Annotated in this window: 124 protein-coding genes (2 of these 124 cut by a window edge); 78 read left to right on the forward strand and 46 right to left on the reverse strand. The window is 63.1% G+C overall.

Annotated features, from left to right (window positions below):
- The 6 genes in view from SPBM01_RS00875 to rplS are tightly spaced (at most 38 nt apart) and all read left to right on the forward strand, a layout consistent with a single transcriptional unit that may run on beyond the window.
- Nucleotides 1-82 carry the end of an antitoxin gene (locus SPBM01_RS00875; protein WP_188063581.1) on the forward strand. Its footprint begins 185 nt before the window's first position, so only the last 82 of its 267 coding nucleotides appear in the window; the start codon falls outside the window, past its left edge; the stop codon is at nt 80-82.
- Complete coding sequence (locus SPBM01_RS00880; RefSeq protein ID WP_188063582.1) at nt 79-474, forward strand: type II toxin-antitoxin system VapC family toxin; 396 nt, start codon at nt 79-81, stop codon at nt 472-474. Before SPBM01_RS00875 ends, SPBM01_RS00880 begins: the two co-directional genes overlap by 4 nt.
- Nucleotides 471-1,967, forward strand: coding sequence for a serine hydrolase domain-containing protein (locus SPBM01_RS00885; protein WP_188063583.1), 1,497 nt, complete (start codon nt 471-473; stop codon nt 1,965-1,967). The genes SPBM01_RS00880 and SPBM01_RS00885 overlap by 4 nt, the downstream gene beginning before the upstream one ends.
- A 38-nt stretch (nt 1,968-2,005) precedes the next feature.
- A complete protein-coding gene (locus SPBM01_RS00890; protein ID WP_188063584.1) occupies nt 2,006-2,278 on the forward strand; it encodes a hypothetical protein in 273 nt (90 codons plus the stop codon).
- Nucleotides 2,275-3,012, forward strand: a complete 738-nt coding sequence (gene trmD, locus SPBM01_RS00895) for a tRNA (guanosine(37)-N1)-methyltransferase TrmD (protein ID WP_188063585.1) — start codon at nt 2,275-2,277, stop codon at nt 3,010-3,012. The genes SPBM01_RS00890 and trmD overlap by 4 nt, the downstream gene beginning before the upstream one ends.
- A 2-nt stretch (nt 3,013-3,014) precedes the next feature.
- A complete protein-coding gene (gene rplS / locus SPBM01_RS00900) occupies nt 3,015-3,383 on the forward strand; it encodes a 50S ribosomal protein L19 (protein WP_188063586.1) in 369 nt (122 codons plus the stop codon).
- A gap of 86 nt (nt 3,384-3,469) precedes the next feature.
- Here the strand turns inward: rplS and SPBM01_RS00905 are convergent, their stop codons facing one another.
- Nucleotides 3,470-4,741, reverse strand: a complete 1,272-nt coding sequence (locus tag SPBM01_RS00905; RefSeq protein WP_188063587.1) for an MFS transporter — start codon at nt 4,739-4,741, stop codon at nt 3,470-3,472.
- Between the two features lie 107 nt (nt 4,742-4,848).
- Nucleotides 4,849-5,661, reverse strand: a complete 813-nt coding sequence (locus SPBM01_RS00910; protein WP_188063588.1) for a TrmH family RNA methyltransferase — start codon at nt 5,659-5,661, stop codon at nt 4,849-4,851.
- A 131-nt stretch (nt 5,662-5,792) separates the two neighbouring features.
- Between SPBM01_RS00910 and SPBM01_RS00915 the strand changes: the two genes are divergently transcribed.
- From SPBM01_RS00915 to SPBM01_RS00935, 5 genes are all read left to right on the forward strand, one after another.
- Nucleotides 5,793-6,869, forward strand: a complete 1,077-nt coding sequence (locus SPBM01_RS00915; RefSeq protein ID WP_188063589.1) for an AI-2E family transporter — start codon at nt 5,793-5,795, stop codon at nt 6,867-6,869.
- Nucleotides 6,870-6,970: 101 nt separating this feature from the next.
- The gene (locus tag SPBM01_RS00920) at nt 6,971-7,711 is read left to right on the forward strand and encodes a response regulator transcription factor (RefSeq protein WP_188065495.1); all 741 of its coding nucleotides are present in this window, start codon (nt 6,971-6,973) and stop codon (nt 7,709-7,711) included.
- Complete coding sequence (locus SPBM01_RS00925) at nt 7,704-9,074, forward strand: sensor histidine kinase (RefSeq protein WP_188063590.1); 1,371 nt, start codon at nt 7,704-7,706, stop codon at nt 9,072-9,074. The genes SPBM01_RS00920 and SPBM01_RS00925 overlap by 8 nt, the downstream gene beginning before the upstream one ends.
- Nucleotides 9,067-9,639 (forward strand): hypothetical protein, encoded by a 573-nt coding sequence (locus SPBM01_RS00930; RefSeq protein WP_188063591.1) that lies wholly within the window; start codon nt 9,067-9,069, stop codon nt 9,637-9,639. Before SPBM01_RS00925 ends, SPBM01_RS00930 begins: the two co-directional genes overlap by 8 nt.
- Before the next feature lie 113 nt (nt 9,640-9,752).
- Nucleotides 9,753-10,118, forward strand: coding sequence for a hypothetical protein (locus SPBM01_RS00935; protein ID WP_188063592.1), 366 nt, complete (start codon nt 9,753-9,755; stop codon nt 10,116-10,118).
- A 178-nt stretch (nt 10,119-10,296) separates the two neighbouring features.
- Here SPBM01_RS00935 and SPBM01_RS00940 read toward each other — a convergent pair whose 3' ends face one another.
- A complete protein-coding gene (locus SPBM01_RS00940) occupies nt 10,297-10,581 on the reverse strand; it encodes a hypothetical protein (protein ID WP_188062313.1) in 285 nt (94 codons plus the stop codon).
- 105 nt (nt 10,582-10,686) lie between these two features.
- On the opposite strand from SPBM01_RS00940, the gene SPBM01_RS00945 reads away from it, so the two are divergent.
- On the forward strand, nt 10,687-12,063 hold the full coding sequence (locus SPBM01_RS00945; protein ID WP_188062259.1) for a transposase: 1,377 nt from the start codon (nt 10,687-10,689) through the stop codon (nt 12,061-12,063).
- 53 nt (nt 12,064-12,116) lie between these two features.
- Here the strand turns inward: SPBM01_RS00945 and SPBM01_RS00950 are convergent, their stop codons facing one another.
- Nucleotides 12,117-13,355, reverse strand: a complete 1,239-nt coding sequence (locus SPBM01_RS00950; protein ID WP_188063593.1) for a phospholipase D-like domain-containing protein — start codon at nt 13,353-13,355, stop codon at nt 12,117-12,119.
- Between the two features lie 87 nt (nt 13,356-13,442).
- Between SPBM01_RS00950 and rpoZ the strand changes: the two genes are divergently transcribed.
- A complete protein-coding gene (rpoZ, locus tag SPBM01_RS00955) occupies nt 13,443-13,787 on the forward strand; it encodes a DNA-directed RNA polymerase subunit omega (RefSeq protein ID WP_188063594.1) in 345 nt (114 codons plus the stop codon).
- Nucleotides 13,788-13,890: 103 nt separating this feature from the next.
- Here rpoZ and SPBM01_RS00960 read toward each other — a convergent pair whose 3' ends face one another.
- The 7 genes from SPBM01_RS00960 to SPBM01_RS00990 form a co-directional block, all read right to left on the reverse strand.
- Nucleotides 13,891-14,163 carry an HPr family phosphocarrier protein gene (locus SPBM01_RS00960; protein ID WP_188063595.1) on the reverse strand — a complete coding sequence of 91 codons (273 nt, stop codon included), beginning with the start codon at nt 14,161-14,163 and terminating at the stop codon, nt 13,891-13,893.
- Entirely contained in the window at nt 14,160-14,564 is a 405-nt protein-coding gene (locus SPBM01_RS00965; RefSeq protein ID WP_188063596.1) for a PTS sugar transporter subunit IIA, read from the reverse strand. Before SPBM01_RS00965 ends, SPBM01_RS00960 begins: the two co-directional genes overlap by 4 nt.
- Nucleotides 14,561-15,526 carry an RNase adapter RapZ gene (gene rapZ / locus SPBM01_RS00970; RefSeq protein WP_188063597.1) on the reverse strand — a complete coding sequence of 322 codons (966 nt, stop codon included), beginning with the start codon at nt 15,524-15,526 and terminating at the stop codon, nt 14,561-14,563. The genes SPBM01_RS00965 and rapZ overlap by 4 nt, the downstream gene beginning before the upstream one ends.
- Nucleotides 15,523-15,960 carry an HPr kinase/phosphorylase gene (locus SPBM01_RS00975; protein ID WP_188063598.1) on the reverse strand — a complete coding sequence of 146 codons (438 nt, stop codon included), beginning with the start codon at nt 15,958-15,960 and terminating at the stop codon, nt 15,523-15,525. Before SPBM01_RS00975 ends, rapZ begins: the two co-directional genes overlap by 4 nt.
- Before the next feature lie 239 nt (nt 15,961-16,199).
- Entirely contained in the window at nt 16,200-16,571 is a 372-nt protein-coding gene (rplL, locus tag SPBM01_RS00980; protein WP_188063599.1) for a 50S ribosomal protein L7/L12, read from the reverse strand.
- Between the two features lie 72 nt (nt 16,572-16,643).
- Nucleotides 16,644-17,159 (reverse strand): 50S ribosomal protein L10, encoded by a 516-nt coding sequence (gene rplJ, locus SPBM01_RS00985; RefSeq protein ID WP_188063600.1) that lies wholly within the window; start codon nt 17,157-17,159, stop codon nt 16,644-16,646.
- Between the two features lie 560 nt (nt 17,160-17,719).
- Nucleotides 17,720-19,828 (reverse strand): RelA/SpoT family protein, encoded by a 2,109-nt coding sequence (locus tag SPBM01_RS00990; RefSeq protein ID WP_188063601.1) that lies wholly within the window; start codon nt 19,826-19,828, stop codon nt 17,720-17,722.
- A gap of 113 nt (nt 19,829-19,941) precedes the next feature.
- On the opposite strand from SPBM01_RS00990, the gene SPBM01_RS00995 reads away from it, so the two are divergent.
- The 4 genes from SPBM01_RS00995 to SPBM01_RS01010 are packed head-to-tail and all read left to right on the forward strand — an operon-like array spanning nt 19,942 to nt 23,082.
- Nucleotides 19,942-20,424 carry a winged helix-turn-helix transcriptional regulator gene (locus tag SPBM01_RS00995; protein WP_188065496.1) on the forward strand — a complete coding sequence of 161 codons (483 nt, stop codon included), beginning with the start codon at nt 19,942-19,944 and terminating at the stop codon, nt 20,422-20,424.
- Nucleotides 20,425-20,478: 54 nt separating this feature from the next.
- Nucleotides 20,479-21,585 carry a sensor histidine kinase gene (locus SPBM01_RS01000; RefSeq protein ID WP_188063602.1) on the forward strand — a complete coding sequence of 369 codons (1,107 nt, stop codon included), beginning with the start codon at nt 20,479-20,481 and terminating at the stop codon, nt 21,583-21,585.
- Nucleotides 21,582-22,385, forward strand: a complete 804-nt coding sequence (locus tag SPBM01_RS01005; protein ID WP_188063603.1) for a LytR/AlgR family response regulator transcription factor — start codon at nt 21,582-21,584, stop codon at nt 22,383-22,385. The genes SPBM01_RS01000 and SPBM01_RS01005 overlap by 4 nt, the downstream gene beginning before the upstream one ends.
- A 37-nt stretch (nt 22,386-22,422) precedes the next feature.
- Nucleotides 22,423-23,082, forward strand: a complete 660-nt coding sequence (locus tag SPBM01_RS01010) for a glutathione S-transferase family protein (protein ID WP_188063604.1) — start codon at nt 22,423-22,425, stop codon at nt 23,080-23,082.
- A gap of 37 nt (nt 23,083-23,119) precedes the next feature.
- Here the strand turns inward: SPBM01_RS01010 and SPBM01_RS01015 are convergent, their stop codons facing one another.
- Nucleotides 23,120-23,536 carry a GtrA family protein gene (locus SPBM01_RS01015; protein WP_188063605.1) on the reverse strand — a complete coding sequence of 139 codons (417 nt, stop codon included), beginning with the start codon at nt 23,534-23,536 and terminating at the stop codon, nt 23,120-23,122.
- Nucleotides 23,537-23,578: 42 nt separating this feature from the next.
- On the opposite strand from SPBM01_RS01015, the gene SPBM01_RS01020 reads away from it, so the two are divergent.
- Complete coding sequence (locus SPBM01_RS01020) at nt 23,579-25,477, forward strand: hypothetical protein (protein ID WP_188063606.1); 1,899 nt, start codon at nt 23,579-23,581, stop codon at nt 25,475-25,477.
- Here SPBM01_RS01020 and SPBM01_RS01025 read toward each other — a convergent pair.
- Both SPBM01_RS01025 and SPBM01_RS01030 read right to left on the reverse strand, forming a co-directional pair.
- On the reverse strand, nt 25,439-25,897 hold the full coding sequence (locus SPBM01_RS01025) for a nucleoside deaminase (RefSeq protein ID WP_188063607.1): 459 nt from the start codon (nt 25,895-25,897) through the stop codon (nt 25,439-25,441). The two genes, SPBM01_RS01020 and SPBM01_RS01025, sit on opposite strands and share 39 nt — an antisense overlap.
- Before the next feature lie 169 nt (nt 25,898-26,066).
- On the reverse strand, nt 26,067-26,288 hold the full coding sequence (locus SPBM01_RS01030) for a hypothetical protein (RefSeq protein ID WP_188063608.1): 222 nt from the start codon (nt 26,286-26,288) through the stop codon (nt 26,067-26,069).
- 156 nt (nt 26,289-26,444) lie between these two features.
- Between SPBM01_RS01030 and rpmB the strand changes: the two genes are divergently transcribed.
- The gene (gene rpmB / locus SPBM01_RS01035) at nt 26,445-26,738 is read left to right on the forward strand and encodes a 50S ribosomal protein L28 (protein ID WP_169571525.1); all 294 of its coding nucleotides are present in this window, start codon (nt 26,445-26,447) and stop codon (nt 26,736-26,738) included.
- 145 nt (nt 26,739-26,883) lie between these two features.
- On the opposite strand, the gene SPBM01_RS01040 is transcribed toward rpmB, so the two are convergent.
- Nucleotides 26,884-27,864, reverse strand: coding sequence for an esterase-like activity of phytase family protein (locus tag SPBM01_RS01040; protein WP_188063609.1), 981 nt, complete (start codon nt 27,862-27,864; stop codon nt 26,884-26,886).
- A gap of 181 nt (nt 27,865-28,045) precedes the next feature.
- Between SPBM01_RS01040 and SPBM01_RS01045 the strand changes: the two genes are divergently transcribed.
- Entirely contained in the window at nt 28,046-28,471 is a 426-nt protein-coding gene (locus SPBM01_RS01045) for a glycine zipper 2TM domain-containing protein (protein ID WP_188063610.1), read from the forward strand.
- A gap of 57 nt (nt 28,472-28,528) precedes the next feature.
- Here the strand turns inward: SPBM01_RS01045 and SPBM01_RS01050 are convergent, their stop codons facing one another.
- Nucleotides 28,529-28,771, reverse strand: coding sequence for a hypothetical protein (locus SPBM01_RS01050; RefSeq protein WP_188063611.1), 243 nt, complete (start codon nt 28,769-28,771; stop codon nt 28,529-28,531).
- A gap of 254 nt (nt 28,772-29,025) precedes the next feature.
- Nucleotides 29,026-29,241, reverse strand: a complete 216-nt coding sequence (locus tag SPBM01_RS01055) for a circumsporozoite protein (protein WP_119747887.1) — start codon at nt 29,239-29,241, stop codon at nt 29,026-29,028.
- 214 nt (nt 29,242-29,455) lie between these two features.
- On the opposite strand from SPBM01_RS01055, the gene SPBM01_RS01060 reads away from it, so the two are divergent.
- From SPBM01_RS01060 to SPBM01_RS01085, 6 genes are all read left to right on the forward strand, one after another.
- A complete protein-coding gene (locus tag SPBM01_RS01060) occupies nt 29,456-30,427 on the forward strand; it encodes an ArsR/SmtB family transcription factor (RefSeq protein WP_188063612.1) in 972 nt (323 codons plus the stop codon).
- Nucleotides 30,424-31,332 (forward strand): methylenetetrahydrofolate reductase, encoded by a 909-nt coding sequence (gene metF, locus SPBM01_RS01065; RefSeq protein WP_188063613.1) that lies wholly within the window; start codon nt 30,424-30,426, stop codon nt 31,330-31,332. Before SPBM01_RS01060 ends, metF begins: the two co-directional genes overlap by 4 nt.
- Entirely contained in the window at nt 31,329-32,375 is a 1,047-nt protein-coding gene (locus SPBM01_RS01070) for a homocysteine S-methyltransferase family protein (protein ID WP_188063614.1), read from the forward strand. Before metF ends, SPBM01_RS01070 begins: the two co-directional genes overlap by 4 nt.
- Nucleotides 32,376-32,513: 138 nt before the next feature.
- Nucleotides 32,514-35,114, forward strand: coding sequence for a methionine synthase (metH, locus tag SPBM01_RS01075; RefSeq protein WP_188063615.1), 2,601 nt, complete (start codon nt 32,514-32,516; stop codon nt 35,112-35,114).
- A 117-nt stretch (nt 35,115-35,231) separates the two neighbouring features.
- Nucleotides 35,232-36,362 (forward strand): hypothetical protein, encoded by a 1,131-nt coding sequence (locus tag SPBM01_RS21815; RefSeq protein ID WP_262504297.1) that lies wholly within the window; start codon nt 35,232-35,234, stop codon nt 36,360-36,362.
- Nucleotides 36,362-36,763, forward strand: coding sequence for a hypothetical protein (locus SPBM01_RS01085; RefSeq protein ID WP_188063616.1), 402 nt, complete (start codon nt 36,362-36,364; stop codon nt 36,761-36,763). Before SPBM01_RS21815 ends, SPBM01_RS01085 begins: the two co-directional genes overlap by 1 nt.
- A gap of 65 nt (nt 36,764-36,828) precedes the next feature.
- Here the strand turns inward: SPBM01_RS01085 and SPBM01_RS01090 are convergent, their stop codons facing one another.
- The gene (locus tag SPBM01_RS01090) at nt 36,829-37,665 is read right to left on the reverse strand and encodes a TIGR00266 family protein (RefSeq protein WP_188063617.1); all 837 of its coding nucleotides are present in this window, start codon (nt 37,663-37,665) and stop codon (nt 36,829-36,831) included.
- Nucleotides 37,666-37,848: 183 nt separating this feature from the next.
- On the opposite strand from SPBM01_RS01090, the gene SPBM01_RS01095 reads away from it, so the two are divergent.
- Nucleotides 37,849-38,778 (forward strand): right-handed parallel beta-helix repeat-containing protein, encoded by a 930-nt coding sequence (locus tag SPBM01_RS01095; RefSeq protein ID WP_188063618.1) that lies wholly within the window; start codon nt 37,849-37,851, stop codon nt 38,776-38,778.
- A 37-nt stretch (nt 38,779-38,815) separates the two neighbouring features.
- Nucleotides 38,816-39,010: a hypothetical protein gene (locus SPBM01_RS01100; protein WP_188063619.1), complete on the forward strand. Its 195-nt coding sequence runs from the start codon at nt 38,816-38,818 to the stop codon at nt 39,008-39,010.
- Here SPBM01_RS01100 and SPBM01_RS01105 read toward each other — a convergent pair.
- Entirely contained in the window at nt 38,986-40,266 is a 1,281-nt protein-coding gene (locus SPBM01_RS01105; protein ID WP_410483039.1) for an MFS transporter, read from the reverse strand. The genes SPBM01_RS01100 and SPBM01_RS01105 overlap by 25 nt on opposite strands.
- Before the next feature lie 34 nt (nt 40,267-40,300).
- Nucleotides 40,301-41,698 carry a short-chain fatty acyl-CoA regulator family protein gene (locus SPBM01_RS01110; protein WP_188063621.1) on the reverse strand — a complete coding sequence of 466 codons (1,398 nt, stop codon included), beginning with the start codon at nt 41,696-41,698 and terminating at the stop codon, nt 40,301-40,303.
- Between the two features lie 143 nt (nt 41,699-41,841).
- Between SPBM01_RS01110 and SPBM01_RS01115 the strand changes: the two genes are divergently transcribed.
- Nucleotides 41,842-43,437 carry an isocitrate lyase gene (locus SPBM01_RS01115; protein WP_188063622.1) on the forward strand — a complete coding sequence of 532 codons (1,596 nt, stop codon included), beginning with the start codon at nt 41,842-41,844 and terminating at the stop codon, nt 43,435-43,437.
- Between the two features lie 268 nt (nt 43,438-43,705).
- On the opposite strand, the gene SPBM01_RS01120 is transcribed toward SPBM01_RS01115, so the two are convergent.
- Nucleotides 43,706-45,517 (reverse strand): DUF885 domain-containing protein, encoded by a 1,812-nt coding sequence (locus tag SPBM01_RS01120; RefSeq protein WP_188063623.1) that lies wholly within the window; start codon nt 45,515-45,517, stop codon nt 43,706-43,708.
- A gap of 167 nt (nt 45,518-45,684) precedes the next feature.
- Between SPBM01_RS01120 and SPBM01_RS01125 the strand changes: the two genes are divergently transcribed.
- The 8 genes from SPBM01_RS01125 to SPBM01_RS01160 all read left to right on the forward strand — a co-directional run bounded on the left by SPBM01_RS01125 (nt 45,685) and on the right by SPBM01_RS01160 (nt 51,968).
- The gene (locus SPBM01_RS01125) at nt 45,685-46,371 is read left to right on the forward strand and encodes a glutathione S-transferase family protein (RefSeq protein WP_188063624.1); all 687 of its coding nucleotides are present in this window, start codon (nt 45,685-45,687) and stop codon (nt 46,369-46,371) included.
- Nucleotides 46,372-46,473: 102 nt separating this feature from the next.
- Nucleotides 46,474-47,922, forward strand: coding sequence for a 3-isopropylmalate dehydratase large subunit (leuC, locus tag SPBM01_RS01130; protein WP_188063625.1), 1,449 nt, complete (start codon nt 46,474-46,476; stop codon nt 47,920-47,922).
- 112 nt (nt 47,923-48,034) lie between these two features.
- A complete protein-coding gene (gene leuD / locus SPBM01_RS01135) occupies nt 48,035-48,628 on the forward strand; it encodes a 3-isopropylmalate dehydratase small subunit (protein ID WP_188063626.1) in 594 nt (197 codons plus the stop codon).
- A gap of 57 nt (nt 48,629-48,685) precedes the next feature.
- Nucleotides 48,686-49,009 carry a DUF1476 domain-containing protein gene (locus SPBM01_RS01140; RefSeq protein WP_188063627.1) on the forward strand — a complete coding sequence of 108 codons (324 nt, stop codon included), beginning with the start codon at nt 48,686-48,688 and terminating at the stop codon, nt 49,007-49,009.
- A gap of 11 nt (nt 49,010-49,020) precedes the next feature.
- A complete protein-coding gene (locus tag SPBM01_RS01145; RefSeq protein ID WP_188063628.1) occupies nt 49,021-49,254 on the forward strand; it encodes a BolA/IbaG family iron-sulfur metabolism protein in 234 nt (77 codons plus the stop codon).
- A gap of 56 nt (nt 49,255-49,310) precedes the next feature.
- A complete protein-coding gene (gene grxD / locus SPBM01_RS01150) occupies nt 49,311-49,643 on the forward strand; it encodes a Grx4 family monothiol glutaredoxin (RefSeq protein ID WP_188063629.1) in 333 nt (110 codons plus the stop codon).
- 385 nt (nt 49,644-50,028) lie between these two features.
- A complete protein-coding gene (locus tag SPBM01_RS01155; protein ID WP_262504402.1) occupies nt 50,029-50,361 on the forward strand; it encodes a BlaI/MecI/CopY family transcriptional regulator in 333 nt (110 codons plus the stop codon).
- Entirely contained in the window at nt 50,358-51,968 is a 1,611-nt protein-coding gene (locus SPBM01_RS01160; protein ID WP_188063631.1) for a M56 family metallopeptidase, read from the forward strand. The genes SPBM01_RS01155 and SPBM01_RS01160 overlap by 4 nt, the downstream gene beginning before the upstream one ends.
- Before the next feature lie 2 nt (nt 51,969-51,970).
- On the opposite strand, the gene hemW is transcribed toward SPBM01_RS01160, so the two are convergent.
- On the reverse strand, nt 51,971-53,146 hold the full coding sequence (gene hemW, locus SPBM01_RS01165) for a radical SAM family heme chaperone HemW (RefSeq protein WP_188063632.1): 1,176 nt from the start codon (nt 53,144-53,146) through the stop codon (nt 51,971-51,973).
- On the opposite strand from hemW, the gene SPBM01_RS01170 reads away from it, so the two are divergent.
- On the forward strand, nt 53,145-53,810 hold the full coding sequence (locus SPBM01_RS01170; RefSeq protein WP_188063633.1) for a CAP domain-containing protein: 666 nt from the start codon (nt 53,145-53,147) through the stop codon (nt 53,808-53,810). The two genes, hemW and SPBM01_RS01170, sit on opposite strands and share 2 nt — an antisense overlap.
- A gap of 3 nt (nt 53,811-53,813) precedes the next feature.
- Here SPBM01_RS01170 and rdgB read toward each other — a convergent pair whose 3' ends face one another.
- Complete coding sequence (gene rdgB / locus SPBM01_RS01175) at nt 53,814-54,443, reverse strand: RdgB/HAM1 family non-canonical purine NTP pyrophosphatase (RefSeq protein ID WP_188063634.1); 630 nt, start codon at nt 54,441-54,443, stop codon at nt 53,814-53,816.
- A 146-nt stretch (nt 54,444-54,589) separates the two neighbouring features.
- Nucleotides 54,590-55,306, reverse strand: a complete 717-nt coding sequence (gene rph, locus SPBM01_RS01180; RefSeq protein ID WP_188063635.1) for a ribonuclease PH — start codon at nt 55,304-55,306, stop codon at nt 54,590-54,592.
- Between the two features lie 123 nt (nt 55,307-55,429).
- Between rph and SPBM01_RS01185 the strand changes: the two genes are divergently transcribed.
- From SPBM01_RS01185 to SPBM01_RS01210, 6 genes are all read left to right on the forward strand, one after another.
- Entirely contained in the window at nt 55,430-55,939 is a 510-nt protein-coding gene (locus SPBM01_RS01185; protein ID WP_316725050.1) for a DUF6438 domain-containing protein, read from the forward strand.
- Between the two features lie 38 nt (nt 55,940-55,977).
- A complete protein-coding gene (gene hrcA, locus SPBM01_RS01190; protein ID WP_188063636.1) occupies nt 55,978-57,021 on the forward strand; it encodes a heat-inducible transcriptional repressor HrcA in 1,044 nt (347 codons plus the stop codon).
- On the forward strand, nt 57,018-57,572 hold the full coding sequence (grpE, locus tag SPBM01_RS01195) for a nucleotide exchange factor GrpE (protein ID WP_188063637.1): 555 nt from the start codon (nt 57,018-57,020) through the stop codon (nt 57,570-57,572). Before hrcA ends, grpE begins: the two co-directional genes overlap by 4 nt.
- A 127-nt stretch (nt 57,573-57,699) precedes the next feature.
- The gene (locus tag SPBM01_RS01200; RefSeq protein ID WP_188063638.1) at nt 57,700-58,941 is read left to right on the forward strand and encodes a threonine synthase; all 1,242 of its coding nucleotides are present in this window, start codon (nt 57,700-57,702) and stop codon (nt 58,939-58,941) included.
- Between the two features lie 93 nt (nt 58,942-59,034).
- The gene (locus tag SPBM01_RS01205; protein WP_188063639.1) at nt 59,035-59,700 is read left to right on the forward strand and encodes a PadR family transcriptional regulator; all 666 of its coding nucleotides are present in this window, start codon (nt 59,035-59,037) and stop codon (nt 59,698-59,700) included.
- 1 nt (nt 59,701) lies between these two features.
- Nucleotides 59,702-59,980, forward strand: a complete 279-nt coding sequence (locus SPBM01_RS01210) for a DUF2218 domain-containing protein (protein ID WP_188063640.1) — start codon at nt 59,702-59,704, stop codon at nt 59,978-59,980.
- A 35-nt stretch (nt 59,981-60,015) separates the two neighbouring features.
- On the opposite strand, the gene SPBM01_RS01215 is transcribed toward SPBM01_RS01210, so the two are convergent.
- The gene (locus SPBM01_RS01215) at nt 60,016-61,146 is read right to left on the reverse strand and encodes a carboxypeptidase family protein (protein WP_188063641.1); all 1,131 of its coding nucleotides are present in this window, start codon (nt 61,144-61,146) and stop codon (nt 60,016-60,018) included.
- On the reverse strand, nt 61,143-61,739 hold the full coding sequence (locus tag SPBM01_RS01220; protein ID WP_188063642.1) for a hypothetical protein: 597 nt from the start codon (nt 61,737-61,739) through the stop codon (nt 61,143-61,145). Before SPBM01_RS01220 ends, SPBM01_RS01215 begins: the two co-directional genes overlap by 4 nt.
- Nucleotides 61,740-61,949: 210 nt before the next feature.
- On the opposite strand from SPBM01_RS01220, the gene ykgO reads away from it, so the two are divergent.
- Nucleotides 61,950-62,075, forward strand: a complete 126-nt coding sequence (gene ykgO, locus SPBM01_RS01225; RefSeq protein WP_004210176.1) for a type B 50S ribosomal protein L36 — start codon at nt 61,950-61,952, stop codon at nt 62,073-62,075.
- Nucleotides 62,076-62,380: 305 nt separating this feature from the next.
- On the opposite strand, the gene pyk is transcribed toward ykgO, so the two are convergent.
- On the reverse strand, nt 62,381-63,832 hold the full coding sequence (pyk, locus tag SPBM01_RS01230) for a pyruvate kinase (protein WP_188063643.1): 1,452 nt from the start codon (nt 63,830-63,832) through the stop codon (nt 62,381-62,383).
- Nucleotides 63,833-63,946: 114 nt separating this feature from the next.
- On the opposite strand from pyk, the gene SPBM01_RS01235 reads away from it, so the two are divergent.
- The 4 genes from SPBM01_RS01235 (at nt 63,947) to ruvC (ending at nt 65,919) form a co-directional block, all read left to right on the forward strand.
- Nucleotides 63,947-64,246, forward strand: a complete 300-nt coding sequence (locus SPBM01_RS01235; RefSeq protein ID WP_188063644.1) for a DUF1244 domain-containing protein — start codon at nt 63,947-63,949, stop codon at nt 64,244-64,246.
- 39 nt (nt 64,247-64,285) lie between these two features.
- Nucleotides 64,286-64,528 (forward strand): DUF2312 domain-containing protein, encoded by a 243-nt coding sequence (locus SPBM01_RS01240; protein ID WP_188063645.1) that lies wholly within the window; start codon nt 64,286-64,288, stop codon nt 64,526-64,528.
- Nucleotides 64,529-64,652: 124 nt separating this feature from the next.
- Nucleotides 64,653-65,396: a YebC/PmpR family DNA-binding transcriptional regulator gene (locus SPBM01_RS01245; protein WP_188063646.1), complete on the forward strand. Its 744-nt coding sequence runs from the start codon at nt 64,653-64,655 to the stop codon at nt 65,394-65,396.
- Between the two features lie 31 nt (nt 65,397-65,427).
- Nucleotides 65,428-65,919: a crossover junction endodeoxyribonuclease RuvC gene (gene ruvC / locus SPBM01_RS01250; RefSeq protein WP_188063647.1), complete on the forward strand. Its 492-nt coding sequence runs from the start codon at nt 65,428-65,430 to the stop codon at nt 65,917-65,919.
- 4 nt (nt 65,920-65,923) lie between these two features.
- On the opposite strand, the gene SPBM01_RS01255 is transcribed toward ruvC, so the two are convergent.
- From SPBM01_RS01255 to SPBM01_RS01265, 3 genes are read right to left on the reverse strand one after another with little or no spacing between them, the layout of a single operon-like run.
- A complete protein-coding gene (locus SPBM01_RS01255; RefSeq protein WP_188063648.1) occupies nt 65,924-66,643 on the reverse strand; it encodes a dienelactone hydrolase family protein in 720 nt (239 codons plus the stop codon).
- A gap of 11 nt (nt 66,644-66,654) precedes the next feature.
- Nucleotides 66,655-67,653 carry a 50S ribosomal protein L11 methyltransferase gene (locus SPBM01_RS01260; RefSeq protein WP_188063649.1) on the reverse strand — a complete coding sequence of 333 codons (999 nt, stop codon included), beginning with the start codon at nt 67,651-67,653 and terminating at the stop codon, nt 66,655-66,657.
- 57 nt (nt 67,654-67,710) lie between these two features.
- Nucleotides 67,711-69,045 carry a methyl-accepting chemotaxis protein gene (locus tag SPBM01_RS01265; RefSeq protein ID WP_188063650.1) on the reverse strand — a complete coding sequence of 445 codons (1,335 nt, stop codon included), beginning with the start codon at nt 69,043-69,045 and terminating at the stop codon, nt 67,711-67,713.
- A gap of 198 nt (nt 69,046-69,243) precedes the next feature.
- Here SPBM01_RS01265 and sdhC point away from each other — a divergent pair, with 198 nt between their 5' ends.
- The 3 genes from sdhC to sdhA are packed head-to-tail and all read left to right on the forward strand — an operon-like array spanning nt 69,244 to nt 71,830.
- Nucleotides 69,244-69,639: a succinate dehydrogenase, cytochrome b556 subunit gene (gene sdhC, locus SPBM01_RS01270; RefSeq protein ID WP_188063651.1), complete on the forward strand. Its 396-nt coding sequence runs from the start codon at nt 69,244-69,246 to the stop codon at nt 69,637-69,639.
- Nucleotides 69,639-70,028 (forward strand): succinate dehydrogenase, hydrophobic membrane anchor protein, encoded by a 390-nt coding sequence (gene sdhD / locus SPBM01_RS01275; RefSeq protein WP_188063652.1) that lies wholly within the window; start codon nt 69,639-69,641, stop codon nt 70,026-70,028. The genes sdhC and sdhD overlap by 1 nt, the downstream gene beginning before the upstream one ends.
- On the forward strand, nt 70,028-71,830 hold the full coding sequence (sdhA, locus tag SPBM01_RS01280; RefSeq protein ID WP_188063653.1) for a succinate dehydrogenase flavoprotein subunit: 1,803 nt from the start codon (nt 70,028-70,030) through the stop codon (nt 71,828-71,830). The genes sdhD and sdhA overlap by 1 nt, the downstream gene beginning before the upstream one ends.
- A 54-nt stretch (nt 71,831-71,884) precedes the next feature.
- On the opposite strand, the gene SPBM01_RS01285 is transcribed toward sdhA, so the two are convergent.
- The 4 genes from SPBM01_RS01285 to SPBM01_RS01300 are packed head-to-tail and all read right to left on the reverse strand — an operon-like array spanning nt 71,885 to nt 73,407.
- Nucleotides 71,885-72,181 (reverse strand): type II toxin-antitoxin system RelE/ParE family toxin, encoded by a 297-nt coding sequence (locus tag SPBM01_RS01285; RefSeq protein ID WP_188063654.1) that lies wholly within the window; start codon nt 72,179-72,181, stop codon nt 71,885-71,887.
- Nucleotides 72,178-72,417: a type II toxin-antitoxin system ParD family antitoxin gene (locus tag SPBM01_RS01290; protein ID WP_188063655.1), complete on the reverse strand. Its 240-nt coding sequence runs from the start codon at nt 72,415-72,417 to the stop codon at nt 72,178-72,180. The genes SPBM01_RS01285 and SPBM01_RS01290 overlap by 4 nt, the downstream gene beginning before the upstream one ends.
- A 31-nt stretch (nt 72,418-72,448) precedes the next feature.
- Complete coding sequence (locus SPBM01_RS01295; RefSeq protein WP_188063656.1) at nt 72,449-72,907, reverse strand: vgr related protein; 459 nt, start codon at nt 72,905-72,907, stop codon at nt 72,449-72,451.
- Nucleotides 72,904-73,407, reverse strand: coding sequence for a copper chaperone PCu(A)C (locus SPBM01_RS01300; RefSeq protein WP_188063657.1), 504 nt, complete (start codon nt 73,405-73,407; stop codon nt 72,904-72,906). Before SPBM01_RS01300 ends, SPBM01_RS01295 begins: the two co-directional genes overlap by 4 nt.
- A 174-nt stretch (nt 73,408-73,581) precedes the next feature.
- On the opposite strand from SPBM01_RS01300, the gene dnaK reads away from it, so the two are divergent.
- On the forward strand, nt 73,582-75,480 hold the full coding sequence (dnaK, locus tag SPBM01_RS01305; protein ID WP_188063658.1) for a molecular chaperone DnaK: 1,899 nt from the start codon (nt 73,582-73,584) through the stop codon (nt 75,478-75,480).
- Nucleotides 75,481-75,606: 126 nt separating this feature from the next.
- Entirely contained in the window at nt 75,607-76,740 is a 1,134-nt protein-coding gene (gene dnaJ / locus SPBM01_RS01310) for a molecular chaperone DnaJ (RefSeq protein WP_188063659.1), read from the forward strand.
- 60 nt (nt 76,741-76,800) lie between these two features.
- On the opposite strand, the gene SPBM01_RS01315 is transcribed toward dnaJ, so the two are convergent.
- Nucleotides 76,801-78,012, reverse strand: coding sequence for an amino acid permease (locus SPBM01_RS01315; RefSeq protein ID WP_188065499.1), 1,212 nt, complete (start codon nt 78,010-78,012; stop codon nt 76,801-76,803).
- 280 nt (nt 78,013-78,292) lie between these two features.
- Here SPBM01_RS01315 and SPBM01_RS01320 point away from each other — a divergent pair, with 280 nt between their 5' ends.
- From SPBM01_RS01320 to SPBM01_RS01330, 3 genes are all read left to right on the forward strand, one after another.
- Nucleotides 78,293-79,072, forward strand: a complete 780-nt coding sequence (locus SPBM01_RS01320; RefSeq protein WP_188065500.1) for a metallophosphoesterase — start codon at nt 78,293-78,295, stop codon at nt 79,070-79,072.
- Between the two features lie 110 nt (nt 79,073-79,182).
- Nucleotides 79,183-81,006 carry a glutamine--fructose-6-phosphate transaminase (isomerizing) gene (glmS, locus tag SPBM01_RS01325; protein WP_188063660.1) on the forward strand — a complete coding sequence of 608 codons (1,824 nt, stop codon included), beginning with the start codon at nt 79,183-79,185 and terminating at the stop codon, nt 81,004-81,006.
- Nucleotides 81,003-81,164, forward strand: a complete 162-nt coding sequence (locus SPBM01_RS01330) for a hypothetical protein (RefSeq protein WP_188063661.1) — start codon at nt 81,003-81,005, stop codon at nt 81,162-81,164. The genes glmS and SPBM01_RS01330 overlap by 4 nt, the downstream gene beginning before the upstream one ends.
- Before the next feature lie 23 nt (nt 81,165-81,187).
- On the opposite strand, the gene SPBM01_RS01335 is transcribed toward SPBM01_RS01330, so the two are convergent.
- Nucleotides 81,188-82,801, reverse strand: coding sequence for a bifunctional GNAT family N-acetyltransferase/carbon-nitrogen hydrolase family protein (locus SPBM01_RS01335; protein ID WP_188063662.1), 1,614 nt, complete (start codon nt 82,799-82,801; stop codon nt 81,188-81,190).
- Nucleotides 82,802-82,897: 96 nt separating this feature from the next.
- Nucleotides 82,898-84,118 (reverse strand): NADP-dependent isocitrate dehydrogenase, encoded by a 1,221-nt coding sequence (locus SPBM01_RS01340; protein ID WP_188063663.1) that lies wholly within the window; start codon nt 84,116-84,118, stop codon nt 82,898-82,900.
- Nucleotides 84,119-84,277: 159 nt separating this feature from the next.
- Between SPBM01_RS01340 and SPBM01_RS01345 the strand changes: the two genes are divergently transcribed.
- Together SPBM01_RS01345 and SPBM01_RS01350 are read left to right on the forward strand one after the other, a co-directional pair.
- The gene (locus tag SPBM01_RS01345; protein WP_188063664.1) at nt 84,278-85,012 is read left to right on the forward strand and encodes a phosphatidylserine decarboxylase; all 735 of its coding nucleotides are present in this window, start codon (nt 84,278-84,280) and stop codon (nt 85,010-85,012) included.
- A gap of 91 nt (nt 85,013-85,103) precedes the next feature.
- On the forward strand, nt 85,104-85,835 hold the full coding sequence (locus SPBM01_RS01350; RefSeq protein ID WP_188065501.1) for a CDP-alcohol phosphatidyltransferase family protein: 732 nt from the start codon (nt 85,104-85,106) through the stop codon (nt 85,833-85,835).
- On the opposite strand, the gene SPBM01_RS01355 is transcribed toward SPBM01_RS01350, so the two are convergent.
- Entirely contained in the window at nt 85,836-86,063 is a 228-nt protein-coding gene (locus SPBM01_RS01355) for a hypothetical protein (RefSeq protein WP_188063665.1), read from the reverse strand.
- Between the two features lie 257 nt (nt 86,064-86,320).
- Here SPBM01_RS01355 and rpsB point away from each other — a divergent pair, with 257 nt between their 5' ends.
- The 12 genes from rpsB (at nt 86,321) to rpmE (ending at nt 97,586) form a co-directional block, all read left to right on the forward strand.
- Nucleotides 86,321-87,079: a 30S ribosomal protein S2 gene (rpsB, locus tag SPBM01_RS01360; RefSeq protein WP_188063666.1), complete on the forward strand. Its 759-nt coding sequence runs from the start codon at nt 86,321-86,323 to the stop codon at nt 87,077-87,079.
- A 98-nt stretch (nt 87,080-87,177) separates the two neighbouring features.
- Nucleotides 87,178-88,104 (forward strand): translation elongation factor Ts, encoded by a 927-nt coding sequence (gene tsf, locus SPBM01_RS01365; protein WP_188063667.1) that lies wholly within the window; start codon nt 87,178-87,180, stop codon nt 88,102-88,104.
- 109 nt (nt 88,105-88,213) lie between these two features.
- Nucleotides 88,214-88,939, forward strand: coding sequence for a UMP kinase (gene pyrH / locus SPBM01_RS01370; protein WP_188063668.1), 726 nt, complete (start codon nt 88,214-88,216; stop codon nt 88,937-88,939).
- A 5-nt stretch (nt 88,940-88,944) separates the two neighbouring features.
- Nucleotides 88,945-89,502 carry a ribosome recycling factor gene (gene frr / locus SPBM01_RS01375; RefSeq protein WP_188063669.1) on the forward strand — a complete coding sequence of 186 codons (558 nt, stop codon included), beginning with the start codon at nt 88,945-88,947 and terminating at the stop codon, nt 89,500-89,502.
- Nucleotides 89,503-89,544: 42 nt separating this feature from the next.
- Nucleotides 89,545-90,285, forward strand: coding sequence for an isoprenyl transferase (locus SPBM01_RS01380; RefSeq protein ID WP_188063670.1), 741 nt, complete (start codon nt 89,545-89,547; stop codon nt 90,283-90,285).
- A gap of 5 nt (nt 90,286-90,290) precedes the next feature.
- Nucleotides 90,291-91,067: a phosphatidate cytidylyltransferase gene (locus tag SPBM01_RS01385; RefSeq protein WP_188063671.1), complete on the forward strand. Its 777-nt coding sequence runs from the start codon at nt 90,291-90,293 to the stop codon at nt 91,065-91,067.
- Nucleotides 91,067-92,224: a 1-deoxy-D-xylulose-5-phosphate reductoisomerase gene (locus tag SPBM01_RS01390; RefSeq protein ID WP_188063672.1), complete on the forward strand. Its 1,158-nt coding sequence runs from the start codon at nt 91,067-91,069 to the stop codon at nt 92,222-92,224. Before SPBM01_RS01385 ends, SPBM01_RS01390 begins: the two co-directional genes overlap by 1 nt.
- Nucleotides 92,221-93,354, forward strand: coding sequence for an RIP metalloprotease RseP (rseP, locus tag SPBM01_RS01395; protein ID WP_188063673.1), 1,134 nt, complete (start codon nt 92,221-92,223; stop codon nt 93,352-93,354). The genes SPBM01_RS01390 and rseP overlap by 4 nt, the downstream gene beginning before the upstream one ends.
- A gap of 94 nt (nt 93,355-93,448) precedes the next feature.
- Complete coding sequence (gene bamA, locus SPBM01_RS01400; protein ID WP_188063674.1) at nt 93,449-96,088, forward strand: outer membrane protein assembly factor BamA; 2,640 nt, start codon at nt 93,449-93,451, stop codon at nt 96,086-96,088.
- A complete protein-coding gene (locus SPBM01_RS01405) occupies nt 96,088-96,729 on the forward strand; it encodes an OmpH family outer membrane protein (protein ID WP_188063675.1) in 642 nt (213 codons plus the stop codon). The genes bamA and SPBM01_RS01405 overlap by 1 nt, the downstream gene beginning before the upstream one ends.
- A gap of 6 nt (nt 96,730-96,735) precedes the next feature.
- Nucleotides 96,736-97,215, forward strand: coding sequence for a 3-hydroxyacyl-ACP dehydratase FabZ (gene fabZ, locus SPBM01_RS01410; RefSeq protein WP_188063676.1), 480 nt, complete (start codon nt 96,736-96,738; stop codon nt 97,213-97,215).
- A gap of 146 nt (nt 97,216-97,361) precedes the next feature.
- Nucleotides 97,362-97,586 carry a 50S ribosomal protein L31 gene (gene rpmE / locus SPBM01_RS01415; protein ID WP_188063677.1) on the forward strand — a complete coding sequence of 75 codons (225 nt, stop codon included), beginning with the start codon at nt 97,362-97,364 and terminating at the stop codon, nt 97,584-97,586.
- A gap of 536 nt (nt 97,587-98,122) precedes the next feature.
- On the opposite strand, the gene aroB is transcribed toward rpmE, so the two are convergent.
- Nucleotides 98,123-99,229 (reverse strand): 3-dehydroquinate synthase, encoded by a 1,107-nt coding sequence (gene aroB / locus SPBM01_RS01420; RefSeq protein ID WP_188063678.1) that lies wholly within the window; start codon nt 99,227-99,229, stop codon nt 98,123-98,125.
- The gene (locus SPBM01_RS01425; RefSeq protein WP_188063679.1) at nt 99,220-99,768 is read right to left on the reverse strand and encodes a shikimate kinase; all 549 of its coding nucleotides are present in this window, start codon (nt 99,766-99,768) and stop codon (nt 99,220-99,222) included. Before SPBM01_RS01425 ends, aroB begins: the two co-directional genes overlap by 10 nt.
- An 80-nt stretch (nt 99,769-99,848) precedes the next feature.
- Here SPBM01_RS01425 and SPBM01_RS01430 point away from each other — a divergent pair, with 80 nt between their 5' ends.
- From SPBM01_RS01430 to SPBM01_RS01450, 5 genes are all read left to right on the forward strand, one after another.
- Nucleotides 99,849-100,037, forward strand: coding sequence for a hypothetical protein (locus SPBM01_RS01430; RefSeq protein ID WP_188063680.1), 189 nt, complete (start codon nt 99,849-99,851; stop codon nt 100,035-100,037).
- A 6-nt stretch (nt 100,038-100,043) separates the two neighbouring features.
- The gene (locus SPBM01_RS01435) at nt 100,044-101,849 is read left to right on the forward strand and encodes a hypothetical protein (protein ID WP_188063681.1); all 1,806 of its coding nucleotides are present in this window, start codon (nt 100,044-100,046) and stop codon (nt 101,847-101,849) included.
- Between the two features lie 2 nt (nt 101,850-101,851).
- A complete protein-coding gene (locus SPBM01_RS01440; protein ID WP_188065502.1) occupies nt 101,852-102,781 on the forward strand; it encodes a tyrosine recombinase in 930 nt (309 codons plus the stop codon).
- Nucleotides 102,782-102,792: 11 nt separating this feature from the next.
- Nucleotides 102,793-103,737 carry an acetyl-CoA carboxylase carboxyltransferase subunit alpha gene (locus SPBM01_RS01445; RefSeq protein WP_188063682.1) on the forward strand — a complete coding sequence of 315 codons (945 nt, stop codon included), beginning with the start codon at nt 102,793-102,795 and terminating at the stop codon, nt 103,735-103,737.
- A gap of 70 nt (nt 103,738-103,807) precedes the next feature.
- The gene (locus SPBM01_RS01450) at nt 103,808-105,286 is read left to right on the forward strand and encodes a M48 family metalloprotease (protein ID WP_188063683.1); all 1,479 of its coding nucleotides are present in this window, start codon (nt 103,808-103,810) and stop codon (nt 105,284-105,286) included.
- A gap of 69 nt (nt 105,287-105,355) precedes the next feature.
- On the opposite strand, the gene SPBM01_RS01455 is transcribed toward SPBM01_RS01450, so the two are convergent.
- Together SPBM01_RS01455 and SPBM01_RS01460 are read right to left on the reverse strand one after the other, a co-directional pair.
- Nucleotides 105,356-105,517 (reverse strand): Flp family type IVb pilin, encoded by a 162-nt coding sequence (locus SPBM01_RS01455; protein WP_056687935.1) that lies wholly within the window; start codon nt 105,515-105,517, stop codon nt 105,356-105,358.
- Nucleotides 105,518-105,656: 139 nt separating this feature from the next.
- Nucleotides 105,657-105,842 (reverse strand): Flp family type IVb pilin, encoded by a 186-nt coding sequence (locus tag SPBM01_RS01460; protein ID WP_188063684.1) that lies wholly within the window; start codon nt 105,840-105,842, stop codon nt 105,657-105,659.
- An 81-nt stretch (nt 105,843-105,923) separates the two neighbouring features.
- Between SPBM01_RS01460 and SPBM01_RS01465 the strand changes: the two genes are divergently transcribed.
- On the forward strand, nt 105,924-106,331 hold the full coding sequence (locus SPBM01_RS01465) for a (deoxy)nucleoside triphosphate pyrophosphohydrolase (RefSeq protein ID WP_188063685.1): 408 nt from the start codon (nt 105,924-105,926) through the stop codon (nt 106,329-106,331).
- Between the two features lie 40 nt (nt 106,332-106,371).
- Here the strand turns inward: SPBM01_RS01465 and bfr are convergent, their stop codons facing one another.
- The 3 genes from bfr to SPBM01_RS01480 all read right to left on the reverse strand — a co-directional run bounded on the left by bfr (nt 106,372) and on the right by SPBM01_RS01480 (nt 108,469).
- The gene (bfr, locus tag SPBM01_RS01470; RefSeq protein ID WP_188063686.1) at nt 106,372-106,851 is read right to left on the reverse strand and encodes a bacterioferritin; all 480 of its coding nucleotides are present in this window, start codon (nt 106,849-106,851) and stop codon (nt 106,372-106,374) included.
- A gap of 149 nt (nt 106,852-107,000) precedes the next feature.
- Nucleotides 107,001-107,171, reverse strand: a complete 171-nt coding sequence (locus SPBM01_RS01475; protein ID WP_017182815.1) for a bacterioferritin-associated ferredoxin — start codon at nt 107,169-107,171, stop codon at nt 107,001-107,003.
- A gap of 59 nt (nt 107,172-107,230) precedes the next feature.
- Entirely contained in the window at nt 107,231-108,469 is a 1,239-nt protein-coding gene (locus tag SPBM01_RS01480; protein ID WP_188063687.1) for a DUF418 domain-containing protein, read from the reverse strand.
- A gap of 65 nt (nt 108,470-108,534) precedes the next feature.
- Here SPBM01_RS01480 and SPBM01_RS01485 point away from each other — a divergent pair, with 65 nt between their 5' ends.
- Complete coding sequence (locus tag SPBM01_RS01485; protein ID WP_188063688.1) at nt 108,535-109,308, forward strand: methyltransferase domain-containing protein; 774 nt, start codon at nt 108,535-108,537, stop codon at nt 109,306-109,308.
- A 125-nt stretch (nt 109,309-109,433) separates the two neighbouring features.
- On the opposite strand, the gene purL is transcribed toward SPBM01_RS01485, so the two are convergent.
- On the reverse strand, nt 109,434-109,666 hold the end of the coding sequence (purL, locus tag SPBM01_RS01490) for a phosphoribosylformylglycinamidine synthase subunit PurL (protein WP_188063689.1). It continues 1,945 nt past the right edge of the window; only the last 233 of its 2,178 coding nucleotides appear in the window; the start codon falls outside the window, past its right edge; its stop codon occupies nt 109,434-109,436.

Below are 109,666 nucleotides of genomic sequence, written 5' to 3' on the forward strand. Positions count from 1 at the left end.
GACTGACTTCATGCAGGATGGACGCGGCGATACCGAACAGGCAGACCGCGACTGGACGTCCGGTGCGCCGCAAGCCGCATGACCAGCGGCTATCTGCTCGACACGAATGTCTGCATCGACTTTCTGCTGGGACGCAGCGCCGCACTGGTGGAACGGGTGGGCAACAGCTTTGGCGCGCTGGCGGTATCGGCAATCACGGCGGCGGAATTGCGCGTGGGCAGTCGCACGTCCAGCGATCCAAAGGGCGATATGCGCCGGGTCGATACGTTTCTTTCGATGCTCGACATTGCGCCGTTCGATGCGCGCGCAGCCGCAAGCTATGCTGATGTCGTGCGTCATGTCGGCGTGCGGCGCAAAAGTTTCGATCGGCTGATCGGGGCGCAGGCGCTGCTGCTCGGCCTGACGCTGGTGACCTGCAACGAACGCGATTTTGCCGACATTTCCGGGCTTAGGCTGGAGAACTGGACATTATGATCCGCGCGATTCTCCTCCTGCTCCTCGCGATCATCCCCGCCACGGCCCACGCGGCCGACCCCGCCAAAATCGCCGCTGTCATCCCCGACATCGACCGCATCTTCGCCGAGTTTCAGGTGGACAGCCATGCCCCCGGCCTTGTCTACGGCATCGTTGCGGACGGGCGGATGGTCCATGTAAAGGGGCTGGGCGTGCAGGATCTGGTCGACAAACGCCCGGTCACGCCCGACAGCCTGTTCCGCATCGCGTCGATGACCAAGGCGTTTACGGCACTTGCCATCCTGAAACTGCGCGACGACGGGAAACTGGGGCTGGACGATCTGGCCGAAACCCATGTGCCGGAACTGCGCAACTGGACCTATCCGACCAGGGACAGCCCGCGCATCCGCATCCGCGACCTGCTGACCCACAGCGCGGGCTTTGTGGACGACAACCCGTGGGGCGACCGGCAGACGCCATTGCCGCAGGCCGACTTCACGAAGATGCTGGCGCAGGGCGTGCCGTTCAGCACCGCGCCCGGCACGGCCTATGAATATAGCAATTTTGGCTATGCGCTGCTGGGGCGGGTCATAGCCAACGTGTCGGGGCAGCCCTATCGCCGCTATGTCGAACGCACGCTGCTCACTCCGCTGGGCATGGCGTCCAGCGGCTATCAGATGAGCGAATGGCCGCTGAAGCGCCGCGCGATCGGTTATCGCTGGGCGGACGGCCACTGGACGCAGGAACCGACGATGGCCGATGGCGCGTTCGGCGCAATGGGTGGGTTGCAGACCAGTGCGAATGATTATGCGCGCTGGGTCGCCTTCCTGCTGTCGGCCTGGCCCGCGCGCGACGATGCGGAGGCAGGTCCGGTGGCGCGCGCGTCGGTGCGGATGCTGGCGCAGGGCAGCAATTTCGTGACGCTGGCGCAGCGTAACGGCACGAGTGGGCCGAGCGCCTGCCGTCAGGCGGCGGCCTATGGCTTTGCGATGCGGGTGGCGCAGGATTGTGACCTGGGCCTGACGCTGGCGCATGGCGGCGGCTATCCCGGCTATGGCAGCCATGTGATGCTGATGCCCGACCATGGCGTGGGCATTTTCGTCTTTACCAACCGGACTTATAATGGCGGCAGCGGCGCGGCCTGGGACGCGGCGGTGGCGCTGCATCGGGCGGGCGCGCTGATCGCGCGGACGCTGCCGGTGTCGGCGTTGCTGGCCGATGGCTATGGCGCGGCTGCCCGCATCTATGCGGCGGGCGATGTGCTGGCGGCGCGGGACAGGCTGGCGATGAACTTCCTGATGGACGCCGACGCCGCACATTGGGCGCGCAAACTGGCGGCGCTGAAAAGCGAAGTCGGCGCCTGCCGCAGCGACGCGCCGATCGTCGCCACCGGCGCGCTGTCGGGGCGCTTCACCTGGACGTGCGAAAAGGGGCGGGTCGCAGGCACGATCCTGCTCGCCCCCACGCCGACAGCGCAGATTCAGGAATGGAAGATCGCGATCAAGACGCCCTGAACTGGACGTCTTTGCGCCATTGTCCTAAGTGCTGCGCCATGGCAAAAATCCTGACGGCTCTTTATTTGGTGATGATGCTGGCGGCTGGCTGGCGCTTGTTCGGGCTGGGCTGGTCGCGCGGCATCAAGATCGTAACGGCGGTGGCGGTGCTTCTGCCGCTGCCATTGCTGCTGATCCTGCCCGCGCTGATGCAGCCGCAGCGCCCCTTTGCCGACCTGCTGCGCGCCATTGGCCTTGCGCTGCTGGTCTGCGGGGCGCTTTGCATTGCGGGCGGCTGGTCGGCGGCCTGGCTGCGGGCGCGGCGCAGATGAGCTTTGCCGCGCAGATATTGACGCTCTATCCGGAGATGTTTCCGGGGCCGCTGGGCGTATCGCTGGCGGGCAGGGCGCTGATGGAGGGGAAATGGTCGTGCGATCCCATCTGTATCCGCGACTTTGCCACCGACAAGCATCGCACGGTGGACGATACGCCTGCGGGCGGCGGCGCGGGCATGGTGTTGCGCGCGGACATAGTAGCATGCGCGGTCGACCATGCGCTGGAACGCCGCCCGGACCTGCCCGTGCTGGCGATGACGCCGCGCGGCGCGCCGATTACGCAAGCCCGTGTGCGCCAACTGGCGGAGGGGTCGGGCGCAACCATCCTGTGCGGCCGGTTCGAGGGATTTGACGAACGGATTTTCGACGCCCGCCCGATTGAGCAGGTCAGCATGGGCGACATCATATTGTCCGGCGGGGAAATGGCCGCGCTGCTGCTGCTGGATGCTTGCGTCAGGCTGCTTCCCGGTGTAATGGGCGCGGCTTCCAGTGGGGTGGAGGAGTCCTTTGAAACGGGGCTGCTTGAATATCCCCACTATACCCGCCCGGTAGAATGGGAGGGACGCACGATCCCGCAGGTGTTGCGATCGGGGGATCATGCGAAGATCGCTGCCTGGCGGAAACAAAGGGCGGATGATGATACACGGCTAAGGCGGCCGGACCTTTGGGAACGTCACACTGGCGTTCGGGTCGAGTCGCCCTCTGGTGCGCAACGCGACTTGAAGGACTGACCATGAACATCCTCCAGCAGATCGAGGCGGAAAACATCGCTGCCCTCGGCAAGACCATCCCTGAATTCCGTCCCGGCGACACGCTGCGCGTCGGCGTGAAGGTCGTCGAAGGCGAACGGAGCCGCGTCCAGAATTACGAAGGCGTGTGCATCGCGCGTTCGAACAAGGGCATGGGTTCCAACTTCACCGTGCGCAAGATTTCGTTCGGCGAAGGCGTGGAGCGCGTATTCCCGCTTTATTCGCCCAACCTAGATTCGATCACCGTCGTTCGTCGCGGTGTCGTGCGTCGTGCCAAGCTCTATTATCTGCGCGGCCGCACCGGCAAGCGCGCGCGCATCGCCGAGCGCCGCGACGTCCGCACCGAAGGTTGATCCTTCGGCTGTCCTTTACCGGATAGCGCAGGCAGGCAAAGAAAAGGCGGTGGCTCCCCGGAGCCGCCGCCTTTTTCATGGGCGTCTTACCGGCGGCTGGTAAACCACAGCCCGCCCAGGCTGATCGCGGCGGCCGCTGACATATAGAGGCCGACCAGCGCCACACCCTGCGCCGCGATCAGCCAGGTGGCGACGATGGGTGCCAGCGCCCCACCAATGATTCCACCCAGATTGAACGAGAAGGACGCGCCGGTATAGCGCAGCTGGATCGGGAACAGGGCAGGCAGATATGCCCCCAGCGGCCCATAGACGAACCCCATCAGGAACAGCGCGAGGCTCAGGATCGCAAAGATCGGCAACAGCGCGCCGGTGCCGATCATCGGGCCAAAAATCAGCCCCATGAAGATCGTGCCGATACAGCCCCATGCCAGCACGCGGGTCGGGCTGGTCCTGTCCGCCCACCATCCAGCGATCACGATGCTGACCGCCATGAACAGGATCGCGCCGAGCTGCACCGACAGGAAGGCGCTGCGGTCGATTTTCAGCGCGGTGGTGCCGTATCCCAGCGCAAAGGCCGTCGCGATATAATAGATGGCAAAGCAGGCCACGACCGCAAAAGTGCCAGCGATCGCGGCACCCAGATGCTCTTTCAGCAAGGTGGCGAGCGGCATGGCGGGCGGTGGCGCATCCGCCTGCGCAGCGGCAAACTCAGGCGTTTCGGTCAGCTTCAGCCGCACCCAAAGGCCCAGAAACACCAGCACCGCGCTGCCCAGGAAGGGCAGGCGCCAGCCCCAGGCGAAAAACTCCGCGTCGGTCAGGATGGAGCCAAGGATCAGGAACAGGCCATTGGCCGCGATGAAGCCGACCGGCGCCCCCAGTTGCGGGAACATGCCAAAGCGTGCGCGCCATCCCGGTGGTGCGTTCTCCACCGCCAGCAGCGCCGCGCCGCCCCATTCGCCGCCCAGCCCCAGCCCCTGACCAAAGCGCAGCAGGCACAGGATCAGCGGCGCCCACCAGCCGATCTGCGCATGGGTCGGCAGGAAACCGATCGCCAGCGTGCATCCGCCCATCAGCATCAGCGACGTCACCAGTGTCGCCTTGCGTCCCACCCGGTCGCCATAATGGCCGAACACCGCTGCCCCCAGCGGTCGGGCGAGAAAGGCGAGGGCCAGGCTGCCATAGGACGCCATCAACTGCGCCGACGGGCTGGACGATGGGAAAAACAGCGATGGGAAGATCAGGCTGGCGGCGGTCGCATAGATATAGAAGTCGTAAAATTCGACTGCCGTGCCGATCAGGCTGGCCCCCAGCACCCGCTTGTGCCGCCACATTTCGCCGATGCCGCTTGCTTCCGCCATATCGTCTCGCCCCTAATTTCGTCATTCCAGTGCAGGCTGGAATCTCTGTTCTGGCGGCCATGCGCGCAGGAAAGTGAGATCCCAGCCTGCGCTGGGATGACGGTGTCTTATCGTTTGCGCTTCTGGTTCAGCAATTCATACGCCATCACCGCCGTCGCCACTGCTGCGTTCAGGCTGTCGGCCTTGCCCAGCATCGGCATCTTCACCAGCAGGTCGCATTCCGCCTCATAGGCTTCCGGCAACCCCTGCGCTTCATTGCCGACCAGCAGGAAGGACGGGCTTTGATAGCGCGGTTCCTGATAGTCGTGCGTGGCTTTCAGGCTGGTGCCGATCAGTTCGCCCGGCCCGCTGCGCAGCCATGTCATGAATTCCGGCCAGCGTGCCTGCGTGATCGACTGGGTGAACAAAGCGCCCATGCTGGCCCGCACCGATTCGACGGAAAAGGGATCGACGCAATCGTCGACCAGAATCAGCCCGCCAGCCCCCACCGCGTCCCCGGTGCGCAGGATGGTGCCAAGGTTGCCCGGATCGCGCAGCGATTGCGCGACGATCCAGATGTCGGCCTTGCTGCGATCCAGCTTTTCCAGCGGGGTCAGCCGGTCGCGATAGACGCCCACGACTGCCTGCGCATTGTCCTTGCCGCTGATTTTGGACAAAATGTCGGCCGAAGTTTCGATGACATCATAGCCCGCCGCTTCGCCGCCTGCATCCTCCATCGCCGCGATCAGATCGCGCGCCAGCGGATGCGTGGACCCGGCGTGAAACAGCATTTCCGGCAACACGCCTTCCTCGCGTGCTTCGGTCAGGATGCGCAGTCCTTCGGCCAGAAACAGCCCTTCGGCCTTGCGGAATTTCTTTTCCCGCAAGGATCGCACACGCTTCACCAGCGGGTTGGAAAATCCGGTGATTTCGCGTGCCACGATGCGTCTGTTCCCAATAAAAGGCGGATCAAGCGGCCTCTCTACCGGGCCGATGCACAAAAAGACAGGGGGCAGGGTGACAGGTCGTTACGCGATGGATTTGGCCCTCGATATTTGCGAAAGGGGCAGGCATGGACACGCAAGTTTCGCCCCCGACCCGGATAGAGGATGGTTTCTTCCTCGCGCTGGTGCTGATCGTCTCGATCGCCTTTGCGATGGTGGTCCAGCCGCTGTTCGCTGCCATCCTGTGGGGTGTGATCGCCGCGATCCTGTTCGCGCCGGTCAATAAACGGCTGCTGACGTTCATGCCGACTCACCGCAACGGGGCGGCGCTCATCACCCTGATGCTGATCCTGTGCATCGTCATCGTGCCTGCCATCGTGCTGGCCATGGCGCTGTTGCAGGAAGCAGTCTATTTCTACGCCAAGATCCAGGCGGGCGAAATCGACTTCGCCCGCATGTTCGCGCAGGTACTCAACAGCCTGCCTGCATGGGCGCGGGGATTTCTGCGCAACTGGGGGCTGACCAATTTCGACGCGGCGCAGGCGATGCTGACGCGCGGCATCACCAGCAGCTTCCGCACGCTGGCGACACAGGCACTGGTGATCGGGCAAAGCGCGTTCGGCTTCATCATGGCGCTGGGCGTCATGCTCTACCTCGCCTTCTTCCTGCTGCGCGATGGCGAGGAACTGGCCGGGCGGGTCGCCGCCGCCGCGCCGCTGCGCGCGCATCAGCGTCAGGCGCTGATCCAGCAATTCGTCGTCGTCATCCGCGCCACGATCAAGGGCAGCATCGTCGTCGCCATCGTTCAGGGGCTGATCGGCGGAGTCATATTCTGGGCGCTGGGCATACAGGGCGCGCTGCTGTGGGGCGTGCTGATGGGCGCTTTCTCGCTGCTGCCCGCCATCGGCACGGGCCTGATCTGGGTGCCGGTCGCCATCTATCTGTTTGCCAGCGGGGCGTTCTGGCAGGGGGCGGTGCTGGTCGCGTGCGGGGTGCTGGTGATCGGCATGGTCGACAATGTGCTGCGCCCGATCCTGGTCGGTCGCGACACGCGCATCCCCGACTATGTCGTGCTGATTTCCACATTGGGCGGCATCGAAATGTTCGGCTTCAACGGCATCGTCATTGGCCCGGTGATTGCCGCGCTGTTCATCGCGACGTGGAACATCTTTACCCGGATGCGCGCAGCAGCCATCGCTGAATAGCGCGCTCATAACGGGACGCCCCTAACAGGCCCAGTGCGGGACGCCCCTAACAGGCTTTGTCACTGGCCGCTTTCTCGTTTATCTGGGAAGCGGGGGGCATGATGGAGCAAAGTGACCAGATTTCCATATTGCTGGTGGAGGATGATGCGGCTGCGCGCGCCAATATCGCGGCCATCCTGACCGGCGCGGGCATGGCAGTGGAGCAGGCGGAGGATGGCGCGGTGGGCCTGACCCGCGCGGGCAGCGGCACCCATGACGTCGTCATTCTCGACCGGATGCTGCCCAGCCTGTCGGGCATCGACATCGTCAAACGGATGCGCGGCGCGGGTGTGGGCGCGCCGGTGCTGATGCTGTCGGCGCTTGGCCGCAGCGAACATCGGGTCGAAGGGCTGGAAAGCGGCGTCGATGATTATCTGGCCAAACCGTTCGAGCCGGACGAACTGGTCGCGCGCGTCCGTGCGCTGTGGCGTCGCGCCAGCCGCCGCAACCCTGATCCCGTGCTGCTGTTCGGCGACCTGGAATGTCATGTAAAGGCGCGCACCGTCTGGCGGCAGGGGCGGCATCTGGCGCTTTCGCCCAAGGAATTCGAACTGTTCCTCTACCTGATGCATCATGCAGGGGAAGTCGTGACGCGCGAAATGCTGCTGCGCCATGTGTGGAAATTGAGTTTCGATCCCCAGACCAATGTGGTCGACGTCAATGTCGGCCGCCTGCGCCGCAAGCTGGAAGAAGGGTTTGACGGCCCCGTGCTGGAAACCGTGTGGGGGACAGGATATCGGCTGATCGCTGCCGCTCCCGCCGTCGCTGCGACGGGACGGGCGGGCGCAGCGTCCGGTGGCTAGGGTCGACCTGCTCCGGTCGGTATTCGGCCGGGTTACGCTATCTGCCCTGCTGGTCAGCCTGTTGTCCACGCTGGCGCTGTTTCTGGTGGTGCAGAAAATCGTTCAGGATGATGGCCGCATGATGCTGGCCCGCGAAGTCGATACCGACCTGGCGGGGTTGGCCGACATCTATGTCAGCGGCGGGACGCCCGAATTGCGCGCGCGCATCGCTGACCGGCTGGCCATGGAGCGGGAGGATGGCGAACGCGCCTGGTATCTGCTGGCCGACAGGGCCGGTCGGCCGGTGGCGGGCAATCTGGATCGCTGGCCCGGCATCGACGCGCGCGTATCGCAGACCCGTTTCGTCACGCTGCCCGATGGCGAACGGATGTTCGCGCGCGCCACGCAACTGGGTTCGGGCGCGCGCCTGCTGGTCGGGCGCAGCCATTATCGCGGCGAAGCGCTGCTGGGGCGGCTGGCCGTCGCCTTCGCCGGGGCAGGCGCGCTGATCGCCTTGCTCAGCCTGCTTGCGGGCCATTATGCCGCGCTGCGCCTGCGCGTGCGGGTGGAAGCGGTGAACGCGACGTTCGCGGCGGTGCGCGCCGGGCATATCGCCGCCCGCGCGCCGGAGCCGGGAACCACGTCCGACGACGAACTGGCCGAACTGGCGGTCAACACCAACGCGATGCTGGATCAGGTCGAACGGCTGATCGAGGCGCAGCGCGCCGTGTCGGATCAGACCGCGCACGAAATCCGCACGCCCCTGATGCACCTGGACACACGCATCCTCAAGGCGATGGAAGGGACGCAGGACGCTGCACTGCTGCGCACGCTGGGCCAGTCGCGTGAGGAAATACGCGGGGTCGTGCGGCTGCTCGATTCGCTGCTCGACATTGCAGGCAGTCAGGCGATGCGCGGCGACCTGCGCGGGCTGGTCGATGTCGACCTTAGCGACATATTGGAAAATCTGGCCGACCTTTATGGCGCCAGTGCGGAGGAACTGGGCATCGGTTTCCACGCCCGCATCGCATCGGGCATCATGCTGCGCGCGGACCCGATGCAGATGACGCGGCTGTTGTCCAACTTGCTCGACAATGCGTTCAAATATGTGCCGAGCGGCGGGTCGGTGGCGCTGTCGCTGTTACCCGGCCCGCGCATCATCGTGCAGGATGATGGCCCCGGTATCGCGCAGGCCGACCGGGAAAGGGTGTTCGAACGCTATGTCCGGCTGGACGAGGCGCAGGGGCATCGGGGGCGTAACGGTCACGGGCTTGGGCTGGCCCTTGCCATGGCGATTGCGCAACGGCATGAGCTGTCCCTGCATGTGGAGGATGCCGCGCCCGGCGCGCGCTTCATCCTTCAGCCGGAGGTGCGCGATGATTAGGCTGCTGCTGCCCGCCCTGTTGATGACCGCCGCGCCAGCGCCCGGACCGGCGGCGGAACTGCTGCCCGCCGACCCGGTGCTGCGCACGTTGGTGGAGGGGGACGCAGCGGTCGCAAAGCGCGATCATGCCGGGTTGGCGGACATGGCGCAGCTTTTGAAGGTGCTGGGTGCAACCCCGGTGGAGGGGCAGGACGATCTGGCCGTTGCATGGACCGACGCGGCTCAGGCCCATGGTGCCACCCGATCGACGCTGGCCTTTCGCGGGCGCGCGCTGGGACCGGCCTATCGGCGCGGGTCGCTGGTGGCGGGCGGCACCTTTACCATGCGCCAATTATTCCTCGCGGGTCAGCGTGCGCAGATTTCGGTCGCACCGGCGGGCGGGGCGGGACGGGGCGCGGGTCTTTCCATCCGGGTGCAGGGGGCCGACGGCGCAACGCTGTGCGCCAAGCCCGTTGGCGGCCCGCAGGCCGATTGCGCCTGGCTGCCGGTCTTTACCGACCGCTATGACATCGTCATCGAAAATGGCGGATCGACCCCCGCGACTTTCTATCTGATTGTGCGCTGAGGCTCCTTTCGTCGCTCCATCGGTGCGCTTCGTCCATTCTGCACATGTGTTCAGGCGAAAAAGCCGGGGGTCGGGGCGTTGCCCCTTCCGTGCAATGATGAGGAGACGACCCCATGAACCGCAAGATTTTCGCTGCCGCTATAGTCATCAGCTTGTCCTCCACCGCCGCGCTGGCGCAGGGCGAAGGACCAGTAAGCTATGAGGAGCAGCTGGCCCGTGTCGAAGTGGAACTAACCTATCAGGCACCCATTGCCGGGGTCGAAAACGACTATTGGTTCAATTATCAGACTGACCTGGCCGAAGCGCGCAAGGAATTGACCAAGGATCTGCGCGGATCGTCCGATGCGGAGGATAATCGCGATGCCTGGGAAGAATATCGCGCCGAACTGGCCGATGCACGGGGTGATTATGCCAAGGAAATGGCCGAGAAAGGCTATCCCGTCGGGCAGGTTCGCGTGCTGACCGACACCGGACGCTAAAAGTCTGTCTCGAAATGCGCGAAAGAGCGCATTTCGGTTGCCGCACCGGCCCTCACCCCCACCCGACCTCCCATTCAGGATACACTCTGTGGGAGGTCGGGTGGGGGTGAGGGCCGGTGCGGATGCGCCAAAGGCGCATTCCGAGACAGGCTCTAAGCTCGGCTTTGTACGTTTTTGGTCAGGTCCAGGTCCAGAAGATGCTGTTTTCAGCGATGTGGTCGAGGGCTTGATCGAGGGGCAAGACGCATCCGCCCATATCGTCGATATCTTCCCATTTTCGCCGGTGTGACCAGTAGCCGAGCCTGATTTCGTCGCGCGTGCCGACAGGCTTGAGGCGGGCGATCGGTGCCTCGGTTTCCAGCAGATAGAGATGGTAAGCGCCCTTGTCCTCATACCATCCGACGCCGCCGCCGTTGGCCGCGTCGAACGTCTCGATGCGCAGAATGATTTCCTCGTCTTTCATGGTGCATCCATAGCTGCCGTCGGGTCACAGCATATTCGAGTCACCTCGCCGCATGGCAACAGCCTAAGCGTTGCAACGTGCTTCAGTCAGGATTCGAAGCATGGAATGCTGGACCAGAACAAGGCCGTTATCGGCGATCCCGTCCCCCAGATTCTGCGCCAATGGCTGCAGGCATGGCGTCCCTGCTTTACGGCTCCCAGTTGGGAGCATGTACTTGTTCTTGTGATGGGCGGCCTGCTGGCCACGGGCAAACGGACCGTTACGTCTTGCCTGCGTGTGACCGGCCGAGCCGATGCTGCCAACTTTGCAACCTATCACCAGATCCTCAACCGCGCCCGCTGGAGTTCGCGTGCCGTTGCCAGGCGTTTACTGGGCATTGTGGTCGAACGGCTCGTGCCCGATGGTCCTGTGGTCATCGGTATGGACGACACCATTGAACGGCGATGGGGGCGCCGGATCACCGCACGGGGTATCTACCGCGACCCGGTCCGCTCCAGTCACGGCCATTTCGTCAAAGCCAGCGGACTGCGCTGGCTCAGCTTCATGGTGCTCACCCCGGTGTCATGGACCCGCCTGATCAAGGCACTGCCAGTCTTGACGTTGCTCGCTCCTTCGGAACGATCGAACCGTCAACGCGGCTGTCGTCATAAATTGCTGACGGACTGGGCCCGGCAGGGCGCGCTGCAGCTGTCTCGCTGGCTGCCGGGTCGGCGGATCATCTTCATTGGCGACAGCAGCTTTGCTGTCCACGAACTGGCACATGCGATCGTCCGCCGGGCCACACTCATCAGCCGACTGCGGCTCGACGCCAACTTGTTTGCGCAGCCTGCGGGGCGAACGGCACGCACGATGGGGCGACCGGCGCAGAAAGGGCGAGCATTACCAAAACTCAAGACCCTGCTCGCCAACCCGGCGACACGCTGGACCAGCATTCTCGTCTCTGCCTGGTATGGCCATCTCAACGGCAAGATGCTCGAGATCACATCTGACATCGCCTTATGGTACAGGCCCGGCACTCCGGTCTTGCCGGTCCGATGGGTCCTGGTTCGCGATCCTGAAGGAAAGCGCGGCCCGCAGGCCTTCTTCAGTACCGACATCACCCTCGAGCCCGCCGAGATAATCGCCCTCTACGTCCGCCGATGGCAGATCGAGGTCACCTTTGCCGAAACCCGCGCGCACTTGGGTGTCGAGACACAGCGCCAGTGGACCGACAAAGCCATAGCGCGAACCACGCCGGCGCTGCTGGGTCTCTACAGCCTTATATCGCTATGGGCCTGCGATCTGTTGACCACTAAAAGCACCCCTTATTCCGCCGCGTGGTATCGAAAAACCAGCCTGACATTCAGTGACGCCATCGGAGCCGTCCGCCTCCAACTCTGGGTCGGAGACATTAATCAACACTCCCCGCCGCACCCAGAACCGCACTATATTCCCACAACCCGCCTAAAACGCATGGCTCAGGCACTATGCTTCGCTACCTGATCGTACAAAGTCGAGCTAAGGCAAAGCGGGGAGGGGGACCGCCCCTTTCCCGCTCAGTCCGCGTCGGGATTGCGGAAATTCAATCGCCGCGTCACCGTGTAGTCCAGCACGCCCACCAGCAGATAGCTGATCCATTGCTTGATCAGCGTCGGCATCGTCCGGGTTGCGCGATGGTCGGCCATGGTGATCGTCCGGCTCTCGCCCATGCGTGCCGTGATGAAATCGCGCACCTGCGCAGCGAAACCGGCGTCCTCGATCCGCAGCATGATCTCCAGATTGACGAACAGGCTGCGCATGTCGAAATTGGCCGACCCCACGAATACTGCGTCGTCGATGACGATCAGCTTCATGTGCAGCTTGCGCGGCTGATATTCGGCAATCTCCACCCCACGCTTGAGCAACGGCCCGTAGAGCAGCCGCGCCGCCGCCACGGTCGCGCCATTGTCCGACCGGGCGGGCAGGATGATCCGCGCGCCATCGCGCCGCGCCGCCCGCGCGATGCGTTTCAACATCCCCCGCCCCGGCGAGAAATAGGCCGCGATCATGTCTACGCGCCGCGCCTGTTCCAGGTCGTGCTTCACCACCTGCGCCCACGGGCTTAGCCGCCGGGTCGGCCCGCCAATCAGCCAGCGGAACGGATCGGCCGGGTCATGGCGCAGCGACGGGTGCCATCCGCGCACCATGCGCCGCAACGTGCGGAACCGCTGCTTCTTCGTCATGACCCAGCGCCACAATTGCCCATACCATAGCGTCATGGCCTCCACCTGCGATCCTTCGATCCACAGGCCCAGGTCGAACCAGCAATCATCGGCGGGGATGCCGAAATAGCCATCCTCCACATTGAATCCGCCAATCACCATGCGCTTGTCGTCGGCGATCGCCATTTTCTGGTGGTTGCGGATCAGGTAACGGGTCGACCGCCGCGTGCCGAACCGGCCGAAATGCGCGCCCGCTTCGACCAGTGGCGCGAAGAAAGCGTCGGGCGTGTCGGCCGATCCGAAACCATCGACCATCAACGTCACAGTCACCCCACGCGCCCGCGCGGCAATGAGCGCGTCGCGCACCATCGCCCCGCTGCCATCGGCGGCAAAGATATAATAATAGAGCTTCAGATTGTCGCGCGCGCCCGCGATCAGCGTCATCAGCGTGTCGCGCAACACGCCCCCGTCCGCGATCAGGCGCAGCCGGTTGCCGCCAATCGTTACGCCTATATCGTCTGTTCGGGCAGCATCGGGGGACGGGTTGCTGGTCGCCATCGGGCCTTCATGCCGCTTTTTGGCGGGGGTTGCCATGGCTTTATGGCCTTTTCATTGACTCATGCGGGGGGTACTGCTACCGCGCCAACTCGTAATTCCCCCTTGATGTTGCAGGAGGCCCGTTTGGCCCGCGTTACCGTCGAAGATTGTGTCGACAAGGTTACCAACCGCTTTGACCTCGTCCTGCTCGCCGCTCAGCGCGCGCGGGAGATTTCGGGCGGCGCGGAACTGACCGTCGATCGCGACCGGGATAAAAATCCCGTCGTCGCCCTGCGTGAAATCGCGGAAGAAACCGTATTCCCGGCCGATCTGCATGATTCGGCCATCGCGTCGCTGCAAAAGGTGCAGATCGACGATGACGATACGCCGGATGAAATTGGCTCGATCGCCCAGTCGGCGGAGGCGCTGCGCCTGACCGCTGCTGCGCCGCCGCGCAATCAGAATATCGGTGGCGATTACGACGGCTGATCGCTCGACCTGTTCGGAGAGGAAAGAGGCCCGGCCTGCGCAAGCAGGACCGGGCCTCATCAATTCTGGGGCTGCCCCGCGCGTCTGCGTTGGGCCGTCAGGGTCATTCTTCCCCGAACTTGTCCTCGACCAGGCCCACCAGCTTGCCCAGGCAATCGATCGCGTCCGGGCCGCTCGCCTTGATCGTGATGCTGTCGCCCATCGCCGCGCCCAACATCATCAGGCCCATGATCGACGTGCCGGTCACGTCGCTGCCATCCTTGCTGACGGTAATCGCAGCGGGCAGGCCGCTGGCCAGTGTCACGAATTTCGCGCTGGCACGGGCATGAAGCCCGCGCTTGTTGCTGATCAAGACGAGCTGGCTGATTTCATTCATGTGGTGCTACCCAATAGTTCTGAAGCGACGCTGATATATTTCTGGCCCGCCTCACGCGCGGCGGCGACGGCGGCGCGCACGTCCATGACCTTGCGTGCGCTTTCCAGGCGAATGAGCATGGGCAGGTTGATGCCCGCAATCACCTCTATTTCGCCCGCTTTCAACAGGGATATGGCCAGATTGGAAGGGGTGCCGCCGAACAGGTCGGTCAGCAGGATGACGCCGGTGCCGTCATTGACGCGCGCAACGGCGGTCGCGATGTCCGCGCGGCGCAGCTCCATGTCATCCTCCGGCCCGATGCAGATCGTTTCGATCTGCTGTTGCGGGCCGACGACATGTTCCATGGCGACGACGAATTCGGTCGCCAGCGACCCATGGGTGACGAGTACGAGTCCGATCATGTGATTTTGCGGCCCACCTGCTTCATGATATTTGCTTTCGGGCCTCCCGGTCGGCGCTTCTCCAGACTATCCTGGGGCGACGATTCCATATTGCGGTGCGAGACGGTGGGCGAAAAGCCCGCATCTTGCAAGTATCTGGCGACACGTTCTGCAACATGGACCGAACGATGTCGCCCCCCGGTGCAGCCGAACGCTACGGTAATATAGGATTTTCCAGCATCGGCGTAGCGCGGCAACAGCGTGGCGAGCAGATCCTCGATCTTGCCCACCGCCGCCTCATAGGCCGGATCGGCCATGATATAGGCCGCCACATCACCGTCCAGCCCGGTCTTTGGCCGCAAATCCTCGTCCCAATGCGGGTTGCGCAGGAATCGCATGTCGAACATCAGGTCCGCGTTGCGGGGCACTCCGCGCGAAAAACCGAACGACAGGATCGTCAGCACCGGATCGGACAACCGTTCCAGCGAAAAGCGGTTGCGGATTTCCTGTTGCAGGCCGTTGCTGCTGAAACTGGTCGTGTCGATCACTTGGCTGGCCCAGCGGCGCAATGGCTCGGTCAATTCGCGTTCGCGCGCAATGCCATCGGCCGCCGGGCGATCAAGCGCTAGCGGATGCCGCCGCCGGGTTTCGGCAAAGCGGCGCTCCAATTCGGTCCCGGAACAGTCCAGATAGAGCGTCTCTATGTCATGGCCATGCCGTTCGCGCATTGCCTTGATCCGCTGGACGATGGCCTGCGCGTCGAACCCACGGGTGCGTGCGTCGATGCCCAGCGCCAGCGGCCGCTCGTCCGCGCCCGCATGGCCGGATGAAAGCGGCGTATCGAGCAATCGGTCGAGCAGCACCAGCGGCAGATTGTCCACCACTTCCCAGCCCATATCCTCCAGCGTCTTGAGCGCCGTCGTCTTGCCAGCGCCCGCCAGCCCCGACAGCAGCAGGATCGACTTGGGGTGGGATGACGTCATGGCGCCAGGCCCAATATGCGCAGCGCCAGTTCGACCTTGATCGGGGCGGAGGCTTCACGCGGCGCGATCTTGACCACCGGCACGTCCATCCCCGCAACCGCGCGGAACAGCGGGTCGAGTGGCATCCGGTCCACCTGATCGAACAGATCGACCAGCAACGCGACCGGCACGTTCGCGACATGGGGCATTGCAACGATGCCCAGGCTGCGCACCTCCATCTTGCCCGCAATCGTCGCAGGCGCGGTCGCGACCAGCCGCCCGTCCATGCGTTTGATCAGCGTATAATCGTCACTGATCAGGGTCGCCCCCCGGTCTATGAGCCGCAGCCCCAGGTCGGACTTGCCGATCCCGCTGATCCCGCACAGCAAAACCGCGCGGCCACCAATGGCCACGCTCGTCGCATGAAGCGTCTCGGATGAAAGTGCGCGCGCCATATCCCCGGCAGCCTTGTAGAACATCGGGGGGAGGCGTGGGAAACGGTTTTTGCGGGGGGAAAGGGACGATCGGCCCAAGCCCTCATGCCAGCGCATTCTGGCATCTCAGGCGCGGGCGCTCAATGGGACGCTCAGCCCACCCCCAAACAGAAAAAGGGCGGCACCTTGCGGCACCGCCCCTATATCCGCCAGCCCCAGGGGCCAGCCCGGTTCGCCCCGCATGACGCGAGGCATACCGATTACTTGAGTTCGACGGTCGCGCCGGCGGCTTCCAGCTGGGTCTTGACCTTGTTGGCCTCGTCCTTGCTGACGCCTTCCTTGATCGCCTTGGGAGCCGACTCAACCAGGGTCTTGGCTTCGGTCAGGCCCAGGCCGGTGATGGCGCGAACTTCCTTGATGACGTTGATCTTCTTGCCACCGTCGCCGGTCAGGATCACGTCGAATTCGGTCTGCTCTTCAGCAGCCGGTGCAGCGGCAGCGGCCGGGCCGGCAACGGCTACGGCAGCAGCGGCGCTAACGCCCCACTTTTCTTCCAGAGCCTTCGACAGGTCGGCGGCTTCGAGGACGGTGAGGGCCGAAAGCTGTTCGACCAGAGCGTTGATGTCTGCCATGTGAAATATTCCTTGAGATTGGGGCAAAAAGCCCCCGATAAATTGTCAAACGAATAGGGGTCGGGGGCAGCCTTAGGCTGCTTCCTTCTCCGCATAGGCGTTGAAGACCCGCGCAAGCTGCGAAGCCGGCGTCTGGATGACGGTAGCGAGCTTGGTTGCCGGCGCCTGGATGAGGCCGATAATCTTTGCACGCAGTTCGTCCAGCGACGGCATCGACGCCAGGGCTTTCACGCCCTCCACGTCGAGCAGCACTGTGCCCATCGCGCCACCAACGATTTCGATCTTGTCGTTGGTCTTTGCGAATTCGACCACAACCTTGGCGGCTGCGATCGGATCGGCCGAGGTGGCAAGGCCGACCGGGCCAGTCAGCAGGTCGCTGAGGCTGGAATAGTCGGTGCCATCAAGGGCGATACGGGCGAGGCGGTTCTTCGTAACCTTGTAGGTTGCTCCCGCTTCGCGCATCTTCTGGCGCAGGACAGTCGACTGTGCGACGGTCATGCCAAGGTTGCGGGTCACAACGACCACGCCAACTTCTGCCAGCTCTGCGTTCAGCTTGGAAACGACCTCAGCTTTCTGATTACGATCCATGCCATTCTCCACTTCATATCCGCCGCCGGTTGCCCGGCAAAACGGCTAAAACCCGCAGCCAAAGCTACGGGGCACTAAGTCCGAAGGGGAGAGATCGACTGGCCCGCATCCGTTTGACCGGAACAGGCAGACCCGAATCGGGCGCTTGGCCCGTCCGGTAAAGAACTTTTCCCCGCCTAGGCTGGACATTAAGAAGGGCATATTCCCTTCACCAACTGTCTCGGACGGTGGACCCATAGGGGTCCGGTGCGGGTCGCTTAGGGGAAAAGGCGCGCGGTGTCACGCGGAAATTGGGTGCTGCGGGAAGGGTGAGGGTAGGGGGGGAATGGCGAGTGACGACCATATGTGGAGGAGCGAGGGTCGTTTTAGCGTGCCACATAGCCGTCACCCCAGCGAAGGCTGGGGTCTCAGGCGGCAGTAGAATGAGGCCAGTCGTCCTGCGCTATCCGTTGACGCAGCGTGCGCCTGCCTGAGATGCCAGCCTTCGCTGGCATGACGGCATTTTTCAGACGTCCAAACTGAAAGCCGACCGTCCGCCACCCACCCAAAATCATCCCCCGCTAAACCCGGTCCGCCTGCACCACGACATCGATCGCGCGCAACGCCGACAATATCCGCATCAGATGCTGGGCGTCGGCGACTTCCAGGTCGATGACGTCGGTGTGGAACGGGCCTTCGCGGTTGACCAGTTGCAGGTTGAGAATGTTCGCCTTGGTCGCGCCGAATATGTTGGCCACCGCCGCCAGCGCGCCCGGCTGGTTCTTGACGATCACCGACAGCCGTGCCGCCCCGCCCTTGGACTTGCTGTCCCAGCTAAGGTCAATCCAGTCGTCATCCTGCCCCGCCTCCAGCGCGCGGCAATCGATCGTATGCACCTCGATCGGCTCGCCGGTGCGGCGCACGCCCACGATCCGGTCGCCCGGCACCGGGTGGCAGCAATCGGACAGTTTGAACGCGATGCCCGGCGTCAGCCCGCGGATCGACACTGGCGCGTGCTGGCGCGGATGCGCTTCCTCCTCCATGCCCGACACGCTGGTGGAACCGGGGATCAGCGCCTCCATCACTTCAGAATCGAGCAGCCGATGCGTGGCGATGGCCACCATCAGCGCCGCGCGATCCTCCAGCTTCAACCGCTTGAGCGCCGCCGCCAAAGCCTTGTCGCCCAGTTCCTTGGCCAGGTCGGGCGACAGGCGGCCGATGATTTCCTCATACAGCTTCTCGCCCAGCGCGACCTGTTCGCCGCGCTGCTTCTGGCGAATATAACGGCGGATCGCCGCGCGCGCCTTGCCGGTAATGGCAAAGGTCAGCCATCCGGGCTGCGGTTCCTGCCCCCCCGATTTCAAAATCTCGACCTGATCGCCATTTTCCAGGGACGTGCGCAACGGCACCACCCGGCCATTGACCTTGGCCCCCACCGTCTGGTTGCCCAGCGACGTATGCACCGCATAGGCAAAATCCACCGGGGTCGACCCCTTGGGCAACTGGTGCAATTCGCCCTTGGGAGAGAATGCGAAGATGCGGTCCTGATACATCGCCATGCGCGTATGTTCGAGCAGCTCGTCCGCGTCCTGGCTCTGTTCCAATATCTCGACCAGGTCGCGCAGCCAGGCGGCATGATGGTCGGTCGCATCGCCCTTCTGCTTATAGGCCCAATGCGCCGCCAGCCCCAGTTCGGCGTCATTATGCATGTCGCGGCTGCGGATCTGCACTTCGATCCGGGCATTGTCCTGATGAATGACGGTGGTGTGGACGGATCGGTATCCGTTGCGCTTGGGGGTGGAGATATAATCCTTGAACCGGCCCGGCACCATCTTGAACGTCTGATGGATGATGCCCAGCGCGCGGTAACAATCCGCCGTCGTTTCGGTGATGACGCGAAATGCCATCACGTCGGTCAGCTGCTCGAAACTGATATGGCGTTCCTGCATCTTCTTCCAGATGGAGAAGGGGTGTTTCTCCCGCCCCGACACCGTGACCGGAATGTCCGACCCGCCCAGCAGCAATTGCAGTTCCGCGCCGATCCGGTCGACCTTGTCATGGCCGCCTTCCTTCAACTGCTCCAGTCGCTTGGTGATGCTGTCATAGGCTTCCGGCTCGATCTCGCGGAACGAGAGCAACTGCATTTCGCGCATGAAATCATACATGCCGATCCGCTCCGCCAGCGGCGCGTAGATATCCATCGTCTCGCGCGCGATGCGGCGGCGCTTGTCGGGATTTTTGATGAAGTGCAGCGTGCGCATATTGTGCAGCCGGTCGGCGAGCTTCACCAACAGCACCCGAATATCGTCCGACATGGCGAGCAGGAACTTGCGCAGATTCTCCGCCGCCCGCTCATTTTCGGACATTGCCTCGATCTTCGACAACTTGGTCACGCCATCGACCATCCGCGCGACATCCTTGCCGAACGCCGCCTCGATCTCCTCATAGGTGACCAGCGTATCCTCGATCGTGTCGTGCAGCAGGGCGGTGACGATCGTCTGGTCGTCCAGCCCGAAATCGGTGAGAATCCCCGCCACCTCGATCGGGTGGCTGAAATAGGGGTCGCCGCTGGCCCGCTTCTGGCTCCCATGTTTCTGGACCGAAAACACATAGGCGCGGTTGATCATCGCTTCGTCCGCATTGGGATCGTAGCGCTTTACCCGTTCGACAAGTTCATATTGGCGTAGCATCTCTACCCGATTGTGTTGGATGCCCCTTGCTGCGCAACAAAAAAATGCCCATCTTGCCAATATAACCGGCAATTTTTGCAAGTCCGGCCGCTTTGGACTATTGCGTCATGAGCATGAAACATAATCTCGCCCAGGATCTCGATCAATGCACGCTGCCCGGCGCGCTGGAAGCGATGGGGGAACGCTGGTCGTTTCTCATCCTGCGCGGCGCATTGTCGGGCATCCGCCATTTCGAGGAATTTCAGTCCACCCTGGGTATCGCCCGCAACATATTGGCCAACCGCCTGTCGCGGCTGGTCGAAAACGGCATCATGCTGCGCCAGCCGATGCAGTGCGACCGGCGCAAGGTGGAATATCGCCTGACCGAAAAGGGGCAGGAACTGGCCCCCGTCATGATCGCGCTGCGCCAGTGGGGCGAAAAATGGGGCTGCGCTCCTACGTCTTGTCAAGTTTTGGCGGACAAGCGCGATAGCCAGCCGATCCGCCCGATCGGCATCATGTCGCATGACGGCCGCACGCTTGGCCTGTGTGATCTGGTCTGGCTTTGCCCGGACGAAGTGACCCCGATGGCCGAGGAACCGGCCGCTGCGGCCTGACCGGGCCTCGCTGGCACCTTCACCCCGCGCGTGAAATCGCCTAGGTTGCTGCCAATGTCTCCTCCCCGCTTCCAGCCCCAGCCCTTTTTCGCGGACAAGAATCGCGCCTTCTGGAACCTGCAATCGCTCGGCTGGGCGGGGGCTTTCCTGCTGCGCGGGTCGTCCACGATCGCCAATGGCCAGCCGCTGTCCAGCCTGGTCCCGGTGCTGATTTCCACCGTCAGCGGCTATTCGGTGACGTTGCTGATCGCGGTGATGTTTCGCTTCCTGCTCAAACAAAGGCCCATCGTCACCTGGGGCGTATCCATCCTGACCGTGGTGATCGCGGCGGGGCTGGTCGCCTTCATCGACGCCTGGGTCTTTTCGACCCAGAACCGGGGCAGCGAAACCGCCGGGCTGCAACTGTTCCTGGGCGCTTTCTACCTGTCGATGACGCTGCTGGGCGCATGGTCCGCGCTCTATTATGCCATCAACTTCTACCTGACGGTGGAGGAGCAGGCGGATCAGCTGCTCCATCTGGAAAATCAGGCGTCCAGCGCGCAGCTGGCGATGCTGCGTTACCAGCTTAACCCGCATTTCCTGTTCAATACCCTCAACTCCATTTCCACGCTGGTCCTGCTCAAACAGACCGACCGCGCCAACGCCATGCTCTCGCGCCTGTCCTCCTTCCTGCGCTACACCCTCATCAACGAACCCACCGCGCAGGTCACGATCGAGCAGGAGATCGAGACGCTCAAACTCTATCTGGAGATTGAGAAGATGCGGTTCGAGGATAGGCTGCGCCCCGTTTTCGAGATCGACCCGGCAGTCGCCCATGCGCGCGTGCCCTCGCTCCTGCTCCAGCCGCTGGTCGAAAATGCGATCAAATATGCCGTCACGCCCAAGGAGGAGGGGGCCGAAATCACCGTCAGCGCGCAGCCTGCCGGTGAAAAGGTTCGGATCATCGTATCGGACAGCGGACCGGGATTGAACGAAGGCGGAATGAAGCCGCACATACCCATGAGTGAAGGAACGGGCGTCGGGCTGCCGAACATCCGCGATCGCCTGATTCAGGCTTTCGGGGAACGACAGAGCTTCGAAACACGTTCTACCCAGAGCGGCTTTTCGGTCATCATCGAAATCCCGCTTGCCTTGGAAGATATATCGAAAGTGGCCTCATGACCATCAGAACGATCCTCGTCGACGACGAAAGCCTTGCAACGCAAGGGCTTATGCTGCGTCTGGAAGCGCATGAGGATGTGGAAATCATCGAAACATGCAACAATGGCCGCGAAGCCATCCGCGCCATCAAGACGCACAAGCCCGACCTTGTGTTCCTCGACATCCAGATGCCCGGTTTCGACGGTTTTTCGGTCGTGCAGGGCATGATGGAAGTGGAACCGCCGCTGTTCATTTTCGTCACCGCTTATATGGACCATGCCATCCGCGCGTTCGAAGCGCAGGCGGTCGATTATCTGCTCAAGCCGGTCGAGGAAGGCCGCTTGGCCGATGCGCTCGACCGGGTACGTCTGCGCCTCTCGGACAAGCGGCAGGTGCAGGAAGCGGAGAAACTGCGCGAAGTGCTGTCCGAAGTCGCGCCCCAGGCCATGAGCGATTTCGACGCCGCCGATGAAGAAGGCCCAGCCTCCAACCGCTTCGAAAAACTCATCAACATCAAGGATCGCGGCCAGATTTTCCGCGTCGACGTCGATTCGATCGAACGGATCGACGCGGCGGGCGACTATATGTGCATCTACACCGCCGACAATTCGCTGATCCTGCGCGAAACCATGAAGGATCTGGAAAAGCGCCTGGACCCCCGCAATTTCCAGCGCGTCCACCGCTCCACCATCGTCAATCTCAGCCAGGTGAAGCAGGTCAAGCCGCACACCAATGGCGAATGTTTCCTGGTACTGGAATCCGGCGCACAGGTAAAAGTCAGCCGCTCCTACCGCGACGTGGTGGCCCGTTTCGTGCATTGAACGTAGGCCAGACGACTAAGGCAGGAGGAGGGGCGCTATGCTCGAATTTTACGGTCATCCCTTCTCCTCTTACTGTCAAAAGGCGCTGATTGCGTTCTACGAAAATGATCTGCCGTTCGATTTCCGACTGCTCGCACCCGATCAGCCGGACAATGGTGCCGCGTTCGCGGCGTTCTGGCCGATCGGCAAATTCCCGCTGCTGCGCGACGGTGACTGCACCCTGTTCGAAGCCAGCATCATCGTCGAACATCTCCACATCCATCACCCCGGTCCGGTCCGTCTGATACCCGACGATCCGGGCGCGGCGCTGGAGATGCGGATGCTCGACCGTTTCTTCGACAATTATGTCGCCACCCCGCAACAGAAGCTGGTGTTCGACGCGCTCCGCCCGGAAGCACAACGGGACGCGGCGGGCGTAGCGGACGCAAAGGCGATGCTGGAGCGGGCCTATACCTGGCTTGACGCGCATATGGCGGATCGGCACTGGGCAGCGGGGGCGGCGTTCAGCCTGGCGGATGCTGCCGCTGCGCCGCATCTGTTCTACGCCCATTGGTCGCACCCGATTCCGCCGGGTCACCTCCATCTGCACGCGTATCGCGACCGCCTACTGGTGCGCCCGTCCTTCGCCCGCGCGGTGGACGAAGCGCGTCCATGGCGGCCATATTTCCCGCTCGGCGTACCCGCCGACGCGGCATGATGGCCTGCACGCAAATGGCATTTAACATATTGTTTTATCACCGAAAAACCCACTGCCGGTTCAGCCCGAACACCACCACCGGCGTCACGAACAGCATCGCGGGGATCGGCGTCCATTCCGCCCAGCCCATATGGCTGACGCACAGCCATACCCACAGCGCATTGAGCGCGTAGCTGACCAAGGACACCGCCACGAACCTGGCCCCGCGTGCCGCCGTGCCGCCCTGCGCGCCATGGCCGCGAAAGGTGAAGGTGCTGTGCGCGGCATAGCCGATCACCACCGCCGCGCCATAGCCGATCAGATTGGCCAGTTGCGGATGCAGCCCGGCCATCGCCGCCAGCGTCCAATAAATCGCCGCCTGACACGCGGTGACGAACAGGCCGGTGATGCCATAGCGCAGGATCTGCCAGAACAGCGCGCGCTGTTGCGATGAAAGTCGGTTGATGATGGTCATGGTCCCCGTTGCGCTTTGCGGCGGCTGGTCTAGGGGCAGGACATGATCTTGAAAAGCGGCCATCCCCTGCGCGAACGGTTAGCACCGATATTGTCCATCTCGCTGTCTGCCAGCGCGCGCCACTGGAAATGGCTGACCTTCCGGCTGTGGGTCGTCATCGCGGTCGCCATGGTCGCCACCCGCTGGCCCGCCATCCACTGGCTCGTGCTAAGCGACACGGACGACAATATCCGCTTCGTGCAGGTGAAGGACTGGCTGGCGGGGCAGGGCTGGTATGACCTGCGCCAATATCGGCTCGACCCGCCGGGCGGGGCGAACATTCACTGGTCGCGACTGGTCGATATTCCCCTTGCCGGGCTGATGCTGTTCTTCCGCGCCTTTGTCGATTCCGCGCTGGCCGACCGGCTCGCCTGCGCCATTGCGCCGCTGTTGCCGCTCTTTCTGCTGATGCTCAGTCTGGGCTTTGTCGGGCGGCGGCTGGCCGGGCCGCATGGCTGGCTGCTCGCCGCGCTTGCCCCGCTCGCCGCGCAAATGGGGCTGGGCATGTATGCGCCGATGCGGATCGACCATCATGGCTGGCAACTCGCGCTCGCCGTCACGATGCTGGCCGGGCTGGTCGATCGCAACTGGTTGCGTGGCGGCATCGTCGCGGGGGTCAGCAGCGCGCTGTCGATCGCCATCGGCATGGAAATGATCGTCTATCTGGCGGCGGGCGGCGGGTTGATCGCCCTGCGCTGGGTGTTCCGCGAAGGGGCCGGGCGGCGGATGCTGCCCTATGCCCTCAGCCTGGGCGGCGCGACATCGCTCTGCTTCGTCATCTTCGCCAGCTATGCCAACCGGGACATGGTGTGCGACGCCATCTCGCCCATCTGGGTCGCGATATTCGGCGCGGCATCGGCGGGCATGGTGCTGCTCGCGCTCGCCCCTTTGCGCGGCTGGGTGCAGCGCCTTGCCGCCGGGCTGGTCGTCGGCGGCGCGGTGGCGGCTTTCTTCTGGCTCAACTGGCCCCAATGCCTCAGCCCCTACCAGATTTCGCCCGAACTTCAGCGGCTCTGGCTCGCCAATATCCGCGAAGCCAAGCCGATCACCGCGCAGGCGCAAAGCATGGTCGTGCCGCTGCTGGCGATCCCGCTCGCCGGGCTGATCGGGCTGCTCTGGGCATTATGGGACGCACGCCGCGATTCTGACCGGCTGTGGGACTGGGCGACCGTCGGGCTGATGATGGTCTTTTCCACCGCGCTTCTGTTCTGGCAGGTGCGCGCCGGTCCCGCCGCGCAATTGCTGGCCATCCCGCCCGCTGCATGGGCCGCACACCGGCTGCTCGTCGCAATCCTGACCGGCACCCGCCGCGTGCGAATCGCGGCGGGTGCAGGGGTGGCACTGCTCGCTGCCATCGCCTTTGCCTATCCGCTCTATCCGCAGGCGATGAAGCTGTGGACCGAGGCCACCGGCAACAAGCCACGCCCCTGGCGTCCCTCCGCCATTGCCCGCAACGACGCGATCAAGAAAGCCAATGGCCGTTGCCGCACGCTGCCCGCGCTGCAAATACTGGACCAACTGCCACCCGCCACCATCTTCACCATGGTCGATCTTGGCCCGCGCATCCTTGCCACTACGCATCATAGCGCGCTGGCCGGACCCTATCACCGCAACGGCGCGACTATCCTCGACATCCACCACGCTTTTGACGGCCCGGCAGATGGCTTCCGCGCCATCGCTGCAAAGCATCACGCCACCTATCTTCTGGTCTGCCCTTATTTCCCCGAAGGCACGCTCTATGCCGCGCGCAGCCCGCGCGGATTCTATGCCGACCTGATGCGCGGCACGATGCCCGGCTGGCTGGTGCCGGTGGCGCTCAACAGCGGCACGACCTTGCCCTACCAACTTTATCGAATCGACTATTCATCGTCGCGCGGCGAAAAAGTCCCGCAACAACGCTGACGCCTCGCCCTCGGCCATCCCGCCATAGACGTCGGGCCGGTGCAGGCATTGCGGCTGGGCGAACAGGCGCGGTCCCTGTTCGATGGCCCCGCCCTTGGCATCGCCCGCCGCATAATAAAGCCGGGCGATTCGCGCGTGGGAAATGGCTCCTGCACACATGGGGCAGGGTTCCAGCGTGACCCACAGGTCGCATCCGGTCAGGCGAAAATCGTTCAGATGAATGGCCGCCGCGCGCATCGCGACGATTTCGGCATGGGCGGTCGGGTCCAGGTCGCGCCGATTGCGATTCTCGCCCTCGCCAATGATGACGCCATCCTGCGTCACCACCGCGCCGATCGGCACTTCGCCCGCATCCCCCGCCGCCCGCGCCAGATCGAGCGCACGCCGCATCGGGGCGGGCAGGGGAAAGGGCGGGTTCATGCCCCGCCCTTTAGATGGAAAGGCGCGATGGCGAAAGCGGGCCAGGTCGGACCTATATTAACATGCCGTTCCCCCGCGCAGGCGGAGGTCCAGTCCCACCCTCGGAACAGGCTGCCGTCTGTGCGGGGCAACATGCCTTATGGAGCGGGCCGGTTATGCAAACTAGCCCTTACGGCTTCTGCACCGCCACCGTCGGCACTTCCACGGTTTCGTTGCGGGTGCCGACTTCCACCTTGGCGACATTCGCCTCATATTTGGGAAGCGCGCCTTCCTTGACCGCGATTTGGGGCAGGCGGCCATCCTGCGTCTTTTGCAGGTCGATAAATCCGGTTGCAATTCCCGCGCCCAGCACGATAAGCGCAATCAGCAACAGTCCACCGATGAAACGCATGGATTCCTCCTCTTGATATGGTCGAGGGGTTCAACGCGGGGTTCGATGAATTGGTTGCGCAGGTGCTACGATCGACCGGCAGTGGTTGACGTGGTGCGGGAATCCCGTTATCGGCGCGGCTTTCCGAACGAACCCGAATTACAAGGTTGATTGACTATGTCGCGCATTTGCGAGCTGACCGGCAAAGGTCGCCAGGTGGGTCACAATGTTTCCCACGCCAACAACAAGACCAAGCGCGTGTTTCTGCCCAACTTGCAGAATGTGTCGCTGATCTCCGAATCGCTGGAAACCAGCGTCAAGCTGCGCGTATCGACCCATGGTCTGCGTTCGGTTGAACATAATGGCGGCCTGGACAACTGGCTGGTCAAGACCAGCGACGACAAGCTCTCGCTCAAGGCACGCCGCCTCAAGCGCGACATCGTCAAGAAGAAGGCTGCCGTCGCAGCCTGAACTCTTCCGATTCGTTTCGGCATAGAAGCGGCCCCGCAACGGGCCGCTTTTTTGCGTGATCCCCCCTCCCGTAGACGGGAGGGGCAACGAGACTTGGGCGCGCAGCGCCCTAGTCGCAGCGGGGTGGGCCTGCAGCAATCGGGCGTTACATTCCCAACTTCAGCAACAACGTCCGCTGAAAACTCTCATGATTGTCGTCGGATATGATCCACACGACATCCCGCCCATCCTCGCGACTCACTGCCATCCCTTCGAAATTATCGGCCAGCAATGGCGGCGCGAGCCGGGCCAGCGTGCGGGCCTTCAACTCCGCCCCCGCCTCGATCCGCTCCGGCAGGTCGACGATCGCGATCGTCGCGGTAAAAAGCGACTGGAGCGTCAGGCGGCGGTTCAGCACCAGCAGGCGCCGCGCATCCAGCGCCACCGCATCGGTCGGGCGAAAACCCTGCGGCGGGGCATAGCGCACATGAATGGGGGCAGGGGTCGCCGCATCGGCCGGATCGCCTGCAAATAGCAGCACGTCATGCCGCCCGTCCGCCGTCATCCCCATCTCACCAATCGCAATGAAGCGCCCGTCGGGCAGCCGCGCCAGCGATTCGATCGATCCGGTCTTGGGCCAGGCGACCAGTTCGGGCCATGTCCGGCACGCTTCCACCCGCGCAAAGCCGGGGGCGTAACGGCATATCGCCTGCTGCAATTCGAACCCCACCCAATATCGGTCGCTCACGCGGTCATGAGTCATCGCTTCGGAATCCCACGCCCACCAGGGGCGATCGCGGTCCTGCGTGCGGATCGGCAGCGGCGCGATGAACGGACGACGGGTCGATTCGCCGCCCCCGGCATGAAAGCCCATCAACACACCCGAATCGCTGAGCGCCAGCATATCGCCCCCGCTCAGCGCAAGCAGCGCGGAAATCCCGCCAAAGCCTGGATTGTCGCTGGTCAGCTCCCACCCGCCCAGATAGTCGAGCGACCCCACCCGCCGGACTGCCGGATCATGCGTATCCAGCGGTAACGCACGCGCCGCGACCAGCAATGCGCCCGGCCGCACCGCTTCGGGTTTGCTATTATGGGGGGCGGGCATCAGCAGGACCGCCAGCGCCAGCACGATCAGGATTCGCGTCATCCCACCGAGCATAGGGGATTATTCGTCGCGGTGCAGCATCGGACTGGGGCTACCGCGTGCCTTAACGGCGGCTGTCAGCGCCATTCAGCATTGGCTCAAGCCCGTGCCTTCATAAGGACGTCAATCAACGGCGCATCCCGTCTTTTGGAAACGCCCATGATGAATTGAAAGGAGCAACGCCATGAAGATGAAGTTTCTTGTAAATATGGGAGCCGCTCTCGCGATGGGCGCTGCTTCGCTGGTCGCAACGGCAACCCCGGCAATGGCCCAGGGCGGCTATTATCGCGGTTATGACCGGGGTTATGAGCGCGGCGATTATTATCGCGGCGACCGGGGCTATCGCGGCAATCGCGGGGATTATTACCGTGGCGGCGACCGCTATTATCGCAACAATGGCTATCGTAACAATGGCTATCGCGGCGGCTATCGCTGTCGGGACAATGGCACCGGCGGCACCATCATCGGCGCGATTGCCGGTGGTCTGCTCGGCAATGAAGTCGGCAAGGGTTCGGGCCGTTATGGCCGCCGTGGCGACGGCACGACCGGCGCGATCATTGGCGCTGGCGTAGGTGCGCTGGCCGGCCGGGCGATCGACCGCAACTGCTAAAGCGTTAACGCATCGCTGAACGCGAAAGGCCGCTCCATCCGGGGCGGCCTTTTTGCGTCATGGCCTGGGCGCAGGTTGCGGCGTCGTGCGCGCGCGATCCGCCCGCGCCGCAGTCGCCGCCGCCGGGTTCAGCCCCGCATCCCCGGCCTGCGCTGCGCCCGCGCGCGCGTCCAGCGTGGCGGCGGCCTCGTTCAGCGCGCTTGCCTCACTGGCGCTCACTCCGCCCACGCCATCGGGCGAGTCCGATCCGCAAGCGGCCAGCGACAATAGCGACAGGGCAAATATGGTGGCGCGGATCATTATCATGCTTCCATCAGTAAATCGTCCTGATCCTCCCCTGCAAGGGGAGGGGGACCGCCAGCGTAGCTGGTGGTGGAGGGGTGTCGCCCTATCGTTAGCACGACACCCCTCCGTCAACCCTGCGGGTTGCCACCTCCCCTGCAAGGGGAGGATTTATAGCGAGCAGTGGCATTGCAAAACCAGCCCAATGGAAAAGGGGCCGCACCGTTGCCGATGCGACCCCTTTTCTAAATGTCTAAGACCAGATGGTCTTATTACATCGCGTTGGCGACGTTGTTGGTCGCGTTCGACGCAGCGTTCGCAGCGTTGTCGGCAGCGTTCAGCGCAGCGTTCATGGCGTTGTCGGCAGCGTTCGACGCATTTTCAGCCGAGTTGGCGGCGTTGTTGGCAGCGTTTTCCGCGCCACCCGAGCAAGCGGCCAGGCCAAGCGAAGCAGCCAGAACGAGCGAAAGAGCGATAGACTTAGTCATGGGCAGAAACCCCTCTCTGAGAATAAAATAGTGCAGACCACTCCCGGAGAAAAGCTCACCCCCCATTGCGCCTGCGCGCCGATTCGTAATGCCTTGCGCCGGGCAAGGCAATCCCATTCCTGCGCCGGGGGGATGATCGGCCCTGCTTTTGTTCGCAGTTGCGGAAAATTTGCGCTCCTTGACGCATATAAAGATTTCTTTATATATGCCCGCCATGCACGCTGCAATCGACATTTTCCGGGCATTGGGTGACCCGACGCGGCTGCGCATCATCCATTTGCTGCGCGCCATGGAACTGGCCGTGGGCGAAATCGCGCAGGTGGTGGGGCAAAGCCAGCCGCGCGTGTCGCGTCATGTCCGCATATTGGCGGAATCCGGCCTGGTCGAACGGCGCAAGGAGGGCAATTGGGTATTCCTGCGCCTGGGCAAGGGCGGCGATGTCGCCCCCTTCATTGCCCTGTTCGACCAACTCGAACCATCCGAAGCGGAGCGGCTGTGGCAGGCGGCGGACCTTGCCCGGCTGGCGGCGGTGCGGGCCGACCGGGCGCGCGCGGCGGAAAGCTATTTTGCCGAACATGCCGACGAATGGGACGCGATCCGCTCGCTTCACGTCGCCGAAGCCGATGTGGAAGCGGCGATGACCGCGCTGCTGGGGCGCGAACCGATCGGCCATCTGCTCGACATTGGCACTGGCACCGGGCGCATGATCGAACTGTTCGGCGGCGCGGCGCGCGCCGTGACCGCGATCGACCGCAGCCCCGACATGCTGCGGCTGGCGCGGGCCAAACTGCCGGAGGATGCGGGCGACAAATATGCGCTGCTGCTGGGCGATTTCCTCGACCTGCCGCTGGAACCGGGCAGCGTCGATACCGTCGTGCTGCATCAGGTGCTGCATTATGCGCAGGCGCCCGAACAGGTGATCGCACAGGCCGCGCGCGTCACCGCGCTTGACGGGCGCGTCCTGATCGCGGATTTCGCCGCCCATGAACGGGAAGAACTGCGCCTGCGCGATCAACATGCGCGGCTGGGCTTTTCGGACGAACAGATGGAAAGCTGGTTCGCGGCGGCGGGCCTTGTGCTGGACCGGGTGGAAACGCTGCCGGGCCATGAATTGACAGTGCAATTATGGCTGGGGCGGCGCAGCGATGCGCGGCCCGGCCAGCAAGAAGAACGGATTTCGCCATGACCCTGAACGATCCTGTCGCGCCACTTTACGCGGACCTTGCAGGCGACTGCCAGGTCAGCTTCGAATTTTTCCCGCCCAAGACGGAAAAGATGGAAGCACAGCTCTGGTCGGCGATCGAAACATTGACGCCGCTCCATCCCAAATTCGTGTCCGTCACTTATGGCGCGGGCGGCTCGACCCGCGAACGGACGCACAACACAGTCGCGCGGATCGCACGGGAAACCCCGCTCGCCGCCGCCGCGCACCTGACCTGCGTCGCCGCCAGCAAAAGCGAAATCGACGAAGTGGCCGACGCTTATTGGGACGCGGGCGTGCGCCATATCGTTGCCCTGCGCGGCGATCCGCCCGAAGTGGGCGGCACATTCGAACCCCACCCGGACGGGTATAAGGGCGCGGCCGAACTGGTCGAAGGGCTGATGAAGCGCCACCCGTTCGAAATTTCGGTGTCGGCCTATCCCGAAGTCCATCCCGAAGCGGCCAGCGCGCAAAGCGACCTCGACAATCTCAAGCGCAAGCTGGACGCCGGGGCGACCCGCGCCATCACGCAATTCTTCTTCACCCCCGACGCCTATTTCCGCTTCCTCGACAAGACGGCGGCAGCAGGCATCGACGCAGACATCGTGCCGGGCATCATGCCGGTCAGCAATTTCGCCGCGACGCAGCGCATGGCCGCCATGTGCAATACGCAGGTGCCAAGCTGGATGGGCCGCCTGTTCGAAGGGCTGGACGATCATCCCGCCTCCCGCCAGCTGGTGTCGGCCACGATCGCGGCGGAACTGTGCCGCAGCCTCTATGTCGGCGGCGTGCGCGACTTTCATTTCTACACGCTCAACCGCGCGGAACTCAGCTATGCCATCTGCCACCTGCTGGGGCTTCGGGCGACGACATCGGAGAAGGCAGCATGAACGCCGAACAGACATTACGCGCGCTGGCCGCCGAAAAAATCCTCATCTTCGACGGCGGCTATGGCACCTCGATCCAGAAGCATGGCCTGACCGAAGCCGATTATCGCGGAACCCTTGATTTGGCCAAGGATCAGAAGGGCAATAACGACCTGCTCTGCCTGACCCGGCCGGACATTGTGGAGGGGATCCACACCGCCTATCTGGACGCGGGCGCGGACATGATCGAAACGAACACGTTCAGCTCGACCAAGATCGCCATGGCCGATTATGGCTGCGAACATCTGGTATGGGACATCAATATCGCGGCGGCCAAACTGGCCCGCAGCGCGTGCGAAAAGGCAACGGCGAAGGACGGCCAGCCCCGCTTCGTCTGCGGCTCGATCGGCCCCACCAACAAGACCCTGTCCATCTCCCCCGACGTCAACGACCCCGCCTATCGCGAAGTCGATTATGATACGCTGAAAGCCGATTATCGCGAACAATGCGACGCGCTGATCGCGGGCGGCGTGGATTTCCTGCTGGTCGAAACCTGTTTCGACACGCTCAACGCCAAGGCCGCAGGCATGGCCGCGCGCGAGGCGGAGGACGCGGCGGGCCGCCCCGTGCCGCTGATGATGAGCTTCACCATCACCGACATGTCGGGCCGCAACCTGTCGGGCCACACGATCAACGCCTTCTGGTATTCGCTGCGCCATTTGAAGCCGCTGACCATTGGCGTGAACTGCGCCTTCGGTGCCGATCTGCTGCGTCCCTATCTGGCCGAACTGTCCAAGAACGCCGACACGCTGATCCTGGCCTATCCCAATGCCGGCCTGCCCAACGAACTGGGCCAATATGACGAATTGCCCGAAACCACCGCGAAACTGATCCGTCAGTGGGTGGACGAAGGGCTGGTCAACATGGTCGGTGGCTGCTGCGGCACCACGCCTGCCCATATCGGCGCAGTGGCAAAGGCGCTTAGCGGTCATAAGCCGCGCGTCGTGCCGGAACTGCCCGTGGTAACGCGGCTCGCGGGCCTGGAACCGATGCACATCGCGGTCTGAATGACGTTCCCCCTCCCGCTTGCGGGAGGGGTTGAACGGAGGCACGTGACTCCGTTCAAGGGGTGGGCCTGTTCAGGCACTGTCCCAAAAGCCCACCCCCAGCCCCTCCCGCAAGCGGGAGGGGAGTGAGAATGAAGAATGAATCAGAAATCCACCGCCACCTTCGTCAACATCGGTGAACGCACCAACATCACCGGGTCGGCCAAGTTCAAGAAGCTGATCATGGCGGGCGACTATGCCGCCGCCATCGACATTGCCCGCGATCAGGTGGAAAGCGGCGCGCAGATCGTCGACGTGAACATGGACGAAGGGCTGCTCGACTCCGAAGCGGCGATGACCACTTTCCTCAAACTCATGACGTCGGAACCGGACATCAGCCGCGTCCCCGTCATGATCGACTCCTCCAAATGGAGCGTGATCGAAGCGGGGCTGAAATGCGTCTCCGGCAAGCCGATCGTCAATTCGATCAGCATGAAGGAAGGCGAAGAAGCCTTCCTGTTCCACGCCCGCAAATGCATGGCCTATGGCGCGGCGGTCGTGGTCATGGCCTTCGACGAAACGGGTCAGGCGGACACGAAGGAGCGTAAGGTCGAAATCTGCGCCCGCGCCTATGACCTGCTGACCGGCATCGGCTTCCCGCCGGAGGACATCATCTTCGACCCCAATATCTTCGCAGTCGCGACGGGGATCGAGGAACATAATAATTACGGCGTGGACTTCATCGAAGCCTGCAAGGAAATCAAGCAGCGCTGCCCTCACGTCCATATCTCCGGCGGCCTGTCGAACCTCAGCTTCTCCTTCCGAGGCAACGAACCCGTCCGCCGCGCGATGCACAGCGTGTTCCTCTACCACGCCATCCCCGCTGGCCTGGATATGGCGATCGTTAATGCGGGCCAACTCGACGTCTATGACACGATCGACCCCGCGCTGCGCACCGCGTGCGAGGATGTCGTCCTCAACCGGGATCCTGACGCGGGCGAACGGCTCGTCACTCTGGCCGAAAGTTTCCGGGGCAAGGATGCCGCAACCGAAAAGGCGGCGCAGGAATGGCGCGGTTGGCCCGTCGCCCGTCGCCTCGAACATGCCTTGGTCAAGGGCATCGACATGTATGTGGTGGAGGATACGGAGGAATGTCGCCTCTCCGCCGAAAAACCGATCCATGTGATCGAAGGGCCACTGATGGACGGCATGAACGTCGTCGGCGACCTGTTCGGCGCGGGCAAGATGTTCCTGCCGCAAGTCGTCAAATCCGCCCGCGTGATGAAAAAAGCCGTCGCCCACCTGCTCCCCTTTATCGAGGCTGCCAAGGAACCGGGCGCCAAGGGCAAGGGCAAGATCATCATGGCCACGGTCAAGGGCGACGTCCATGACATCGGCAAGAATATCGTCGGCGTCGTCCTGCAATGCAACGGCTTCGACGTGGTCGACATGGGCGTGATGGTGCCATGGCATGACATCATCAAGGCGGCGGTGGAACATGACGCCGACATGATCGGCCTGTCCGGCCTCATCACGCCCTCGCTGGACGAAATGGTGACCGTCGCCACCGAAATGCAGCGTGCGGGCATGACCATGCCGTTGCTGATCGGCGGCGCGACCACGTCCAAAGTCCATACCGCGCTGCGCATCGACCCGGCCTATAGCGGCCCCGTCGTCCATGTGCTGGATGCCAGCCGCGCCGTCGGCGTGGCCACCGCGCTCGTCTCCGAAACGCAAAAGGACGCCTTCGTCGGCAAGACCAAGGACGACTATGAACATGTCCGCGTCGCCCGCGCCAACAAGGGGCAAAGCGCGCTCGTGTCGATCGAGGACGCGCGCGCCAACGCCTTCGAAATCGACGAAAGCCTCAAAGCCCCGCGCCCGCGCCTGCCCGGCGTCCATCGCTTCCCCGACTGGGACTTGAAGGATCTGGTCCCCTACATCGACTGGACCCCCTTCTTCCGTGCATGGGAACTGGCGGGCAATTACCCCGCGATCCTGACCGATCCGGTCGTCGGCGAAAGCGCCACCAGCCTGTTCGCCGATGCGCAGGCGATGCTGGACAAGATCATCACCGACAAATGGCTGACCGCGCGCGGCGTCGCGGGCCTGTGGCCCTGCCGCCGTCAGGATGACGACATCATCGTCCATGTCGAGGATGAAAAACACTATACCCTGCCGATGCTGCGCCAGCAGATTCAGAAGCGGGGAGGGCGGGCGAACATGTGCCTCGCTGACTTCATCAGCCATGATGGCGACTGGATGGGCGGTTTTGCCGTGTCGATCCACGGCATCGAACCCCATCTCGCTCGCTTCAAAAATGCGATCGACGACTATTCGGACATCTTGCTCAAGGCGCTGGCCGATCGTCTGGCCGAGGCCTTCGCCGAACGCCTCCACCATTATGTCCGCACCGCCTTATGGGGCTATGCAGAGGGGGAGCAACTGACCAACGAAGCCCTGATCCGCGAACAATATCGCGGCATCCGCCCCGCGCCCGGCTATCCCGCCTGCCCGGAACATAGCCTAAAGCCCATATTGTTCGACATGCTCGACGCCCATCACGCAACGGGCATCACGCTCACCGAAAGCTTCGCCATGCTGCCCACCGCCGCCGTCAGCGGCTTCTATTTCGGCCACCCCCAGGCCGAATATTTCGGCGTAGCGCGGGTAGGGCGCGACCAGTTGGAAGAATATGCGACAAGGCGCGGCATCGACCTGGAAACGGCGGAGCGGTATTTGAGGCCGAATTTGGATTGAGGTTCTTACCATGGCTGCCCAAAGGCCTTGGTCCATGCGGGCAGGCATAAACATAATCATTGACTTGTTGGAAAATGTTGCTGATATGTTCTCGCCGCGATGACAGGTCGGGGTGGCATGATGGATATATCGTCGGAAGCATATCGTCAGGGATATGCACATTGGTTGCGAACGGGGCGCTGGGTCGAAAGACACGGTGAAGGCGACATTGAATGCAAGTTCAATCCCTATCACGATCCACGCAACGGGCAATTTACCTTTGCGCCAGGCGGACCCCGATCACTTGCTCGGGTGATCGTTTCGCGGGCGCGCTATGATGCGGCCAGTCCGTCGAATGTGGCGACCCGCGTTGGCTCAAGTGGTGGCAAGTATGCGCTCGCCCAACCTGCGAGCACGCAAAGCGCTACATTTACCGATGCCGTATATCGACCAGGCCAAAGTCGGGCCGAACTTGTGCCTGCGTCCCTGCCACGCTCGCCAAGGGCTACTGGTGGCAGCAATATTCGGGCTTTTCAAGATCCCATGACCTTGCAGCAGGCGATTCCCGGCCTGCAAGGCCAACCGGGCGGCGCAATCGTTGCTCTGGCCGATACCCTGTTCGACATCACGGGTCCGGCGCAGGAATTAACTACCCAGTTGGCGCGGGAACGGTCGAACCAGTTGATCAATCAGATCAAGGCGCTCGATCCCGATTACCAGTTTGGTGATTTCGGCTTTCCTGAAACAAAGCTGGGGCAGATCAATCAATTGAACAGGCTGCGCTTCGATCAGGCTGCTACATTCTTACTCATAAAAAATGAGTTACGGCCAATGCAATTAGAAACGCTCCGCTTTGTACAAGCCGCGACTGATCGCGCGTATGCTCAAGGCATCAAATCTCTGCGAGCAGGCAAGCTGCCGATCCGCCTTTCTGAACAGGAGGCGTTAGGAAATTTTATCGACCGCCGAGTTCGCATTGAATTGCGCGAGCGGTATGCGCAATATGGCATCGACGCAGCCGGTAAAGGACCAGTGCGCGTGAACCGGCGCGAAAATGATAGTTCAGGCAGCGAACTGAGTTTTCGACGTCCCGATATGCGGGTGGGCACTGTCGCCTATGATGTTACTCTCACCCAAAAGACGCTAAAAGCACAGCAAATTCGTGGGTTCTTCAACGCTGATTTTAAACCAACCCATGTGGTAATCATCCGCCCTCGCCAGATTGGATCTGAGAGCAGTTATATTATTAGCCGTCCGGAGACCAAGTGATGACGGAATATTTCACCAGTTCCTATCATAATACTACCCCCTACATTCCCGCGTCTCTCAGCGAAATCTATGATCTGTTGGGAGCCATGATACTTGAGGCGCCTATTTTTATCGACGAATCTGGCGTGTTTCCTATGCGGACTATCGACACGCGATTTCATCAATTGGTCGAGAGTTTTGGCAAAGTCCGCAAAAAGGTGGGAGAGGAACGTTATGCCCAACTGATGGACCTTGCCGCACAGGCAAAGGCGTTGTTCGCCGCCGATCCCGATGGTGACAATGGCAAAAGCGATCAGGGTCGCGCGCTGTTATTTGCGATCGAGGAAATCATCCAGGCTTCACGGTCACGCCGGGTTGCGACAAAGCTGAAGGACGATGAGGGCGAAGTCACCGGCGACTGATTGAGACACGCATTTCTGCACCCCTGCAACGGTGTGAACTTCGCCCCCGACCTCGGCGCCTTGGCTCAACGATTGCCCCCGATCAGGTCGCCCAACTCGCCCAGCATCGACCCTTCGCCGCGATTCTGGCCGCCCCGGCTGCCTGCCGCCGCCATCATCCGTCCGGCCAGGCGGCTGAACGGCAAGGACTGGATCCACACATGCCCCGGTCCGCGCAGCCGGGCAAAGAAAGCCCCTTCGCCGCCGAATATCATCGATTTGACTCCGCCCGCCGCGACCAGATCGAAATCGACCGTGGATGTCATTGCCGCCAGGCAACCCGTGTCGACATGCAATTCCTCGCCCGCCGCCAATTCGCGTTCGACCACCGTGCCGCCCATCTGGGTGAACACCCACCCATCGCCGTCCAGCCGCTGCATGATGAAACCTTCGCCACCGAACAGCCCGGTCATGATCTTCTTCTGGAAATATATGCCCATCGACACGCCCTTGGCCGCGGCCAGAAAGGCATCCTTTTGGCAGATCAGCGTGCCGCCATATTGGTCGAGTTTCAGCGGCAAGATCGCGCCGGGCGTGGGCGCGGCAAAGGCGACCCGCGCCTTGCCCGACCCTTGGTGGGTGAACACGGTGGTGAACAGGCTCTCCCCCGTCACCAGCCGCTTGCCCGCGCCCAGCAGCTTGCCCATGAAGCCCCCGTCCGACCCGCCGCTGCCGTCGCCGAACACCGTGGTCATCGAAATGCTGGCATCCTTCCACACCATTGCGCCCGCTTCGGCGACCGCACTTTCGCCGGGGTCCAGCTCGATCTCCAGAAATTGCAGCTCCTGCCCCTTGATCTCGAAATCGATATCGTCGGACAGCGAAGCGTTGCGGCTATGGCTCCAGGGGGAGGGGGACGGCATCGGCATAGTCTCCTGCGAACGGTGATGGGGGCTTTTAGCGTGATGCGCCCGCCGATGAAATGCCCGGCCGACGGCGGCGACCATGTTAATCTTCGCCGTCCCGCCTGTCCCATAACGGACCAGCCTGCCGTTAACCCTCTACTTTCCTTGGCCGCGCCGCGCGCCGCGCCTACCTTGGCACCCATGCGTATCCTTACCACCACTTTGCTCGCCTCCGCCGCCATCGCATCGACCGCACTGGCACAGGGAAACCCGGCACCCTTCACTATCGACGGCAATGGCTATGCCTCGCTGGCCGATGCGCTGAGTGCAATCGGCGACGGGCGCGGCACGGTGACGGTGGCGCCCGGCACCTATCACGCATGTGCGGTGCAACAGGGCGGCGACATCACCATCCGCGCCGCAACCCCCGGCACCGTCATCTTCGACGGCGTGCCGTGCGAGGGTAAGGCGGCGCTGGTGCTGCGTGGGCAGGGCAGCATAGTCGACGGCATCATATTCCAGAATATCCGCGTCCCCGACGGCAATGGCGCGGGCATCCGGCTGGAAAGCGGAAACCTGACCGTCCGCAACAGCCTGTTCCGCAACAGCGAGGAAGGGATTCTGACCGGCGACGGCGATGGCAGCGTGACGATCGACAAATCCACCTTCCGCCATCTGGGCCGCTGCGACCGCGACCTGGATTGCGCCCATGGCATCTATATCGGTCGTCTGGACAGCCTGACCGTCACTAACAGCCGCTTCGACCTGGGCGATGGCGGCCATTATCTCAAAAGCCGCGCCGCCCGCGTCACCATCACCGACAATAGTTTCGATGACAGCGGCGGGAAACTGACCAACTATATGATCGACTTGCCCAACGGGGCCAGCGGCGTCATTCGCGGCAATGACATGGTGCAGGGCAAGGACAAGGATAACTGGTCCGTTTTCATCACCGTCGCCCCGGAAGGCCGCGAACAAAGCAGCGCGGGTCTGGTGATCGAAGGCAACAAGGCCGGTTTCGTGCCGGGGGTGGAGCGCAACTCGACCTTCGTGGCGAACTTCACCGATGACGCGGTGCGGATCGGCGCGAACGATCTTGCCCCGTCGATGAAAGTGAAGGACCGCCGCTGACTTGCCAATGTGGGGCGCAGGAGCGATAGTCGCCACCATGCGCACCACCTATGACAATGCCACCGTCCGCCTCTACCATCTGGGCGATGATGGCGGCGCGACGACCCTGATGTACGGCGCGTTCAGCCAAGCGCTGCGCGTCGCTGAACAACAACCGCAGGAGGTGCAGGACGGCCTCTATCTGGCCACCGACAATGACGTGGTTGCCTATCTCGACCTGATCGAGGGATAAGGCGCGGTTTCCGGCATCCGCCAAAGGAATGGCAGCACGCCCAGCGCCACGACCGCAATCATCACGCCGGGCGTCGCCGCCCATCCGCTCCGCTGGGTCAGGATATGCGACAGATAGGGGGTCAGCCCGCCGAACAAGGCCGTGGCGCTGGTCGCGCCGAGCGCCAGGCCGCTCAGTCGCCCTTCGCCCGGAAACTGCTCCGCCGTCGTCACTGCCCCCACGGCACTGACCGCGCCGCCCAGCCCCGCCAGCACCAGCGCCCCGGCCAGCGCCTGCACGAAGCTACCCTGTGCCATCACCCCGAACATCAGCACCGGCAACGCGACCCCGCCCAGCGCCAGCGCGACCAGCACCGGCCTGCGCCCCACCCGGTCCGACAAATGGCCCGTGACCGGCGTAACCAAAATGACCATGACCGCCGCCAGCGTGGACAGCCACAGCGCATCGGCTTCACCCATCGCCGCCACCCCGGTCAGGAAATTGGGGACATAGACGATGCCGACATAATAAGTGATCGATCCCAGCGCCGATATGGCAAAGCCGCGCACTATCGCCGGGCGATGATGGGTCAGGCTGTGGCGCAACGGCGCGGCGGGAATGCTGTTCTGCTCACGTTGCCGCACGAAATCGGGCGATTCTTCCATGGTCGACCGGGCCAGCAGCACAAGTCCCGCCATCGCTGCGCCGACGAAAAAGGGTATCCGCCACCCCCAGCTATCGAGCGCCACCTGATCCATGCTGGCAACGGTAATCGCCGACAGCGTCACCGCGATCAGCCCGCCAACCTCGCTCGCCGCCGACGCGAGCGACGTGACGAAACCCCGTCGCCGCGCCTGTGCGCTTTCCAGCAAATAGGCGACCACGCCGGTATATTCGCCCCCGACCGAAAACGCCATCAGGCAGCGCAGCGCCAGCAGCAGCCATCCCGCCGATGCTCCCATCTGCGCCTGCGTCGGCAGCAGCGCGGTGGCCAGCATCGCCCCGCTCATCAGTGCCATCGACAACAGCATCGTCACCCGCCTGCCATGGCGGTCGCCGATATGGCCAAAGACGATCGCACCCAGCGGCCGCATCAGATAGGCCAGCGCAAACCCCGCCAGCGCATAGCCGACCCCATCCGCGCCGCCGCCAAAGAAAATGCGCGACAGCGTGGTGGCCAGATACAGATAGAGCGTGAAATCATACCATTCGATGACCGTGGACAACCCCGCGATCAACAGCGACCGCGTGGACAGGCGCGCGCCCGGATCGGTCATTGGCATGGTCACTCCTCTCATTCCCTTATGTCCCTCAGCCGTCCGCAAAGCCAAAGGGCGCTCTGGTCCGCCGATAATCGTCGGGCAACATGTCCCGGCCGATCGGCGGGGCGGATCGGGCCAGGCATTGGGGCCGGTGGCACAGGCGGCACGTCACGCCGATGGGCGTCGGCTCGGCTGCCGGGCTGCCTTGCGTATAGATCAGCCGATGGGCATGGTCGGCGGCGCAGCATAGCGCGATCGCTCGGTCTACCCTGGGCGCACCCCATCCGCCACCCCCGGCGGTCACGGTGCGGGCGATGGAAAAGAAACGCTGGCCATCGGGCAGTTCCAGCCATTGGGTCACGACCGCGCGGGGCGTCTCGAACACCCGATGCACCGACCAGAGCGGGCAGGAGCCGCCATGCCGGGCAAAGGGAAAGCCCGCGCCATCCAGCCGCTTGGACACATTGCCCGCCGGGTCGACTCGCAGGAAAAAGAAAGGCACCCGTTCCTGCCCCGGCTTCTGCAACGTCGTCAGCCGATGGGCGGTCTGCTCGAAACTGGTGCCGAACTGCCGGGCCAGCGCCTCGACATCATAACGCCGCGCCTCCACCGCCTTGGCAAAGGCACCATAGGGCATCAATATCGCCGCCGCCCCGTAACTGGCCAGCGCCCGCCGGGTCAGCCGACGCTCGCTTTCGCCGCTGAATTGCCCGTCCTTCAATATAGCGTCAAAGGCTTTGCGCATCTCCAGATAGGCGATCTGGAGCGCCAGTTGAAAAGCGGAACTGGCGCTATCGAGCGCATCGTCCAGCAGCACGGCGTCGCGATGCCGGTCATAACGGCGTAGCGACCCGGCCATCACATCGGACGGCAAGCGGCGAACCCGCAAATTATGTTTGGCCCGCAACCATCCGGTCAGCCCGCCCTCAGCTTCCGCCTCTGCCGCCAGTCTTTCCGCCGCATCGTCCAGCAGCGGAAAACTGTTGCGCCGCGCCGCAATGAACCGACGCGCTTCGGCCACCGGATCGGGCGCGTCGGGCGCATCCTCCGCGCGCACCCCCCGGTCGGCGAGCGCTAGATGCTCCTCGCGGTAACTGGTATAAAGCCGCAGCAACGCTTCGGTGATGCCCGGATAATTGACTGCGACATCCCCCGTCGCCAACTGCGGCAGATCGATGTCCGCGAACATCGGGTCTTTCAGCACCGCGTGCAGCCGCGCCGTCTGCTCCGTGCCGCCGTCGCCTGCCACCTCCGCCATGTCCAGCTTATACGTCCGCGCCAGCCGCAACAGCATGTCGGCGGTCAATGGCCGCTGGTTGCGTTCCAGCAACGCGACATAGGACGCCGAAATATCCAGATCGGCGGCCATATCCGCCTGCGTCAGGCCCAGGTCGCGGCGCAGGCGGCGCAGCCTTGGCCCCATATAAACCGGGCTATCCTTACGCATATCACCAATCCTATGTGCAGACTTTACAACTATACATCAGAATTTTGTAAAGATCGACAACTGAACTGCAAGAGGACTGCCGCGCCGCAACGGCAGGGGATAGGCGGAACCCAACAGACCACCATCCACGCAAGGAACGGCCCATGACCTACCAGGATAATATCGCAAAGGCGCAAGCGCTGATCGGCAGCCATCCCGGCACCTGGGACGGCATCAATGCGGAATCCGTCGCGCGCATGAAGCTGCAAAACCGCTTCAACACCGGCCTCGACATCGCCAAATATACCGCGGGCATCATGCGCCGCGACATGGCCGCCTATGATCTCGACCCGGCCAACTACACCCAGTCGCTGGGTTGCTGGCACGGCTTCATCGGTCAGCAAAAGCTGATCGCCATTAAAAAGCATTTCGGCACGACCAAGCAGAAATATCTCTACCTGTCCGGCTGGATGGTCGCGGCGCTGCGCAGCGATTTCGGCCCGCTGCCTGATCAGTCGATGCACGAAAAGACCAGCGTCGCCGCGCTGATCGAGGAACTCTACACCTTCCTCAAGCAGGCCGACGCCCGCGAACTTGGCATGATGTTCCGCGATCTCGACAAGGCTCGCGAAGCCGGCAACGCGGTCGAGGCACAGCGCATCGCCCATGCCATCGACAATTATGAAACCCATGTCGTCCCCATCATCGCCGACATCGACGCAGGCTTCGGCAATGCCGAGGCGACCTACCTGCTCGCCAAGAAGATGATCGAGGCGGGCGCCTGCGCGCTCCAGATCGAGAACCAGGTTTCGGACGAAAAGCAGTGCGGGCATCAGGACGGCAAGGTCACCGTGCCGCATGAGGACTTCCTGGCCAAGGTCCGCGCCTGCCGCTACGCCTTCCTCGAACTGGGCGTTGATGATGGCATCATCGTCACCCGCACCGACTCGCTGGGCGCTGGCCTGACCAAGCAGATCGCGGTCAGCAAGGAAGCGGGCGACATTGGCGACCAATATAACAGCTTCCTCGATTGCGAGGAAATCGATCCGGCCACGGCGAAGAATGGCGACGTCATCCTGAACCGCGACGGCAAGCTGCTGCGCCCCAAGCGACTGCCCAGCAACCTGTTCCAGTTCCGCGAAGGCACCGGAGCGGACCGCTGCGTCCTCGACTGCATCACCTCGCTTCAGAACGGCGCGGACCTACTGTGGATCGAAACCGAAAAGCCGCACATCGAACAGATCGCCTCGATGGTCGACCGCATCCGTGAAGTCATCCCCAACGCCAAGCTGGTCTACAACAACTCGCCCAGCTTCAACTGGACGCTCAACTTCCGCCAGCAGGTTTATGACGCCTGGGTCGAAGCGGGCAAGGATGTCAGCGCCTATGACCGGGCGCGCCTGATGAGCGTCGATTATGACGCCACCGATCTGGGCCAAGAAGCCGACGACCGTATCCGCACCTTCCAGCGGGATGCGGCTGCACGAGCAGGGATTTTCCATCACCTCATCACCCTGCCGACCTATCACACCGCAGCGCTCAGCACCGATAATCTCGCCAAGACCTATTTCGGCGAGGAAGGTATGCTGGGCTATGTCGAGGGCGTCCAGCGCAAGGAAATCCGTCAGGGCATCGCCTGCGTCAAGCATCAGAATATGTCGGGCAGCGACATTGGCGACGATCACAAGGATTATTTCGCCGGGGAAGCCGCGCTCAAGGCGGGCGGCGCGCACAACACGATGAACCAATTCGCAGCCTAAAGGCTGCGGGGGGAAACAATTCGCGGCCTGACAAAGGCAGCGCAGGCACCATCTCCCCGACGATATCCCGATCGTCGTCGGGGAGATGGGTTTCGCGCAGCGCGCAAACCGGAAAGAACAGCGTTTCGCGGCCTATGCCGCGTGAAGGGCCAGTTCGCGGGGACGTCGACACTCCCTCGCGATTTGGGTGGAAGAAACTGGACGACCCGGCGGCGCACCGCCGGGTCGTTTTTTCTCGTTATAATCCTCGCTTGAAAGGGGAAGATTTTCAGGCAATCCCCGCCTGCTGCCGCACCGCCTGCTTCAATATGTCCAGCGGCATCGCCCCCAGCGTCAACACGTCATGAAACGCCTTGATGTCGAACTGCGCGCCCTGCTTGCGCTTCACTTCCTCGCGTAATTCGTTCCATACGGTATGGCCGATCTTGTAACTGCACGCCTGACCCGGCCAGACGGTGTAGCGGTCGATTTCCCCTTGGCTGCGCCCGCGCGCGATGCCAGTGGTGGCGATCAGATAATCGGTCGCCTTCTCCCGGCTCCACCGTTTCGCGTGCATCCCGCTGTCCACTACCAGCCGCGTCGCGCGGAACAGCAACGACTGGAGATAGCCGACCTGGCCCAGCGGATCGCCTGCATACATGCCCATTTCGTCGGCCAGCTGCTCGGAATAGAGCGCCCAGCCTTCGCTATAGCCGCTATAGCCGCCGCGCCGCCGGATTATCGGGATCGATTCCGATTCCAACGCGACCGACACTTGCAGATGATGGCCCGGCACCGCCTCATGATGGGCCAGCGTCGCCAGCCCGAATTTGGGCCGGTCGAACGTGTCGCGCAGGTTGATATAATAGATGGCGGGCCGCGACCCATCCAGCGACGCATTCTGATAATAGCCGCCCGGCGCGCCCGCCTGAATGGTCACCGGCACGCGGCGGACCTCAACCGGCGCTTTCGGCACGGTGCTGAACGCTTCGCCCAACCGCTTCTGCATCGCGATGATCTGGGTATTGAGCTGCGCCAGCAGCGCCTCGCCCCCCGGATCGGTGTTGGGGAACAGCTGGTCGGGCCGCTGGTTCAGCGCGACGAGACGATCGCCCACGCTCCCCTGGCTCATCCCTTCGCCTTTCAGGATCGTGTCGATCCGCGCGCTGATTTCCGCGACCTGATCCAGCCCGATGCGGTGAATCTCCTCGCCGGTCAGCGCCGTCGTGGTCGCCGCTTCTGCCGCCGCCGCATAGAAAGCCTCGCCATCGGGCAGGCGCCATACGCCCGCATCATGGCTGGTCTTTGCCCGCAATGCCTGCACCAGCGCGCGTTGCCTGTCGAGCGCGGGGAAGACCTTATCCGTCACGATCTTCTCGGCCTGCGCGGCGCGTTCGGGCGGCAGTCCGGCAGCGGCCAGCTTCTTGGCAAAGGACGCGACCAGCACGGTCTGCGCCGCTGGCTGGTCCCGCAGCGACGCCTGCATCTTCAACGTCGTGTCCAGAATATAGTCCGGCGCGAACACGCCCCTGGCCGCATCGGCCTGCTGCCGGGCCAGTTCGCCGTCCATGGCGATCGGGAAGGCTTCCAGCCGCGCCAGATAGGCGTCGGCGTCCGCCGCATCCTTCACCCGATGCTGCGAATCGAGGAAGTCGGGCGTCTCGCGATAGCTGCCGGTCAACTGGCTCAGCACATAGGGCGCATACCGGCCCGCCGTCTCGCCATAGCCGAATTTTTCGCCGCCGACCGCCCGATCCAGCTGATAGGCGACCACATCATAGTCCAGCCTGGCGTTTGCGCTCAAAGACTTGCGGTCGATGCTGGCTAACTGCCTTGCCTGCGCCTTGCTCCGCGCCAGATCGCGCGCCATGCCCGCCGCGCTGGTATCGCTCAGCTTGCCGCGCAACGCGGCCCGCGCCCCGCTGTCCAGGCCAAGCCGCGTCGCCTGCTCCGGCGAATCGTCCAGCCGTTCGTAGAAAAACCCGTCCAGCATGGCGCGCAGGCGTGCATTGCCGCTGCCCGATTGGGCAAAAGCAGGCGCAGCCGTAGCGGCGGTCAGCGCGCTCGCGCCGCTGGTGGCAAGAAATTGGCGTCGGTTCACGACTCATGGCTCCATTGATCAGGGGAGGGCGGCAAGGGGGGCGCCGCCCATGATGCTCCCCTTGTGCCGCGATCCCAACGGCTTGGCCAGACCCGGCAAACGACAACGCCTATCCCCCGCCGCGCCAATGCGATAAGCGGCGCGCATCCACAGGGAAGGGACATGCCATGGCCTACACGCTCATCACCGCGAACCGCAATTACAGCAGCTGGTCGCTGCGCCCATGGGTGCTGATGACGGCGCTGGGGATCCCTTTCACCGACCGCATCGAACCCTTCGTCCATGCCACCAACTATGCCGCCTTCCGCAGCTTTTCGCCCACGGGGCAGGTGCCGGCGCTCATCGACGGTGATCGGGCGGTCTGGGATTCGCTGGGCATCATCCTCTATCTGGCCGACCGGCATCCCGCCGTCTGGCCGTCCGACGAAGCGGCGCGCGGCTGGGCGCAATGCGCGACGACCGAAATGCACAGCGGCTTTTCCACTCTGCGCAACGATTGCACCATGAATGTCGGCGTCCGGGTGGAACCGCATATGCCATCCCCCGCGCTCAACCGCGACATCGCCCGGCTGGCCGAATTGTGGGGCGAAGGGCTGGCGCGCTTTGGCGGACCGTTTCTGGCGGGCGATGCTTTCACCGCCGTCGATGCCTTCTACGCGCCGGTCGCCTTCCGGGTGCGGACCTATGGGCTGGATGTCGGTCCTGCCGGGCAGGCATGGGTCGATCATATGCTGGCCCACCCCGCCATGCGCGCGTGGGAAGCCGCCGCCCTTGCCGAAACATGGCGCGAGGACAGCCATGAGGCAGAGATCGGCGCGGCTGGACGCATCATCGAAGATTATCGCGCCGTTTAAGGCTGCACTGTAACATTCTTGCCCGCCTGACGAACAAAAGGACGGATCATGGCCTTCTTCCCCCTTTTCCCCTTGTCGTTACGGGTCTAGGGGGAAGCCATTATGGTTAAGCCTCGCACCCTCTATGAGAAGATCTGGGACGCGCATGTCGTCGAGCGCCGCCCGGATGGCACCTGCCTGATCTATATTGATCGCCATCTGGTCCATGAAGTGACCTCGCCACAGGCGTTCGAGGGGCTTAGGCTCGCCGGGCGCAAGGTGCGGCGGCCCGATCTGACGCTGGCGGTGCCGGACCATAATCTGCCCACGACTCCGCGCCGCGACGCGGACGGCAACCGTATTCCCATCGCCGACCCGCAAAGCGCGCAACAGCTTGCCGCGCTGGAAACGAACGCGCCGGAATTCGGCATCCGCCTCATCGGTGACGCGGACGCCGAACAGGGCATCGTCCATGTCGTCGGTCCCGAACAGGGCTTCACTTTGCCCGGAACGACTCTGGTGTGCGGCGACAGCCATACCAGCTCGCACGGCGCGCTGGGTGCGCTGGCGTTCGGCATCGGCACGTCCGAAGTCGAACATGTGCTGGCGACCCAGACCCTGCTGCTCAAACAGTCGAAAACGATGGAAGTCGTGGTCGAAGGTGAACTGGGCTTTGGCGTTACGCCCAAGGATGTCGCGCTGGCGATTTGCGGGCGCATCGGCACGGCGGGCGGCACCGGCTATGTCATGGAATATCGCGGATCGGTGTTCCGCGACATGTCGGTCGAAGGGCGGCTGACCGTCGCCAACATGTCGATCGAAGCGGGCGCTCGCTCCGGCCTGTTCGCCCCGGACGAAAAGACTTTCGCCTATCTCAAAGGCCGCCCGATGGCACCCAAAGGTGCCGACTGGGATGCGGCGCTTGGCTGGTGGCGCACCCTCGTCACCGACGAAGGCGCAGCTTTCGACCAGAGCATCGTGATCGACGCTGCCGACATCGTGCCGACCGTCACCTGGGGCACCAGCCCCGAAGACGTCGTCGCCGTTACCGGCACGGTCCCGTCGCCCGACAGTTTCGAGGATGCGTCCAAGCGCGCCGCCGTGCAAAAGTCGCTCGACTATATGGGGCTGAGCGCGGGGCAGAAGCTGAGCGACGTCACCGTCGAACATATCTTCATCGGCAGTTGCACCAACAGCCGGATCGAGGATCTGCGCGCCGCCGCTGCCCTGCTGAAGGGGCGGCATATCGCCAGCGGCATCAAGCACGCCATGGTCGTTCCCGGCTCCGGCCTCGTCAAACGGCAGGCGGAGGCCGAAGGGCTGGACCGCATCTTCACTGACGCTGGCTTCGAATGGCGCGAACCGGGCTGTTCGGCGTGCCTGGGCATGAACCCGGACAAGGTGCCAGCGGGCGAACGCTGCGCATCGACCAGCAACCGCAATTTCATGGGTCGTCAGGGTCCGGGCGCACGCACCCATCTCGTCTCGCCCGCCATGGCGGCGGCGGCGGCGCTGACCGGGCGGCTGACCGACGTGCGCGAATTGCTGAAAAAAGAAGAGGGGATGGCATAGTGAAAAAGATTTTCTGGCTGCTGACGCTGGGCGCATTGGCAAGCGCTGCCATGGCCGCGACGCTGGGCCGCGCCGAAGATGTGCCTGCGACGAAAGTGCAGCAGGCCCGCTGATGGAAAAGCTGACGACCGTTGAGGGCAAAGCCTATCCGTTCGGGATGAAGAATGTCGACACCGACATCGTCATTCCCTCGCACTGGCTCAAGACGATTTCGCGCACCGGCCTTGGCAAGGGCGCGTTCGAAGTGCTGCGCAAGGAACCGGGCAACGTCTTTGACGATCCGGCCTATGCGGGCAGTCCGATACTGATCGCAGGCGACAATTTCGGCTGCGGGTCCAGCCGCGAACATGCTGCCTGGGCCTTGGGCGATCTTGGCATCAAGGTCGTGATCGCGCCCAGCTTCTCCGACATTTTTTCCAGCAATGCGTTCAAGAACGGCATATTGACCGTCGTTCTGCCACAGTCGGCGATCGACCGGCTGATGGAAGTGGCCGAAACGGACGAAATCCATGTCGATCTGGAACAGCAGACCGTCACCACCCAGTTTCAGGATCGCTTTGCGTTCGAAATCGACCCGTTCCGCAAACATTGCCTGCTGGGCGGGCTGGACGAAATCGGCCTGACGCTGGGCGATGCGGACGGAATTGGCGTGTATGAAAAGGCCGTGGTGCATGATCGCCCCTGGATCATCCCCGCCGTTGCGTAACCGCGCGCTTCTACCTATCTCTGTTACATAGACCAGGTTTCAACGGGGCATTTTGGCATGACGACTTTCGACGATCGCGAACGGGCATTCGAAAATATGTTCGCCCATGACCAGGAAATGCAGTTCCGCATCCAGGCCCGGCGCAATCGCCTGCTGGGCGAATGGGCAGCGGCAAAGATGGGCCTGACCCCGGAAGAAACCGATTCCTATGCCAAGGCTGTGGTGCAGGCCGATTTCGAGGAAGCGGGCGACGAAGACGTCATCCGCAAGCTGGTCGGCGACATGACCTCGGCTGGCCTCGACATCGACGAACCGGGCGTGCGCGCCGCTCTGGAAGAACAGGCGGTCGTCGCACGCCGCATGTTCATCGAAGCACAATAAGGCCGCCTGAAATGCCAATGGCCGCCGACGATATTGCCGACATGATCCGCACCGCCATCCCGGACGCTGATGTCGAAATCACCGACCTGGCCGGAGACGGCGACCATTATGCCGCGCGCGTCGTGGCGGAAAGTTTCCGGGGCATGAGCCGGGTGGCGCAACAGCGCGCGGTCTATGCCGCGCTGGGCGGGCGCATGGGCGGCGTCCTGCACGCCTTGCAACTGACCACGGCGGTTCCCAACTAAGCGTGCATCACAGATTTGCGTCCTACGGGACGCCAGACAGGAATGGACTTTCGAACATGACCGACGCCGTACATCAGCGGATTGCCGACATCGTGAACGCCAATGATGTGGTGCTGTTCATGAAGGGGACGCCCCTTTTCCCGCAATGCGGCTTTTCCAGCCGCGCGATCGCCATTCTGGAGCATCTGGGCGTGGGCTATGACACGGTCGACGTCTTGCAGGATCAGGCCGTGCGTCAGGGGATCAAGGGCTTTTCCGACTGGCCGACCATCCCACAGCTTTATGTGAAGGGTGAATTTGTCGGCGGCAGCGACATCATGATGGAAATGTATGAAGCGGGCGAATTGCAGCAACTGATGACCGATCAGGGCGTCGCTGCGGCCAGCTGAACCTGGAGTTCAGCACAACGAACGCGATCAGGGCGGTCCGGCATGTCCGGGCCGCCTTTTTTCATGCAATGTTGGGAAAATCACCGGGTGGGGGTGTCGACGGAGACTGTGCCGACACCCCCGGTAGTTAAACGGTGCGTTACCCGTCAAACAACGCAATCGGCGTGCCAAAAAAGCAGACGCGCGCTAATCCGCGCTTTCCGACGGTTAACGCCGGGCCGGGCACTCCTCCATATGTAAAATATCCCGACATTCTAGCATCTTGGCTGTTTTCCTATTCTATTGACTACATCCGTAATCAATGCGATTACATCTGTAGTTGATTGGGAGGCAGAGTCGCGTGACGCAGGCAGGGGAAAAGATCAGCGAAGCGGAACTGGTGGTGATGGAGGCGCTGTGGGAACGCGCGCCGCTGACCGCCAACGACGTGGCCGATCGCGTCGCCACCGACCGCGACTGGAGCGTGCAGACGGTCAAGACCCTGCTCTCGCGCCTGATGGCCAAGGATGTGATCGCCGCCGATCAGGACGGCCGCCGCTTCCTCTACCGCCCCATGGTGGCCCGCGACGATTATGTCGCCAGCGAATCGGGGCGGCTGGTCAACCGATTGTTCGGCGGGCGCGTGTCGCCGCTGGTCGCCCAACTGGCCAGTCAGGACCAGTTGAGCGCGCAGGACATTGCCGAACTGGAAGCGATCCTCAAGGGGTTGAAATCATGAACGTCTGGCTGGCCGAAACGCTGATCGCCACGACCTTGTTGATGGCACTCGTCATGCTGCTGCGCCGTCCGGTCGCGCGCTGGCTGGGGGCAGGGGTCGCCTACTGGCTCTGGGCATTGCCCTTCGCGCGGATGATCCTGCCCGCCTTGCCGCAGGAAATCGTGCAACCATCCCCGCTACACATGGCGGTCGACCAGGCCGGATTGCCGGCACTTCTGGCGGTCAAAAATACACAGCAAGCCATTGTAATAGAACAATCTTTTCCATGGCTCGAAGCGGCTGTCGCGCTTTGGCTGGTCGGTGCGATTTTGTTCGTGACTGTCCATCTCGCTGTCTACTTTCGCTTCCGTCGCCACATGCTGCGCGGTGCCACGCCGGTCGGGCAGGAAGGACGAATCCGCCTGATCGCCAGTCCCAATGCCAGCGGCCCGCTCGCCTTTGGCGTCCTGACGCCATATATCGTCCTGCCCACCGATTTCACGCTGCGCTACGACCCGCTGGAACAGGATATGGCGATCGCCCATGAACGGGCGCATCATGACCATGCGGATCTTGCCGCAAATATGGTCGCCCTGCTGCTGCTCGCCATCCACTGGTGCAACCCGGTCGCGTGGATCGCCTATCGCGCCTATCGCGCCGATCAGGAAACCGCCTGCGACGCGCGCGTCCTGGCGCTTTATGGCCGCGAAAACGCCCATGCCTATGGCCGCGCGATCCTCAAGGCAGCAGGCGGCCGCCAGTTTGCCGCCGCCTGCCACCTCACCCGCATCACGACATTGAAAGGGAGGCTCAAAATGCTCTCGACTCACGAACATTCGCTGCGCCAGATCAGCTGGGGCATGGCCGCCATCGCGCTCGTCACTGCCGCTGGCCTCGCCATGACCGCATCGGGCAGCCGCGCCGCGCAGCAGATGGCCGTCCTCACCGACAGGGTCGAAGCGACCGATTTCTCCCGCCTGACCCATCTGGTCGCGCAGCCAGCAGCGGCCAGCGCCCCAGCGGTCGCCCCAGCAGTCGCCACTGTGCCGGAAACTCCAGCCGTGCCTACCGCCAGCGCAGCGGCTGCCTGGCCCGAACCGTCCGTACCCGCTGCGCCGCCCGTTCCGGCAGCGGATATGATCGCCCCGATGGCCCCGGTGCCACCAGCGCCGCCAGTGTCCAGTGCCTGGCCCGAAACGCCCCGCGTCCCGACGCAGGCCGACATCGCCCGCATGGTGCCGCGCGTCGATGTCCGTAACGGCTGCGATGGCAGCGATATGGTCAGCCACCGCGAAACCACCGGGTCCGATGGTCGCCGCAACATCCGCATACGCATTTGCGAGGCCGCCATCGCGCGCACCGCCGATCATGCCCGCGCTCAGGCGGACCGCGCCGCTCGCGCCGCCGACCGCGCCAGCCTACAGGCGGACCGCGCCGCCCGGCAGGCGGATCGGGACAGGATCAATGCCGACCACATGGCCCGTAACGACCATGCCGAAGCGCTCGCCGGGCTACGCTCCGCCCGCGCCCAGATCGCAAGCGACGCATCCATGCCCGCCTTCGCCCGCACCGAAGCGCTGCGCGAAATCGACCGCTCGATCGCAGAAATACGCAAAGGGCAGGACTGAGCCTAAACCGCGACTACTTCGGGCAGAATCGCGTCGAGCAGCAACATGCCCGCTGGCGCAACCTGCAACCGGCTGCCTGTCAGGCGAATGAGGCCCAGGTCGGTCAACTGGCCGATCGCCCGCTCATCCACCAGCCGCGCCGCGCCAATGCCGGACAATGCGGCGATCCGCGACAGGTCGACCCCTTCGCCCAGTCGCAACCCCATCAACAACGCCTCACGCGCCTTGTCTTCACCCGACAGCACATCCTCGCTCTGAAGCCCATGACCGTTGCGCGCGACCGCGCCCATCCAGTTTTCCGGCTTCTTGTGCCGCATCGTCGCCATGCCGCCGCGCCGCCCATGCGCGCCCGGACCCACACCCATATAGTCGCCATAGCGCCAATAGGTCAGGTTGTGGCGGCTTGCCTGCCCGGCGCGGGCATGGTTGCTGATCTCATAGGCCGGGATGCCCGCCGCCCCGGTCATCGCGGCGGTCAGTTCATACAGCGTCGCGCCATGGTCGGGGTCCGCCGGGGTCAGCTTGCCCTGCGCCACCAGCGTGGCAAAGCGCGTCCCCGGCTCGATCGTCAGTTGATAAAGCGAAAGATGCCCGGTGCCGAACGATAGCGCCTGCGCCAGTTCCGCTGCCCAGTCCCTCTCGCTCTGCCCCGGACGGGCGTAGATCAGGTCGAAACTCACTCGCGCGAACAATCGCTGCGCCGTATCCAGTGCCGCCAGCCCCTCGGCCACGTCATGCGCCCGGCCCAAAAAATGCAGCGCTTCCCCGTCGAGCGCCTGCAAGCCCAACGATACCCGGTTGATCCCGGCTGCCGCCAGATCGCCAAAGCGCGCGGCCTCCACCGAATTGGGATTGGCCTCCAGCGTGATTTCCATGTCGGGGGTAAAGCCCCAATGGTCCTGCGCCGCCGCAATCAGGTCCGCCACCAGCGCAGGTGGCATCAACGAAGGCGTGCCGCCGCCAAAGAAAATCGACGATAGCGGCCGCCCTGCCGTCAGCCCCGCTTCATGCGCCATGTCTGCCAGCAACGCGCTGCGCCACGCGGCAACGTCCACGGACTCGCGAACATGACTGTTAAAATCGCAATAGGGACATTTGGATACGCAAAATGGCCAATGGATATATAAGGCTTGGGTGTCGGCGGGGGCCGATGCGTTGGGGGGAGTATCAGGCGACATGGTTGGGGGCAGCCCTAAACGCTTTTTGCACGCCGGGCTATGGGCTGCGGCCTTGCTCGCCAGCGGCGCGTACGCGGCATCGGACAGCGATTCGCGATTCGCGCGATCCAGAGCCGTCACACCGACCGCGCCGGTCATGGCGGCACCCTTCTACGGTATGGAGGAAGCCCCGCGCGGCGACGCCCTGCTGCAATCGGTGATGCTCGACGCCCATAATGGCGAGCGGACGGCATTGGGCCTCGACCCGCTCGACTGGGACGATGATCTCACCGCCGACGCTGCCCGCTATGCGCAGGACATGGCCCGCACCGGCCTGTTCCGCCATTCCCCGCGTGCCAGCCGCACCATGCCCAGCGGTGAAAATCTATGGATGGGTCCGCGCCGCCTCTATGGCTATGGCGTGATGGTCGGCGCGTTTCTGGACGAACGCAAATGGATGCGCACTGGCGGAAAGCTCCCCGACCTCAGCACCACCGGGCGCTGGCAGGATGTCGGCCATTACAGCCAGATGATCTGGCGCGGCACCCGCAAGGTTGGCTGCGCATTGGGCGACGGGGCCAATTATGAATATCTCGTCTGCCGCTATCTCCCCGCCGGCAACGCCTTTGGCAAAGGCCCGATGGATGCGGACGCCGCGATCGAGTTGGCCAGCGGCGGGCAATAAGGGTCAGAACACCGCCGCGACCAGCTTCCTGAAAGCGTCGGCGCGGTGGCTCATGGCGTGCTTGGCGTCCGGGTCCATTTCGCCAAAGCTGATTGCGTGGCCATGCGGCATGAACATCGCGTCATAGCCAAAGCCATTGCCCCCACGCGGCGGCCAGACCAGCGTGCCGTCGACCCGCCCCTCGAACGCTTCGACATGCCCGTCGGGCCAGGCGAGGGCGAGGGCGCAGATGAAATGGGCGTCATGGCCTGCGTCCGGCCCCCTGGCGGCGATGCCGTCCCACACCTTCTGCATGGCAAGGCCGAAATCCTTGTCCGGCCCGGCCCAGCGCGCCGAAAACAGGCCGGGATCACCGCCCAGCGCTTCGACGCACAGCCCCGAATCATCGGCCAGCGCAGGCAGGCCGGATAGGTCTGCCGCCTGCATCGCCTTCAATTCGGCATTGGCGATGAAAGTGGTGCCTGTTTCCTCCGGTTCGGGCAGGTCGAGCGACGCGGCGGAAATCGGCTCGATCCCGAACGGGCCAAGCAACGCCGCAATTTCGCGCACCTTGCCCGCATTATGGCTGGCAATCACCAGCTTGCCGGGGGCCAGCTTGCGGATCGCCTGTTCCTGTCCGAATTGGTCGGTCATTGCCTTACCTTCAAATCATTCCGTCATCCCAGCGAACGCTGGGATCTCACTTCTTTCCAGTCTTAGAGCCGAAAGAAAAGTGGGATGCCAGCGTTGACCTTCGGTCGCCCTTCGGGTCGCTGGCATGACGGAGGGGATTTAGGCGCTTAACGCCCGGTCGCCGCATCCTGCGCCGCAAAGATCTTCGCGCAACCGATCCGCGCCAGCCGCAGCAGACGAAGCAACTCTTCCTCGTCATAGGCAGCGCCCTCAGCCGTCGCCTGCACTTCGGCGAACTTGCCGTCGCCGGTCAGGATCAGGTTGGCGTCCGTCTCGGCATTGCTATCCTCGGCATAGTCGAGGTCGAGGACCGGCGTGCCGTTGTAGATGCCGCAACTGATCGCCGCGACTTTCTGGATGATCGGGTCTTCCTTGAGCGCGCCGGACGCCAGCAGCTTGTCCACCGCAATGCGCAGCGCGACCCACGCGCCGGAAATCGACGCCGTGCGCGTGCCGCCATCGGCCTGGATCACGTCGCAATCGATCACGATCTGGCGCTCGCCCAGCTTTTTCATGTCCACCACGGTACGCAGCGACCGGCCGATCAGGCGCTGGATTTCCTGCGTCCGGCCCGACTGCTTGCCCTTGGCCGCTTCACGGCTGCCACGGGTATGCGTCGCGCGGGGCAACATGCCATATTCCGCCGTGACCCAGCCTGAACCCTTGCCGCGCAGGAAAGGCGGCACCTTTTCCTCGACCGACGCGGTGCAAAGAACCCGCGTATCGCCAAAGCTGATCAGGCAGCTGCCCTCGGCATGGACGGTGAAGCCAGGCTCCATGGTGATGTCGCGCATCTGGTCGGGCGCGCGGCCGGAAGGACGCATATATTTTCTCCGAAACAAGTCTGGTGCTGCCAACGCGCCGAAGCGCGCCTTCACAGCGCCGCTTAGCGCCCGGTGGCGCAGGATGCCAGTGTCAAGGCGACGATTAGCCGCTAAGAGGGGGGCATGATGATGCGATTGACGATGCTGGCGGGCCTGATGATGGTGGCGGGATGCGCCGGGGCCGATACCGAACTGGAAAAGCCAAAGGCGCCGGGTGAAACGATCCGCCTGACCGCTGGCCGTTGTTTTGGCGCCTGTCCGGCCTACAGTCTGCGCGTGACGCCCGATGGGTCGGGCCTGCTGGAGCCGGAGCGCTTCACCGCCGTGCCGGGACCGACGCGCTTTGCCGTCAGCGCCGCCCAATATCGCCGCGTGCGCGCTGCGCTCGCCCCGTTCCGCCCGCTCAGCGGCACGACCAAGCGCATCGCCCAGGGCGAAAACTGCACGCGCTTCGCCACTGACATGCCCGGCTATTCCCTTGAATGGAGCGGCGGCACGGGCAAGCCGACCCGGCTGGATTTCCAGTCGGGCTGCATGGATGCCCGCTATGGGCGGCTGCGCACCGCGATTGCGGCGATCCCCAAAATGCTGGATGTCGAACCGATGCTCAAAGCCCCGGTAGTGACGAAATGAGGCCGCCTTTACGCGCTGCGTGGCGGAGCTGGACGTAAATGTCGGTCACGCCCATCTCCGAACTCAACGACCGCGCCCGCGATGTCTTTCGCCTGGTGGTGGAAAGCTATCTCGGCACCGGCCTGCCCGTCGCATCGCGCACGCTCAGCAAGCTGGCGGGCATCAGCCTGTCGCCCGCGTCGATCCGCAATGTCATGCAGGATCTGGAAGAATTGGGCCTGCTCGCCGCCCCCCACACATCGGCCGGTCGGATGCCCACCGAAACCGGGCTGCGCCTGTTTGTCGACGGCATGATGCAGGCCGCAGAACCCTCGCTGGAGGAACGGCGCGCGATCGAGGCGGGCCTGGCCGAAAGTGGCCCGATCGAGGAAGCGCTGTCCGCTGCCACCGCCGCGCTGTCGGGTCTGTCCGCCTGCGCCGGGATCGTCATGGTGCCGCGCCGGGAACCTGTACTGCGCCAGTTCGGCTTCGTGCCGTTGAACGACCGGCAGGCGCTGGCCGTGCTGGTCGGGCAGGACGGGTCGGTCGAAAACCGCGTGCTGGACCTGCCGCCTGCGGTCACACCCTCGATGCTCAATGAAGCGGCCAATTTCATGTCGGCGCGCTTTGCGGGCATGACGCTGCGGCAGGCAGGCGACATGCTCAGTCGCGAAATGGAAACGGAGCGCAGCCTGCTGGATGGCGCAGCGCGCGAACTGGTGGAACGCGGCATCGCCATCTGGTCGCACGATGCCGACGACCGGCCCGTGCTGATCGTGCGGGGGCAGGCGCATCTGATCGACGACGGCACGGCAGCGGACCTGGAAAGAGTGCGGCAATTGCTGGAACAGCTGGAAGGGAAACAGGAAATTTCCCGCCTGCTGGAAGGCGCATTGGCAGGCAGCGCGACCAAAATCTTCATCGGGTCGGAAAACAAGCTCTTTTCCCTGTCGGGTTCTTCGGTCATAGCCGCGCCCTATCGTGGCGCGGATGGCCGGGTGGTCGGCGTGGTCGGCGTGATCGGTCCCACGCGCTTGAACTATGCGCGGGTCATCCCCATGGTAGATTTTACTGCACAGACGCTATCGAGATTGATGAGATGAGCGAAGACACACAGAATATCGAAAACACCCAAGTCGTGGACCAGTTGCCGGAAGAGGAAACGCCTGTGGCCGATGGCAATGCCGAGCGTATTGCCGCGCTGGAAGCGGAACTTGCCACAGCCAAGCAGGACATTCTCTATGCCCACGCCGACACGCAGAATGTGCGGCGTCGGCTGGAAAAGGAACTGGCCGATACGCGCGCTTATGCCGCGACCAGCTTTGCCCGTGACATCTTGTCGGTCGCCGACAACCTGTCGCGCGCATTGGCGGCGATTCCCGCCGACCTGCGCGAGGACGAGAAGTTCAAGGGTCTGGTCGTCGGCCTGGAAGCCACGGGCCGCGAACTTGAAAGCGTGTTTGGTCGCAACGGCATTGCAAAGATCGAATCGGTCGGCCAGCCGCTCGACCCCAACAAGCATCAGGCGATGATGGAAGTCCCGTCGGCAGACGCCGAACCTGGCACGATCCTGATCGAAATGCAGGCCGGCTACATGATCAAGGACCGTCTGCTGCGGCCCGCCATGGTCAGCGTGGCGAAAAAGCCGGACTGATCAAATTTCCCCCTCCCGCTTGCGGGAGGAGCCGGGGGTGGGGGCTTGCCGGATAGCGCTGCGTTCTACGCAGCACTGTTACAGTCCCTTATCTTGATGGGGGCCAATTATTCAGAAAAAGGCTCCCATGCGCCACGACATCAACCTCACCACCGACCGCCCTACCTTCGTCACCCATCTGGAATGTTCTCTGAACGGAGAGCGTTATGAGGCGGACAGGCTGCACGGGCTGTCGGCGGCGGGGAAGCCGCTTTTGGTGCGCTATGATCTGGACGGCGTCCGCGCGACGCTGACCAAGAAAGCGCTTGCCACCCGGCCAATGGACCTGTGGCGCTGGCGCGAATTGCTGCCGGTGCGGCAGACCGCCAATATCGTGAGCCTGGGCGAAAATGCCACGCCGCTGATCGCGCTGCCGCGCACGGCGGCGCGGTTGGGCGGTGCGCATCTGTGGGCGAAGGATGAGGGGCGTTTGCCGACAGCATCGTTCAAGGCACGCGGCCTCGTCATGGCGGTGTCGATGGCAAAGGAACTGGGCGTGACGCAGATTGCCATGCCCACCAACGGCAATGCGGGGGCGGCACTGGCCGCCTATGCTGCCGTCGCGGGTATGGAAGCGATCGTCTTTTGTCCCGCCGACACGCCCGAAATCAATGTGCGCGAAATCGCGGCGCAGGGCGCGCGCGTCTATCGCGTCAACGGTCTGATCGACGATTGCGGGGCGATCGTGGGGCAGGGGGCCAAGGCGCGCGGCTGGTTCGATTTCTCGACGCTGAAAGAACCCTATCGCATCGAGGGAAAGAAGACGATGGGGCTGGAACTGGCCGAACAGCTGGACTGGGAATTGCCCGACGCGATTTTCTATCCCACTGGTGGCGGCACTGGCCTGATCGGCATGTGGAAAGCGTTCGATGAGCTGGAAAAGATCGGCTTCATCGGGTCCAAACGCCCCAAAATGTTCGCAGTGCAAGCTGAAGGCTGCGCGCCCATGGTCCGCGCCTTCGATCAGGGTCTGGAATTTGCCGAACGGTGGGAAGATGCCCACACCATCGCCATGGGCATCCGCGTGCCGCGCGCGGTTGGCGATTTCCTGATCCTGCGCGCGGTGCGGGAAAGCGGTGGCGCGGCGCTCGCCGTGTCTGACGCCGCCATCGCAGCGGCGGTGCGCGATGTGGCGCGCGACGACGGTTTGCTGCTCTGCCCGGAGGGCGGGGCGACGCTGGCAGCCTATCAACGTGCCTTGGACGAAGGGCTGATCGGGCGTCAGGATCGGTCAGTGCTGTTCAACTGCGCCAGCGGCCTTAAATATCCGCTGGAGGACCAGTCGCGCACGTTGGACCGGCACGCACCAATCGACTTCGCCACCCTCTGATACAGAATGATACAGTTAAGATCTATCGCAACTCTTGACCTATGCTCTTTTTAAGATATATCTCAATGCATCATGAAGCATATGAAAGACATAATGATGCATTTTCCTCATTCTCATCGCGGCGGCCATGGCGGCCGTCATTTTGGCGGACATGCCAGCATAGGGCGCGCTGCCGCGCCTGATGGTTTTGGCCGCGGCGGCTTTGGCGGCGGGCGCGGTGGTCCGTTCGGCGGCGATCCCTTTGGCGACGAGGGCGTGCGCGGCGGTGGCCGGGGCGGACGTGGCGGTGGCGGCGGGCGTAGGCGCCTGTTCGATAATGAAACGCTGCGCCTGATCCTTTTGAAGCTCATCGCCGACGAACCGCGCCATGGCTATGAACTGATCCGCGCGATCGAAGCACTATCGGGTGAAGTCTACGCCCCCAGCCCCGGCGTGGTCTATCCTACGCTGACCCTGCTGGCCGACATGGACCTGATCGTCGAACAACCGGGCGAAGGCAGCCGCAAACTTTTTGCCATCACCGATGCCGGCCGTGCGCAGATCGAGGAGCGCAAGGCGGCGCTCGACCTGGCGCTGGCGCGATTGACGTCGCTGGCCGAACGCGCGGATCGGGTCGATGGCGCTCCCGTGCGCCGCGCGCTCCATAATCTGCGCATCGCCATCCAGCACCGGCTTGAAAAGGAAGGCGCGGATAACCAGACCATGTTCGACGTAGCATCGTTGATCGACGAAGCCGCTACGAAGATCGAAAGGCTCTGACATGACCCTGACCGCACAGGTGCCGACCACGAACGGCAGCCGCTATCTCCAACAGCTTTGCAAGCATTGGAGCCACAAGTTCGAAACGGATTTCGGCCCGGAACAGGGCTTTATCGCTTTCCCTATGGGACCGATCCGCATGGCGGCCAGCGAAAATGCGCTGTCGGTGACGATCGAGCCGAACCCGGACGTCGATGTCGACAGGTTCAAGCAGGTCGTTGCCGATCATCTCGACCGCTTCGCCTTCCGCGAAGCACCGCTGCCGTTCGACTGGAAATAAACTGCGCGTTCCCGCCTTTGCGGGAACGCGACTGTTCAAATATCCTCGATCATCTCCGCCAGCACGGCCAGGCAATCCTTGGCCAACTGCATGGAGCGTGCGGGCGACCAGCCATAATCGGCGTCGGGCAAGTCGTCATTGTCCTTGAACGGCATTTCCAGCGTCATCGCTACCGCGCCGAACCGTTCGGCGACCTGATTGGTCGACATGGAAAGGTTCGCCCGGCCCACGCCTGCCACCGGATAGCCCAACCGCGTCTGAAAATCGGGCGTGCGCGCAGCCAGCGTGTCGCGATAGCGGTGATAGAGCGCCAATTGCTTGTCGGTGATCGACGGGATCCCCTCAAAGCCTGCAATGAACACGGCGGGGATGGCTTCGTCGCCATGCACGTCGATTGCCAGGTCCACGCCCGTTTCGTCCATGGCGTTGCGCACGAACAACACTTCCGGGCTGCGGTCCGCCGTAGGCTCGTGCCATTCGCGGTTCAGGTTCACGCCCACCGCATTGGTGCGCAAATGGCCCCGGCGGCTGCCGTCCGGGTTCATGTTGGGGACCAGATGGATCGTCGCCTTCTGCCTTAACAGCCGGGCAACCGAGTCATCATCGTCGGTCAGGCGTTCCAGCGCGCCTTCCATCCACCATTGCGCCATCGATTCGCCCGGATGCTGGCGGGCATAGAGCCAAACCTGCTTCGGCCCGTCGCCAATGGTCAGCAGGTCGATCGGCTGGCCGTCCAGCGTCAACCCCAGTTCGCGGTGCGCAACGCCCGGCTGGCACGCGGCAAAGGCGATCAGGTCATGATGCCGTTCCATCGAATAGGGTGCAAAATAGGCGACCCAGACGGGGTTGGCATCCGGCGACAGGCGGATGGTCAATGTGCCGTCGGCATAGCTGGTGTCCGCCAGCAGCCAATTTTCCCGATCCTCGCTCACCCGCGCGCTATAGTTCAGCCATCCATCGGGATAAGCCGACCCCGCACAATTGACGATCGCCAGTTCGACTTCCCGCCCGGCCGCGCCCGCGACCCGGAAATGGAACCATTGATAAAAGTCGCTTTGATGATCGGTCACGATTTCCAGCTCGGCGCGCACGCCGCTTGGCTTGTCGGTGATCGAAAGGATGTTGATGTTGCCGCTGTCAAAGCCGCTGGAAATGGAAATGCTCATTTGACGGTTATAGTGCGGCCTGATTCCCCCGGATAGCCCCCGATCAGCGCAGCCGACAGCTTTTGCGCGGCGGTCACCGGCTGCGCGTCGGCGCTGCCCTGCCGCGCCTGCGTCATGGCGCGGCCTTCCCATATCACGGCCGAATCGGCACGGCGGCGCAACTGGATCTGCAATTCCGTGGTCACCATGTCCTTGGGCTTGCCCGACAGGTTGATGCCGATGCCAAGCCCCAGCCCGGAACCACCTCCGCTACCAATGCCGCCACCCACGCCCACGCTCACTGGCCGGTCGTTGCGCGGCGCGCCGGTCGGGCGGAAGCTGCGGCGGAACGCCACCTGCGCGACATAGTCGCTGGCCGCGGGCGCAGCGGCGGTGGTGAAGCCGACGCGCTGCCATTCCTGCGCCACGGCGGCGGCATAGGTGCGAAATTCCAGGCTGATGTCGGGATTGCCCGGCATTTCCTCCACCGCGATCGTGCCACTGCGCGCGGGGTCGCCGACATGGAAGCGCGTCACTTCCACACGCGGCGCAGCAGCGGCGCTGGCGCCGATCGGCAGGGCAAGGCAGGCGGCAAGGATCAGGCGCTTGGACATGATGTTTCTCCGATAGGGCTTTGATCGCTAAAACGACGCGGCCGACATATTCCCTTCAACGCTTCAAGCCATCCACTTGCTGCATCGGGGATGAACGGTTGGCAAAAGCTGCGCAAAAGAGCGTCCCCACACTTGACTTTGGACCGTGCCACCCATAGGGGCTGCGCTTCAATTTTCGATCATAATCAGATTCATCAAAGGCTGACTTCCATGAAGATCCGCAACTCGCTCAAGTCGCTCAAGGGCCGTCACCGGGACAACCGCGTGATCCGTCGTCGCGGCCGCACCTACGTCATCAACAAGACGAACCGCCGTTTCAAGGCCCGCCAGGGCTGATCCGGCAATGGGGACCGCCGCCGCCATCCTTGGTGTCGGCAATGTTCCCTGTCACTGGAATCTGCGAATTCTCCATAAGCGCCTGATCCTTCGCGATCGGGCGCTTGATGCGTTACTGCGTCCAATCGGATATTTCGGCAGCGCAAGATGGTTTTGACTGGTGAGGGATCTCGCCGGGCCTGTCGCGCTGCCTCATATCCTGTAAAGCCGCGCTGCTCGTCCCTCCCCCTGCGCGGAGGGGCCATGGCAGCCACATCTTCACCGGCATAACCGGCAAGATGTGGCCACCCACAGCCTGTCAGGCTCTAATCGCGCCCTTTAAGCTCGTCGCCGCGCACCGCCGCTACATGCAGCACATTGGTCGATCCCGGCGTGCCAAAGGGGACACCGGCCAGCACAACGATCTTGCCGCCCTTTTCGGCCATGTCATGGCGCAACGCCATGCGCCGGGCCTTGCCGATCATTTCCTCGAACGTGCCGATGTCCTTGGTGCGAATAGCATGGACGCCCCATGTCAGGCCCAGCTTGCGTGCGGTGTCGGTGCGCGGGGTCAGCGCCAATATCGGGGCAGAGGGTCGCTCACGCGCCACGCGGCGCACCGTGCTGCCCGATGAGGTGAAGCAGGTGATGACACTGGCACCGACGACCGACACGATATTCCCTGCCGCTTCGGCCAGCGCGTCGGCTGTGGTCGGATCGGGTTTGGTTTCGGTAAAGTGCAGCCGCGCAAAATAGCCCGGATCGCGCTCCACGCTATGGGCGATGCTGTCCATCATCGTCACTGCCTCGACCGGCCAGTCGCCCGCCGCCGTTTCGGCCGACAGCATGATCGCGTCCGCCCCGTCATATACTGCCGTCGCCACGTCGGACACTTCGGCACGGGTGGGGGAGGGCGATTTGATCATCGATTCGAGCATTTGGGTCGCCACCACGACCGGGCGGCCCATACGCCGCGCCGTCGCCACGATCTGCTTCTGGAGCGGCGGGACGGCCTGTGGCGGCAATTCGACGCCCAGATCGCCACGCGCCACCATCACGCCATCGGCCAGTTCGATAATCTCCTCCAGCCGCTGCACGGCCGACGGCTTCTCGATCTTGGCCATCAACGATCCATAGCCGCCCATCAGCTTGCGCGCCTCGGCCAGATCCTCCGGCCGCTGGACGAAGCTCAATGCGATCCAGTCGCAGCCCTGTTCGATCGCAAAGCTCAGATCGCGCCGGTCCTTCTCGGTCAGCGCAGGCACTGGCACGACAACATCGGGTACATTCACCCCTTTGCGATTAGACAGCGCACCGCCGACCTCGACGATCGTGTCGATGCGATCCTCGCCAATCGCCTTGACGCGCAGCACCAGCTTGCCATCGTCCAGCAACAGCCGCGTTTCCGGCACCAGCGCGGCGTAGATTTCGGAGTGGGGCAGGTTGACCCGCCGTGCATCACCGGGCGTTTCGTCGCGGTCCAGAATGAAGGATGCGCCTGTTTCCAGAATCGCCAATCCCTTCTCGAACGTGCCGACGCGCAGCTTTGGTCCCTGAAGGTCGCCCAATATGGTCGTAGGCCGCGCAAATTCCTTTTCCAGCGCGCGGATGATGGCGATGCGTGCGGCATGATCCTCATGCGTGCCATGGCTCATATTGATGCGGAAGGCATCGGCCCCGGCGACGAAAAGCGCGCGAATCATTTCGGCAGTGTCGCTCGCGGGACCAAGCGTGGCAAGGATGCGGACCATGCGCGAACGGGGGGGTAATCTTGTCATGTCGTCTCCTGACCGTCTGACGCCTCCGGCTTGCCTCACGGCCTTGCCTGTGCGTCGTTATGGGTTATCCGTGCTGCACGACAGGATGATGTAGATCAGCGAAAGGCTCCGCCAATGTCCGATAGCATACTCACAGATGCGGTTGCCGCAACTGCCTTCCGCCGCCTGGTCATGCATTTACAGCATCGAACGGACGTCGAAAATATCGACCTGATGGGGCTGGCGGGCTTCTGCCGCAACTGCCTGGCCGACTGGGTGGCGGAAGCCGATGGCACATTGGGCCGCGAGGAAGCACGGGAAATCATCCACGGTATGCCCTTTGGCGAATGGAAAAGCCGTTATCAGGGCGAAGCCACCCCGGCGCAGATCGCGCGGATGAAAGAGAGTGTGGCGAAGAACGCCGACAATCACTAGGACGCGCTCCAACCGATTCACATTCACCGGAGATATCCCATGAGCGAAGACAACGTCGCCGCCGACCAGCTACGCCTTCTGATCGAGCGCATCGAGCGGCTGGAAGAAGAAAAGAAGGGCATCGGCGACGACATCAAGGACGTCTATCTGGAAGCCAAATCGACCGGCTACGATCCCAAGATCATGCGCCAGATCGTGCGCCTGCGGAAAATGCAGCCCCACGACCGGCAGGAAATGGAGGCCATCCTCCAGACCTACCTGTCCGCGCTGGGCATGGAGTAATCGGGGTTTCCGGGCTGGCGCTGTAAAGCGGGGCCAGCCCGCCCGCTTGCGTGCGAGTTGCGCGCGCAGGCAGCGCTCGCTAGAGAGCGCGTTCATGTTTCACAGATAAGTCAGGGAGAAGGCCGTGGCCGGCCATTCCAAATTCAAGAACATCATGCATCGCAAGGGCGCCCAGGACAAGAAGCGCTCCTCGATGTTCTCCAAATTGTCGCGCGAAATCACCGTCGCGGCCAAAATGGGTATGCCCGACCCGGACATGAACCCGCGTCTGCGCCTGGCGGTCAACGCGGCCAAGGCGCAGTCGATGCCCAAGGATAATATCCAGCGCGCCATCGACAAGGCGAGCAAGGGCGACACGGAAAATTACGAAGAAGTGCGCTATGAGGGCTATGGTCCCGGCGGCACCGCCATCATCGTCGAGGCGCTGACCGACAATCGCAATCGCACCGCCACCAACGTCCGCACTGCCTTTTCCAAAAATGGCGGCAATCTGGGCGCGTCCGGCGCGGTCAGCCATGGCTTCGACCGCATGGGCCTGATCACCTATCCGGCCAGCGCGGGCGACGCCGAAGCGATGTTCGAAGCAGCGCTGGAAGCGGGCGCGGAGGACGTATCGTCCAACGAGGACGAGCATGAAATCTGGACCGCGATGGACGCGCTCCACGAAGTCGCCAAGGCGCTGGAAACGGCGTTGGGCGCAGCTGACAGTGCCAAGCTGGCCTGGCGTCCGCAGACGATGGTCGAAGTGGACGAAGCCAATGCGACGAGCCTGCTCAAGATGGTCGATACGCTGGAAGACGATGACGACGTCCAGACCGTCTGGGGAAATTACGAAGTCTCCGACGAAGTGATGGAGAAGCTGGGTTGATGATCCTGCCCTCTCCCGGCGGGAGAGGGTTGTGATCCTCCTTGGCCTGGACCCCGGCCTTGGCACGACCGGCTGGGGGCTGATTGCGGCTGACGGCAATCGGCTGACGCATCTGGGCAATGGTCAGATAAAGACCGATAGCAAGATGGCGCTGGCGACGCGCCTGCTGGCGCTCGACCTCGCTCTGACCGACCTTATCCTCGAACATCGGCCCGACGGTGCGGCGGTCGAGGAAGTGTTCGTCAACGTCAATCCGCAATCGACGCTGAAACTGGGGCAGGCGCGCGGCGTCATCCTGCTCAACGCGGCGCGTTCGGGCATGGAAGTGGGCGAATATGCTGCGCGGCTGGTGAAGAAATCCGTCGTCGGCGTGGGCAATGCGTCGAAGGATCAGGTCCACGCCATGGTCGCGCGACTGCTACCCGGCGCAAAGATCGCCGGGCCTGATGCGTCCGACGCCTTGGCCGTCGCCATCACCCACGCCCATCATCTGGCGAGCGCCCGGCGCATCCCGACGCGCTGAAAGATTATCTGAACAATTCGCCCAGAAAATCGGCCATCGCGCGAAAACTCCGGCGGTCGGCGTCCGGGCTGTAGGCCAGCCCCTTTTCCGGCATGTTGACGGCTTCGTCGGTAAAGGCATGGCCAGTGCCGCCATAGGCGTGAATCTGCCAGTCGCAGCCCGCATCGGTCAGTTCGCGCGCCAGCCCGACCGTAGCTTCCGGCGACGCGAACGGATCGTCCCAGCCATGGCAGATGAGCAGTTTCGCGCCGATCGTCGCATTGGGGAAAGGCGGCGCTTCATAAATGCCATGGAAGCTGACGCCGCCTGCAATGTCGGCACCCGCGCGGGCCAGATCCAGCACGCATTTGCCACCAAAGCAGAAGCCGATCGCGGCCGTCCAGGCGGCGTCCACGGCGTCCAGCCCCTTCAACACGCCATGCGCCGCCTGCGCCCGATCGCGCAACAGCGCCCGGTTGGCGTTCAGCACGGCCATATAGCGCCCGGCTTCGGGGTCAGCCCGCGTCGTGCGCTTGCCCTGTCCATAAACGTCGGCGACCAGCACGGCATAGCCCAGCGCTGCGACCTTTTCCGCATAGGCGAAATCCGCTTCCTTGGTCCCCAGCACATTGGGGAACAGCAGGACACCGGGCTGGGGCGCGCTGGCCGCAGCATCGAACACGGCCATGCTTTCGAAGGGGCCGTCCGGTCCGTCATGCAGGATGATCTGGCGAGTAATGGCCATGGGAACGCTCCTTAGATACTGCCGAAACCGGGGGCTTCGCCGCGTGCGGCCGGGTCTATCCGGCGCGGGCGTTTCCACCCGATGCTGGGCCGTTTGCGCAGGCGCAGCGTCGGCCAGTCGCCTCGGTCGCCCCGTTCGGCCAGCCGCATCCCCTGCGCGCGATAGGCGGCCAAAACCGCATCGGCCTGCTCGTTCAACAGGCCCGCCAGCAGGATGGTCCCGCCATCCTCCACCAGGGCGCAGAGCGAGGGGGCGAGTTCGATCAGCGGTCCGGCCAATATATTGGCGATCAGCAGGTCATAGGGCGCGCGCCCGACGATCGCGGCATGATTCGCCCCGGCGGCTGTCACCAGCGCCAGTTGACCCTTGCCGCTGCCCAGTTTTACCCCGTTCAAACCGGCATTTTCGCCACTGATTTCAACGGCGACCGGATCGATGTCCGATGCGATGGCATAGGCGCGGGGCCACAGGTTCAGGGCGGCAAAGGCAAGCAGCCCGGTGCCGGTGCCGATGTCGGCGATATTGGTGAAACGCATCCCCACACGCCGCATCCGGTCGAGCATGGTCAGGCATCCGGCGGTCGTTTCATGCTGGCCGGTGCCAAAGGCGCGACTCGCTGCGATCAATATGTTCACATGCCCTGGAAGTTCGGGATCTTCGGCCAGATTGCGCACATGAAAACGCCCGGCGGTGACAGGCTCCAGCCCTTGCTGGCTGATCGTCACCCAATCCGCGTCGGGCAGCGCCTCGACCAGCGGTTTGGCGCCCGCAGCGCTCGGCACCATCGACCGCAGCAATTTTATCGCGGCGGGGCTGGGTTTGCCCTCGAAATAGGCGTCGAGCTGCCACTTGTCCTCGTCATCGGGCGCAGCTTCGCTGGTCATCAGCACCGGCGGACGATCCATCAGGGCAAAGGCGGCAATATCGCCGTCCAGCGCTTCGGCTTCGGCGCGGGTGCAGGGCAGGGTGACTTTCCAGCTTTGGGGGGCTGGTGTGGCAACATCATTCATGCCGCCGCCTTTAGCCGAGCAGCGGGAGCAGGGGAAGCGGTGCCTTTTTGGAGGACGTCAGGCGACCTGTCGGCCGAAGTCGGACGAGGCATGGCGCAGGCTGGCCAGCTTGCCTTCGACGCTGACGAAGCCACGCTCCAGCTGGTCGATTTCCGACGCGACGACTTCGGTGTCCTGCCGGATCGCCGAAATGGTGGTCGACATCGAATCGGCGGCCAGCGCGGTTTCATCGACGGCGGCGGTAATCATGGTGACAGTCTGCGCCTGCGCGTCCATCGCATGGCGGATTCGGTCGGCGCTGGCCTGCACTTCGCCTACCGTGTCACGGATGCGTTCGTTGGTTTCGACCGACTGGCGCGTCGATGCCTGAATGTCGGCGATCCGCCCGGCGATTTCGTCGGTGGCGCGCGCGGTCTGATTGGCCAGGCTTTTGACTTCCTGCGCCACCACGGCAAAGCCGCGCCCGGCGTCGCCCGCACGGGCCGCCTCGATCGTGGCGTTAAGGGCCAGCAAATTGGTTTGCCCGGCAATGTCGCGGATCAGGCCCAGGATCGATTCGATCGACTTGGCATGTTCGGACAGGGTGGCGGACATGGTGACGGCTTCGCCCGACTGCCGCGCCGCGCGCTGGGACACGTCGGCCGCGCCCTCCACTTCGGTACGGGCATCTTCGATCGCGCGGATCAGCCCGGCGGAAGTGCGGGCCGCTTCGCGCATGGCGAGGGCGGATTGTTCGGCGGCGGCCGCGACTTCGGACGCCTTGCCCAACATGCCGCGCGTGGCGGCGGACGCATCGCGCGCCTGTTCACGCAGCGATTCGCCCAGCTTCGACGCGCCGTCGATTTCGCCGACGATGCGCTGCTCGAACAGCGTGCCGTAACGCTGGCGCTCGATTCGCTGGGTTTCGGCCAGGTCGTTGGACAGGACGTTGCTCATGAAGCCCGAATCGAGCATCGAGATATGCAGCATCGCGCGCAACAGGCGGCGGCAACGCGGTTCGTCGTCGCGGCAATGATCCCACAACAGGTCGGTGACCCGTTCGTTCGCGGCGGCAACGGCGGTCAGCACCGACCGCACCGACACGCCATGCTTGCGCGCGTGGCGCACGCAATCGGCGGCGGAACGCGCCCAGCGTGCATCCTGAAAATGGAGGAGCTTCTGTTCGACATAATTGCGCGCTTCGGATTCGATCCGCCTGATCGCGGGTCCGCTCAACTGTTCGCGCAGGCCCGTGTCGCGCATATAGGCGGTGAAGAAAGTATTCCCCACGCTATCGAGTTCATCGGCGATCAGCGTGCCGATTTCGCGGGCATCCCGCGCGATCATGCCGTCGGGATCGAAATCCTTGACATAGTCCGAGGTGGCAAGGGCGGCGGAAGCGGTGGACGACATCTGTGAACTGCCCCTGTTGATGGCATGATCGGATAATGGAGCGACCCTAGCGTGATTTGGTTAACCACTTCTTATGCCGCGACCGAAGGGGCGCCGGACACGGACGTTGGTGCATCGCACTTTCCCCAGCTTGCCCTCTGGATGGATCGCTCCTAAGGGGATCGGACTTCAAGGGACATATCAGGGACAAGGGTAGACATGGCGCGATCCAACAGCCGGCCGCTCTCGCCGCATTTGACGATCTGGAAATGGGGACCAGCAATGGCCGTTTCCATCATGCACCGCGTGACCGGCAACGGGCTTGCGACCGCCGGTGCGCTGGGCCTCATCTGGTGGCTGATGGCCGCTGCGACCGGGCCGGAAGCCTATGCGACTTTCATCGCCTGCGCGACGTCGCCTTTGGGCTATCTGGTCATGATCGGCCTTTCCTGGTTCTTCTTCCAGCATCTGTTTTCCGGCCTGCGCCATTTCGTGCTGGACATGGGCGCAGGCTATGAACTGCGCAGCAACAAGAGCTGGTCGCTCGCCACCTTCGTAGCCTCGTTGCTGACGACCGGCTTTGTCTGGCTTTACATCTTCGGAAAGGCGTTCTGATGGGCAACGGAACTGGTATCGGCCGCGTCCGTGGCCTTGGCTCCGCGCGGCATGGCGCGCATCACTGGCTGGCCCAGCGTTATACCGCCGTGGGCAATCTGCTGCTGACGCTGTGGCTGCTGTTCAGCCTGCTCAGCCTGCCCGGCCTTGATTATGACAGCGTCGTGCTGTGGATATCCAACCCGGTGGTGGCGGTGCCGCTGATGCTGATGGTTGTCAGCATTTTCATGCACTTGCGCCTTGGTATGCAGGTCATGTTGGAAGATTATGTCCACGACAAGGGACTGGCCTTCTTCTCGATGCTGCTGCTCAATTTCTATGCCTTTGGCGGCGCGGCCGCAGGCGTTTTTGCGATCGCCAAGATCGCCTTTACGGGGGTCGTCGAATAATGACGCAAGCCTATAAGATCATCGATCATACCTATGACACTGTCGTCGTGGGGGCGGGCGGTTCGGGCCTGCGCGCGACCATGGGCAGCGCTGAAGCGGGTCTCAAGACCGCCTGCATCACCAAGCTGTTTCCCACCCGGTCGCACACGGTTGCGGCGCAGGGCGGCATCGCCGCGTCGCTGGGCAACAACTCGCCCGACCACTGGACCTGGCACATGTATGACACCGTCAAGGGGTCCGACTGGCTGGGTGATCAGGACGCGATCGAATATATGGTGCGCGAAGCGCCTGCCGCCGTGATCGAGTTGGAACATGCCGGTGTGCCGTTCAGCCGGAACGAGGACGGGACGATCTATCAGCGGCCCTTTGGCGGTCATATGCAGAATATGGGTGCTGGCCCGCCGGTGCAGCGCACCTGTGCTGCCGCCGACCGTACCGGCCATGCCATGCTGCACGCGCTCTATCAGCAGTCGCTGAAATATGACGCCGACTTCTACATCGAATATTTCGCCATCGACCTGATCATGGAAAATGGCGAATGTCGCGGCGTGATCGCGCTGTGCATGGAAGATGGCTCGATCCATCGCTTCCGCAGCCACGCGGTCGTGCTGGCGACGGGCGGCTATGGCCGCGCCTATTTCTCGGCCACATCGGCGCACAGCTGCACCGGCGACGGCGGCGGCATGGTGCTGCGCGCGGGCCTGCCTTTGCAGGATCTGGAATTTGTGCAGTTCCACCCGACCGGCATTTACGGCGCGGGCGTGCTGATCACCGAAGGCGCGCGGGGCGAGGGCGGCTACCTCACCAACTCCGAAGGCGAGCGTTTCATGGAACGCTATGCCCCCTCGGCCAAGGATCTGGCGTCGCGCGACGTCGTGTCCCGCTCGATGGCGATGGAAATGCGCGAAGGGCGTGGCGTTGGGGAGCATAAGGATCATATCTTCCTGCACCTCGACCATATCGATCCCAAGGTATTGGCCGAACGCCTGCCCGGCATCACTGAAAGCGGCAAGATTTTCGCGGGCGTGGACCTCACCCGCCAGCCGTTGCCGGTGACCCCGACCGTTCACTACAACATGGGCGGCATTCCCTGTAACTATCATGGCCAGGTCGTGACCAAGGTCGGCGACGATCCCGAAGTGATCGTGCCGGGCCTGTTCTCGGTCGGCGAAGCGGCCTGCGTGTCGGTCCATGGCGCCAACCGCCTCGGCTCCAACTCACTGATCGACCTTGTCGTGTTCGGGCGGGCCACGGGCCTGTTCCTCAAGGACAATCTCAAGCCCAACGCACCGCACAAGCCGTTGCCTGCCGACGCGGCCGATCTGGCGCTCTCGCGCCTCGACCACTACCGCAACGCCAGCGGCAGCACGCCGACGGCGGACATCCGTCTCGACATGCAGCGGACCATGCAAAAGCACGCTGCCGTGTTCCGCGACAGCGCGCTATTGTCGGAAGGTGTCACGCAGATGCAGGCCGTCAACAAGCGGTTGCAGGACGTCAAGGTTTCGGATCGCTCGCTGATCTGGAACACCGACCTTATCGAGACGCTCGAACTCGACAATCTGATGTGTCAGGCGATCTGCACGATGGAAGGCGCCGAAGCGCGCAAGGAATCGCGCGGCGCCCATGCGCACGAAGATTTCCCGAATCGCGACGACGATAACTGGATGAAGCACACCATCAGCTGGTTCGACGGCTGGGGCGGTTCGGGCGGCAAGGTGACGCTCGATTATCGTCCAGTCCACGACTATACGATGACCGACGAAGCGGAATATGTGAAGCCCAAGGCGCGCGTATACTGATCCGCGATCGGGATTGAGACATGGAAAAGGGCGGGCCGCAGGGTCCGCCCTTTTTTATTGCAATTTTGGTGGATGATCCGCGCGTTGATGCAGGATGCGGACTATTTCGATGCCCGTCCCGCCATGACGATAATAAATATTGTGCCGTTCAACGCGGAATTTGCGGTATCTGCTGCGAACATCGTTGATTGGGCTGCCAATGCCGGGAAAAGCAGCGATCAGGTCAATCGCATCGGCAATCGCAACCAGATAGGCCTTGGCTTGCGACGCGCTCCACTCCGCTTGCGTATAAGTCGAGCTTTCCGTCAGATCATGTTCGGCAGCAACTGCAAAACTGACGGCAATTCTCACGTCTCTGGAAACCGGCGATCAATCCACGCGCGCATATCAAAATCGGGCAGCACGCCACTTTCTTCACCTGCGATCAACGCCGCTCGCAGGCTCTCCAGCTTTTCCTCTTCCATTTCCAGCAGTCGCAGGCCCGCACGCACGACCTCGCTGGTCGATCCGAACCGGCCCTCGGCTACCTTGCGCTCGGCAAAGGCACGAAAATGATCGCTCAGGGCGACGGATGTAGATTTGCTCATCGCGACATATTACCCGATTTGGGTAACCGCTTCAACCAAAGGGCAACAGCCCGTCATACACGTCCAGCCCTGGCTTCCCCGCCACTGCAACCCCCTGCCGCAACAGAAAGGCATGGCGCACGATCTCGGCCTGCTGCTCGATGCCATAGCACTCGAACGGCCGCCCCGGCACGACATCATAGCCATAGCGGCAAAAGGGATGGCGCATAAGCGGCAACCACCATTTGCCCGACCGCTGCGCCTGCCACACATGCGTCATCTCATGGATGAAATGCCCCTGAATATGCAGCGGGCTTTCGCAAAAATCCGCGCAGAACAAGCCGCCTTTGGGATGAAACCACAGGTCGCCATCGGGGGCCATCGTCACGCCGCGCGGCTGTAACGGCCACCATTTGGCTTCATGCACCCGCACCCGTCCATAATCGATCGCGGCCCCGAACATAGCCCACGCCAGGGCGACTTCATCGGACGTGAGGCACCGGCTGCTCAATGGCCGTCATGCTCGCCCGGCTTGGCCTCCGCCGCGCCCCCATCCGCGCTCGCGCCTGCTGCTTCGGGCTTGCGGATCACGGCGTCCACCAGCAATCGGTCGCCATTGCTCATCAAAAACGTCATCTGCATCTTGCCCCGCCCGATCGCGGTGTCATTGACGCCCCACAGCATCAGATGCTTGCCGCCCGGCGCGAAAGCGACCTCGCTTTTGGGTGGCACGTCCACGCTGTCGATCGGCTTCATCGTCATGACGCCGCCTTCCTGCACGCTTTCATGCATTTCCACCTTGAGCGCATAGTCGGTCAGCACGCCGCGCAACTGCACCCCCGCGTCGCCGCCATGCACCACGAAATAGCCGGCCGACGGCGTTTCCTTGTTGGGGGAAAGGCGAATCCATGCCTGATCGACATAGCTGGGTGCCGGGTCGCCGCACGCGCTGAGCGCAAGGGGCAGGGCCAGCGGCGCCACAAGGGCGATAAGGGCGAAGGGCGCGCGCATTGGTCACTCCATGACTGTCTCGTTTCCGGTCGATGACACAGGTAATGAACGCTGGTTCTTGTGCCAAGCAAAAGCACGCCTATATGCCCGATGCAGACCGGCCTTGCCTTGGCGCTTTCGTGAGGTATGGGGCCGTCAACCGCTGAATGAAATTTGGGGTTCAAAGAGGACACAATGGCAAAAGTAATTGGTATCGACCTTGGCACCACCAACAGCTGCATCGCCGTGATGGACGGCGGTAAGCCCAAGGTTATCGAAAATGCAGAAGGTGCGCGCACCACGCCGTCGATCGTCGCCTTCGCCAAGGATGGCGAGCGTCTGATCGGTCAGCCGGCCAAGCGTCAGGCCGTCACCAACGGCGACAACACGATCTTTGCGGTCAAGCGCTTGATCGGCCGCCGCTTCGACGATCCCATGACCAAGAAGGACATGGAACTCGTACCGTATGACATTGCAAAGGGTCCGAACGGCGACGCATGGGTCAAGGCCGGTGGCGAAGATTACAGCCCGTCGCAGATCAGCGCCTTCATCCTGCAAAAGATGAAGGAAACCGCCGAATCCTATCTGGGTGAAACGGTTACGCAGGCAGTCATCACCGTTCCTGCCTATTTCAACGACGCCCAGCGCCAGGCGACCAAGGACGCCGGCCAGATCGCCGGTCTTGAAGTGCTGCGCATCATCAATGAACCGACGGCGGCGGCGCTGGCCTATGGCCTGGACAAGCAGGACGGCAAGACGATTGCGGTCTATGACCTTGGCGGCGGCACGTTCGACATCTCGATTCTCGAAATCGGCGATGGCGTGTTCGAAGTGAAGTCGACCAACGGCGACACTTTCCTTGGCGGCGAAGATTTCGATGCCAAGGTCGTGCAATTCCTGGCCGACGACTTCAAAAAGACCGAAAGCATCGACCTGACCAAGGACAAGCTTGCCCTCCAGCGTCTGAAGGAAGCCGCTGAAAAGGCGAAGATCGAGCTGTCCTCGGCCCAGTCGACCGAAGTCAATCTGCCCTTCATCACTGCCGACCAGAACGGTCCCAAGCATCTGGTCAAGACGATCACCCGCGCCGATCTGGAGCGTCTGGTCGCTGACCTGATCAAGCGGACGATGGAACCGTGCAAGAAGGCAATGGCCGACGCTGGCGTTTCGGCGAGCGAGATCAGCGAAGTCGTTCTGGTCGGCGGCATGACCCGTATGCCTAAGGTGCGCGAAGCCGTGAAGGAATTCTTCGGCAAGGAACCGCACACCGGCGTCAACCCTGACGAAGTGGTCGCTATGGGCGCCGCCATTCAGGCAGGCGTGTTGCAGGGCGACGTCAAGGACGTGCTGCTGCTGGACGTGACCCCGCTGTCGCTGGGCATCGAAACGCTGGGCGGCGTGTTCACGCGCATGATCGACCGTAACACGACGATCCCTGCCAAGAAGTCGCAGATGTATTCGACGGCCGACGACAATCAGCAGGCCGTGACGATCCGCGTGTTTCAGGGCGAACGGGAAATGGCGGCGGACAACAAGATCCTGGGCCAGTTCGACCTGCTCGGCATTCCGCCCGCACCGCGCGGCGTGCCGCAGATCGAAGTCACGTTCGACATCGACGCCAACGGCCTGGTCAACGTGTCGGCCAAGGATAAGGGTACTGGCAAGGAACAGCAGATCCGCATCCAGGCGTCGGGTGGCCTGAGCGATTCGGACATCGACCAGATGGTCAAGGATGCCGAACGCTTTGCCGAAGACGACAAGAAGCGTCGCGAATCGGCCGAAGCCAAGAACAACGCAGAAAGCCTGGTCCACACGACCGAAGCACAGCTGGCCGAACATGGCGACAAGGTCGATGCAGCCCTGAAGGGTGAGATCGAAACCGCAATCGCGGCGACCAAGTCCGCCATCGAAGGCGGCGACGCCGAAGCGATGAAGGCCAAGGCGGCGGAACTGGCGACCGTAGCCATGAAGCTGGGTCAGGCGATCTACGAGAAGGAGCAGGCTTCGGCTGCGGCTCCGGGCGGTGAAGCGCCCAAGGCCGACGACGATGTCGTCGATGCCGAATTCTCCGAAGTGGACGACAACAAGGCGTAAGCCGATGCTGCCTGTTCTCCGTCATTCCAGCGGAAGCTGGAATCTCTCTTCTTCTGCCCCGGTGCGAGAAGATAAGAGAGACCCCAGCGTTCGCTGGGGTGACGGAAAGGGGTCGCCGGGGGCGATATGACAACCGAAATCGACTATTATTCGCTGCTCGAAATCGAGCGCACCGCCGATGGTGCGCAGGTCAAGAGCGCCTATCGCAAGCTGGCGATGAAATATCACCCGGACAAGACCGGGGGATGCACCGACAGCGAAGCCAAGTTCAAGGCCGTGTCGCAGGCCTATGAGTGCCTGAAAGACCCGCAGAAGCGCGCGGCCTATGATCGCTTTGGCCATGCTGCCTACACGCAGCAGGAACAGGGCGGCGGCGGTCCGCGCCCCGGCGCGGGCGGCTTCTCCGACCTTGGCGACATATTCGAAACCATCTTCGGCCAGTCCGGCTTTGGCGGCGGTGGTGGCGGTCGCCAGCAGCAGCGCCGTGGTGCGGACCTGCGCTACGACCTCGAAATCAGCCTCGACGAAGCCTATCATGGCAAGCAGACCGAGATTCAGATCGAAGTGTCCACCGCCTGCGACACTTGCGAAGGGTCGGGCGCGCAGCCCGGCACCGGGGCCAAGACCTGCGGCACCTGCAAGGGCCATGGTCAGGTCCGGGCGCAGCAGGGCTTTTTCGTGGTCGAACGCACTTGCCCGTCCTGTCATGGCGCGGGCCAGGTTATCGAAAGCCCGTGCCGTTCCTGCCGGGGCGAAGGCCGGGTGGACAAGCCCAAGACGCTGTCGGTCAATATTCCCGCCGGCGTCGATGAAGGCACCCGCATCCGCCTGTCGGGTGAGGGCGAAGCGGGCGCGCGGGGCGCACCGGCTGGCGACCTCTACATCTTTCTGCATGTGAAGCGCCATTCGCTGTTCGAGCGGGACGGCACGACTCTGTTCTTCCGTGCGCCGGTCAGCTTCACCACGGCGGCGCTGGGCGGAACGATCGAAGTGCCGGGCCTTGATGGCGGACGGCATGAGATCAAAATTCCGGTCGGCATCCAGTCTGGCAAGCAGATTCGACAGCGCGGCGCAGGTATGCCGGTGCTGAACGGGCGTGGGCAGGGCGATCTCGTCGTCCAGATCGATGTGGAAACGCCGACGAAACTGACGTCCAAGCAAAAGGAATTGCTGGAAGCCTTCCGCGAAACCGAAACGGGCGAAGAATGTCCGCAATCGACAGGTTTTTTCAGTAAAATCAAAGACTTGTGGACAGATTGAAGTAATTGCTCACAACGCCAGCGCGGGCCGCTTAAATCCTCCCCTTGCAGGGGAGGATTTTCAGATCGATCGTCCCCGCCGCGCCCACCAGTAGAATGGCAGGCCCGCCGCCATCAGCAACAGGCTCGACCCGCTGGCCACGATCCCTGCGCCCCACAAAGTCCACAGCGCGTAACCCAGCCCAACGATCGCGACCGGAACGACCAGCCGGAACCGCATACTCGCCAGCGCACAGCCGACATAGAGCCACAAGGTCGCTGACGTCGCCAGCAACGCCATCGCCGTGAACAGCGCCACCAACCCCTGCAAGCTGTTGGCGATCAGCAACAGGCTCGCCAGCACCGTCGAGAGAATCAGCCCGCGCACCGGCGTTCCCTTGGGCGTAGTGCGCGCCAGCCAGCGCGGCAATTCGCCCGCCCGCGCCATCGCCAGCGGCACTTCCCCCATCAACAACGTCCAGCCGTTCAGCGCGCCAAGGCAACTGACGACCACGAAGATCGCGACATAGCGCGCCGGTTCCGCCGACCAGTAATGGCTGACGAACGCGCCGAAAGGCGACCCGGTCTGGGTTTGGGCGGCGGGCAGGGTCAGCGCTATCCCCGAACAGACGAACAGATAGATCAACCCTGTCGCTGCTGTCCCGATCAGCGTCGCACGCGGGATGGTGCGCGCCGGGTCGCGCACCTTGTCGGCGGCGACGCTGGCCGATTCGAACCCCATCAGCGCCCATAGCGTCAGCGCGGCCGACGCAGTGATGCCCGCGCCGGTAAAACCCTCCGCCGGGAAAGGCGCGACCTGCGCGCTGGCATCGGACAGGATCATCACCAGCAGGACCAGCACGACGAGGATCGGGATCAGCTTGACCACCATCGTGGCGATCTGCGTCATACCTGCCGCCCGCGCGCCGATCAGGCTGATTGCGGTCGTCGCCCACAGGAACCCGATCGAACAGAGCGCCCCCGCGCCGGGCCTGGCCAGTACCGGCAGGATGCTGGACAGGTTAGCCGTTGCTGCCACGGCAATGGTGACGTTGGTGATGATGATCGACAGCCAGTAGATCCAGCCGATCGCAAAGCCCGCCAGCGGCCCGAACGCGCGTGCGATCATCTGCGACGCGCTGGCGTCGGGCATCGCCACGGTCAGCCGCGCAATGACGAAGGCCAGCATCATCGACCCGCCGATCGTGAACACCCAACCGGCCACTGCGTCCCATCCGAACGCCGCAAGCGATGCAGGCAACAGGAATATGCCCGACCCGATCATATTGCCCATGACCAGCGCAATGCACGCCGCCAGGCCCAGCGTGCGCGCGGGCGTATCCTTTACGGCTATCAATCCTGCCTCCCCCAAGCGCCTCGATCCATCAGCCTACAGCGGCCATCCCGTCCTGCCTAGACATGCAAAAGGGTTTGACGATAGCGTGCAAACCGGCTTCCAGCGGGCAGCATCCAACTGCGCAAGGGCGCCTGTGACCTTCCTTCGCCACCATCCGATTTTTGTCGCGCTACTGTCCATCTCGCTGTCGCTTTTGGCGGTCGCGGCATGGCTGGTGATGAACGCCAGCGCCATGCCACTGGTGCGGCGGGCGGACATAAGGCTGCCCTTTCCGGCGGACGCGCCGCAGCGCCCGGTCACGGTCGCGCTGCTGACCGACACCCATCTTTCGGGACCGGACAACAGCCCCGACCGCATGGCCCGTATCGTCGCGCAGATCAACGCGCTGCACCCCGACCTCATCCTGCTGGGTGGCGATTATATCGGCGATGCCAAGGGCGGACGCATCTATGATGCCCATGCCAGCATCGCGTCCTTTGCGGCATTGCGCGCGCCGCTGGGCGTCGTGGCCGTGCTGGGCAACCATGACAGCCGCAGCAAATTCAACCTGCGCGCCATCAGCGAGGCGGACTGGCGCGCGGCCTTCATGCGGATCGGCATCACTCTGCTGGAAGATGGCGCGGTCAGGCGCGGCCCGCTGGCGATCGGCGGCCTGCGCGACATCTATACCCGCAGGATTCACATCCCCGCGACGCTGGCTGCCATGGCGCAGGTCGGCGGTGCGCCGGTCATTCTGTCGCATGGGCCGGATGTGTTTCCCTTGCTGCCCGACGCTGCGTCGCTGACGCTGGTCGGCCATACCCATTGCGGGCAGGTGGCGCTGCCCTTTGCCGGTATCGTCTATGTGCCTTCGCGTTATGGCACGCGCTATGCCTGCGGCCAGTATCGGCTGGGCGCGCGGCAGATGATCGTGGCGGGCGGGGTGGGGACCAGCGGCCTGCCGATCCGTCTGCTTGCGCCACCCGACATCTGGCTCATCACCATTCGCCCGCGCTAAGGGAAATCTCCGCACCCCCCTGTTGCCGGTGCGGCATTAATGGCATGGCCATTTTCGTGACCTATAGGTCGCGATACTTATGGCTATCGGGTGCGACGGGGCTTTCCTTCATGTGCGGAATCATTGGAATTATCGGCAAGGGCGACGTGGCCGAACGGCTGGTCGACGGCCTCAAGCGCCTCGAATATCGCGGCTATGACAGTGCCGGTGTCGCCACCGTGTATCAGGGCGCGATCGAACGTCGCCGGGCCGAAGGCAAACTCGCCAATCTGGTGAACGAACTGCACGACGCGCCATTGCCCGGCACCACCGGCATTGCCCATACGCGCTGGGCCACCCATGGCGCACCGACGACCAGCAATGCCCACCCCCATGCGACGGGCGAAGTCGCGCTGGTCCACAATGGCATCATCGAAAATTTCAAGCCGTTGCGGGCCGAATTGATGGCGCGCGGGCGCATCTTCGACAGCCAGACCGATACCGAAGTCGTCGCCCATCTGGTCAGCGAACTGGTGGAACAGGGCGCGTCGCCGCGCGATGCCGTGCGCCAAGTGCTGCCGCGCCTCCATGGTGCCTTCGCGCTGGCCATCCTGTTCCGCAGCCATCCCGACATGCTGATCGGTGCGCGGCTGGGTTCGCCGCTGGTGGTCGGCTATGGCGATGGCGAAACCTTCCTGGGGTCTGACGCGCTGGCGCTGGCCCCGCTGACGCAACGCATCGCCTATCTGGACGAAGGCGACTGGGTCGTCATCACGGCGGACGGGGCGGAGATTTTCGACAAGGATAACAATCCTGTAGAACGCCCCGTGACCCTGTCGGGCGTGTCGGGCGCGATGATCGACAAGGGCAATCATCGCCACTTCATGCAGAAGGAAATTTTCGAACAGCCCGTCGTCGTCGCCCAGACGCTGCGCTCCTACCTGCGTCGGATGGAAAATCAGGTGGCGATGCCGGACATGGATTTCGATCTTGGCCAGGTGAAGCGAATCACCATCGTCGCCTGCGGCACCAGCTATTATGCCGGTCTGGTCGCCAAATATTGGTTCGAAAAATTCGCCCGCGTCGCCGTCGACATCGACGTCGCCAGCGAGTTTCGCTATCGCGAGCCAGTGCTGGAGCCGGGCGGCCTCGCGCTGTTCATCAGCCAGTCGGGCGAAACTGCCGACACGCTCGCTGCGCTGCGCCACGCCAAGGCGGAGGGGCAGATCATCGCGGTCGTCGTCAACGTCCCCACCAGTTCCATGGCGCGGGAAGCCGACCTGTTGCTGCCCACTCATGCCGGGCCGGAAATCGGCGTCGCTTCGACCAAGGCCTTCACTTGCCAGTTGGCCGTGCTGGCGGCGTTGGCGGCCAATCTGGCGCGGGCCAAAGGTCGCCTGACGCCGGAAGAAGAATCCGAAATCGTCTGGCACCTGTCCGAAGCACCCGCCGCGCTGAACGAAGCGCTGGCGCGGGACAGCCAGATCGAAGCGACGGCGCAGCTGATCGCACCCGCGCGCGACGTCCTCTATCTGGGGCGCGGGCCGGATTATCCGATGGCGCTGGAAGGCGCGCTCAAGCTCAAGGAAATCAGCTATATCCATGCAGAGGGCTATGCGGCGGGCGAAATGAAGCATGGCCCGATTGCGCTGATCGACGATGCCGTCCCCGTCATCGTCATCGCGCCGTCAGGACCGCTGTTCGAAAAGACCGTCAGCAATATGCAGGAAGTGCAGGCGCGCGGTGGCAAGGTCGTACTGATTTCCGACGCGGAAGGCATCGCGCAGGCGGGCGAAGGCTGCATGGCGACGATCGAGATGCCGCAAGTCCATCCGCTGATCGCGCCTTTGGTCTATGCCGTGCCGGTGCAATTGCTCGCCTATCATGTCGCGGTCGCCAAAGGCACCGATGTCGATCAGCCGCGCAATCTGGCGAAGTCGGTGACGGTGGAGTGAGCCTCTGGGGCGCGCTTGGATTTGGCGCGCTGTTTCTGGCGCTGATGTGGTGGAACGACCTAACGCGTAAGCGGAACGGGCGTGAGGGCGGCGACGCGGGCGTTTCCGGCGGCGACGATGGTGGTGATTGCGGCGGTGGCGACGGCGGCGGAGACTGACCGCCGCCTAGCCCGATGTCGCTTTAGCCGCCACCGGGCGAATTATGCCCGCCCGCAGGGACCGGCCCGCCGCTCGGCGCATGACTATGGTCGGGATTGCTGTCCCATTCGATATGATAAAGGTCGAACCGCCGGTCGCGCAGGTTGCGCACCGTGCCTTCGGCTCGCGCCCAGCTCAGGTCCGCCAGATTGACGTCCGCCATCGTCAGCGTTTCGACATTTTCGGTCGATTCCGCCGCAATGCCATCCCGCGCGAAGGGCAGGTCGCACGGCGTCAGGATCGCACTCTGCGCATATTGAATGTCCATGTTGTCGACGTTCGGCAGATTGCCGACATTGCCCGACATCACGACATAGCATTGATTTTCGATCGCCCGCGCCTGCGCGCAATAGCGCACCCGCATGTAACCAAGGCGCGAATCGGTGCAGAAGGGGACGAAGATGATCCGCGCGCCCTGGTCCACCAGCCGTCGCGCCAGTTCGGGAAACTCGCTGTCATAGCAGATCAGCACGCCGATCGGCCCGCAGTCGGTCTGGATCACGTCCAGCGAATCGCCGCCCTTGATGTTCCACCAGAAGGATTCGTTGGGCGTCGGGTGGATCTTCTCCTGCGTATGGACCGATCCATCGCGCAGCGCGACATAGGCGATATTCTGGATATCGCCATCGTCGGCGCGGGTCGGGTGCGATCCGCCGATGATGTTGATATTATATTCCAGCGCCATCCGCGTCAGTTCCTTGGTCAGGCGCGGCGTATAGTTGGTCAGCTTGTCGATCGCTTCCATCGGCGACAGCTTCTTCGCCTCGAACGACAGCAGCGGAAGCGTGAACAATTCGGGGAAGACGATGAAGTCGGAGCGGTAATCTGCCGCGACATCGACGAAATATTCGATGTTGCGAATAAACTCGTCAAAATCCTGCACGGCGCGCGCCTGCAACTGACAGGTGGCGAGGCGGACGCTCTCGACCCCGCGCGGCACCCGCATTTCGGGCGCTTCATCGGGGTCGACATAAGGATTGCGCCAGACCAGGTGCGCGGCATGGCCATCCGACTGCTTGTCTTCGGGCAGGTAGTTTTCGAGGACGCCGAGCGGCTCGAACTGGTTCTTGAGCTGGAAACTGACCACCTGATCGCGGATTTTGCCCGCAACGATCTTGTCGAGATAATCCTTTGGTCCCTCGACCTTGCGCTTGGATCGCAAATAGCCCGGCATCCGCCCGGCAATCACGATACCATGCAGGTCAAGCTGCTCGGCAAGCTCCTTGCGCTCATCATAGAGCCGCTGGCCGATGCGCAGGCCGCGCAGCTTGGGATCGACCGCCATTTCATAGCCATATAGCCATTCGCCCGCCGCGCTGTGGCGCGTGCCAAAGCCGTTCGCGGTAATTTCTTCCCAGTCATGATGGGCAAAGGCCATGCCCTTGCTGACCCGCATCGTCGCGCAATAGCCCACGACCTTGTTGTCGTAGAGCGCAACGAAGCAGCCGTCGGGGAAATTGTTGATCTGGCCGCGCACCGTGGCGGGCGAATAATTGGGCAGGCCGGGATAGACGCGGGCGATAAGCCGCAGGATCGCGCGCACATCCGCCGGGATGGCCGCGCGCACCTCAAGGCGTTTCCGGGTTGCCGTCGTCATCGCTTCATTCCCTTGCCGTCATGCCCATGAAAAAGGCGGCACCGATATACGGCGCCGCCTCGTTCCGTTTCCGTACTGAAAGCCTTCAGAAGCCTATCAGTTCCATGTGGCCATTTCGGCTTCCAGATTGGCGCGGATCGTTTCGAAGAACTGCTCCGTCGTCATCCATGCCTGTTCCGGGCCGATCAGCAGCGCCAGATCCTTGGTCATCGCGCCGTCCTCGACCGTTTTGATGCAGACGCGCTCCAGCGTTTCGGCAAATTTGGTGACGTCTGGCGTGTCGTCGAACTTGCCACGGAAGGCCAACCCTTGCGTCCAGGCAAAGATCGACGCGATCGGGTTGGTCGACGTTGCCTTGCCCTGCTGATGCTGGCGATAATGGCGAGTGACGGTGCCGTGTGCGGCTTCGGCTTCCACCGTCTTGCCGTCGGGCGAGAGGAGGACGGAGGTCATGAGGCCCAGTGAACCAAAGCCCTGCGCGACCGTGTCCGACTGAACATCGCCGTCATAATTTTTGCACGCCCACACGAACTTGCCGCTCCACTTGAGCGCGGAAGCGACCATGTCGTCGATCAGGCGATGTTCGTAGACGATGCCCGCTGCCTTGAACTTGTCGGCGAACTCTTCGTCGAACACTTGCTGGAACAGATCCTTGAACCGGCCGTCATAGGCCTTGAGGATCGTGTTCTTGGTCGACAAATAGAGCGGCCATTTGCGGTCGAGCGCATAGTTCATGCTCGCCTTGGCGAAGTCGATGATCGACTGGTCGAGGTTGTACATGCCCATGGCGACGCCGGCGGCCGGGAAGTCGAACACTTCCTTTTCGATCTTTTCGCCATTTTCGCCGTCCCAGATCATGCGCAGCTTGCCCGCGCTGGGGACCAGGAAGTCGGTCGCCTTATACTGGTCGCCAAATGCGTGGCGGCCGATGACGATCGGGTCGGTCCAGCCGGGGACCAGGCGGGGGACGTTCTTGATGACGATGGGTTCGCGGAACACGACGCCGCCCAGGATGTTGCGGATGGTGCCGTTGGGCGACTTCCACATCGACTTGAGGTTGAATTCCTCGACTCGCTGTTCGTCCGGGGTGATGGTCGCGCACTTCACGCCGACGCCATATTGCTTGATCGCATTGGCGGAATCGATGGTGATCTGGTCGTTCGTCTCGTCGCGCTTTTCGACGCTCAGATCATAATATTTCAGGTCGATGTCGAGATAGGGGAGGATCAGGCGCTCGCGAATCCATTCCCAGATGATCCGGGTCATTTCGTCGCCGTCAATCTCCACGACGGGGTTCTTCACCTTGATCTTCGCCATAGCGCCTGTTCGCCTTCTTCTTTCGGGTGGAATTATCGGCCCGCCCTAGGCAAAGCGCGGCCAATGTTCAACCATTGAGGCATGGCAATGTCATGCGGGCGGAGCCTTCGCCGGATCGGTCGTTGTCAGGGGGCATGTCTCTGCCTAAAGACGGTAACTATGGAAAATGACGAGATCACGATCGCCGCTGGCGGCAATGTCAAATGGCGCTTCCCTTCGGTTCATCCCGAAGGGGTGAAATTCGGCCTGATTGCTGCGGCGATCACGGGCGTCCTGTTTCTGGTCGGGTGGGACATTGTCGGCTGGCTGATGCTGATGGTCACCATCTGGGTGCTGGCCTTCTTCCGCGATCCCGTGCGCGCCGTGCCGCAGGATGAAGGCGCGATCATCGCCCCTGCCGACGGTCTGGTCACGCTGATCCAGCGGGTGCCGCCGCCGCGCGAAATGGCTGGGACCAATGGCCTGGGCGACCAGCCGTTGATCCGCGTGTCCATTTTCATGAGCGTGTTCGATGTCCATATCAATCGCACGCCGATTGGCGGGACGATCAAGTCGGTCGTCTATATTTCGGGCAAGTTCCTCAACGCTGATCTCGACAAGGCCAGCGAAGATAATGAGCGGCAGCATATATTGGTCGAGCGCCATGATGGCCTGCGCGTCGGTTTCACCCAGATCGCAGGACTGGTGGCGCGCCGTATCGTACCCTTCGTCAAGCCGGGCGATATGGTCGCCGCCGGTCAGCGCATCGGCCTGATCCGCTTTGGCAGCCGGGTCGACGTCTATCTGCCCGCAGGCACTGCGCCGCGCGTCATATTGGGCCAGCGCACCGTTGCGGGTGAAACGATCCTGGGTCAGATCGGCGATCGTCGCGTCGTGGCGGGTATTCAACAATGATGCCTGTTGTGCCGACATCATCGGGCCATGGCGCATGAGTCGGCAGCGTCGCGCCGTGCCGCGCGGGTTGCGCCGGGGTATTACGCTTCGGATGCTGGCCCCCAATGCCGTGACGGCGATGGCGCTCTGCTTTGGCCTGACCGGGGTGCGTTATGGCATATCGGGCGAGTGGGAACGGGCGGTCCTGTCGATCCTGTTCGCAGGCGTGCTGGACGGGCTGGATGGCCGCATTGCTCGCCTGCTGCGCGGCGAAAGCCGCTTCGGCGCGGAACTGGATTCGCTGTCCGATTCGATTGCGTTCGGCGTTGCGCCTGCGCTGATCCTCTATCTGTGGTCTTTGCACGCCATGCCGAAATTCGGCTGGATCTTCGCTCTGGCCCATGCGCTGTCCTGTGCGCTCCGGCTGGCACGCTTCAACGCCAATATCGATGCGGATGAACAGCCGCACAAGTCGGCAGGTTTCCTGACCGGCGTGCCTGCGCCCGCGGGGGCAGGGCTGGCCTTCGTTCCACTTTATCTCTGGCTGGTCACGGGGCAGGATATTTTCCGCGCCTGGTATGTCGTTGCGCCATGGGCCGCGTTCGTGGCGTTCCTGATGATTTCCAGCATCGCCACCTACACATGGTCGGCGCTGCGGCTGCGCAAGCGCATAAGGCTGGAAGTGATTGCCTGCGCAGGACTGTTGGCCGCGCTGCTATTTACCGATCCATGGCTGACCCTGCTGCTGATCTGCGCAATCTACGTCGCACTGATCCCGTTCGGCATCCTGTCTTATGCCAAGGTTCGCCGTCAGAAGGAAGCGGTGGCGAACCCCGGCCTGTAATCAGGCTGCAAGAACGGCCGCAGGCTGGGGCAGGGCGGTGCGCGCCGCTGGCCTTGCCACGCGCGGACGCCTGATCCGTACATGATAGACCGGCGCTTCTTGCGGGATCGGTTCGAACAACAGGGCAGCCACTATCTTGTCGCGGTAAAGCGCGAACATCCAGACGATGGTGCCTGCCGCCAACAGGAAGGCGGCGGAAAACAGGGTCGCTGCAACGAATGTGAACATGGCGATCACTTTCTATCTTGCCATTTACACGGCTTGTCCCACTATGACGATGCAAACGACGGGAAACCGTGTTTGTTCCGCTTGTTCACTTTATGTTCCTATTCGAACATGAAGTCAACCCTTGCGCATCATTTTAAGGGTCGTTAAAGGCCCGCCCTATTCCACATGGGAATCGACATATCCGGTGCTGGCAAAAGTCTTTCAGGCTTTTAACGGTTCCTGATTCCCAGAGGCATTAACCGGAAGGAGACTATCTTATGGCGGCCCCTGTCGTCACCATGCACCAATTGATCGACGCTGGCGCGCATTTTGGCCACCAGACCCATCGCTGGAACCCGCGCATGAAGCCGTATATCTTCGGCGAGCGCAACGGCATCCACATCCTTGACCTGTCGCAGACCGTTCCGCTGTTCGGCCGTGCGCTCGACTTCGTGTCGGCGACCGTCGCTGCCGGTGGCAAGGTGCTGTTCGTCGGCACCAAGCGCCAGGCGCAGGATCCGATCGCCGACGCAGCGCGTCAGTCGGGCCAGCATTTCGTCAACCATCGCTGGCTGGGCGGTATGCTCACCAACTGGAAGACGATTTCCGGTTCGATCAAGCGTCTCAAGACCCTTGAGGAAAAGCTGTCGGGCGACACCCACGGCTTCACCAAGAAGGAAGTCCTCCAGATGACTCGCGAGCGCGAGAAGCTGGAAATGTCGCTGGGCGGCATTCGCGACATGAACGGCATCCCCGATGTCATGTTCGTGATCGACGCCAACAAGGAAGAATTGGCGATCAAGGAAGCCAACACGCTGGGTATCCCGGTCGTTGCGATCCTCGATTCCAACGTTTCGCCTGACGGCATTGCGTTCCCCGTTCCCGCGAACGACGACGCCAGCCGCGCCATCCGCCTTTATTGCGACGCCATTGCGGCCGCCGCGACCAAGGGCAACCGTGGTGCGCAGCAGGCTTCGGGCGTCGACCTGGGCGCGATGGACGAGCCGATGGCTGAAGAAGTCGTCGCGCAAGCCTAAAGCCGTCGCACGACTGCAAGAATGACAGGGTAGGGCGCGCTCTTTATGGAGACGCGCCCTCCCGCATATTTGAAACATCGAACTTTAGGAGCCGAAATATGGCCGATATTACCGCTGCCGCCGTCAAGGAACTGCGCGACCGTTCGGGTGCGGGCATGATGGATTGCAAGAAAGCGCTGACCGAAGCCAATGGCGACATCGAAGCGGCAACCGACTGGTTGCGCGCCAAGGGTCTGGCCGCTGCGCAGAAGAAGTCGAGCCGCACTGCCGCTGAAGGTCTGGTCGGCGTTGCCGTTTCTGGCACCAAGGGCGTTGCCGTCGAAGTGAACAGCGAAACCGATTTCGTTGCCAAGAACGAACAGTTTCAGGATTTCGTCCGCACCGTGTCCGCGATCGCGCTGGAAACCGGCGCGGCTGATGCCGAAGCGCTGTCGGCTGCTGCCTATCCGTCGGGCGGCACCGTGTCTGAAAAGCTGGTCGCCAACATCGCCACCATCGGCGAGAACCAGAATGTCCGCCGCGTCGGTCATGTCGAAGTGAGCCAGGGCGTTGTCGTTCCTTATGTTCACAATGCCGCCGCTCCGGGCTTGGGCAAGATCGGCGTGCTGGTCGCGCTGGAAGGCGATGCGCCGGTTGCCGTGATGGAACCGCTGGGCAAGCAGATCGCGATGCACATCGCCGCTGCCTTCCCGCTGGCGCTGTCGGCTGCCGACATCGACCCCGCTTTGCTGGAGCGCGAGCGCGCGATCGCGGCTGAAAAGGCTGCCGATTCGGGCAAGCCTGCCGAAATCGTCGCCAAGATGCTCGACGGCGCGGTCGCCAAGTTCGCCAAGGAACAGGCACTGCTCAGCCAGCTGTTCGTGATGGACAACAAGACCCCGGTCGCCGACGTCGTGGCGAAGGCTGCAAAGGAAGCTGGCGCGTCGATCACGCTCAAATCCTATGTCCGCTTCCAGCTGGGCGAAGGCATTGAGAAGGAAGTCAGCGACTTCGCTGCCGAAGTCGCGGCCGCCGCAGGCGTCTGATCCGTCTTTCTCCCCTTGCCGGGGAGGAAAAGCTGCTTCACAGAATGGCGCGCGCTGCCTAAGGTGCGCGCCATTTCCTTGCCCGCCTGTATATGGATACCACCACCGCATGACCCGGCCTGCCTTCAAGCGCATATTGCTGAAACTGTCTGGTGAGGTGCTGATGGGGCAGGGCCAGTTCGGTATCGAACCCGAAACCGTCAATCGCGTCGCCGGTGAAATCGCAGCGGCCAAGGATGCCGGGTTCGAACTGTGCGTCGTCGTGGGCGGCGGCAATATCTTCCGTGGCCTGGCTGGCGCGGCCAAGGGTTTCGACCGCACCAGTGCCGACTATATGGGCATGTTGGCGACGGTCATGAACGCGCTTGCCGTGCAGAATGCACTGGAAAAGCTGGGCTATGATACCCGCGTTCAGTCCGCCATCCCGATGGCGTCGGTGTGCGAACCCTATATCCGGCGCAAGGCGGTGCGGCACATGGAAAAGGGCCGGATCGTCATTTTCGCGGCTGGCACTGGCAATCCCTTCTTCACCACAGATACGACCGCAGCGTTGCGCGCGGCCGAAATGAATTGCGACGCGATCTTCAAGGGGACCAGCGTCGATGGCGTTTATAATGCCGATCCCAAGCAGGTGGCCGATGCCACCCGTTATGACGCAATCAGTTTCGACCGGGTGCTGAACGATCATCTCAAGGTGATGGACGCCAGCGCCATCGCGCTGTGCCGCGAAAATAATATTCCCATCGTCGTCTTCAACATCCGCGAAACCGGCAACCTGGCACAGGTTCTGGCCGGGCAGGGCGTAGCGACGATCGTCCAGAATCAGGAGAGCTGAACATCATGGCCCAATATGACAAGTCCGATCTGGAACGCCGCATGGCCGGCGCCGTCGAATCGCTGAAAGGCGACCTGTCCGGCCTGCGCACCGGACGCGCCAATGTGATGCTGCTCGATCCGGTGAACGTGACCGTTTACGGTGCCTTGATGCCACTCAATCAGGTCGCGACCGTGTCTGCGCCCGAACCGCGCATGTTGTCGGTGCAGGTGTGGGACAAGGTCAATGTCGGCCCGGTCGACAAGGCGATCCGTTCGGCGGGCCTTGGCCTCAACCCCATCGTCGACGGGCAGACGCTGCGTCTGCCCATTCCCGACCTGACCGAGGATCGCCGCAAGGAACTGGCCAAGCTGGCGAGCAAATATGCCGAAGCCGCACGCATCGCCGTGCGCAACGTGCGTCGCGACGGCATGGACAGCCTGAAGGCGGACGAGAAGAAGGGTGAAATCAGCGAGGATGAGCGCAAGCGCAAGGAAACCGAGGTCCAGAAGCTGACCGACGGCGTCATTGCCGATCTGGATGCGCTGGCCGTGGCGAAGGAAAAGGAAATTCTCGGCCAGTAAGCCGGGATTTCCCTTCATGATCAGCGCGCGCATCCTTCCCTGATGGCAAGCCAGGCCAAGCCCGATCTGTCGAGTGCCGGTACGGTGGTCGGCGCGCGTCATGTCGCCATAATCATGGACGGCAATGGTCGTTGGGCCAAAAAGCGCCTGTTGCCGCGCATAGCGGGGCATCGCGCGGGGGTGGAGGCTGTGCGCCGGGTGTCGCGTGCGGCCCGCGACATGGGCCTGGATTGCCTGACGCTCTATGCCTTTTCGTCCGAAAACTGGAAGCGTCCGGCCGCCGAAGTCGCTGATCTGATGGGCCTGTTGCGCCACTTCATTCAATCGGATCTTGATGAATTCCATGCCAATGGCGTGCGCTTGCGCATCATCGGCAATTATCGCGCGCTCGACCCGTCGCTGGTCGACATGATCGAAGGCGCGATGGCGCGCACGGCGGGCAATACAGGGCCGGTCATTGCGATTGCGCTCAACTATGGCGCGCAGGACGAGATGGTCCGCGCGACCCAGCATCTGGCCCGGCGGGTCGCGGCAGGGGAAATCGCGGTCGAGGATATCGGCGTGGAGGCGATCAGCGCGGCGCTCGATACCGCCGATCTGCCGCCACTCGACTTATTGATCCGCACGTCGGGCGAACAGCGGCTCAGCAATTTCATGCTGTGGCAGGCGGCCTATGCCGAACTCTATTTCACCGACATGCTGTGGCCGGATTTCGACGCGGACGCGCTGGCCAGGGCGCTGGACGCTTTTCGCTTGAGGGACCGCCGTTTCGGCGGATTGTGACTGGCATGGCCAGCGAATTGCGGATTCGGACCATCGTTGGCGTCGCCCTGATCGCGGTGGCGCTGGGCGCATTATTGTCGGGCGGCCTGCTGTTCTGGGTGCTGTTGTCGGTGGCGGGCGTGCTGATGCAGGGCGAATGGGCCGACCTGAACCGGGTTTCGGCCGCGCAAAAGAAATTGTCGATGTATGCGGTGTCCGTGCCGCTGGCGATCCTGTGTCCATGGGCGGCGGGTGTATCCTGGTTTGCGCTGGGGCTGCTGGCGGGGGCTTTTGCGTTCGTACTGGTGGCGACCCGCGCCTGGAAGCTGGCATTGGGTCTGCCCTATGTGGTGGTGCCGGTGATGGCGTTGCTGCTGCTGCGTGGGCAGGCGCCCAACAGCTATGGCCTGCTGCTTGCCTTCTGGGCATTGGGGCTGGTGTGGTCGACGGACATTGGTGCCTATTTTGCGGGGCGCTCCATCGGCGGGCCTAAACTCGCGCCGCGCGTCAGCCCGTCCAAGACATGGTCGGGGCTGGGCGGGGGCGTGCTGGCCGCGTTGATATTGGGCTTCCTGCTCCACAGGTTCGCAGGCCTGCCGATCCAGTTGGCAGCAGCAAGCGGGCTGCTGGCCGTGGCGGCACAATTGGGCGACCTGTTCGAAAGCGCGATGAAGCGGCGCGCGGGCGTCAAGGATAGCGGCACGCTGCTCCCCGGCCATGGCGGGGTGATGGACCGGCTGGACGGTGTGGTCGCTGCCGCGCCGCTGGCGGCCTTGCTCTATCTGTTGCTTGGCCAGGGTTGATGCGCAGCATTTCGATATTCGGCGCGACCGGATCGGTCGGCACATCGACGCTGGACCTGATCCGGCGCAATCCCGACGATTATCAAGTCGTTGCGCTGACTGCGAACAGCGACGTGGACACATTGGCGAAGGTGGCGCGGGAGATGCGCGCGCGCGTCGCCGTGATCGGCGATCCCACACGCTATGCCGCTCTAAAGGCTGCACTGGCCGGGTCCGGGGTCGAAGCGGCGGCGGGCGAACAGGCGCTGGTCGACGCGGCGCAGACTGGCGCGGACTGGACCATGGCGGCGATCGTGGGCTGCGCCGGGTTGCGCCCGACGATGGCGGCGCTCAAGGCTGGCGGCACTGTGGCGCTGGCGAACAAGGAATCGCTGGTGTCGGCGGGCGCGCTGATGATGGACATGGCGCGCCAGTCGAACGCCACGCTACTGCCAGTCGACAGCGAACATAACGCGATTTTTCAATGTCTTGCGGGCGGTAGTTTGGAGGATATCGCAAGGATCATCCTGACTGCCAGCGGCGGCCCGTTCCGCACGCGCAGCCATGCGGACATGGCCAATATCACCCCGGCCCAGGCCGTCGCCCATCCCAACTGGTCGATGGGGGCAAAGATCAGCGTCGATAGTGCGACGATGATGAACAAGGGGCTGGAGCTGATAGAGGCGGCGCATCTTTTCCCGGTCGGCCTCGACCGGATAGAGATACTCGTCCACCCGCAATCGGTGATCCATTCGATGGTCGAATATCGCGACCGATCGACACTGGCGCAACTGGGGTCGCCCGACATGCGCATCCCCATCGCTCATGCCTTGGCCTGGCCACAGCGGATCGCTACGCCATGTCAGCCACTCGACCTTGCACGGATCGGCAGGCTCGATTTCGAAGCCCCTGATCCGACACGCTTTCCTGCACTGCGCCTTGCCCGCGCGGCGGCGGCGGCGGGCGGGGTGACGCCCGCCATATTGAACGCCGCCAATGAAGTCGCGGTCGCCGCTTTCCTGGGTGGTCAGATCGGCTTCCTTGATATCGCCATGATTGTGGAGGAAGTGTTGAATCGCTATAGCGCACCCGCGCCCGCCACCATCGACGATGTGCTGGCGGCCGATGCGCAGGCCCGCACATATGCGGGCGACGTAATGGAAAGATTGACGGTTTGATCCAGAATCCCGGCTTCCTGTTGACCGTTCTTGCCTTTGTCGCGGTCATCGGGCCGCTCGTCTTTGTGCATGAGCTTGGCCATTATCTCGTGGGCCGCTGGTGCGGGGTAAAGGCGGAGGCGTTTTCGATCGGCTTCGGGCCGGAGCTGTTCGCCTGGGTGGACAAGCGCGGCACGCGCTGGCGCATCGCCGCGCTGCCGCTGGGCGGCTATGTGAAGTTCAAGGGCGACATGAACGCCGCCAGCATGACTGACCCGGCTTGGCTGCAATTGCCCGCTGCCGAGCGCGCGCAAAGTTTTCCGGCCAAGCCGCTGTGGCAACGCGCGGCGATCGTCGCGGCTGGTCCGGCGATCAATTTCCTGTTCGCAATCCTGATTCTGGCAACCTTCGCCTTCGTCCATGGCGAAAGCCGCACGCCTGCGGTCGCGGGCATGGTCCAGCCGGGCAGCGCAGCGGCGCAGGCGGGCATACAGGCGGGCGACCGCATCGTGTCGCTGGGTGGGCGCGAGATGGCGACGTTCGACGACATCCGCCTCTACGCCCAGATTCGCCCCGGCGAGCCGGTCGCGATCGTGATCGAGCGCGATGGCCAGATGTTCGAGCGGCAGGGCAAGGTCGGCAGCGTTACCGAGGATGACGGCTTTGGTAACACATTTCAGATCGGCCGCCTGGGGCTTGCCCCTGGCGATCCCGTCATAGAACCCGTCAGCCTGTTGCGTGCGCCTGTCGTCGCGGTCGAGCGCACCGGGCAAATCGTGCGCACCATGGTCGAAACGATGGGCCAGATCGTCAGCGGCGGCCGTTCCGTCAAGGAACTGGGCGGGCCGCTCAAGATCGCGCAGGTTTCGGGTCAGGCCGCGACGATGGGGCTGGAAAGCTTCATCTTCTTCGCCGCGCTCATCTCAATTAACTTGGGGTTCATCAACTTGTTGCCAATCCCCATGCTGGATGGCGGGCATCTGCTCTTTTACGGGATCGAAGCGATTCAGCGTCGTCCGGTCAGCGAAAAGGTGCAGGAATGGGCTTATAAGTCGGGCCTCGCCGTGCTGCTGACCATGATGGTGCTGGTGACATTCAACGATTTGTCGTCTTTCGGGCTATGGAAAAGCCTGTCCGGCTTGATCGGCTGAGCCGCTTGGGGCAGGGATGCGCGGTTTGGCGGCGTCTGTTGCGGCGGAAACATTTTTATCCGGGTATTTTTGAGGTGAAGCGGTGACAGCGAAGATGAGCAGCAAGAGGCGGCACCCGGTCGTCGCGGCCCTGTTGGCGACAACGGTGATTGCGGGCCTGCCCGTGATGGCGCAGGCGCAGCAGGCTTCCGCCCCGGCGCCCGCTATTGCCACGACCATCGCCCCGATGGGGACCGTGCGCTCCATCACCGTGTCGGGCCAGCAGCGGCTGGAGCCGGACACGGTCCTGTCCTACACCAAGCTGCGCATTGGCCAGGCCTTCACGCAGGAAAGCCTCGATCAGGCGCTGCGCGACCTGTATGAAACCGAACTGTTCGCCGACGTGCAGATCCGCAACGACAATGGCGCGCTGACGGTCGAGATCAAGGAAAGCCCGGTCATCAACCGCATCGTTCTGGAAGGCAATAAGCGCCTGAAGGAAGACAAGATCCGCCCCGAAATCAAGCTGGCCCCGCGCCAGATCTATACCCGCTCCAAAGTCCGCGCCGACGTTGCCCGCATCATCGAACTCTATCGCCGCCAGGGCCGCTTTGCCGCCAGCGTCGAACCCAAGATGGTGCAGCTCGATCAGAACCGCGTCGATATCGTGTTCGAAATCAGCGAAGGGCCAAAGTCCAAGGTCCGCCAGATCAACATCATCGGCAATGAAAAATTCAAGGACGGCGACCTGCGCAGCCAGATGGTGACCAAGCAGTCGCGCTGGTTCCGCCTGTTTTCGTCCGGCACCAGCTATGATCCCGATCGCCTGGCCTATGACCAACAGAAGCTGCGCCAATATTATCTGACCGAAGGCTATGCCGATTTCCGCGTGATTTCCGCCGTCGCGGAACTGACGCCCGACAAGCAGGACTTCATCATCACCTATGTGGTGGAAGAAGGCGACCGCTACAAATTCGGCGACGTGAAGGTCGAATCGGACATTCGCGACCTGTCGGGCGATGGCCTGACCAAGCTGCTGCCGATGAAGAAGGGCCAGTGGTATAATGCCAAGCAGGTCGAGGACACGGTCGACACGCTGAGCGAGACGGCTGGCCTGTTCGGCTATGCCTTTGCCGACGTGTCGCCCGACTTCAACCGGGACAAGGATACGCTGACGATGGGGATCAATTTCCGCATCGCCAACGCGCCGCGCGTCTATGTCGAGCGGGTGGACATCAACGGCAACACGCTGACGCAGGACAAGGTCGTGCGCCGCGAATTTCGTCTGGCCGAAGGCGACGCCTTCAACAGCTTCCTGGTCAAGCGGTCCAAGGACCGCATCAACTCGCTGGGCTTCTTCCAGGAAAAGCTGGACATCGAGCAGAAGCCCGGTTCCGCGCCCGACCGCATCGTGCTGGAAACCAATGTGCAGGAAAAATCGACTGGCGAATTGTCGCTGTCGGCCGGTTTCTCCTCGCTCGAACGCTTCATCGTGTCGGCGTCGATCACGCAGCGCAACTTCCGGGGCAAGGGCCAGGAACTGCGCACATCGGTCAACTATTCGGCCTATAGCAAGTCGGTCGAAGTCGGGTTCACCGAACCCTATTTCCTCGACAAGAACATCGCACTGGGCGGCGACATCTATCGCCGCGACATGAACAGCTTCCGCTATCTGACCAATAATGATCGCGACACGACCTACGAACAGACGACCACGGGGTTCCAGATTCGTGCGGGCGTGCCGATCACCGAATTCATGTCGCTGGCGCTGCGCTACAGCCTCAATCTGGACGATGTGACACTCGATCAGGACACTTATTATTCGGACACCAACGGCGATGGCACAACGGAGTGCGATCCCTTGCTGGCAGGCCGTTATCTGTGCGACGCGATCGGCAAGCGGACGACATCGTCGCTTGGCTATTCGTTGATCTACGATACGCGCGACAACCGCATTCGTCCGACGCGCGGGCATAATGTCGTCCTGAGTCAGGATTTCGCGGGTCTTGGCGGCGACGTCAAATATGTGCGCACCCGCCTGAACGCGGCCAAATATTTCCCGCTGGGCAGCGGCTTCATCTTCTCGCTGACGGGTGAAGGCGGCTATATCCACAGCCTGGAAGGCGAACGGCGCGATGCGTCGGGCAATCTGGTGGACAAGATCCGCCTGACCGACCGCTTCTTCCTGGGCGAACCGCAATTTCGTGGCTTCGACATTCGCGGGGTCGGCCCGCGCGTGAAGCGTTTCTACCTGACTGCGCAGACCGATGCCAATGGCAACACCACCGGCTATGCCAAGGATACCAGCAACAATAATGTTTCGGACGACGCGCTGGGCGGCAAGATCTACTATCTCGCCCGTGCCGAAATCGAAATTCCGCTGGGTTCGGGTGCGCGCGAAATGGGTCTGCGCCCTTCGATCTTCCTTGACGCCGGCGCTGTCGCGGGCCTGAAGAATCCCGGCACGATCGACTTTGCAGGCTATTGCACGCCCGGCACGGGCGCTGCTGGCACCACGACGCTCAAGGCGACGGGAACCGCATATAATCCGGTCTGCCCCGCCAATTACAGCCTTTCGGGTAACTTCGTGGAAGAATATCTCGGCGACACGCTCAAGCCCCGCCTGTCGGTCGGCTTTGGCGTCAACTGGAACTCGCCCTTCGGCCCGTTCCGCATCGACATTGCCAAGGCTCTGCTCAAGGAGCCGGGCGACGACAACAAGCTCATCACCTTCAACGTAGGGACTCAATTCTGATGAAGACCATTTTCAAGGCTGCGGCGCTCGTTCTTGCGCCCATGACTGCCATTGCCCTGACTGCCGTTCCTGCCGCTGCACAATCGAAGGCGGGCATCGCCGTCGCCGACCTGCAACGCGCCGTTGGCACCAGCGCGGCTTATACCGTCGCCCGCACCCAGATGCAGACGACCTACAAGCCGCAGATCGACGCCTTCAATGCGCGCAAGACTGCAATCGACGGTGAACTCAAGGTCAAGAGCGACGCCATTCAGGCTGCGCTGACGGCGGCAGGCAACAAGCCCACCCCCGCGATCGAAACCCAGTATCAGGCGTTCCAGCAGTCGCAGCAGACCGCGCAGGCCGAATTGCAGCGCATGGGCCAGCCGATCGCGCTCGCCAACGCCTATGTCGAGGAACAGATTTCGGCCAAGCTGGCCGATGCGCTGAAAGCCGCGATGACCAAGGCGAAGGTCGATCTGGTGCTGGCCCCCGACGCCACCGTCTCCTACCAGCCGACCGTCGACATCACCGCTGCGGTCGTGACCGAAATCAACACGCTGGTCCCCAGCGTCAGCATCACCCCGCCTGCTGGCTGGCAGCCCGGTCGCCAGGGTCAGGCCGCTCCGGCCAACCCGGCGCAGGCACCCAAGTCGCGCTGATCCGCCATGACGGGGGAGGTTGAAAATACCGGCGCGCGTGGCCCGATGGATGTCCGTCGGGTCATGGCCGCGCTGCCGCATCGTTACCCGATGCTGCTGATCGACCGTGTAGTGACGCTGGTGCCGAACCAGTCTATCCATGCGATCAAGGCAGTGTCGGTGAACGAACCCTTTTTCCAGGGGCATTTCCCGACCCGGCCGATCATGCCGGGCGTGCTGATCGTCGAAGCGATGGCACAGGCGGCGGGCGTGCTGGCGGTGGAATCGATGAATTTGGCCGATTCGGGCAAACTCGTCTATTTCATGAGCATCGACGGCGCGAAATTCCGTTCGCCCGTGGAGCCGGGCTGCCTGCTCGACCTGCATGTCGAAGTCACCCAGAACCGGGGCGCGATCTGCAAGTTCGCGGGCAAGGCGATGATCGAGGGCAAGCTGGTCGCAGAAGCGCAGTTCGTCGCGATGATCAGCGACCCGCCCAAGGACTGAAAGGCTCATCCGTCGTGCCAGCGTTCGCTGGCATGACGGGAAGGGTTACCCTTGCCATGACGCGCCAAACCCGCTAACGGCGCGCCTTCGCAGTTTTTACCGCATCCACAGCCGGTCGGAACCGGCACTATACGGAGCATGACGCCATGAAGGCCAACACCCACCCCGCCTACCACATGATCAACGTCCAGATGACGGACGGCACGGTCTTCCAGACTCGCTCCACCTGGGGCAAGGAAGGCGACACGATGGCACTCGACATCGACCCCAAATCGCATCCGGCATGGATCGGTGGCCAGCGCCAGATGGACCAGGGCGGCCAGGTCGCGCGCTTCAACAAGCGCTTTGGCGGCCTGTCGCTCAAGAAGTAATCGCGCCTTCATCGGTTCGAACGAAAAGGGCGCCTGCGGGCGCCCTTTTTTGTTCGTTGGACGGGTGGTGATCAGCCTGTCGGCTTTTGCTCATATTGCTGCAAAAGCGGACGCCCCCTTTCCGTCATGCCAGCGAAGGCTGGCATCTCAGGCGGAGACACCCAACGATAGGGCATGGCGCGCGGTGGCTACACTTGCATCATGGCCAATAAGGCAAGGGGCATCCGTTCTCAGACGGAGAAGCGAAAAGGTGGAACGTTCTAAAATCCTATTCAGCGGCCAATCCCCACTTCCCGATCGCGCCAAATCTGTCACCCGGTCGCCACAGCCGGGAAGAAAAACATCCTATTACTGCCGCCGTGCATGATTTTTCTGTCTTATTTCCGTCGGGTCACACCATCCTGCGTCAGTCTTTGAAACGTTAGATAACGCGCGTTCGCGCCCATGCGTGCGCGCGCCCGCGCGCCCGCCATAGTGTGAACTTCGGGAGAAATGCGCGGTTTTTCGCCTGCGAATCGATTAGGGGCGCGGCAGGTCTATCTCGCCCGATCCGCGTCCAGAAATGCGGCGACATCATTCAGCACGACATCCTTCGACAGAAACGTCTGGCCGATGCCGCGCGCCAGCAGGAAGGGCAGGGTGCCTGCCGCCATCTTCTTGTCATGCATCATATGGCCGACCAGCGCTGCGCCGTCGGCGCGAACATGCGCGGTTTCCAGATCATGGGGCAATCCGACCGCGCGCAGATGCGCCGTCACCCGGTCCGCGTCCACCTGTGGGCAAAGGCCCAGCCGCGCCGAATAGCGGAACGCCAACGCCATCCCCGCCGCAACGCCTTCGCCATGCAGCAGCCGGTCGCAAAAGCCAGTGTCCGCCTCCAGCGCATGGCCAAATGTGTGGCCAAGGTTGAGCAGCGCGCGGCGGCCCGACGTCTCCCGCTCGTCATCGGCGACGATCGCGGCCTTGGCACGGACGCTGCGTTCTATGGCGATGGTGCGGGCATCCGGGTCGCCTGCCAACAGCGCAGCGGCATTGGCTTCGCACCAGCCAAAGAAATCGGGATCGTCGATCAGGCCATATTTGACGACTTCGGCATAGCCAGCCCGCGTTTCACGCAGCGGCAGACTGTCGAGAGTCGATGGGTCGATCAGCACGAGCGATGGCTGGTAGAAGCTGCCGACCAGATTCTTGCCTGCCGCCGTGTTGATCGCCGTCTTGCCGCCGACCGACGAATCGACCTGCGCCAGCAAGGTGGTCGGCACCTGAATGAAATGGCAGCCACGCTTGAGGACGGAGGCGGCAAAGCCGACCAGATCGCCGATCACACCGCCACCCAGCGCGACGATATGGTCCCCCCGCTCGATTTCTTGGCGGAGCAGCGCGTCGAGCAGATGTTCCAGATGCCGCCAGCTTTTGGTCTGTTCGCCCGGCGGCAGGATGATCGGTTCCAATGTGATGCCCGCCGCGCGCAGGCTGGCGTCCAGGCGCGGCAATTGCGCGACCGCGACATGAGCGTCGGTGACGACTACCAGCCGCCCCTTACGCGCATAAGGGGCCAGCGTTTCGCCTGCACGGTCGATCGCGCCCTGTTCGATGCGAATGTCGTAACTGCGCGCGTCCAGCGCGACGCGGACTATGGCCATGCCGTCAATTGCTCCATGATGCGTTCGACCGTGACTTCATGCGGCGCAGCGATGCTCTGCACATGAATGGGGGCAAGGGCGTAGACAGGATTGCGCACGGCGGCCAGGTCAGCCAGCACGGCGCGCGGATCGCGCCCCTTCAACAGCGGGCGTCCCTCGCGGCGCGATACGCGGTCCACCAATATGTCGATGTCGGCGTCCAGCCAGATTGCCGTTGCAAGATCCAGTATCAGCGCACGCGTCTCATCCTGCATGAACGCGCCGCCGCCCGTGGCGATTACCTTGGGCGCACCGTCCATCAACCGGGCAATGACACGCCGTTCGCCGTCGCGGAAATGCGCTTCGCCATAGCGCGCGAAAATCTCCGTCACGCTCATGCCTGCGGCCTTCTCGATCTCCTCGTCTGCATCGACGAAATGGAGGCCTAGACGCGCAGCGAGCCGCCGCCCCACGGTCGATTTGCCCACGCCCATCATGCCGACAAGGACAAGGGGACCGCGCCCGGCCGACGCTTCGGGGAATTTGCTGTTTCGCTGCATGGCGACCGGGGCTATACAGCGACCCGCAGGAGAGGCAAATTGCATCTTTCCCGTCTCGCAGCCCAGCCGCAGAAGGTTTCATGAAGAATAATCGCAATTTCAGCAGTTTTGACGGTGGCACGCGCCGCCGGGGGACGCGCCTGCCCATCATTCCTATCGCTTTGGTGGTGTTGCTCGTCCTGCTCCTCGTCTTTCTCTGGTCGCGCGGTGGCGAACAGCCGCAGCAGCGCGTCGAAAAAATCATCCCCGCCGAGCAGCTGGGGAAATAAGGGATCATGCGATTGCGGGGGAATGTGCGCTGGACGCTAGGCAGCTTCGCGCTGGCGCTGGCGTTGCCGGTCGTGGCGCAACAGGCGCCCGAATCGCTGTTGCCGCCCGGTTTCGGCGATGCACCCGAAGCGCCGCCGCCCGCAACCACGCGCGCCACGCCCGGCGCGCCGGCCATGCCGACTGCCCCCGCGCTCAATCCGGCGACCCCGCCTGACCTCGCCCTGTTGCCAGAGGTTGCCGACAATGCGGTGACGGAAGAACTGACGCCCGAAGAACTGGCGGCGCAAAAGGCGAAATATGACCTGCCCAAAACCGCGCGCCGCTCGCTCGACCGCATCGGACCACTGACGCCCGCGACGCGGGGCATGGAACCCAATGCCTATGGCGCACAATCGGGCAAGTTCCTGGCCGCGTTGATGCGCGAAACCCACGCGCCGATCGTGTCGCGCTGGGCCTCCATCCTGCTGCGGCGGACCTTGTTGTCGGCGGTCGATACGCCGCGCGACATTGATGGGGCGGACTGGACGGCGGAACGCGCCTGGCTGTTGCTGCGGATGGGGGAAGCGGACAATGCGCGCCTGATGGTGCAGAGCGTCGATCCCGATCGCTATACCCCGCGCCTCTACGCCATCGCGATGCAGGCATATCTGGCCGCTGCCGATCCGGCCGGGCTGTGTCCACTGTCCGAAGGGGCGTTGCGGTTCAGCAAGGAACCGGGTTGGGACATGACGCGCGCCATCTGCCCGGCCTTGTCGGGGGATCAGGGGACGGCCAGCGGCGCACTCAATCAGGCGCAGCGGCGCGGCGTGGTGCGTGGCATCGACTATCGGCTGGCCGAAAAGGTGGTCGGCACCGGCTTTAACGCCCGTCGTTCGGTCAAGATCGAATGGGACGGGGTGGACCGGCTGACCGCCTGGCGCTTCGGCCTCGCTACCGCGCTCAATGTCGAGATACCCGCTACGCTCTATGGCACGGTCGGCGCGCATGTGCGGGCGTGGGAAGCACGCGCGCCCGCGTTGGCGGCGGTGCGCCGCCGGGAAGGCGTGGAGACAGCCGCGCGACTGGGCGTGTTTTCCAGCGCGGCGCTGGTGGGCTATTATGGCCAACTGGCCAGCGACGGCGACGCACCAGCCGAAGTGGCGGACTGGATCGAGGCGTTGCGTACCGCCAATGCCGGATCGACCGTGGGTGCGCGCATCGGCGCAATGCAGACGGTATGGAAAGACAAGACGAAGCCCGATTATGTCGGCCTGATCGCGACGGCGCGTGCCGCCGCTGCCCTGCCGGTGGCGCAGGCGGATGCGCGTGACGCGGCCAATCTGGTCGCGGCCATGCTGGCGGCGGGCTATGATCGCAATGCAGCGCGCTGGGCGCGCGCCTTCGGGCAACTGGACGGTGATGGCGCAGCGCAATTTTGGGGGCTGCTGGCGGTCGGTGCGCCCAGTCCGGTAGTGGATATCAACGAAAGCCGCGTGAGCGCTTTCATCGACGAGGCTGGCCCGGAGCGCGGGCGGATGCTGATAGCGGCGCTGGCCGGTCTGGCGCGTCTCCCGTCCGATGAGGCTGCAACGCTGGCGCAGGATAATGGCATGGTGCTGGCCGCCAACAGCCAGTGGGCGCGCGCGATCGGCGCAGCCGCGCAGCGGGGCGAAAAGGCCACGGTCGCGCTGCTGGCTGCGGTCGGGATGCAGGGTGCGGACTGGACGCACTTGCCGCCCGCCCATCTCTACCATGTCGTGGCTGCCCTCCACCGTGTGGGGTTGGACCCCGAAGCGCGGATGATCGCGGCGGAGGCGATCAGCCGGATCTGATGGTGAGTGACGATGCTGCCCTCATCGACCGCTTTCTGGAAATGATGGCAGCGGAACGGGGCGCGGCGCGCAACACGTTGCTGGCCTATCGCGCTGATCTGAACGGCGCGGGCGCGCTGCTGGGGGGGCTTTCGACGGCGACCAGGGCGCAGTTGGGCGAGTTGGCGAGCGCATGGGCCGGTCTTGCCGCGACATCGGTGGCGCGCAAGGCTTCGGCGGTGCGGGCATTCTACGCCTTTCTGGAGGAGGAGGGGCTGCGGGCTGACAATCCTTCGGCGGCGTTACCCCGCCCGGTGACGCAGCGCTCGCTCCCCAAGATACTCTCAACCGCCGAAGTCGATTCGCTCTTTGCGTTGATTGCCGGGCGGCTGGATGTCGCCCATCCCGCACGGCTGGATCTGCGGCTCTCTGCGTTGATCGAATTGCTCTACGGGTCGGGCCTGCGCGCGAGCGAGTTGGTATCGCTGCCACGCCGGGCGCTGGCGAGTGATCGACCGTTCCTGATATTGAAGGGCAAGGGCGGGCGGGATCGGCTGGTGCCGATTTCCGATCGCGCGCGCGCGGCCGTGGCCGCTTGGCTGGCGCATGTGCCGGGGGATAGTGCCTGGTTGTTCCCTTCGGGCAAAAGCTATCTCAGCAGAATCCGCCTCTATCAACTGGTCAAGGCGCTGGCGGCGGCCGCGGGTATCGCCCCCGAACGGGTCAGCCCGCATGTGCTGCGCCACGCCTTTGCCACCCATTTGCTGGAAGGGGGAGCGGATTTGCGCGCGCTTCAATCCATGCTGGGCCATGCCGACATCGGCACGACGCAAATCTACACCCATGTCGACAGCCGCCGGCTGGTCGAACTGGTCAACAAACGCCACCCGCTGGCCACCACGTCAGCGTCCCATACGCATCGTTCCGTTGACGACGCGCCGTCAGCACCCTAACGCCTTGCGCCATGGTAAGCTTTCTGGAATTTGAAAAGCCCGTCGCGGAACTGGAAGCGCGGATCGTCGAACTGCGCGCCACCGCCAGCGTGGGTGATATCAACATCGACGGCGAGATCGCGACGCTGGAACAGCGCGCGGCAAAGATGCTGTCGGACACATATGCCAAGCTGACGCCTTGGCAGAAAACGCAGGTCGCCCGCCATGCGGAACGGCCGCATTTCAAGGATTATGTCGCCGGACTGTTCGACAATTTCATGCCGTTGGCAGGCGATCGCGCCTTTGCTGACGATCAGGCGATATTGGGCGGATTTGCGACGCTGGGCGAACGGCGCGTCATGGTGATCGGCCATGAAAAGGGCGACGATACGGCCAGCCGCGTGCGTCACAATTTCGGCATGGCCAAGCCGGAGGGCTATCGCAAGGCAATCCGCCTGATGGAACTGGCGGACCGTTTCGGCCTGCCGGTCGTGACTTTGGTGGATACGTCAGGCGCATTTCCGGGCGTCCAGGCCGAAGAACGCGGCCAGGCCGAAGCCATCGCCCGATCGACCGAAGCCTGTCTCGCGCTGGGCGTGCCGATGATTGCGGCAGTCGTGGGTGAAGGCGGGTCTGGCGGCGCGATCGCGCTGGCGGCGGCGAACCGCGTGCTGATGTTCGAACATGCCATTTATTCGGTGATCTCGCCCGAAGGGTGCGCGTCGATCCTGTGGCGCACGGCCGACAAGGCCAGCGACGCGGCAACCGCGATGCAGGTGACGGCGCAGCATTTGAAGGCGCTGGGCGTAATCGATCGGATCGTGCCGGAGCCGGTTGGCGGTGCGCATCGTGACCCGGTACAGGCAATTGCCAATCTGGGCGCTGCGATCGGCGCGGAACTGGATTCGCTCGACAGTCTTGACGCATCTGCTTTGCGCACGGACCGGGCCGATAAATTTCTCGCCATCGGTGCCTGACAGGTCGCATTTGCGGGAACAGGCTGCCATGCTCATCGTTGCGTCAGGGTAATGGTGAGGGTGGAGAGAGATGAACTGGAAGATTTCGCTGGCGTGCAGCGGTGCGGCTTTGGCTGCGATTGCGACGGTGCCTGTCGTCATTGGGCAGCAGCGCGCTGTCCGTACCGTGTCGTCGATCAGTGCGCAGGATAAAGCGAGCGGGGCCAAGCAGCATCCTGAATTATTGAAGGAATTTGGCGGTGCTTATGCAGGGCCGCAGGCACGCTATGTCGAAGGGGTAGGGCGGCGCATCGCCGTCCAGTCCGGCCTGTCCAATGCGCAGGGTGACTTCACCGTCACGTTGCTCAATTCCCCCGTCAATAACGCCTTCGCCATTCCCGGCGGCTATGTCTATGTCACGCGCCAGTTGATGGCATTGATGAATGATGAAGCCGAACTCGCCGGTGTTTTGGGCCATGAAGTCGGCCATGTCGCGGCTTTGCATGGCCAGCGGCGACAGCAGGCGGCGCAACGCAATGCCATTGGCGGCGCGTTGCTTCAGGCGCTGAGCGGCGCTTTGCTGGGCGATTCGGGGCTGGCGGGGCTGGTGCAGAAAGGCATCGGCACGGGCAGCCAGTTGCTGACGCTCAAATTTTCCCGCACGCAGGAATATGAAGCCGACGATCTGGGCATCCGCTATCTGGCATCGGGCGGCTATGATCCGCGTGCGTTGAGCGGGATGCTGGCATCGCTCGCGGCCCAGAGCAATCTGGACGCGCAGGTGGCGGGCAGCGCCCGGTCGATGCCCGAATGGGCCAGCACGCACCCCGATCCTGCATCACGGGTTGGCCGTGCGGCAAAGGGCGCGGCGAGCAGCGGATCGAAAAGCACCGTGCGCAACCGTGACGCTTTCCTCACGGCCGTTAATGGCGTTCTCTATGGCGATGATCCAAAGCAGGGCATTGTCGAAGGCAGCCGTTTCCGCCATCCTGACCTGCGCCTGGCGTTCACTGCACCCAGCGGGTTCGGCATGGAAAATGGCGCAGATGCAGTGTCCGTTACGGGATCGGGCGGGCAGGCGCAATTTGGCGTGGCGCCCTATTCAGGCAATCTCGCTGCCTATATCGATAATGTCTTTGCCAAACTGGGTGGCGCCAGCGGATCAGTGCCAGCAGGTGAAGTCAGTCGCACGACGGTCAATGGCTTGCCAGCGGCATGGCGCACGGTGCGCGCCAACAGCCAGTCGGGGCCAGTCGATGCGACTGTGTTTGCCTATGATTTCGGCGGCGGGAAAGCCTATCATTTCCTGCTGCTGACTGCTGCGGGGCAGGGAGTCGGTCCCTTTGCTCCTATGGTGCAATCGGTTCAGCGCCTGTCCGCGCAAGACGCAGCGGCGATCAAGCCGCGCCGCGTGGCCGTGGTCGCGGTCAAGGCTGGCGATACCGTCCAGTCGCTGGCGAAGCGCATGGCTTATGACAATCTGCAACTCCAACGCTTCCTGACGATTAACGCTTTGGCCGCCAATGCCAGCCTTAAACCAGGGCAAAAGGTGAAGATCGTTACCTGGTAATACGCGATAAACGAAAAGGGGCGGCGGACATGATGTCCACCGCCCCCTTCATTCGACAATCGTCTGGGCTTACTTGAGGTTGCCCGAAACGTTGTTGAAGGTGCTGCCGAGCTTCGTGCCCAGGCTGGTCATGGCGCCGATGGCGGCAACGGCGATCAAAGCAGCGATCAGGCCGTATTCGATGGCGGTCGCGCCCTTTTCGTTCTTCAGCATCTTACGGATGAACTGCATGTTGTGTCTCCTTGACTTGAAACTATGTTTAACTACCCGGCCGCCCCCGCGTTCGATTAGGTGGTCAGCGAGAATTGGATTAGACGAGGTCGGTTGAGAAACTCTTAATGCCAGCAACCAACCTGTCAGATATTGATGGTTAATGCGCCGTTACTTCATTGGCGACGTTACCCCACATGCCAGTGGTCTTATCAGCCACGTTGGTCAGCGCCGTGATCATGGCCAGAACGACCATGGCAAGGATGAGGCCATATTCGACAGCCGTCGCGCCTCGTTCGCATCGCGTAAGCCCCAGGCGGGTAAAAAAGTCGATAAGCCCGCGCATCGGATCCCCAGTTCGCTACAGACAGTCCCCGACCGACATGTAAAAGAGCCACGGTTAACAAAGCCCTTTCATAGGACGGATATGGTGTCTTTTTCTCCCCTGCTGGTCGTCGCGGCCGCTTTGATCGACGCTGACGGCCGCGTTCTGTTGCAGCAGCGCCCGCCGGGAAGGGCGATGGCGGACCTGTGGGAATTCCCCGGTGGCAAGGTAGAGCCGGGCGAAACCCCCGAAGCGGCGCTGATCCGCGAACTGGAAGAGGAGTTGGGCATCGCAACCCATGCCAGTTGTCTGGCACCTGCGGCCTTTGCCAGCGAACCGCTGGGCGACCGGCATCTGCTGCTACTGCTTTATGTCTGCCGCAAATGGCAGGGGGTGCCGGAAGCGCGCCATGCAACGGCGCTTAAATGGGCGCGGCCTGCGCAGATGTATGCGCTCGACATGCCGCCTGCGGACTTGCCGCTGATCGGAATATTGGAAGCATTATTGTAGGAGAGAGGCGGGCCATTTTGGCGGCCCGCCTGCACCAGGCTCAGCTTTCGGCTGGCTTGCTCTGCAACTGGATATAATTCTGGATGCCCATGCGCTCGATCATTTCGAACTGGGTTTCCAGCGTATCGACATGTTCCTCCTCGCTTTCGAGGATATATTGGAACAGGTCGCGGCTGACATAGTCGCGGATCGATTCGCAGTAGGCGATGGCGTCGCGCAGGACGGGCAGGGCTTCATATTCCAGCTCAAGGTCGGACTTGAGGATTTCCTCTACCGTCTCGCCGATCTTGAGGCGGCCGAGCAGCTGGAAATTGGGCAGGCCGTCGAGGAACAGGATGCGTTCCGCGACCTTGTCGGCATGTTTCATCTCGTCGATCGATTCGGAATATTCGAACTTGGCGAGCTTTTCGATGCCCCAGTGATTGAGCATCCGATAATGCAGGAAATATTGATTGATCGCGGTCAGCTCATTCCTGAGCACCTCGTTCAGATAGTCGATGACCTTCGGGTCGCCCTTCATGGCTTATGCTCCGGCTGATAGAATAGACTGCCGGACTATAGAGCGACTGCGCGCTGCTGTTAAGCGTAAAACCCTTGGAATTCCGCCATTTTTTAGGCCGCTATTGCGTCAAGTTCGCGCTGGGACGGTGCGGATGACTTGCAATGTAATCAGGCGGAAGCGCGTTCGGCGGCAATGATGGTGCGGGCAAAGGGGACGCACTGACCACATTTGGGTCGACGGCCAAAGCGGGCATAGGCACTGCACGGCGTATCGGCGCCGTCGCGCACGGCTTCCTTCAAGTCTTTTTCACGAATGGCATTGCAGACACACACGACCATCGAAGCGCTCTCCTGTATGATGGAGAGATAGCGCGTATGATAATGGGTCGCAATAGTAATCAGCTGCTTTTGCGAATCTTTTGCGGTTTGCCCTGGTACAGGCTCCGCCAGACCCATTCCGCCGGACCCATCGCGAAACGATTCGTCCAGAGCGGCGACCAGAGCAGCATCATGGCCCAGGCCGGCAGCACGAACAGCGGCAGCAAGGCCGGGCGGACATGGGCGAACAGGCCCAATCCCCAGCCATAGAAGATCGTCGTCATGATCAGGCTGGTAGCCAGATAATTGCTGAGCGTCAGTCGTCCGACCGCCCCGATTCGCGCCATCAGCCTGTGGTCGCGATGGCGCACGATTAGCCACAGGATCAGCGCGGCCCAGCCGACCGCCAGCGGTATGCGGAAGGGGAAGGACCAGGCGAGCGCAGTGCCGAAGGCGGGCAGCGGCGCAAAGTCGCTGGCGATGACCCAGCCCGCCAGCGCCGCCATGGGCAGCAGGCCGATCAGGAAGCAATGGCGGGCGGTGCGCCAATATTGGTCTGCGGGCCATTTGCCGGTCAGGAAGCCAAGTTTCAACATCGCCATGCCCAGCAGCATGAAGCCTAATGTATCGAAGCCGGTGAATAGGAAACCCCACAGCCATTCGCCGGGGAAATGCCCCAGCTTATGTTGCAGGATCATGCCGAAGCCGCTGCGGTAGGTCGCGATTTCCGCGCGGATGGCGGGGCTGGCCGGATCGGTCATGGAGGTCATGAAGGTTGTGAAGCCCTCACGCGTCGCAGCGCTGGCACCGGGCGCGGTGGCGGCATGGCTCCAGGCGTAGACGGTAGAGATGAAACCGGTGGCGAGCAGGAAATGGAGCAGGAACAGCAGGAAGGCAGTCTTGATCAAGGCCATCGGTTCCTGCCGGACGAAGGCGAGGGCAAAGAGGCTGAGGACTGCGTAGATCATCAATATGTCGCCCCACCACAGCAGCAGATAATGGGCGATGCCAATGGCGAACAGCCAGCCTGCGCGGACCATCTGCGCCCGTTTGCCATCGCGTCCGGCCATTTCCTCCCGGTCGATCAGCAGCAGCATCGATGCACCAAACAGCATGGCGAACAAAGCGCGCATCTTGCCATCGAACAGCAACAGGCTGCTGAGCCAGAAGGCGATGTCGCCCGGTGCCAGCGTTCCCGATGCGGCGGGGTTGAAATAGGCCGACTGGGGCAGGGCGAAGGCCGTGATGTTCATCCACAAGATACCCATCACCGCGCATCCGCGCAGCACGTCCATGGCGGGGATGCGGGGGGCGGTCATGGGCGAGTGGTCCTTATGATGTCGATACTGGCCAAGCGGCTGCTGCTCTGCCAAGGGCGGTAGCCATGAACGGCCCCCGCAAGCAACGGATAAGCGATGCGTTCGGCGCAGCGGCCGCGCATTATGACGATCATGCCGGGCCGCAACGCTTTGCCGCCGGGCTGGTCGCGGATCTGGCGCAGCGGCAGCGACCCGATGGCGTGGCGCGCATCCTGGAGATTGGTTGTGGCACAGGATTGCTGACGCGGGACGTTCAGGCGCGCTGGCCCGGCGCGGGAATGGTGGTGACGGACCTGTCGCCGGGGATGTTGGAGAAGGCGGCGTCGGGCGGGCTGGTCGGCGCGACCTTCCTGACCATGGATGGTGAAGCGCCGCTGTTTGAAGGGCCTTTGTTTGACCTGATCTTGTCCAGCCTGGCATTCCAGTGGTTCGACGATCTGGCGGGCGCAATTGCGCGGTTGGCGGGGCTGTTGCGGCCGGGCGGCAGCCTGATTTTCTCCACTATGGGGCAGGGCAGCTTTGCGCGCTGGCGCGCGGCGCATGGCGCGTGTGGGCTGGTCGCGGGGGTGCCGGATTATCCTGCGCTGGACGATGTGCGGGCGATGCTGGCGGGCTATGACGACGCCTTTGTGTTCGATGAGGATTGCCCGCTGGCCTGTGGCGGCGCGCGCGGGTTGATCGCGCATCTACGCGGCATTGGCGCTGTGGTGCCGGATGCCGGGCGAGCGCCGTTGCCGCCGGGGGCGTTGCGCCGGGTGATGGCGGCGTTCGACGCGGACGGCGGCGAGGATGGCTATCAGCTGTTGTTCGGGCGCGTCACGCGGGCGGAACTTCGCTAACTTCGTCCATAATGACCATGGCAGGTTTTGCCGATGGACGAGTCAGAAAGCACCAGCCCAAAAATAGCAGCGGGCCGTCAAGTAGGACAGCCCCCGCGCTTCTGCGCGCGGGGGCTAAGTGGATTTTAGAGCGCGCTGTCCATCAGCTTGGGGAAGAAGCCTTCATGGGCGGCGCGCAGGTCGGCGAGGGGGATGCCTGCTACATCCGAACCGCCGGTCGTGCCGATGCGGACAGCGCCCGGAACATCGGCGTCATGCCGGGTGGTGACGACATAGCGGCCCTGATCTTCGCCAAAGGCAGAGGCGGTGGTCAGCGCGATGTCGAGTGTCGCGCCGATCTTTCCTGCCAGCGCCATTT

The organism is Sphingobium sp. KCTC 72723 (assembly GCF_014280435.1).
In the GTDB taxonomy this organism is placed as follows: Bacteria; Pseudomonadota; Alphaproteobacteria; order Sphingomonadales; family Sphingomonadaceae; genus Sphingobium.

Coding starts and splice junctions, on each gene's coding strand:
- SPBM01_RS00880 (WP_188063582.1), top strand. CDS start 79: ATGACCAGCGGCTATCTGCTCGACACGAATGTCTGCATCGACTTTCTG.
- SPBM01_RS00885 (WP_188063583.1), top strand. CDS start 471: ATGATCCGCGCGATTCTCCTCCTGCTCCTCGCGATCATCCCCGCCACG.
- SPBM01_RS00890 (WP_188063584.1), top strand. CDS start 2,006: ATGGCAAAAATCCTGACGGCTCTTTATTTGGTGATGATGCTGGCGGCT.
- trmD (WP_188063585.1), top strand. CDS start 2,275: ATGAGCTTTGCCGCGCAGATATTGACGCTCTATCCGGAGATGTTTCCG.
- rplS (WP_188063586.1), top strand. CDS start 3,015: ATGAACATCCTCCAGCAGATCGAGGCGGAAAACATCGCTGCCCTCGGC.
- SPBM01_RS00905 (WP_188063587.1), bottom strand. CDS start 4,741: ATGGCGGAAGCAAGCGGCATCGGCGAAATGTGGCGGCACAAGCGGGTG.
- SPBM01_RS00915 (WP_188063589.1), top strand. CDS start 5,793: ATGGACACGCAAGTTTCGCCCCCGACCCGGATAGAGGATGGTTTCTTC.
- SPBM01_RS00920 (WP_188065495.1), top strand. CDS start 6,971: ATGGAGCAAAGTGACCAGATTTCCATATTGCTGGTGGAGGATGATGCG.
- SPBM01_RS00930 (WP_188063591.1), top strand. CDS start 9,067: ATGATTAGGCTGCTGCTGCCCGCCCTGTTGATGACCGCCGCGCCAGCG.
- SPBM01_RS00935 (WP_188063592.1), top strand. CDS start 9,753: ATGAACCGCAAGATTTTCGCTGCCGCTATAGTCATCAGCTTGTCCTCC.
- SPBM01_RS00940 (WP_188062313.1), bottom strand. CDS start 10,581: ATGAAAGACGAGGAAATCATTCTGCGCATCGAGACGTTCGACGCGGCC.
- SPBM01_RS00945 (WP_188062259.1), top strand. CDS start 10,687: ATGCTGGACCAGAACAAGGCCGTTATCGGCGATCCCGTCCCCCAGATT.
- SPBM01_RS00950 (WP_188063593.1), bottom strand. CDS start 13,355: ATGGCAACCCCCGCCAAAAAGCGGCATGAAGGCCCGATGGCGACCAGC.
- SPBM01_RS00960 (WP_188063595.1), bottom strand. CDS start 14,163: ATGAATGAAATCAGCCAGCTCGTCTTGATCAGCAACAAGCGCGGGCTT.
- SPBM01_RS00965 (WP_188063596.1), bottom strand. CDS start 14,564: ATGATCGGACTCGTACTCGTCACCCATGGGTCGCTGGCGACCGAATTC.
- rapZ (WP_188063597.1), bottom strand. CDS start 15,526: ATGACGTCATCCCACCCCAAGTCGATCCTGCTGCTGTCGGGGCTGGCG.
- SPBM01_RS00975 (WP_188063598.1), bottom strand. CDS start 15,960: ATGGCGCGCGCACTTTCATCCGAGACGCTTCATGCGACGAGCGTGGCC.
- rplL (WP_188063599.1), bottom strand. CDS start 16,571: ATGGCAGACATCAACGCTCTGGTCGAACAGCTTTCGGCCCTCACCGTC.
- rplJ (WP_188063600.1), bottom strand. CDS start 17,159: ATGGATCGTAATCAGAAAGCTGAGGTCGTTTCCAAGCTGAACGCAGAG.
- SPBM01_RS00990 (WP_188063601.1), bottom strand. CDS start 19,828: ATGCTACGCCAATATGAACTTGTCGAACGGGTAAAGCGCTACGATCCC.
- SPBM01_RS00995 (WP_188065496.1), top strand. CDS start 19,942: ATGAAACATAATCTCGCCCAGGATCTCGATCAATGCACGCTGCCCGGC.
- SPBM01_RS01000 (WP_188063602.1), top strand. CDS start 20,479: ATGTCTCCTCCCCGCTTCCAGCCCCAGCCCTTTTTCGCGGACAAGAAT.
- SPBM01_RS01005 (WP_188063603.1), top strand. CDS start 21,582: ATGACCATCAGAACGATCCTCGTCGACGACGAAAGCCTTGCAACGCAA.
- SPBM01_RS01010 (WP_188063604.1), top strand. CDS start 22,423: ATGCTCGAATTTTACGGTCATCCCTTCTCCTCTTACTGTCAAAAGGCG.
- SPBM01_RS01015 (WP_188063605.1), bottom strand. CDS start 23,536: ATGACCATCATCAACCGACTTTCATCGCAACAGCGCGCGCTGTTCTGG.
- SPBM01_RS01020 (WP_188063606.1), top strand. CDS start 23,579: ATGATCTTGAAAAGCGGCCATCCCCTGCGCGAACGGTTAGCACCGATA.
- SPBM01_RS01025 (WP_188063607.1), bottom strand. CDS start 25,897: ATGAACCCGCCCTTTCCCCTGCCCGCCCCGATGCGGCGTGCGCTCGAT.
- SPBM01_RS01030 (WP_188063608.1), bottom strand. CDS start 26,288: ATGCGTTTCATCGGTGGACTGTTGCTGATTGCGCTTATCGTGCTGGGC.
- rpmB (WP_169571525.1), top strand. CDS start 26,445: ATGTCGCGCATTTGCGAGCTGACCGGCAAAGGTCGCCAGGTGGGTCAC.
- SPBM01_RS01040 (WP_188063609.1), bottom strand. CDS start 27,864: ATGACGCGAATCCTGATCGTGCTGGCGCTGGCGGTCCTGCTGATGCCC.
- SPBM01_RS01045 (WP_188063610.1), top strand. CDS start 28,046: ATGAAGATGAAGTTTCTTGTAAATATGGGAGCCGCTCTCGCGATGGGC.
- SPBM01_RS01050 (WP_188063611.1), bottom strand. CDS start 28,771: ATGATCCGCGCCACCATATTTGCCCTGTCGCTATTGTCGCTGGCCGCT.
- SPBM01_RS01055 (WP_119747887.1), bottom strand. CDS start 29,241: ATGACTAAGTCTATCGCTCTTTCGCTCGTTCTGGCTGCTTCGCTTGGC.
- SPBM01_RS01060 (WP_188063612.1), top strand. CDS start 29,456: ATGCACGCTGCAATCGACATTTTCCGGGCATTGGGTGACCCGACGCGG.
- metF (WP_188063613.1), top strand. CDS start 30,424: ATGACCCTGAACGATCCTGTCGCGCCACTTTACGCGGACCTTGCAGGC.
- SPBM01_RS01070 (WP_188063614.1), top strand. CDS start 31,329: ATGAACGCCGAACAGACATTACGCGCGCTGGCCGCCGAAAAAATCCTC.
- metH (WP_188063615.1), top strand. CDS start 32,514: ATGAATCAGAAATCCACCGCCACCTTCGTCAACATCGGTGAACGCACC.
- SPBM01_RS21815 (WP_262504297.1), top strand. CDS start 35,232: ATGATGGATATATCGTCGGAAGCATATCGTCAGGGATATGCACATTGG.
- SPBM01_RS01085 (WP_188063616.1), top strand. CDS start 36,362: ATGACGGAATATTTCACCAGTTCCTATCATAATACTACCCCCTACATT.
- SPBM01_RS01090 (WP_188063617.1), bottom strand. CDS start 37,665: ATGCCGTCCCCCTCCCCCTGGAGCCATAGCCGCAACGCTTCGCTGTCC.
- SPBM01_RS01095 (WP_188063618.1), top strand. CDS start 37,849: ATGCGTATCCTTACCACCACTTTGCTCGCCTCCGCCGCCATCGCATCG.
- SPBM01_RS01100 (WP_188063619.1), top strand. CDS start 38,816: ATGCGCACCACCTATGACAATGCCACCGTCCGCCTCTACCATCTGGGC.
- SPBM01_RS01105 (WP_410483039.1), bottom strand. CDS start 40,266: ATGACCGATCCGGGCGCGCGCCTGTCCACGCGGTCGCTGTTGATCGCG.
- SPBM01_RS01110 (WP_188063621.1), bottom strand. CDS start 41,698: ATGCGTAAGGATAGCCCGGTTTATATGGGGCCAAGGCTGCGCCGCCTG.
- SPBM01_RS01115 (WP_188063622.1), top strand. CDS start 41,842: ATGACCTACCAGGATAATATCGCAAAGGCGCAAGCGCTGATCGGCAGC.
- SPBM01_RS01125 (WP_188063624.1), top strand. CDS start 45,685: ATGGCCTACACGCTCATCACCGCGAACCGCAATTACAGCAGCTGGTCG.
- leuC (WP_188063625.1), top strand. CDS start 46,474: ATGGTTAAGCCTCGCACCCTCTATGAGAAGATCTGGGACGCGCATGTC.
- leuD (WP_188063626.1), top strand. CDS start 48,035: ATGGAAAAGCTGACGACCGTTGAGGGCAAAGCCTATCCGTTCGGGATG.
- SPBM01_RS01140 (WP_188063627.1), top strand. CDS start 48,686: ATGACGACTTTCGACGATCGCGAACGGGCATTCGAAAATATGTTCGCC.
- SPBM01_RS01145 (WP_188063628.1), top strand. CDS start 49,021: ATGCCAATGGCCGCCGACGATATTGCCGACATGATCCGCACCGCCATC.
- grxD (WP_188063629.1), top strand. CDS start 49,311: ATGACCGACGCCGTACATCAGCGGATTGCCGACATCGTGAACGCCAAT.
- SPBM01_RS01155 (WP_262504402.1), top strand. CDS start 50,029: ATGGAGGCGCTGTGGGAACGCGCGCCGCTGACCGCCAACGACGTGGCC.
- SPBM01_RS01160 (WP_188063631.1), top strand. CDS start 50,358: ATGAACGTCTGGCTGGCCGAAACGCTGATCGCCACGACCTTGTTGATG.
- SPBM01_RS01170 (WP_188063633.1), top strand. CDS start 53,145: ATGGTTGGGGGCAGCCCTAAACGCTTTTTGCACGCCGGGCTATGGGCT.
- hemW (WP_188063632.1), bottom strand. CDS start 53,146: ATGTCGCCTGATACTCCCCCCAACGCATCGGCCCCCGCCGACACCCAA.
- rdgB (WP_188063634.1), bottom strand. CDS start 54,443: ATGACCGACCAATTCGGACAGGAACAGGCGATCCGCAAGCTGGCCCCC.
- rph (WP_188063635.1), bottom strand. CDS start 55,306: ATGCGTCCTTCCGGCCGCGCGCCCGACCAGATGCGCGACATCACCATG.
- SPBM01_RS01185 (WP_316725050.1), top strand. CDS start 55,430: ATGATGATGCGATTGACGATGCTGGCGGGCCTGATGATGGTGGCGGGA.
- hrcA (WP_188063636.1), top strand. CDS start 55,978: ATGTCGGTCACGCCCATCTCCGAACTCAACGACCGCGCCCGCGATGTC.
- grpE (WP_188063637.1), top strand. CDS start 57,018: ATGAGCGAAGACACACAGAATATCGAAAACACCCAAGTCGTGGACCAG.
- SPBM01_RS01200 (WP_188063638.1), top strand. CDS start 57,700: ATGCGCCACGACATCAACCTCACCACCGACCGCCCTACCTTCGTCACC.
- SPBM01_RS01205 (WP_188063639.1), top strand. CDS start 59,035: ATGATGCATTTTCCTCATTCTCATCGCGGCGGCCATGGCGGCCGTCAT.
- SPBM01_RS01210 (WP_188063640.1), top strand. CDS start 59,702: ATGACCCTGACCGCACAGGTGCCGACCACGAACGGCAGCCGCTATCTC.
- SPBM01_RS01215 (WP_188063641.1), bottom strand. CDS start 61,146: ATGAGCATTTCCATTTCCAGCGGCTTTGACAGCGGCAACATCAACATC.
- SPBM01_RS01220 (WP_188063642.1), bottom strand. CDS start 61,739: ATGTCCAAGCGCCTGATCCTTGCCGCCTGCCTTGCCCTGCCGATCGGC.
- ykgO (WP_004210176.1), top strand. CDS start 61,950: ATGAAGATCCGCAACTCGCTCAAGTCGCTCAAGGGCCGTCACCGGGAC.
- pyk (WP_188063643.1), bottom strand. CDS start 63,832: ATGACAAGATTACCCCCCCGTTCGCGCATGGTCCGCATCCTTGCCACG.
- SPBM01_RS01235 (WP_188063644.1), top strand. CDS start 63,947: ATGTCCGATAGCATACTCACAGATGCGGTTGCCGCAACTGCCTTCCGC.
- SPBM01_RS01240 (WP_188063645.1), top strand. CDS start 64,286: ATGAGCGAAGACAACGTCGCCGCCGACCAGCTACGCCTTCTGATCGAG.
- SPBM01_RS01255 (WP_188063648.1), bottom strand. CDS start 66,643: ATGGCCATTACTCGCCAGATCATCCTGCATGACGGACCGGACGGCCCC.
- SPBM01_RS01260 (WP_188063649.1), bottom strand. CDS start 67,653: ATGAATGATGTTGCCACACCAGCCCCCCAAAGCTGGAAAGTCACCCTG.
- SPBM01_RS01265 (WP_188063650.1), bottom strand. CDS start 69,045: ATGTCGTCCACCGCTTCCGCCGCCCTTGCCACCTCGGACTATGTCAAG.
- sdhC (WP_188063651.1), top strand. CDS start 69,244: ATGGCGCGATCCAACAGCCGGCCGCTCTCGCCGCATTTGACGATCTGG.
- sdhD (WP_188063652.1), top strand. CDS start 69,639: ATGGGCAACGGAACTGGTATCGGCCGCGTCCGTGGCCTTGGCTCCGCG.
- sdhA (WP_188063653.1), top strand. CDS start 70,028: ATGACGCAAGCCTATAAGATCATCGATCATACCTATGACACTGTCGTC.
- SPBM01_RS01290 (WP_188063655.1), bottom strand. CDS start 72,417: ATGAGCAAATCTACATCCGTCGCCCTGAGCGATCATTTTCGTGCCTTT.
- SPBM01_RS01300 (WP_188063657.1), bottom strand. CDS start 73,407: ATGCGCGCGCCCTTCGCCCTTATCGCCCTTGTGGCGCCGCTGGCCCTG.
- dnaK (WP_188063658.1), top strand. CDS start 73,582: ATGGCAAAAGTAATTGGTATCGACCTTGGCACCACCAACAGCTGCATC.
- dnaJ (WP_188063659.1), top strand. CDS start 75,607: ATGACAACCGAAATCGACTATTATTCGCTGCTCGAAATCGAGCGCACC.
- SPBM01_RS01315 (WP_188065499.1), bottom strand. CDS start 78,012: ATGGGCAATATGATCGGGTCGGGCATATTCCTGTTGCCTGCATCGCTT.
- SPBM01_RS01320 (WP_188065500.1), top strand. CDS start 78,293: ATGAACGCCAGCGCCATGCCACTGGTGCGGCGGGCGGACATAAGGCTG.
- glmS (WP_188063660.1), top strand. CDS start 79,183: ATGTGCGGAATCATTGGAATTATCGGCAAGGGCGACGTGGCCGAACGG.
- SPBM01_RS01335 (WP_188063662.1), bottom strand. CDS start 82,801: ATGACGACGGCAACCCGGAAACGCCTTGAGGTGCGCGCGGCCATCCCG.
- SPBM01_RS01340 (WP_188063663.1), bottom strand. CDS start 84,118: ATGGCGAAGATCAAGGTGAAGAACCCCGTCGTGGAGATTGACGGCGAC.
- SPBM01_RS01345 (WP_188063664.1), top strand. CDS start 84,278: ATGGAAAATGACGAGATCACGATCGCCGCTGGCGGCAATGTCAAATGG.
- SPBM01_RS01350 (WP_188065501.1), top strand. CDS start 85,104: ATGCTGGCCCCCAATGCCGTGACGGCGATGGCGCTCTGCTTTGGCCTG.
- SPBM01_RS01355 (WP_188063665.1), bottom strand. CDS start 86,063: ATGTTCACATTCGTTGCAGCGACCCTGTTTTCCGCCGCCTTCCTGTTG.
- rpsB (WP_188063666.1), top strand. CDS start 86,321: ATGGCGGCCCCTGTCGTCACCATGCACCAATTGATCGACGCTGGCGCG.
- tsf (WP_188063667.1), top strand. CDS start 87,178: ATGGCCGATATTACCGCTGCCGCCGTCAAGGAACTGCGCGACCGTTCG.
- pyrH (WP_188063668.1), top strand. CDS start 88,214: ATGACCCGGCCTGCCTTCAAGCGCATATTGCTGAAACTGTCTGGTGAG.
- frr (WP_188063669.1), top strand. CDS start 88,945: ATGGCCCAATATGACAAGTCCGATCTGGAACGCCGCATGGCCGGCGCC.
- SPBM01_RS01380 (WP_188063670.1), top strand. CDS start 89,545: ATGGCAAGCCAGGCCAAGCCCGATCTGTCGAGTGCCGGTACGGTGGTC.
- SPBM01_RS01385 (WP_188063671.1), top strand. CDS start 90,291: ATGGCCAGCGAATTGCGGATTCGGACCATCGTTGGCGTCGCCCTGATC.
- SPBM01_RS01390 (WP_188063672.1), top strand. CDS start 91,067: ATGCGCAGCATTTCGATATTCGGCGCGACCGGATCGGTCGGCACATCG.
- bamA (WP_188063674.1), top strand. CDS start 93,449: ATGAGCAGCAAGAGGCGGCACCCGGTCGTCGCGGCCCTGTTGGCGACA.
- SPBM01_RS01405 (WP_188063675.1), top strand. CDS start 96,088: ATGAAGACCATTTTCAAGGCTGCGGCGCTCGTTCTTGCGCCCATGACT.
- fabZ (WP_188063676.1), top strand. CDS start 96,736: ATGACGGGGGAGGTTGAAAATACCGGCGCGCGTGGCCCGATGGATGTC.
- rpmE (WP_188063677.1), top strand. CDS start 97,362: ATGAAGGCCAACACCCACCCCGCCTACCACATGATCAACGTCCAGATG.
- aroB (WP_188063678.1), bottom strand. CDS start 99,229: ATGGCCATAGTCCGCGTCGCGCTGGACGCGCGCAGTTACGACATTCGC.
- SPBM01_RS01425 (WP_188063679.1), bottom strand. CDS start 99,768: ATGCAGCGAAACAGCAAATTCCCCGAAGCGTCGGCCGGGCGCGGTCCC.
- SPBM01_RS01430 (WP_188063680.1), top strand. CDS start 99,849: ATGAAGAATAATCGCAATTTCAGCAGTTTTGACGGTGGCACGCGCCGC.
- SPBM01_RS01435 (WP_188063681.1), top strand. CDS start 100,044: ATGCGATTGCGGGGGAATGTGCGCTGGACGCTAGGCAGCTTCGCGCTG.
- SPBM01_RS01445 (WP_188063682.1), top strand. CDS start 102,793: ATGGTAAGCTTTCTGGAATTTGAAAAGCCCGTCGCGGAACTGGAAGCG.
- SPBM01_RS01450 (WP_188063683.1), top strand. CDS start 103,808: ATGAACTGGAAGATTTCGCTGGCGTGCAGCGGTGCGGCTTTGGCTGCG.
- SPBM01_RS01455 (WP_056687935.1), bottom strand. CDS start 105,517: ATGCAGTTCATCCGTAAGATGCTGAAGAACGAAAAGGGCGCGACCGCC.
- SPBM01_RS01460 (WP_188063684.1), bottom strand. CDS start 105,842: ATGCGCGGGCTTATCGACTTTTTTACCCGCCTGGGGCTTACGCGATGC.
- SPBM01_RS01465 (WP_188063685.1), top strand. CDS start 105,924: ATGGTGTCTTTTTCTCCCCTGCTGGTCGTCGCGGCCGCTTTGATCGAC.
- bfr (WP_188063686.1), bottom strand. CDS start 106,851: ATGAAGGGCGACCCGAAGGTCATCGACTATCTGAACGAGGTGCTCAGG.
- SPBM01_RS01475 (WP_017182815.1), bottom strand. CDS start 107,171: ATGGTCGTGTGTGTCTGCAATGCCATTCGTGAAAAAGACTTGAAGGAA.
- SPBM01_RS01480 (WP_188063687.1), bottom strand. CDS start 108,469: ATGACCGCCCCCCGCATCCCCGCCATGGACGTGCTGCGCGGATGCGCG.
- SPBM01_RS01485 (WP_188063688.1), top strand. CDS start 108,535: ATGAACGGCCCCCGCAAGCAACGGATAAGCGATGCGTTCGGCGCAGCG.